Raw genomic sequence first — 111,821 nt, 5'->3', positions numbered from 1 at the left:
CTCGCCGACACCGACGGCGAGGCCTTCGTGTCCGGCCTGCGAGCGCGCATCAACGAGGTGTCGGCGGGGGTGCCGTTCACCGTCGCGGCCACCCGGCTGCGTCGCCTCGCCGAGGACGCCCCGGACGCCGACCGCGCCGCCACCGAGGCCATCGTCTCGGCGCTCACCGACCTGCTCGTCGAGGAGCGCGAGGAGCGCGTCGTCCTCGCCGGCCAGGCCAACCTCGCCCGGGCCGGCACCGACTTCGGCCGCGCCATCGGCCCGATCCTCGAGGCGCTCGAGGAGCACGTCACGCTGCTGCGCCTCCTCGGCCAGCTGGGCGACGACCCCGAGCTGGTCTCGGTGCGCATCGGCTCGGAGAACCCCGTGTCGGGCCTGCAGACCACCTCCCTCGTGTCGATGGGCTACGGGTCGGGCACCGAGCGCATCGCGAGCCTCGGCGTCCTCGGCCCCACCCGCATGGACTACCCGACGACCATGGCGTCGGTGCGGGCCGTGGCGCGCTACGTGTCCGAGATCCTCGACGACAACCGCGCCACCTGACCCACGCCCGGACGCGGGGCCCCGACCGGCCCGGCACCGACCACTGCACGACGACCCGACGACCGCACCCACGGAACCGAAGGAACACCCGCTTGAACGACTACTACGCCGTCCTCGGAGTCTCCCGCGACGCGAGCCAGGAGGAGATCAAGAAGGCGTACCGCAAGCTCGCGCGCCGGCTGCACCCCGACGTCAACCCAGGTCCCGAGGCCGAGGAGGAGTTCAAGCGGGTCTCGCAGGCCTACGACGTCCTCTCCGACCCGCAGAAGCGCCGCCAGTTCGACACCGGGTCCGACCCGTTCGCCAGTGGTGGTGGCGCCGGCTTCGGTGCTGGTGCCGGGTTCTCGTTCAGCGACGTCATGGACGCCTTCTTCGGCGCCGGCGCGACTGGTGCCCGCGGCCCGCGGCCTCGGGTCCAGCGCGGCCAGGACGCGCTCGTGCGTCTCGACATCGACCTGTCCAAGGCCGTCTTCGGCTCCGAGGAGGAGCTGACCCTCGACACCGCGATCGGCTGCGGCCGCTGCGGCGGCGACGGCGCCGAGCCGGGCACGGGTCGACAGACCTGCCCGATCTGCAAGGGCGCCGGAGAGATCCAGCAGGTGCAGCGCAGCTTCCTCGGCCAGGTCATGACCTCGCGCCCCTGTGTCAACTGCCAGGGCTTCGGCGCGACGCTCACCGACCCGTGCCACGACTGCTCCGGCGACGGCCGCGTGCGCACCCGCCGCAGCCTGACGCTCAAGGTGCCGGCCGGCGTCGACACCGGCACGCGCATCCAGCTGACCGGCGAGGGCGAGGTCGGTCCCGGCAACGGCCCGCGCGCCGACCTCTACGTCGAGATCCGCGTCGTCAACCACGACGTCTACACCCGACGCGGCGACGACCTCCACGCGAGCGTCGAGCTGCCGATGGCCGCGGCCGCGCTCGGCACGACGATCAAGCTGTCGACCTTCGACGGCATGCAGGACCTCGAGATCAAGGCGGGCACGCAGAGCGGCGACGTGCTGACGCTGCGTGGGCTCGGGGTCACGCACCTGCGCCACGGCGGACGCGGCGACCTGCTCGTGCACGCCACGGTGCAGACCCCGACCAAGCTGACCGACGAGCAGCAGGAGCTGCTGCGCCAGTTCGCCGCGCTGCGCGGCGAGGAGCGCCCCGAGGGGCGGCTCGCCCCGGCGAACAAGGGCCTCTTCGGCAAGCTCCGCGACGCGTTCAAGGAGAAGTGACCGGCGGCGCGGCGCCGTCCCGCTGCGGCAGGATGGCGCCGTGACCCACCAGCTCTTCCTCGGCGACCCCGACGCCGTCGCCCGCGCCGTCGTCGGCTCGACGCTCGTCCTCGGCGGGGACGAGGGCCGGCACGCCGCCACCGTCGTGCGGCTGCGCGTCGGCGAGCGCTGCTACGTCGCCGACGGGCAGGGCCGACGCGTCCTGCTCGAGGCGACGCACGTCGACCGGGCGGAGGTGGCCGGCACGGTGGTCGAGGTGAGCGACGAGCCGGAGCCGGCGCCGCGCCTCGTCCTCGTCCAGGCCCTCGCCAAGGGCGACCGCGACGAGCAGGCGATCGAGGCGGCCACCGAGCTCGGCGTCGACGAGGTCGTGCCGTGGCAGGCCGAGCGGTCGGTCGTCGTGTGGCGCGGGGATCGCGCCGCCAAGTCGCTCGCCAAGTGGGCCGCCGTCGTCACCCGGGCGACGAAGCAGTCGCGCCGGGCGCGCACGCCCGTCACGGCCGAGCACGTCGGCCTCACGGCGCTCGCCACCCGCGTCGGTGACAGTGCCCTGACGCTCGTGCTCCACGAGGACGCCACCGAACCGCTCGCCACCGTCGACCTGCCGAACCACGGCGACGTGCTCGTCGTCGTCGGGCCCGAGGGCGGCATCAGCGGCCGGGAGCTCGACGCGCTCGTCGAGGCCGGCGCCCGGCCCGTGCGCCTCGGCGCGACGATCCTGCGGTCCTCATCGGCCGGGCCGGCGGCGCTCGCCGTCCTGCTCGCCCGCTCCCGCTGGCGCTGACCCAACGGGGGGTGGGCGTCAGCGGACGGTGAAGGGGACGACCTGCTCGGCGTCGGTCGACCCGTCCTTGGGGCTCGACTCGAGCACGACCACGCCGTAGTCACCCGGCGGGAGCGCCTTGAGCTGGAACGCGTACGCCCCCCGCCCCGGCGCGGCCACGGTGGCCGTCGTGCTGCCCGTGGCGAGGAGGTCCGACCGTGCATCGAACAGCTGCCACTCGACGTTGGCCTCGAAGGTGCTCGCGACGCCCTTGACGGTGATCGCCTGTCCGGCCTTCACCGTGCTCCCGCGTGCGGGCTGGTCGATCCACAGTGGGGACAGGACGCCGTAGACCCCCATGGCGTCCTGCGGACGCTGGTGCGCCTGGCCCGAGGACATGCCCGGCGCGACGTCCCCGCCGCCCTTGACGACGAGTACGACCGGCTTCGTGCCCTGGCCGACGCCGGCCTGGGCCGTCCAGACGAGCTGCTGCACGGCGAGGTCGGCCGACGCCGCCGCTCCGCTCGGCAGGCCCCCGGAGAGTGTGACGACGATGCGGCCCGAGCCGTCGAGCGTCACGGACACCGGGGTCACGCCGAGCCACGGCGACGCGTACCTCGACGACGTGGGAACGCGGCCCATAGCGAGCCTCAGCGCGGCGAGCGCCCGCGCCTCGGGCCCGCCGGGCGACGCGACGGAGGTACGGACGAACTCCCGGAACAGCCGCAGGTCGGACGGGCCCGACGAGGCGGTGGAGAGAGGGCCGACGTAGTAGACGGGCACGCTGGCGCTGGTGGTGGCCGGCGGAACGGGCGGCGACGACGGGCCCTGCGCGGTCTGGGTCGTGACGGTCGAGGGCCCCGACGCGGACGGCGCGCTGCTCGCCGACGGGGCGCTCGTCGGCACGACCGCACTGGTCGGCTGACCGGCCACCGGCGGCGTCGGGCTGCTGCCGCGGGTCGCGGCCCACACGCCACCCGCGACGAGGACCGCCGCGGCGGCCGCGGCCACGGGCACGAGCCACCGGTGCGGCCGTCCGCCGGGACCGGTGGGGCCGCCGGAGCCGGGCCCCCCGGTGCCGGCCGGTCCGCTGCGGGCCTCGGTGAGGATGACCCCAAGGCGGTCGCTCGGGTCGATGGCGGCGGCGTCGTCGGCGAGGCCTCGGCGCAGGCGGTCCTCGACGGGTCGCAGGGCTGCTCCGATGGCGACCGGGTCGTCGGTGCCCTCGGGGCGTCGGTTCGGGTCGGTGTTCATGAGGGCTCCGTGCGGTCGATGGTGCGGCGCAGTGCGCTCAGCCCGCGGTGGGCGTGCGTCTTGACGGCGCCGGCGGAGATGTCGAGGGTCCGGGCGATCTGCGCCTCGGAGAGGTCGGCGTAGTAGCGGAGCACGAGGACCTCGCGCTGTCGTTCGGGAAGGTCGCGCAGCGCGTCGACCATGGCGTCGCGGCCCACGGCGTGCATCGCGTGCGCCTCGGCGCTGCCGACGGCGTCGCGTCCGGGCGCGTCTGCGGCGGCTGCCTCACGGGCGGTGTGCCGGTCGACGACGACCGCGTGCCGCTGCACCGAGCGGCAGCCGTTGACGACCGCGGTCTGCAGGTAGGCGACGACACGGCCCGAGTCGCGGATCGAGGACCACTGCCGGTGCGTGGCCACGAACGCGTCCTGCACGACGTCCTCGGCGGCGGCCTGGTCGCGCAGGAGCAGCCAGCCGAGGCGCACGAGGCGGTCCCAGTGCGCGTGGTAGAGCTCGGTGACGGCGACGTCGGGGTCGACCGGCAGCTCGCGGTGGGCGGCGTGGTGCGGGGACGGGCGCAGCGGCGCGGGCCCGGCGGGGCGGTCCGGGCCTCCGGCGCCGCTGGGGCCTCCGGGGTCGGGACGCCCGGCCGGGCGGTCCACCCGGTCCGACGGCATACGCAACGTTCTCACGGACAGGAGACGCACAGGTGCACGTCCGGGTTGACACACCTAGGGTGCATCCATGACCTCGCACACCTCGGGTGACTGCCTGTTCTGCAAGATCGTCGCCGGCGACATCCCCTCCGACCGGGTGGCCGAGACCGAGCGCTCCATCGCCTTCCGCGACATCAGCCCGGCCGCGCCGGTGCACGTCCTCGTCGTGCCGCGCCGCCACGAGCCGACAGTCGGGGCCCTCGCCACCGCCGCCGGCGAGGACCTCACCGACGTCTTCCGGCTCGCCCAGCAGGTCGCCGACGCCGAGGGTGTCGGCGATGCCCACCGCCTCATCGTCAACACCGGGAGCAGCGCGGGCCAGACGATCTTCCACGCGCACGTCCACGTGCTCGGCGGCGCCGCCTTCACCGAGAAGGGCATGGTGTGAGCGACCAGCGACCGGCCCCGGCCACCGACGAGGGCGAGGCCGACGCCGGTCTCCCGTCGACCAGCACCGGCGCGGTCGCGTCCGGCACCTCGCGCACGTCGAGCGCCTCGGGCGCCTCGGGTGCTGACGCGTCGGGCGAGGGCAGCCGACCGGCGCCTCCCACGGACGACCTGGTCACGACCCACCACACGCTGCGCGTCGGGCGGCGCCGGCTGCGCTACACGGCGACCACCGGCCGCGTCGTCCTGCGCGAGGAGGACCACAAGGACGGCACGTTCGGTGGCCACACGCCGCGCGCCGAGCTGTCGATGACGACGTACACCCTCGATGACGCCGACCCCCGGACGCGTCCGGTCACCTTCGCCTTCAACGGCGGCCCCGGCAGCTCGAGCGTCTGGCTGCACCTCGGCCTGCTCGGCCCGCGCCGGGTCGTCATGGGCGACGTCGGCGAGCTGGCCCCGCCGCCGTACGACCTCGTCGACAACCCCGAGTCGCTGCTCACCGTGAGCGACCTCGTCTTCATCGACCCGATGTCGACCGGCTACTCCCGGGCCGTCGAGGGCGGCAAGCCGGGCGAGTACCACGGCTACCGCAAGGACATCGAGTCCGTCGGCGAGCTGATCCGGCTCTGGACCTCGCGGAACAAGCGGTGGATGTCGCCGAAGTTCGTGGCGGGGGAGTCGTACGGCACCCTTCGCGGAGCGGCGCTCGCCGAGCACCTCCAGGGCCGGTACGGCATGTACCTCAACGGCATCATCCTCATCTCGAGCGTCCTCGACCTCGGCTCGATCGACTTCGAGAACCAGCGCAACGACCGCGCCCACGCGCTCTACCTGCCGACGTACGCCGCCGTCGCGCACTACCACGGCAAGCACGGACGCCGGTCGCTGCGCGCCGTCGTCGAGGAGGCCGAGGCGCACGCGTCGCGCGACTACCCGTGGGTGCTGGCCCGCGGCTCGCGCCTGACCCGCCGTGAGCGGGCGGACGCGGTCGCGACGCTCGCGCGGCTCTCCGGCCTGAGCGAGGACTACGTCGACCGTGCCGACCTGCGCATCGAGCACTGGCGCTACTTCACCGAGCTGCTGCGCGACCAGCGGCTCTCGGTGGGTCGTCTCGACGCCCGGTTCACCGGCCCCGCGGCCGCGGCCTACGCCGAGAACATGGACGCCGACCCCTCCCACGACGCCATCGCCGGCCCGTACGCCGCCGTCTGGAACCACTACGTGCGCGACGAGCTCGGCTACGAGAGCGACCTGCACTACGAGCAGATCAGCCGGCTCGTGAACCCTTGGAGCTACAAGGAGTTCGAGGGCCGGCCCGTCGACGTATCGCCGCTGCTCGAGCGGGCGATGCGCCAGAACCCGCACCTGCGGGTGCACGTCGCCTACGGCTACTACGACGGTGCGACGCCCCACTTCGCCGCCGAGGACGTCATCGCGCACCTGCAGCTGCCGCCGGAGCGCGTCGCCGCCGACGTCGAGCACGCGTACTACGAGGCCGGACACATGATGTACGTCCACGAGCCCTCCCGCCTGCAGCAGAGCAAGGACCTCGCGGAATTCGTGGTGAGGTCCTCCGGCTCGCCCACGTAGACTCGTGGGCGAGATGAACGACCCATCGCCACGCGGCCACGAGCCCGACAGTCCCGACACTTCCGACAGCCCCGACGCCTCCCACGGCGTCGAGCCCACCGGCCCGGCCGGTGCGAGCGCCACCAGCGCCCCGAGGACCACGAGCGGACCCGTCCTGACCCGGGAGATCCCACCGCCGGTCGAGATGGTCGCCCTCCTCGGCCCTCGCGACGAGCTGCTGCGCACCATGGAGCGCCAGTTCCCGCTCGTCGACACGCACGTGCGCGGCAACGCCATGACCTTCTCCGGCCCGGCCGGGGAGCTCGACATCATCGACGGGCTCCTCGACGAGCTGCTCACCATCGTCGCCACCGGGCAGCCGCTGAACCGTGACGCCGTCGAGCGCTCGATCGCGATGCTGCGCAGCCAGACCAAGGAGCGCCCCGCGGACGTCCTGACGATGAACATCATCAGCAACCGCGGCCGCACGATCCGTCCGAAGACCCTCAACCAGAAGCGCTACGTCGACGCCATCGACGAGCACACGATCGTCTTCGGCATCGGCCCCGCCGGCACGGGCAAGACCTACCTGGCGATGGCCAAGGCCGTCGCGGCGCTGCAGGCCAAGCAGGTCAACCGGATCATCCTGACGCGTCCGGCCGTCGAGGCGGGCGAGCGGCTCGGCTTCCTGCCCGGCACCCTCAACGACAAGATCGACCCGTACCTGCGCCCGCTCTACGACGCCCTGCACGACATGGTCTCGCCCGAGACGATCCCCAAGCTCATGGCGTCGGGCACCATCGAGGTCGCGCCGCTGGCCTACATGCGCGGCCGCTCGCTCAACGACGCGTTCATCATCCTCGACGAGGCCCAGAACACCTCGAGCGAGCAGATGAAGATGTTCCTGACGCGTCTCGGGTTCGGCAGCAAGATGGTCGTCACCGGCGACATCACCCAGGTCGACCTGCCCGGTGGCACCCACTCGGGGCTCATGGTCGTGCGCGACATCCTCGACGGCGTCGAGGACATCCACTTCGCCGAGCTGACCTCGCACGACGTCGTGCGCCACCGCCTCGTCAGCGCCATCGTGGACGCCTACGACCGCAGCTCCTCGCGGCAGGAGCGCCGGGCCGCCCAGCGCCGCGACACGCGTCGGGACGACCGTCGCGACCGTCGGGACCCGCGCGATCGCGGACGCGAGCGCCCGCGGGAGACCGAGCGCAGCGCCGGGCCGGAGCAGGCCGGCGACGCCCGGGAGGCCGGCGCGTGAGCATCGACGTCCTCAACGAGACCGGCGCCGACGTCGACGAGCTCGAGCTGCTGGCGTGCGCGAAGTACGTCATGGAGCAGATGCGCGTGCACCCGCAGGCCGACCTCTGCATCAAGCTCGTCGACGAGCCGGCCATGGAGGTCCTCCACGTGCAGTGGATGGACCTGCCCGGGCCGACGGACGTCATGAGCTTCCCGATGGACGAGCTGCGTCCGGGCCGCGAGGGCCAGGAGCCCGAGGAGGGCACGTTGGGCGACATCGTCCTGTGCCCGTCCGTGGCCACGAAGCAGGCGGTCGAGGCGGGGCACGCCCCCATCGAGGAGATGCTCCTGCTGACGACGCACGGCATCCTGCACCTGCTCGGCTACGACCACGCCGAGCCGGACGAGGAGCGCGAGATGTTCGAGCTGCAGCGCCAGCTGCTGCTGACGTTCCTCGCGACGCGCAACCGCCCCGGCGCCTGAGGCCAGCGTGCTACCCCAGCTCGTCCTCCCGGCGCTCATCAGCATCGTCGCCGCCTTCGTCCTGTCCGCCTCCGAGGCCGCCATCTTCCGCATGTCGCGGGTACGCGCCCAAGAGCTCTGGGACGAGGGCCGCTCCGGTGCCAAGTCGCTGCTCACGGTCGTCGCCGACTCGCCGGCCTACCTCGCCGTCATCGCGTTCCTGCGCGTCGTCGCCGAGGCCACCACCGCCGTCCTCGTGACGCTGGCCGTCGCCGGTGCGGTCGCCTCGACGTGGGGGCGGGCGCTCATCAGCATCGCGATCATGGCCGTAGTGTCGTTCGTCGTCGTCGGGGTGTCGCCGCGCACTCTCGGCCGGCAGAACTACGACACCGTCGCGCTCTGGAGCGCCCCGTTCGCGGTCGGCCTGCGGCGTGTGCTCGGCCCGGTGGCCAAGCTGCTCGTCGTGCTCGGCAACGCCGTGACCCCCGGCAAGGGCTACTCCGACGGGCCGTTCCAGACCGAGTCCGAGCTGCGCGACCTCGTCGACATCGCCGGTGAGTCCGACGTCATCGAGGAGGACGAGCGGGAGATGATCCACTCGGTCTTCGAGCTCGGCGACACCGTGGCGCGCGAGGTCATGGTGCCGCGCACCGACATGGTGACCCTCGACGCCGACAAGACGCTGCGCAGCGCCATGTCGCTGTTCCTGCGCTCGGGCTTCTCACGCATCCCCGTCGTCGGCGAGGACAGCGACGACGTGCGTGGCCTGCTCTACTTCAAGGACGTCGCGAGGCGTCTCACGGCCGCCCCGGAGGATGCCAAGCACCTCGCGACCGAGGTGATGCGCCCCATGCACTTCGTGCCCGAGAGCAAGCCGGTCGACGACCTGCTGCGCGAGATGCAGCAGGAGCAGAACCACTTCGCGATCGTCGTCGACGAGTACGGCGGCACAGCGGGCCTCGTGACGATCGAGGACATCATCGAGGAGATCGTCGGCGAGATCGCCGACGAGCACGACCGCGAGGCGCCCGGCGTCGAGCAGCTCGAGGACGGCACGCTGCGCGTACCGGCGTCGATGGACATCGACGACCTCGCCGAGCTGTTCGACGTGACGATCGACGAGGACGACGTCGACACCGTCGGCGGACTGCTGACCAAGGTCATCGGACGCGTCCCGATCGTCGGCTCGACCGGCAGCATCGCGGGCCTCGAGCTGACGGCCGAGCGGATGGCCGGACGCCGCCACCGCGTCGCGTCGGTCATCGTGCACCGGGCGCAGGTGGAGGACACTGGCGCCGAGACGAGCGAGACGGAGGAGGCCCATGGCCACGCGAGCGGGCACTGACGACGGCACCGGCAGCGGCCCTGGCAGCACGGGCGGCGAGAAGCCCTACCGGGCCGGGTTCGCCTGTCTCGTGGGCCGGCCCAACGCCGGTAAGTCGACGCTGACCAACGCCCTCGTCGGGCAGAAGGTCGCCATCACGAGCTCGAAGCCGCAGACCACCAGGCACACGATCCGGGGTGTTGCCACGACGCCTGCGGCGCAGCTGATCCTCGTCGACACCCCGGGGCTGCACAAGCCGCGCACGCTGCTCGGCGAGCGGCTCAACGACCTCGTCCGCGAGACGCTGCTCGAGGTCGACGTCATCGGCTTCTGCCTCCCGGCCGACCAGCGTCCGGGCCCGGGTGACGCGTTCATCGCGAACGAGCTGACCGAGCTGCGCTCGGTGCGGCGACGGCCGGTGGTGGCCATCGCGACCAAGGCCGACGCCGTCGACCGCGACCGCCTCGCCGAGCACCTCATCGCCATCGACCGGCTGGGGGAGTGGGACGCGATCATCCCGTGCTCGGCGGTGTCGGGCGAGCAGGTCGAGCAGGTGCGCGACCTCCTGGCGTCCTACCTGCCGGTCTCGCCCCAGCTCTACCCCGACGGCGTCCTCACCGACGAGCCGGAGGCGGTCATGATCGCCGAGCTCGTCCGCGAGGCCGCGCTCGAGGGCGTCCGCGACGAGCTGCCGCACTCGCTGGCCGTCGTCGTCGAGGAGATGGTGCCGCGCGAGGACCGCCCCGCGGACAAGCCCCTGCTCGACGTCCGGGTCAACGTCTTCGTCGAGCGGCCGAGCCAGAAGGCGATCGTCATCGGTCGGGGCGGCTCGCGACTGCGCGAGGTCGGCACCAACGCCCGCAAGGGGATCGAGGCGCTGCTCGGGCAGAAGGTCTTCCTCGACCTGCACGTCAAGGTGGCCAAGGACTGGCAGCGCGACCCGAAGCAGCTGCAGCGCCTCGGCTTCTGACGGGTCCTGACGCGGGCCGACGCGTCGGGTGACCGGTGCGGTCGTCGGCGAACCGACCGCACCGGCGGTGTGGCTCAGAGGCGGATCGTCCAGACCTCATTGCCGAGCGTCACGACGTAGGCCGTGTGCCCGACGACCTGGAAGGACACCGGCCGGTTCAGGCCGGTGGCGACGGCCGTCATCGACCCGTCGTGGGTGACACGCATCAGCGCGCCGGTGTTGGGCTCGGCAGGTGAGCCGGCCGGGTGCCCGGGCACGAAGTAGCCCTGGCTGAGCACGTACAGCCGTGAACCGGGCCCGAACTTCACGTCCACGGCCAGGCGTGCCCCCGACGCCACCTGGCGAGGCGGCCCGAAGTGCTTGCCGAAGCTGACGACCCGGCCGTCCGCCGGCAGGTGCGGCGTCGGCCCGGCGAGCGCCAGGAAGACGCGTCCGCCTCGTGACGTCAGGCCGGTCGGCACGACGTCGGGAAGGGTCTCGACCTCCCTGATGGCGCCGCAGAGCGTCACCTGCAGGACCCGGTTGTGGTGGCCGTCGGTGACGAGGAACGCGCCGCGGTAGGGCAGCATCGCGAACTGCACTCCGGACGGGATGAAGAAGTCGGTCTTGGGCGGGTGGCTGCGTGACCACGCGCCGATGTCGGCGACGACGGTGGAGTGGTGCCGGCCGTCGATGCGGTAGATCCCGTCGACCGCCGTTCCGCCGGTCTCGGGGCCTACGAGGGCGACGAGGGCGTACGCCTTCCCGTCGAGGAAGGCGACGTCCATGACGCCACCGATCCCCGGAGGGTTCTTCTGATTCGGCAGGCCGCTCGCGAACGTCGTGCGGGCCCCGGTGTGGCGGTCGATGCGGCTGATCCGTCCGGCCGCTCCTTCCGCGACGTAGAGAGCACCGTCGGGCCCGATGGCGCTCCCGAAGGCCCCGCGCAGACCGGAGACCAGCAGGTGCGGGGTCGTGGAGTGGTCCGTGTGGTGCGTCGTGCGCTGCGACGCCCACGACGTCGGTGGCGCGACCGCCACCGTCAACGCCACCACCAGGGCGGCGATCCATGAGATGAGTTTCTTCATGGCCCTTGCTCCTCAGTGCCCCGGCGTCTCCAGGGCATCTGTCCAGCGTCCCGCCAGGGCACGGAGTGGGCGGACGAACGGGCGAACACCGGGGACGAGCACGACAAACAGCGTCCCGGGTGGGGGACAGACCGGGCCGTACGGGATGGCGGTCTCATCATTCAGGAACGCCGACCAGCATGTGGAACGCCCTCTGCGGGCCTAGGCTGGGAGCGACGAGGAGGCATCGATGAGCGTGCAGCCCGACCACGAGCTCGAGGTGCTCGAGGACGACCAGAACGTCCCGCCGCGCCCCGAGGAACAGATAGCGGACGTCCGCGACACGCCTGACGCGTCGGGCGATCCGGCGGACGACGCAGCGGACGACGCCCCGACTCCCACATGAGCGAGGCGGCGCTCGACGGGCCGGGGGACCCCTGGGGTCGCGACGACCCACCCGCCGTCGCCGAGGCCGACCTGTCACCGCTGCCGGACTCCTTCGCCCGCATGGTGGCGGGCTTCGACACGGGTGAGCAGCTCGTCGTGGCCGGGGGCGACCGGTCGAGCGTTCCTGGAGCCGCGGAGCTGCCGGAGGTGGCGCCGCTCGTGGCAGCCGGGTGGCACCCCCTTCCGACCGGGCAGGAGGGCAGTGAGGTGGCTCTGCTGCCGGCCGTGTGGCCGCCCGAGCACCGGACCTGGGTACCCGACCGCCTGCCGCGCGTCGCGTTCGTCTCCTACGGCGGCGAGGACTTCTTCGTCGAGCCCGCCCGGGAGAGCGCCGACCACGAGCACTGGCAGCTGGCCCGCTCCGCGAGGTCGCTCGGCCTGCCGGTACCGCCCCGCGGCCGGCTGTGGCTGCTTCGGTCCCCGTGGCCCGACCTTCGCGTCGCGAGCCTGCTCCTGCTGCTGCGCCAGGTGCGCGACGACGACGAGCTGGGCTGGGAGCCGAGCGGGATGGTGGAGGCCGCTCGCCGGGTCCTGTCGGGCACCGAGGAGCAGGCCTGGGCCAGGTGGACCCGGCCCGAGGCCGCGGCCGCGCGCGCCTGGCGTGGCCGCGATGCCCCGGGTCCGGACGTGGACCGGTGGGTCGCGCTGCGGCTGGGCCCGGACGACGTCGAACGCCTCACGACACCGCTGGACCAGGGTGGCGCGGGTCTGACGGTCGGGCAGGCCGCAACGTGGTGCGAGGTGACCTCCATGGGCGACAGAGCGGGCGCGGACGTCGTGCGCCACACGGTCGAATGGCGTCGGGTCGGCCTACCGGCAGATGCCCCGGTCGGCCGGCTGGCGACCGTGATGCGGGAGCGTCAGCCCGACGAGGTCGCTCGTTGGCTGGTGGCCGGTCTCACCGCGGAGGACATCGCCGCGTGGGAGGCCGTCGACCTGCCGCGTGCCCTGCGGTGGCGGGAAGCCGGGTTCGGCGCCCGGGAGGCGCGCGAGCTGGTGCTCGCTGACCCGACGGTGACGCCGGAGGAGGCCCGGTCCTTCGACGACGCCGGCATCGAGCCGTCGCGCCGGGTGCGTTGGGTGGCGGCCGGGTTCTCGGCCGCCGAGGCGCGGGAGTGGACCGACCTCGACGTGGTCTCGTCGGAGGCGCGCGTCTGGCGGTCGCTCGGAAAGGGGCCGGACGACGCCCGGTCGCAGCAGGCGGCGGGAGCACGCGGGCACCTACCGCTGGGGTTCGAGAGCGGGTGGGCGGCCTTCGGGCCCGACCGTGACGACATGGGCTTCGGGGTGACCGACCCGCCCGGCACGCGCGGCAGCCTCGCCGCCGAGCAGCAGATGGTCGAGTGGGGCGTACCGGGCGTCGTGCCCCCGGATTTCGGCGATCTGGGGCCTGAGGAGGGCATCGCCCCCTAGCCTCGTGCCGCCGACCACGTGGGGTTCGGGCGCGACGGGGGAGGTGCGCGTGGACTACTCGTACACGGACGTCACGGACCGCGTCGACCTGCCGACGCCCTATCCCGAGGTCGTGGCGCGCGCAGGCCCCCGTGGCCGCGCGCTCTTCGCTCGGGGTGGGCAGGCATGGACGTGCGCCGCGAGCTCGAGCGGTCCAGCGTCCCCACCAGGGGCCGCTCGGTGCGCGCCCTCGAGTGCGGCGACCCGGCCGACCCGACGGCGGCTGCGGCGCTCGCCGACGCGCACCGCGCCCACGTCGTGGAGCGCGGCTCGCCGAGCACGCAGTTCGCCTCCATCACGGACGCCATCGCATTGCGGTGCAGGGCATTCGAGCACGACGTCCGGGTGCGTCAGCGCGTGGTCCGGGCCGTCTCCGGTCTCTTCGTCCTCGCGGCCGTGACCCTCGGCGTGGTGTCCGGTCTCGTCCCGGTCCTTCGCCACTGGTCCTGGCTCTGGGTGCTCCTCGCTCGGCCCTGCTTGTGGGCGCGGCGAGCCTGGCCCATGGGTGGCTGGTGCGGACGGTGTCCTACGTCCGCTGGATCCGTCCGGGCTTCCGGTAGCGGCGGCTGGGGGAGAGACGCGGGTCTCAGGATGCGGGCAGCGGTCCCGAGGGGTGGACTCGGGCGCGTGGACCGGCATACGGTGAAGCCGTGCGTGCGGTGAGCCTCCTCCTTCGCTGCCGCGACGAGGCCTGATCCCGGCCCTCCTCGTCGCGGAGTTTCCCGTGTCCGGCCGGACACCGAGCGAAACGCAGACGAAGAGAGTGACGCGATGATCCACCCCCAGCAGACGTCGGGAATGCCGTTCGGCAAGTACGTGCCGTTCCACGAGCAGATCCCGTTCGACCTGCCCGACCGCACGTGGCCGACCAAGCGCATCGAGCAGGCTCCTCGCTGGTGCGCCGTCGACCTGCGGGACGGCAACCAGGCCCTCATCGACCCGATGAACTCCGAGCGCAAGCTGCGCATGTTCCAGCTGCTCGTGAAGATGGGCTACAAGGAGATCGAGATCGGGTTCCCGTCGGCGAGCCAGACCGACTTCGACTTCTGCCGCGAGCTCATCGAGGGCGGCCACATCCCCGACGACGTGACGATCCAGGTGCTGACCCAGTGCCGCGACCACCTCATCGAGCGGACCTTCGACGCCATCCGCGGCGCGAAGGAGGCGATCGTCCACTTCTACAACTCGACCTCGATCCTGCAGCGCCGCGTCGTCTTCGGCCTCGACCAGGACGGCATCATCGACATCGCGGTCCAGGGCGCGCGCCTCATCAAGAAGCTCGAGGAGACGATCCCCGACACGACGATCTACTACGAGTACTCGCCCGAGTCCTACACCGGCACCGAGCTCGACTTCGCGATGCGCATCTGCAACGCGGTCATCGACGTCATCGACCCGACGCCGGACCACAAGATGATCGTCAACCTGCCCGCCACCGTCGAGATGATCACCCCGAACGTCTATGCCGACTCGATCGAGTGGATGGTTCGCAACCTCGACCGGCGCGAGTCGCTCGTCGTGAGCCTGCACCCGCACAACGACCGCGGCACGGGCGTGGCGGCCGCCGAGCTCGGCTACCTGGCCGGCGCCGACCGCATCGAGGGGTGCCTGTTCGGCAACGGCGAGCGCACCGGCAACGTCGACCTCGTCACCCTCGGCATGAACCTCTTCAGCCAGGGCGTCGACCCGCAGATCGACTTCAGTGACATCGACGAGATCCGCCGCACCGTCGAGTACTGCAACCAGCTGCCCGTGGGGGAGCGCCACCCCTACGGCGGCGACCTCGTGTTCACCGCGTTCAGCGGTTCGCACCAGGACGCCATCAAGAAGGGCTTCGAGGCGATGGAGGTCGAGGCCAAGGAGCGGGGCACGAGCGTCGACGACCTCGTGTGGGGCGTCCCGTACCTGCCCGTCGACCCGCACGACCTCGGCCGCTCCTACGAGGCAGTCGTCCGCGTCAACAGCCAGTCCGGCAAGGGCGGCGTCTCCTACATCATGAAGTCCGAGCACCAGATGGACCTGCCGCGGCGGCTCCAGATCGAGTTCTCCGGCGTCGTGCAGCGCGGGGTCGACCAGGACGGCGGCGAGGTCGCCCCGGCCGAGCTGTGGGGCCGCTTCCAGGACGAGTACCTGCCCAACCCGGCCCAGCCGTGGGGACGGTTCGAGCTCGTCAACGTCGTCACCGACTCGACGGTCGACGGCGAGAGCACCATCGAGGCGACGGTCACCGACGGTGGTGAGCCCCTGACGGTCACCGGGCGCGGCAACGGCCCGATCGCCGCCTTCCTCGATGCCTTCATGACGATCGAGGGCGCCCCGGACATGCGCGTGCTCGACTACGCCGAGCACGCCCTCTCCGCGGGCGGCGACGCCCGGGCCGCGGCGTACGTCGAGTGCGCCATCGGCCCGCGGGTGCTGTGGGGGGTCGGGGTCGACTCGTCCATCGTCACGGCCTCGCTCAAGGCCGTCGTGTCCGCGTGCAACCGCGCCCACCGCGATCGCATCGCCGAGGAGGCAGCCGCCGGCGACGCGGCGGGGTGAGATAGCGTCACCGTCCATGGACTCCGCCCTCGGCCGGACGCTGCTCCGGCTCGTCGGCGCCTGTCTGCTCGCGGTGGCCGTCGTCGGACTGGTCGCGCCGCGAGCCGTCAACACCCCGTACCGCTGGTACGTCGTGGTGCCGGCCTGCCTCGTGCTGCTGGCCGTGGCAGTGTTCGGCCGCACGCCCCGATGGGTGCGGGCGCGGTGGGTCGGTCCGGTGCTGGCCGTGGGCGGCGGGGTCGTCGCGACGCTCGTCGGCCTCGCCGGGCGCTACGAGTACGGGTGGGACGCCCGTGTGGTCATGGACCTCGCTCGGGCCCTGCACGCCGGCCGCCCGATCGGCGCCGGAGGCTATGACTACCTGTCCCTCTACCCGAACAACCTGCCGCTCCTCGTGATCGACCGTGCGGGGGTCGAGGTGGGCTCGTGGGTGGGGTGGTCGCCAGACGCCGTCCTCGTCGTCCTCACCGGCGCCTGCGTCTCCGTGACGCTGTTCGCCGTCGACGCGCTCGTGCGCCGCGTGAGGGGGCCCGGCGCCGCCATCGGCGCCCAGCTGGTGACGCTCGTCCTGGTCGGCACGAGCCCGTGGCTGGCCGTGCCGTACACCGACTACTTCGCGATGCCGTTCCTGACCGCCGGCGTGGCCCTGGCCGGGCGTGCCCTGCTGCCCGGTGCCGCGAGCGCCGGCGAGGTGTCGGCGCGCGCCCGCACGGGACGCGTCCTGACGTGGGTGGCGGCCGTGGTCTGCTACGGCATCGCCTACGCGATCAAGACGACGCCGGCAGTCGTCGTCATCGCTACGGTGCTCACCGTCGTCGTCGCCGTGTTCGACGGCAACCACGCCCCTCGGGGACGGGTGACCGCCCTGGCCGGCTCCGTCGTGGCGGTGGTCGTGTTCCTCGGGATCGCCGGGGCGACGCCCGTCGTGTCGGCCCGGGCGGCCGGCGTCGACGCGGGTCGCCTGCGCGCCGACGTGACCCCGCCGGTCGTGTGGTGGCTCGCCAACGGGATGAACGAGCAGGTCGGGCCCGGCGGCGTCGTCAACTACGGCACCTACTCGCGCGACATGGTCGAGGCGATCGCCGGGCGCACCCCCGAGCAGGCGACCGACTACGCCCGCACGTACATCGCCGACCGGTGGGCCGAACGCGGGCCCGGCGGGACGCTGGCCTTCTACGCCGACAAGGTGGCGTGGAACTGGGGTGACGGCATGTTCTGGGCGTGGGGGGAGGGCCCGGACTCCCTGCCGGGCAGGCTCGCCGACGCCGATGGGCCCGTCGGGATCGTGCACTCCCTCAACGGGTTCCACGGCTCGGCCTACCACTGGCGTGCCGACGTCACCCAGGCGCTGTGGCTCGCCGTGCTGCTCGTCGCCGGGGCCGGCCTGCTGCGCGCGCCGTACCGGCGTGACGTGCTGCTCGTCGCGCTCACGGTGCTCGGGATCGCGACGTTCACCCTGCTGTTCCAGGGCCGGTCGCGCTACGTGTTCACCTTCGCACCGCTCGTCGTCGCGCTCGCCGCCATGGTGCGGGTGCACGCAGGGACGCCCCGGCGCCGGTTGGGCGCCGTCACGGCAGGCCCCGCGTCAGGCCACGGGTCGGGCAGCGCGGTCGACGCGGCCGACCCCGGCTGAGCCGGCCCCTTTCGAGGAGCGGCCCAGCCGGACCGGTGGAGGTGTAGGTCAGTCGATCGAGCCGCGCAGCACCGAGTCGACGGCAGCGAGGGCCGTCGGGTCGCCGTGGCGGCCCAGCTCACCGGCCAGCGGTCGGTTCCACAACCAGCAGTCGAGGTCGGCGGCCGTGCCGCACACCTCGGGAGCCGACGCGTCGTCCGAGACGTCAGTGGCGTCGGGCGCGCCGCCGCCCGCCGGGCCGTCGGCGACGAGGAAACGCAGCAGGTCGATGTCGCGGCCCTCGTAGGTGCCGGTGACGCGCACCGGGGTGACGGTCCACGCGTGCATGGTGTCGACCGTCGCAACGGTGACCGGCGCGCCGAGCTCCTCGTGGGAGAGGCCGGGCTCGGGCGCGTAGCCGCGCATGATCCGCAGCGCCTCGTCGACGCCGTCGGCCGCGAGGCGGGCGTCGATGGGGGCGCGGTCGCCGGGGGCGATGCCGGCGGTGGCCTCGGCGTCGAGGCGGTGGATGAGCGCCTCGTGGGCCTGTCGGCGGCGGATGTACCCGGCGGTGTGCTCGTCGGCCCACATCCACAGCTCGGTGTCGGGCGGCAGCTGGGCCAGCTGCTCGTGCAGGCGGGCGCTCGAGGCATCGAAGGCGGCGAGCAGGCCGGCGCGGTCCGCGGGTCGCTCCGGCCGGGTGTCGCTGTGGGCCTCGACCTGCTCGGACGTGGTCAACCGGTCCTGGGCGATGCCGCCCCAGAACCACTGGACGTCGGCGAGGTGCCACAGCAGGTCATCGGTGTCCCAGTCGGGGCATGTCGGCACCGTGGCTCCTGCCGGTGCGTCGGCCAGCACCTGGCGGAAGCGCGCCGAGTCGGCGGCGAGGTGGTCGAGGAAGGGAAGGTCTGCACCCGACGGGGCAGAGGGCATGCGTGCTCCTGGTGGTGTGGCGGGATGACGTGGCGAGCGGGTGACGGGTGGTCAGCGCACTCCGGCGACGCGGAACTGCACGGAGATGCGCGGCCCCATCGGCTCGGCGGTCTTGGGGACCGCATGGTCCCACGTGCGCTGGCAGGAGCCGCCCATCACGACGAGGTCACCATGGCCGAGCGGGTAGCGCAAGCTCTTTTGCGTGGTGCCGGGGATGCCGCCGCCGTCGCGGGGACGAAGGGCCAGGACGCGCGGCGAGCCGAGCGAGAGGATCGCGATCATCGTGTCGCTGTCGCGCGAACGGCCGATGCGGTCGCCGTGCCAGGCGACGCTGTCGCGGCCGTCGCGGTAGAGGCACAGGCCCGCCGTGACGAACGGCTCGCCGAGCTCGGGCGCGTAGTGCGCGCTCAGGGCGTCGCGGGCCCGGTCGAGGAGGGGGTGGGGAAGGCGTTCGCCGGCCGCGTAGAACTTCGTGAGGCGGGGGACGTCGACGACGTTGTCGTACATCTGCCGCCGCTCGGCGTGCCATGGCACGTCGTGCAACAGGGCCGAGAAGAGCTCGTCGCCGGCGGCGAGCCAGCCGGGGCGCACGTCGACCCACGCGCCGTGGGCGAGCGGGTGGCGACGCATCCCGGTGCCGAGGTCGCACAGCGTCATCTCGTCGGTGAGGTCGAGCAACGACCCCTGCAGGGTGAGGTCCATGACGCCAGCGTAACCCAGGACGTCGAACACGTGTTCGACCAGCCGGGTGTCGCGTCGGGCCCGTGCGGCCCCCGCCCCGACGCGTCCACCTCCTCCGGCGCGTGCGGTGCCCGGAGGCGTCGGCGGCGGGGGAGAATGGGCCCATGCCCCTCTACCGCGACGAGGCGATCGTCCTGCGCACCCACAAGCTGGGCGAGGCCGACCGCATCATCACGATGCTGACCCGCACCCGCGGGCGTGTGCGGGCTGTCGCCAAGGGGGTGCGGCGCACGAAGTCGCGCTTCGGCTCGCGGCTCGAGCCGGGCATGGTCGTCGACGTCCAGTGCTACGAGGGTCGCAACCTCGACACCGTCACGCAGGTCGAGACCCTCGCCCCGTACGGCGATGCCATCGCTCGGGACTACGCGGCCTACACGTGCGCCACCTCGATGCTCGAGACGGCGCTGCAGCTCACCGAGGAGCACGAGCCGCAGACCCAGCAGTACCTGCTGCTCTCCGGAGCGCTGCGCTCCCTCGCCGAGCGCAGCCACGACCCCGGGCTCGTCCTCGACGCGTACCTGCTGCGCTCGCTCGCGGTGGCGGGGTGGGCGCCGAGCTTCCTCGACTGCGCCCGCTGTGGCGCCGACGGGCCGCACCGGGCCTTCAACGTCCAGGCCGGCGGGGCGGTCTGCTCCTCGTGCCGCCCACCCGGTTCGACGGCGCCCGCACCCGAGACGTTCGAGCTGCTCGCTGCCCTGCTGTCGGGCGACTGGGAGCTCGCCGACGACAGCGACCCGCGCCACCGGCGTCAGGGAAACGGCCTCGTCTCGGCGTTCCTCCAGTGGCACGTCGAGCGCGGGCTGCGTTCTCTGCGGCTCGTCGAGCGCGCTTGAGCCGCAAGCCCATCCGTCACCGACCCGGAGAGCCATGACCCCTGCGACCTCGTACTCCCGCCCCTTCGCGCACCCGTCGGGCGCCACCGCACCGGTCCTGCCGGCCGAGCTGCTCCCGAAGCACGTGGCTATCGTCATGGACGGCAACGGCCGGTGGGCCAACGCGCGCGGTCTGCCACGCACCAAGGGTCACGAGGCGGGTGAGGCGTCGCTGCTCGACGTCGTCGCCGGGGCGATCGACGTCGGCGTGACGCACCTGTCGGCGTACGCGTTCTCGACGGAGAACTGGCGGCGTTCGCCCGAGGAGGTGCGCTTCCTCATGGGCTTCAACCGCGACGTCATCCGGCGCCGCCGCGACCAGCTCCACGAATGGGGCGTACGGATGCGCTGGGTCGGTCGCGCACCGCGGCTGTGGCGCTCGGTCATCAAGGAGCTCGAGATCGCCCAGGAGCTGACCCAGCACAACACCGGGCTGACCCTCTACTTCTGCGTCAACTACGGCGGACGGGCCGAGATCGCCGACGCCGTGAAGCGAATCGCCCAGGACGTCAAGGACGGCCGCCTCCGGCCCGGGTCGGTTGACGAGAAGACGATCAAGAAGTACCTCGACGAGCCGACGATGCCGGACGTCGACCTCTTCGTCCGATCCTCCGGCGAGCAGCGCACCTCGAACTTCCTGCTCTGGCAGTCGGCCTACGCCGAGATGGTGTTCCAGAACCGGCTCTGGCCCGACTACGACCGGCGCGACCTCTGGGCCGCGATCGAGGAGTACGTCGCCCGCGACCGCCGCTACGGCGGCGCCGTCGACACCCCGACCCGGTCCTGATCGAGACAGCAGTACGCACGCTTCGCGCGGACTGCTGTCTCGATCGGGAGGCGGGCTCAGCGGTCGACGACGATGACCTCGTACCGACTCGCCGTGGGCGGGAACCCCGTGTCGAACTTCGCGTTGACGACGGCGAGCCGGTCACCGAACCGCGCCACGGTGGTCGGGGTCTCGAACCGCGTGCTCGTCACCGTCTTGAGCAGGCGGCCGGACGACAGGTTGCCCGCGAGCCGGTACTCCGCCACCTGGTTGGAGAAGTTCTGCACGGCGTAGAGCGTTCGCCCCTCGAGCAGGATGCCGTCGACGTTCGGCACGGACACCCCGGCGATGGTCGCGCTGGCGCCCGTCCTGGGGTCGACGGTGTTGAGCACGGCCGAGTTGGTGTGCGCGACGACCAGGGTGTGACCGTCGGCCGTCGCCTGGATCCCGTTGTTGTTGAAGCCCGTCTTCAGCACCGCCGCCGGTCCGTGCAGGCGCAGCGTCCGTGCCGCCTTGCCGAGGACCCCGCTGCGACTCACGGGGACGAGGTACAGCTGGGCCTGCGAGGAGTCGGTGAACCAGGCCCCGGCGCTCGTCACCGCCACGTCGTTGATCACCGGGTTCGTGACCTGGCTCTGCGGTGTCAGCTGGTAGGAGGCCAAGGGCTTGCCGGTCCGGAGGTCGTAGACGTAGGCCTGCCCGGTGAAGCCGCCGGCGACGAAGAGGAGCGAGTGGGCGAGGTCGACCCGCAGGCCGAGCGCCATCCGCCCGGCCGGCGCGTGGATGAACAGGGCCGCCCTGCCGGTCCGCACGTCGCCGCGGTAGATGTTGCCGGTGAAGATCTCGCCGGCGTAGAACGTCGTCCCGGCGCCGCGCGCGATGCCCTCGGCAGACTGCGCTCCGGGCAGGACGATGACCTTCTCATGATGGACCGAATGCGGCGGCGCGGCCGCTCCGCCGAGCGCCGTCAGACCGACGAGCCCGACGGCTGCCACCACGGATGACACGAGCCGCTTGGTGAGTCCCCTCATCTCGACACCCCTCTCGCGCGGCGTCGCGACAGGGCGCCGCTGGAACCAGCCGAGCCGCGGTGGCGGCACCGGCACCGTCCTCCAGCGTCCGCCGGGATCTGCTGCCACGACAAGATGCCGAACTGGCGCATAGCGGGCCGGTTGCGGCCCGGCGGCGGCCAGGGCGTCGTCAGGCGGGTCGGCAGTCGGCGCAGGTGCCGAAGATCTCGAGGGTGTGCGTGACGTCGGAGAAGTCGTTCTCGGCAGCGACGGCGTCGGCCCACCGCTCGACCGCCGGGCCCTCGACCTCGACGGTGCGACCGCACTGCCGGCACACGAGGTGGTGGTGATGGTGCGTCGAGCAGGCGCGGTAGACGGCCTCGCCGTCGTCGGTGCGCAGGACGTCGACGGTGCCCGCCTCGACCATCGACTGCAGGGCCCGGTACACGGTCGCGAGGCCGACGCCCTCGCCGGCGTCGCGCAGCCGCGCGTGGACGGTCTGGGCCGAGGTGAACTCTTCCGAGCGGCCGAGCATCTCGGCGACGGCGGCCTGCTGGCGCGTCGGCCGACGCGTGCCGCTCGCGCCCTGGCCCGCGCTGGTCGTCCTGCTCATCGGGTGGTCCTCGTCATCGCGTCGTCGTCGTGCCGGTGGCCGTGCCGGTCGGGGTCGCCGGGCCGGGATGGCTCGCCGCCGGCGCCGTGCTCGTCGTAGTGGCCCTCGTGGGCCGCGTGCCGGTGGCCGTCGTGGACGTAGTCGACGTGGTCACCGTGCGGGATCGCGGGATGGCCGCACTCGGCGCCGTGTTCGTGGGCGTGCACCTCGGCGACGGAGTGCCGCCGCCCACGCACCCGGGCCCGCACGCCGGTGACGGCCGCGACCGCGACGAAGATCGCGACGGACAGCAGCACGATCGAGCCGCCGGAGGGCGTGTTGAGCGGGTAGGACACGACGACACCCCCGACGCTCGCGACGAGCCCGAAGGCGACCGCCCACCGGACGCCGCTGCCGAACGAGCGAGCCACGAGCTGGGCCGCGGCGTTCGGCACGATCATGAGCGCGCTGATGAGCAGCAGCCCGACGACACGCATCGCGACGACGACCGTCGTGGCGGTCAGGACCGCGAGCACGATGTTGATGGGCAGGACGGGGATGCCGACGGCGCGGGCGTACTCCTCGTCGTTGGCGACCGCGAAGAGGCGCGGTCGCAGCACCCACGTGGTCACGGCGACGACGACGGCGAGCCCCGCGAAGACCCAGATGTCGCCGCTCGTCGTCGTGAGGATCGAGCCGAAGAGGTACTTCATGAGGTTGGCCGGCGTGCCTTCCGGCGAGCGGCTGATGATGACGACGCCGCCGGCGATGCCGCCGTAGAAGATGACGGCCAGGGCGACGTCGCCGTTGGTGCGCCCGCGGGCCCGCAGCAGCTCGATGACGACGGCGGCGATGACGGCGGCGACCAGCGCCGTGAGCACCGGGGCCGTGCCGCTGACGAGGCCGATGGCGACGCCCGCGAGGGCGACGTGACCCATGCCGTCACCGATGAGCGAGAGCCGGCGCTGCACGAGGAAGATGCCGACCATCGGCGCGACCGTGCCCACGAGCAGCGCCGCGACGAGCGCACGCTGCATGAAGTCGACGGTGAGGATGTCGCTGATCACGCGTCGCCTCCTCGGGCGGAGTCGAAAGGTCCTCGGCCGAGGACGGGCCGGGCCGTCTCGAGCTCGAGGTCGTGGTGGTGGCTGTCGTGCTCGTGGTGCACGGTGCCGCGCAGGGCGGCGTACGCGTCGGGCGTGCCGTCGAAGACGATCCGCCCGGCGTCGACGACGACGATGCGGGTCAGCAGCCGCTCGAGAGGGCCGAGCTCGTGGGTGACGACGACCATGGTGACGCCGCGCTCGACGAGCCGCTCGAGCACCTCGGCGAGCACGTGCTGGCTCGCGGCGTCGACGCCGGCGGTCGGCTCGTCCATGACCAGGACGTCGGGCTGCCCGGCCAGGGCCCGGGCGATGAGCACGCGCCGCTGCTGGCCGCCCGAGAGCGTGCTGACCTCGGTGGCCGCGCGGTCACCGAGGCCGACGAGCTCGAGCGAGCGGGCCACGACCTGCCGGTCGGTGGCGCGCAGGCGCCCGAACCAGCCGAGCCGCGGCAGTCGGCCGGTCTCGACGATCTCCTCGGCGGTGGCACTGACCGACGCCGACAGCGTGTGGCGCTGCGGTACGTAGCCGAGCCTGGCCCGGTCGTGGAAGTCGTCGGCCGGGACGCCGAAGAGGGTGACGGCCCCCTCGGTGCGCTCGTTGAGGCCGAGGATGCCCTTCATGAGGGTCGACTTGCCCGAGCCGTTCGGGCCGACGACGGCGAGGATCTCGCCGCGTCGGACCGTGAGGTCGGCACCGTGCAGGACGGTGCGCTCGCCGTAGCCGAAGCCGGCACCGCGGACGTCGATGACGACGTCGCCCGGGCCGTTCGGACGGTCGCTGGGAGGGCCCGCGGGAGAGGGGGCGGGGGAGGCGTCCGGCGTCGGAGCCGGTGCGTCGGTGTCGCTCACTGGCACCCCAGTCCCTGACGGAGGGCGGTGAGGTTGCTGCGCATGACCTCAAAGTAGTCCTTGCCGGCCGACGCCCCGGTGATTCCCTCGACGGGGTCGAGGGTCGCGACCGTGGCGCCGGTGGTGCGGGCGACGGTGTCGGCCAGCTGCGGCTCGACGAGCGTCTCCTGGAAGATCGTCGTGACCCCCTCAGAGCGCACGAGGTCGCTGACCTGCTTGAGCCCGGCGGCGCTCGGTTCGGCCTCGGGGGAGAGGCCGGCGATGCCGTGCTGGTCGAGGCCGTAGCGCTGGGCGAGGTAGCCGAAGGCGGCGTGGCTCGTGACGAGGATCGGCGAGCGGCACGACGCGAGACCGGTGCGGTAGTCGGCGTCGAGGGCCGTCAGCCGCGCGACGAACGCGGCCGTGTTCTTCTCGTAGGTGGCGGCGTTCGTGGGGTCGTCGTGGGCCAGGCGGGCGCCGATCGCCTTGGCGACGTCGGCGTAGCGGGCCGGGTCGAGCCAGAAGTGCGGGTCGTCGGCTCCGTGGTCGTGGGTGTCGCCGGACGCGTGGGCGTCGCTCGAAGGCGTCTGGCCCGACGTGTCTGCCGGCGCCGCCGAACCCTCGGCACCCTCGGCACCCTCGGCGGCGTGGTCGTGCCCGTCCTCGCTCGAGGGCAGGGTGAGCCTGGCGGCGCCCGCGACGTCGAGGACGCGGGAGGCGTCGACCTGGCCCATGGCGTCGTCCACGGCGGGCTGGAACCCGTCGGCGTAGACGACGAGGCGGGCCTTCGTCATCCTCGCGAGGTCCTGGGGGGCGAGCTCGAGGTCGTGCGGCTCGGCGCCGGGCTTGGTGAGGACACCGACCTGCTGTCCGCCGCCGACGATCTGCTGGGCCGCGAACTGGAGGGGGTAGAAGGACGTGACGACGCCGCCTGCCGCCGGGGACCCGGTGCTGCACGCGCCGGCGGCCAGACCGACGAGGGCGACGACGGGCAGGGCGGAGAGTGCGGGGCGGAGTCGGCGCGGGATCACATGACAATGATTCTCAAAGTGAGAATCATTGTCAAAACGCGTCTGTCAGGCGGGCACGATGCGGACGACGGCGACGGCGACGGCCAGCAGCAGGACGGCACCGCGCATGAGCCGCTCCGGCAGCGTCAGGCGCTCCCACGTCAGGAAGAGGAACCACCCGAGCACGACTGCGACGAGCGCAAACGCCATGCCACTCCAGGGCCGCGGTGCCAGCACGCCGGCGACGAGCACGACGGCGAGCAGGCCGAGCGACACGGCGCGCGGCACGCGTGCGAGGCGCTCGAGGAGCGGGTAGGACGCGTGCTCGACGCGGGAGCGGAAACTCAGGGCCACGCGTCGAGCCTAGGGGACCGGCACCCGTGCCCCGACCGTCGGGAGGGCGGGTGGAGAAACGGGTGGCGTGCGCCCGATAACCTGTCCCGCATGGCCAAGCAGACATCCACCGTGGACACCGTCGTCAGCCTCTGCAAGCGCAGGGGCTTCGTCTTCCCCAGCGGTGAGATCTACGGAGGCACCCGGTCTGCGTGGGACTACGGCCCCCTCGGCGTCGAGCTCAAGGAGAACATCCGCCGCCAGTGGTGGAAGGCGATGGTGACGAGCCGCGACGACGTCGTCGGCCTCGACTCCTCGATCATCCTGCCGCGCGACACGTGGGTGGCCTCGGGCCACGTCGGCACGTTCACCGACCCGCTCGTCGAGTGCCTCAACTGCCACAAGCGTCGCCGCCAGGACCACCTGCAGGAGGCGTACGCGGAGAAGAAGGGCATCGCCGACCCCGACTCGGTGCCGATGAGCGAGATCGTGTGCCCGGACTGCGGCACCAAGGGCCGTTGGACCGAGCCGCGCGACTTCCAGATGATGCTCAAGACCTACCTCGGCGTCATCGAGGACGAGTCGGGCCTGCACTACCTGCGCCCCGAGACTGCCCAGGGCATCTTCGTCAACTTCCTCAACGTCATGCAGGCCTCGCGCAAGAAGCCGCCGTTCGGCATCGCCCAGACGGGCAAGAGCTTCCGCAACGAGATCACGCCGGGCAACTTCATCTTCCGCACCCGCGAGTTCGAGCAGATGGAGATGGAGTTCTTCGTCAAGCCGGGCGAGGACGAGCAGTGGCTGCAGTACTGGCTCGACGAGCGCACTCGCTGGTACACCGACCTCGGCATCAACCCCGACAACCTGCGCCACTTCGAGCACCCGGCCGACAAGCTCTCGCACTACTCCAAGCGCACCGTCGACATCGAGTACCGGTTCAACTTCGCCGGTTCGGAGTGGGGCGAGCTCGAGGGCATCGCCAACCGCACCGACTTCGACCTCGGCACGCACTCGAAGCACTCGGGCACCGACCTCGTCTACTTCGACCAGCAGACCGGTGAGCGGTACACGCCGTACGTCATCGAGCCGGCGGCCGGCCTGTCGCGCTCGCTCATGACCTTCCTCGTCGACGCCTACACCGAGGACGAGGCCCCCAACACCAAGGGTGGGGTCGACAAGCGCGTCGTGCTGCGCCTCGACCCGCGTCTCGCGCCCGTCAAGGCCGCGGTGCTCCCGCTGTCGCGCAACGCCGACCTCTCGCCGAAGGCTCGCGACCTCGCGGCCACGCTGCGCCGTCACTGGAACATCGACTTCGACGACGCCGGCGCGATCGGCAAGCGCTACCGCCGCAACGACGAGATCGGCACGCCGTTCTGCATCACGGTCGACTTCGACACCCTCGAGGACCACGCCGTGACGATCCGCGAGCGTGACTCCATGGCGCAGGAGCGCGTCGCGCTCGACAAGGTCGAGGGCTGGCTCGCCCAGCGTCTCGTCGGCTGCTGAGGCAGCCGCACCCGCTCCCGTCGGCCCACCGCCGCCCGCGACCCTCGCGGGCGGCGGTGGCGTGCGACGGGACCGGGCGCCCGCGTGGCCCGCAACCCCGGTCGGGTGGGCGGCGACGGACGCGGGTGGTGGTCACGGGTGCGCGGCGGTCCCGGTCAGGGTGACCGCCGCCGCACCGGTGACCTCCGCTGCCCCCTGACGCTCCGACGACCTTTCGACGCACGCGGGCGCGCCCTCGGCGCGGTCCGGGCCGTTGCCGTCGGGGCCCGTCCCGCCCACACCGTCGGCGTCGACCGGCAGACTTCGCCCATGACCCCCGACGAGGCCCTCGACGCCACGCCGGCCGACCGGGCCCGAGCCGCAGCCGACGCCCTGGGCGACGACGTACTCGTCTCGTGGTGCGCCGACCTCCTCGCCGGACGCCGCGCGTGGGGGGAGGCGGGGTCGCCGGACCTCGCCTGGGTCGGCGGCCGCGCGTCACGGACGTGGGGCGCCCCGGACCGGCTCGTCGGCGAGCGCGACTACTGGGCGCGGGTGTGGGCGTCCCGCACGCTGCTCTACGTGTGGGACGACGACGCCATCGCCGATGTCGTTGCGGGACTGCACGATCCGGCATGGCGCGTCCGCGAGATGTGCGCCAAGGTCGCAGCGCGATGGGACGTCGGCGAGGCGGCCGACGCGTGTGCGCGCCTCGTCACCGACGACGACACGACGCGCGTCCGGACCGCGGCCGCGCGCGTGCTCGGGGCGGTCGGCGAGGCGGAGCACGCGCCCCCGCTCCACGAGGCGCAGGCGGATGCCGAGGAGCCGGTCCGGGACGCCGCCGAGCGCGCACTGCGAGCGATGCGCGTCCGCCTCGACCGGGACGTCTGACCGCCGTCGTCTCGGGCGTGGGGTCAGCCGGGGGTGCGGCCGGTGGCCACGGGACGCGACGCGTCGCGGATCCACTCGCTCCACGACCCGGGGTAGAGCGAGGCGTCGACGCCGATCTCGGCGAGCGCCAGCACGTGGTGCGCCGCCGTGACGCCGGAGCCGCAGTAGACGCCGACGGCGCGTCCGTCGTGGGACGCGTCGGCGGCGGAGTCGGCACCGTGGGTCGGGGCCTCTTCTGCGACGACCCGGGCCCAGTGCGCGGCGAGGTCGTCGCGGAACCGGCCGTCGGGACCGACGAGGTCGGCGGTGGGAGACGTGACCGCGCCGGGGACGTGGCCGGCGACGGGGTCGATCGGCTCGACCTCGCCCGCGTAGCGCTCGGTGGCGCGGGCGTCGACGAGCAGGCCCTTGCGGGCGAGCGCGGCCGCACCGTCGGCGTCGAGCGTCGGCAGGCTGCCGAGGTGCACGGTGCCCTCGCCGTGCCGGTCGGCCGGCTCCTCGGTGCTCACCGGCAGGCCTGCGGCCGTCCAGGCCGCGAAGCCGCCGTCGAGGACCCGGACGTCGTGCACGCCGGCCCAGCGCAGCACCCACCAGGCCCGGGCGGCCGCCATCGAGTCACGGCCGTCGTACACGACGACCCGCGTGCCGGTCTCGATCCCGCAGCGCCGGACGAGGCGCTCGAGGGTCGCGGCGTCCGGCAGCGGGTGCCGGCCTCCATCGCCGGGCGGCGCGGCGAGCTCGGAGTCGAGGTCGACGAAGAACGCCCCGGGCACGTGTCCGGCGTCGTAGTCGGGACGCCCGACCGGCCCCTGGGTCGCGGCGCGCCCGGCGGTGAGGGCCCACCTGACGTCGAGGACGACGACGTCCTCGATCTCGTGGGCGAGCTCGGCGGCGGAGATGAGGTGGCTCACGGCGCCATCGTGGCATCCTCGCGGTGTGCCCGCCGACCCGACCCGACCGCAACTGGTGCTCGTCCACGGGTCGCGCCTGTCGAGTGCGCAGTGGCTGCCGCAGCTGCCGCTGCTCGAGCCGCACGTCGACGTCCGGCTCGTCGACCTGCCGGGGCACGGGCCACGCGCCGCCGAGGCCTTCACCCTCGACCGGTGCGTCGAGGTCGTCGACGACGCGGTGCGCCTGAGCGCCGCCAGGGGCCCGGTGGTGCTGGTCGGGCACTCGCTGGGCGGGTTCGTCGCCATGGAGTACGCGGCCCGACGCGGCGAGGCGCTGACGGGGCTCGTCCTCGCTGGTGCGAGCGCCCGCCCGCAGGGCGCCGGGGCGGCCGTCTACCGCGCCGTCGGCGCGCTGACCGACCGGCTCGGCCCTGCACGGATGACGCGGGTCAACAACCGCGTGCTGCACCGCCTCTATCCGGCCGAGCGCATCGACCCGGTCATCGCCGGTGGCTACTGGTTCGGCCCCACCACGGCGGCCTGGCACGAGGTCATGCAGGCGTGCCGGCCCGCGTCGCTGGCGGGCCTCGCATGCCCGGTCCTCCTGCTCAACGGCCGGTGGGACCAGTTCCGCCTCGGCGTCGCCGGCTTCCGCCACGACGTCCCCACGGTCCGCGTCGAGACGATCCCCGGCGCTGGTCACCTGGCCAACCTCGACCAGCCCGAGGCGTTCGCCGAGGCGGTGCTGCGCTTCGCCCACGAGGTCACCGATTCGGCCCACGGCGGCTGATGCGGGAGAATCGGTGCCCGTGACCGACCTGATGACCCCGCCCGCCGCACCCACCGGACCCGCGCCGGTGCTGCCGCCGCTGCGCATCGGTCGCCACGTCATCGAGTCGCCGGTCGTGCTCGCGCCGATGGCCGGCATCACCAACCGCGCGTTCCGGCGGCTGTGCCGCGAGTACGGGGATGAGGGCACCGCGCTGGGTGGCGCCTCGGGCGCGACGAGCCTGTACGTCAGCGAGATGATCACCTCGCGCGCCCTCGTCGAGCGCACCCCCGAGACGATGCGCCTCATCGAGCACGACCCGGAGGAGCACCCGCGCTCGATCCAGCTCTACAGCGTCGACCCGGCCACCGCGCGCGCCGCCGCCCGGATCCTCGTGCAGGAGGACCGCACCGACCACATCGACCTCAACTTCGGCTGCCCCGTGCCCAAGGTCACCCGCAAGGGTGGCGGCTCGGCCCTGCCGTGGAAGAAGGACCTCTTCCGCCGCATCGTCGGCGCCGTCGTCGAGGAGGGCGCGCGACGCGACATCCCCGTGACGGTCAAGATGCGCAAGGGCATCGACGACGAGCACATGACCTTCCTCGACGCCGGGCTCGCCGCCGAGCAGGAGGGCGTCGCCGCCGTCGCGCTGCACGGCCGCACCGCCTCGCAGGCCTACTCGGGCACCGCCGACTGGGCGGCGATCCGCGCCCTGAAGGAGACGGTCACGACCGTCCCGGTGCTCGGCAACGGCGACATCTGGTCGGCCGAGGACGCGCTGCGGATGGTCGAGGAGACCGGCTGCGACGGCGTCGTCGTCGGGCGTGGCTGCCTCGGCCGGCCGTGGCTGTTCACCGACCTCGCGGCCGCCTTCGCCGGGTCGAGCGTCCGGGTCACGCCGACGCTCGGGGAGGTGACGCGCACGCTGCGCACCCATGCCGAGTACCTCACCGACTTCTACGGCGAGGAGGATCGGGCCTGCCGCGACATCCGCAAGCACATCGCCTGGTACCTCAAGGGTTTCCCGGCCGGGTCGACGGTGCGCAACTCCCTCGCCCTCGTCGACTCGCTCGCGTCCCTCGACACGCTGCTCGCCTCGCTCGACCCGGACGCCCCCTGGCCGGGCGACGCCGCCGAGGGCCAGCGCGGTCGGGCCGGCTCGCCGCGCCGCGTCGCACTGCCCGACGGCTGGCTCGACTCGCGCGACCTGTCCGAGGAGCACGAGCGCACCATCGCCGAGGCCGAGCTGTCGGTCAGCGGCGGTTGAGCCCCGGGCCGGCGCTCACTTCAGCCAGACGCTGAGCGGACCGAGCGCCTCGCACCCCGCGGCGAGCGCGGCGTCGAGGCCGGGGCCGGCCTCCCAACCGACGAGGGGGAGCTGACCCGCGATGTCACGGGCCGCCGCGGCGGCCGCCGCCCACGCGTCCGTCGGGTCGCCCGTGCGGGCGAAGACGTTGCCGAGGCCGGCGACGGCGTCGGCTCCCTCACCCGTGACGTTGACGACGGCGCCGGCCACGACCGGCGCGTCCGGGGCGGCGGAGGCATGGGCCGCGAGGACGTGCACGCCGGGCTCGTCGAGCAGCGTCGGGCGCAGGATCGCCTCGGCCTCCGGGTCGGTGGCCCAGGCGCGGACCCACGACGCCATGCCCGCCCGTGTCTCGACGCGTCGCCACGTCGGGCCGTCGGGCGCCGTCACCGGGGTCACGGGGTCGAGCCACACCCACTGGCCGACGACGATGCGCGCGAAGTCCTCGAGCGACAGGTCGAGGCTCGCCCACGAGTCCTTGACCGAGCAGCCGTCCGAGTCGTCGACCCGGGCCAGCACGTCGTACTCGCCGACGGTGGGGGACAGGGTCACGGCGTCCGGGTAGTACGGCGGCGTGCGCGTCGCCGCCGTCCACGCGTCGGCGTCCGTCGTCGTGGCGACGCCGTGCGTGCGGGCCACGGCGTCGCACCAGAGGGCGTTGTTGAGCGCGGCGAGGGCGATGCGGTCGGTCACGTCAGGCACTCCGGTCACGAGGAGGATCCTCCCAGCGTCGGTGCCGGCTGGCAGGATCGGGTCATGCGACAGGGTGGATCGCCCGAGCGGCCGGCGACGTTCTTCGAGGACGCCGCCGACTTCCGGGGCTGGCTCGAGGCCAACCACGCCTCGGCCACCGAGCTGTGGATGGGCCTGAACAAGAAGCACGTCGAGCCGCGTGGTCTCCAGTGGGCCGAGGCCGTCCGCGTGGCGCTGTGCTTCGGCTGGATCGACTCCGTGGCCCAGCGCATCGACGCCGACACCACGCGTCAGCGCTGGACCCCGCGAAAGCCCGGCAGCAACTGGAGCACCATCAACATCACCGCGGTCGCCGAGCTCACCGCCGCGGGCCTCATGCACCCGGCCGGCGTCGCGGCGTTCGAGAAGCGTCGAGAGGACCGCTCCGGCGTCTACGCGTACGAGAACCGCGAGCGCACGTGGCCCGACGCGTACGAGACGCAGCTGCGCGCCGACGCGCGGGCCTCGCGGTTCTGGGACGCCGCCACCCCCTCCTACCGCAAGCTCGCGACGAACTGGGTGGTCACCGCCAAGCAGGAGGCCACCCGCGACAAGCGCATGGCCGAGCTCGTCGACGACTGCGCCCACGGCCGCCTCATCAAGACCCAGCGCTACGGCACCGAACCGGCCTGGGTGCGGCGGGTGCGCGACGAGCTCGGCTGAGCCGCGTCGCCCAGCCCCGCTCGGGCCAGGCCGGTCGGAGTCGGCCCGAGCGCCGCGCCTCAGCGGCGGCCGCGCGGCGGGATGATCTCCGTGTGGGAGGCCTTCTGCTCCTTCGCGTGCTTCTCGGCGCGCTTCTCCTTGATCGACTTGCCCTTCTGCGACATGTGCGATCGGGGTGACTTGTCGGCCATGACGAGCTCCTGCCCGCTCCGGGGCCGTGAACCGGCCCCACCTCGCCAGTGTGCCCCGGCCGGTCGCCCGGACGCCACGGCGTTTTGGCCCGCAGCTCGTGCAACCTTCCTGACCCGGTCGGCGTGCAACGGGTGACACGATGCACCGTCATCGGACAGGGGAAGGATCTCGATGCACCACTCGGAGGTCGACGCGGAGTTCAGCTCGTTCGTCGCCGGCCACTCGGCGGGCCTGCTGCGTTACGCCCACCTGCTCACCGGCTGTCGTTCCGACGCCGAGGAGCTGCTCCAGGACACGCTCGAGCGCGTGTACCTCTCGTGGGAGCGGGTCGTGCTGGTGGGGCTGCCGCTCGCCTACACGCGCCGAGCCCTGGCGCGGAACCACATCTCGCGATGGCGCCGGCTCACCCGCCGCCGAGCCACGGAGGAGCGCACCGCCGCCGACCGGTCGCTGAGGCGTGACGACGAGGGCTTCATGTCCGCTCCCGAGGAGCGCGACGCGATGTGGCGCCTGCTCGCGACGCTCCCGCCCCGCCAGCGCGTCGTGCTCGTCCTGCGTTTCTACGAGGACCTGCCCGAGAAGGAGATCGCCGACGCCCTGTCCGTCTCGGTGGGCACCGTCAAGAGCCAGCTGTCGCGTGGACTCGCCACGCTGCGCGCCCAGCACACCCCGGCCGACCGTTCGCTTCAGGAGGAGCTGCGATGACCGACCGCACCACGACGGCGCTCGCCGAGAGCCTGCGCGAGCACCACGGTGACGCCATCGACGGGGCACCGACCGCCGCGACGGTGATCCGGGGAGCGCGTCGCCGGCGCACCCGCCGCCGCGCAGGGACGGCGTTCGGCGCGCTCGGCGCCACCGCGGCCACCCTGGCGGTCGTCGTGCTCGCAGCACACGGCCCCCGCCTCGCGGCGCCGGTCCCGGCCTCGACGAGCCCCATCACCGCCCCGTCGAGGCCGATGCCCACCACCAGTCCTGCGCCCACGGCCGCCGATGCGCGCAGCGAGGCGTACGCCTGGGCGTCGGCCCTGCCGCTCGGTGGGCCGTTCCAGCCGGTCGGCGCCCCGGTGGTGGAACCTGGCCCCGACGGGCGGCTCAGGTACCGGGACAAGACCGGCTCGGTCACGCTCGGTCACGAGCCGATGACGCTGCAGCGCTCGCTACGCCTCGGCCCGGGCGAGGACTGGCCGACGACGACTTTCGTCGTGGGTCGGGGCCCGGGCTCCTCGAGCGTGTGGGCGGTTCGCGAGAGCGGCCCGCGCACCGCATCGAAGGTGTGGAGCGGGCCGCGGGTGCTCGACGTTCTCGGTGGCGCACGGGGTTTCGCGCTCATAGAGGGGGACACGCAAGGGGCGCCGACCAGGCTCGTCACCATCGACGTCGCGTCGCTCGCTGTGCGGTCCGTCGCCCTCCCGCCGGACGGGCCGCAGCGGCCCCGCCTCGCGACGTGGGCGCAGGACTCCGTCACGGTCGTCGACGGCCAGGACCCTCTCGACCCCGCCTCCGCCACCGACAGCCGCTCCTTCAGCTGGTCCCCGACCTCCGGCTGGCGGCCGGGTCAGGGAGAGGTGTGGTTCGGGGCCGCCGCGCCGGGCTCCGATGGTGCCGACGCTGGACGCAACGTCGTGCTCGTCGGTTCGGGAGACGAGGTCTGCGCTCACCTCATGGTCGGCTCGACCCTCGAGCCTGCCGCGCTGACCTGCGCGCCGCGCCTCGAGGCGCAGCACGCCCCCGACGGCAGCCTCGTTCTCGTGAGTCGGTTCCTCGGCGGGGGCGCCGGCGTCGTCGCGACGGTGTTCGACGTCGCCGACGGTTCCGCGAAGGAGCTGCCCGTGGGGAAGCTGCCCTCCCCGATGCGCTGGGAGTCCAACCTCACCCTCGCCGGCCAGGTGCCGGACGCCACGGGTCAGAAGTCGGTCGCATTCCGGGTCGACCTGGGCAAGGCACAGCGCCACGAACGGATTCCGGGGTCGCTGCCGCAAGGGTGACTGCGCCGTTCGCTGAGACCTCGGCGGCCGCGTGCAACCATCGCCGGTGCCGGAGGCGTATGGGAGGTAGGACGGTCCGTCGATGGGCCCGACGAGACAGGGGACATCCGTGGGAGAGGACACGACCGGCGCACGCGCCGGACGCGACGCCGACTTCACCGCATTCGTGGACGCGAGCTGGGACCGGCTGCACCGGTACGGCTACGTGCTGACGGGAAGCCCGGCCGAGGCGGAGGAGCTCGTGCAGGAGACGCTCGTCAAGGTCTACCTCGCGTGGCACCGCATCACGTCCGATGGGTCCCCGCTCGCCTACACCCGCAGCGCCATGGCCCGCACCCACGTGTCCCGATGGCGGGCCCTCACGCGTCGGACGGCCTTGGAGGAGCGCCTGCACCTCGATCGCCTCGGCCGGTCCGAAGAGCCGTGGCATTCCCGTGCCGAGGACCGTGACGCGGTGTGGCGGTTGTTGGCCCTGCTCCCGCCCCGGCAGCGCGCGGTCGTGGTGCTCCGGTACTACGAGGACCTCTCCGAGCGGGCGACTGCCGACGCGCTCGGCTGCTCGGTCGGCACGGTCAAGAGCCAGCTCTCGCGGGCCCTGCAGTCCCTCCGCGGCCGCGAGGCCGCGCTCGCGCTCATCAAGGAGGAGAGCCGATGACCACCACGCAGCTCGTCGAGGAGACCCTGTCCGAGCGCGCCGGTGCCGTCGACGTGCCGGCGGTGTCCACCGACCGCGTCCTGGCGCGAGGGCGACGCTCACGGCAGCGACGGGCGAGCGCCGGCCTCGGTGCCGTCGCCGCTGCCGTTGCGATCGCCGTGGCCGTCGGACCCCACCTGGGGGCCACCCGGGCAGTGAGCCCGACCCGCACGAACGATCCGTCGATGGTCTCGACGCCATCTGGTGCCGGCCTCTACGGCTGGGCGGCGGGGCTGCCGAACGGCCCCGCCCTCGACGTCACGTCGTGGCCCGCCGCAGACCACACCCCCGCGGGCGGCGTCGTGCTGCACGGGCCGGATGGGGACATCCCGATGCCGGCCGGGGTGATCCGGCTCGAGCAGCCGCGCAGCATTCCTGGCGGCTGGCTCTTCACGGGCGTGGAGCGGGGGGACGGCGTCACGGAGCCCTCGACGACGGTGATCCGGGTCGACACCCGGACGGGGACGGCCCGGGTCGTGGCTCGGCAGTCCTTCGTGGGGGAGCTCCTCGTCGACGCGGATGCCCGACGCTTCGCGTACACGGCTGGCACCCGCTCCGGCGCGTCCGAGACCCTCCACGTCGTCGACCTGACGGGAGCGCGGGACCAGCAGGTGCGCCTGCCCGCCCGCCCGGGGCTCCTGGCGGCCTGGGAGAGAGAGCGCCTCACCTTCGTCCAGGGGGGCACCGAGCTGGCCGTGCTCGACCTCGACTCGGCCAGATGGTCGGCGACCAGCATCCGTCCGGAGTTCCTCCCGGCCGGCTCCGAGATCTACGACAGCCGGAGCCTCGCGGCCTACGACGGGCGGCCCGACACGATCCTTGTCACGGTCCGCACCGGCGCCGACAACTGCATCGTTGCCGTGCGCGACTCGGGCGCCGACCAGCGTCGAGTGGCCTGCGCATCGACGGGGTCGGCCTCCGTTCGGGGGCCCTGGACCCCGATGCGGATCGCGCCGGGCGGCCGCTGGATGGTGGCCGTCACGCACGAGGGCACGAAGGTCTTCGACCTGCGCACGCTTGCTGCGGTCTCCGGGCTCCCGGCGCAGCTGGGCAATGTCAACCCGTTCGACATCTGGTGGGAGACCCGCGACACGTTCGTCGGGACGGCGGACAGCTCACGAGCGTTCGAGCCCGCCGTCGCCTACCGCTGGAACGTGCCGGACCAGCAGGGTGAGCGCTTCGACGGCAGCCCGGACACCGAGATCGGTCGCGCGCTCGGTGGCGTCGCCGCCGTGCGGGTGCCGAACCTCTGAGCCCCACCGGGCGCATCCGCGGCCCGGGGCAGAGGGTCCCCTAGAGTCGGGCGCGTGGGGTACTCGGACAGCGATCGCGAGCGATGGGTCGCGGAGGACCCTGCCCAGAGACGGGCCGACCGCGCGGACTTCGCCCGCGACCGGGCCAGGGTCCTGCACTCGGCGGGCCTGCGGCGTCTGGCGGCCAAGACGCAGGTGCTCGCCCCCGCCCACGACGACTTCGTCCGCAACCGGCTGACCCACTCACTCGAGGTCGCGCAGATCGGGCGCGAGTTCGGTGCCGCCCTCGGCTGCGACGCCGACGTCGTCGACACCGCGTGCCTGTCGCACGACCTCGGTCACCCGCCGTTCGGCCACAACGGCGAGTCCGTCCTCGACGAGATCGCCTCGGACATCGGGGGTTTCGAGGGCAACGCCCAGACGCTGCGGCTGCTGACGCGCCTCGAGGCGAAGCGGGCCCACCCCGACGGCACGCCCGCGGGTCTCAACCTCACCCGCGCCAGCCTCGACGCCACGACCAAGTACCCGTGGCCGCGGGGCGACGGCCCCCAGCCCACGACCAAGTTCGGCGTGTACGCGTCGGACCTGCCTGTCTTCCAGTGGATCCGAAACGGTGCCGAACCGCGACGCCGGTGCCTGGAGGCCGAGGTCATGGACTGGTCCGACGACGTCGCGTACTCGGTGCACGACGTCGAGGATGCTGTCGCCTCCGGCTGGCTCGACCCCCGGGTGCTGCGCTCCGACGACATGGCCGGCGTGCTCGACGTCGCGGGCCGCACCTACGCGCCCGACCTCGGGGCTGACGTCCTCGGCGCCGCCCTCGAGCGGCTGCTCGCCGCCGACGCGGTCCCCTCGGGTTTCGACGGCTCGCGCGCCGACCTCGCCCGCCTCAAGGACATGACGAGCCGGCTCATCGGCCACTTCGTCCTCGTCGTCGAGCTGGCCACCCGCGAGCGGCACGGCCCCGGCCCGCTGTGCCGCTTCGAGGCAGACCTCGTCGTGCCCGACGACCTGCGTGCCGAGTGCTCGGTGCTCAAGGCCATCGCCAACCACTTCGTCATGACGACCGACGTCCGGCTCGCCGCGATGGCCGAGCAGCGCGACGTCCTGCGTGCGCTCGTCGCGGCGTACGCGTCGGCACCGGAAGAACGCCTCGACGTGCCCTTCCGGGCCGACCACGCGGACGCCGGCGACGATGCGTCGCGGCTCCGGGTCATCGTCGACCAGGTGGCCTCGCTCACCGACGTCCGGGCCCTCGCCCTGCACCGCCAGTGGTGCCGCTGACGGGCATGGTCGCCCCGACGACCTAGAATCGCGGCAGCGACAGGAGGCAGATGGCGGGGCTGATCAACAGCGAGGACATCGCGACGGTGAAGGCGCGCACGTCCATCGAGGACGTCGTGCGCGAGTACGTCACCCTGAGGTCGGCCGGGCCAGGCTCCCTCAAGGGACTGTGCCCCTTCCACGACGAGAAGACGCCCTCCTTCAACATCCGGCCGGCGGTCGGTGCCTGGCACTGCTTCGGGTGCAGCGAGGGCGGCGACGTCATCTCGTTCGTGCAGAAGGTCGACCACCTGACCTTCAGCGAGGCCGTCGAGCGCCTGGCGCAGAAGCTCGGCATGGAGCTGCGCTACGAGGACGGCCAGCGTCCGCGCGAGGAGGGTCTCGGCCGGCGCACCCGGCTCGTCGAGGCGCACCGCGTGGCCCAGGAGTTCTACGCCGACGCGCTCATCAACCTGCCGGCTGCCCGTGCCGGTCGCGACTTCATGCGCGCCCGCGGGTTCGACGGCACGGTCGCCAAGCACTTCGGGGTCGGGTTCGCGCCGCGCGGGGGAGAGGACCTCGTGCGCCACCTGCGCGCCAAGGGCTTCACCGACGACGAGATCGTCACCGGTGGCCTCGCCGGGCGGGGTTCGCGCGGCCTCTACGACCGGTTCCGTGGGCGCCTCGTGTGGCCGATCCGCGACATCACGGGCGACACGGTCGGGTTCGGCGCGCGCCGCCTGTTCGACGACGACCGCATCGAGGCCAAGTACCTCAACACGAGCGAGACGCCGATCTACAAGAAGTCGACCGTCCTCTACGGCCTCGACCTCGCGAAGAAGACGATCTCCAAGGAGCGGCGCGCCGTCGTCGTCGAGGGCTACACCGACGTCATGGCCTGCCACCTCGCCGGCGTGGAGAACGCCGTCGCGACGTGCGGCACGGCCTTCGGGGCCGACCACACCAAGGTGCTGCGCCGGATGATGCGCGACGAGGCCGACCTCGCGCCCGCCCGCGTCATCTTCACCTTCGACGGCGACGCCGCCGGGCAGAAGGCCGCCATGCGGGCGTTCGCCGACGACCAGAAGTGGGCCTCGCAGTCGTTCGTCGCCGTCGAGAAGTCGGGCAAGGACCCGTGCGAGCTTCGCCAGGCGGGCGGGGACCCGGCCGTCCAGGCGCTCATCGAGGACGCCGTCCCGATGTTCGAGTTCGCCGTGCGCACCACGATCAAGCGCTTCGACCTTGGCACGGCCGAGGGGCGCATCCAGGCGGCCCGGGCCGTCGCGCCCATCGTCGCCTCGATCCGCGACCAGTCGCTGCGCCCCGAGTACACCCGTGAGGTCTCGGGCATGCTCGGTCTCGACGTCGAGCAGGTGGCGCGCGAGGTGTCGCGCGCTGGGCGCCTCAAGGTCGACGACGACCCGCGCGAGGCCCGCGACCGGCGCGACAACGGCGGTGACGACGCCGAACCCGTTGCCGGGGAAGGGGACTCGGGGATGCCCGCTCCTGATCGGCGCGACCCGATCGTCATGGCCGAGCGGCAGCTGCTCCAGGTGATCCTCCAGTTCCCGAACGTCTTCGCCGCCGGCGCGCTCGACATGCTGACGCCCGATGCGTTCTCGGCGCCGGCCCACCGCGCCGTCTTCGACGGCATCCGCATCGCGCACGCCTCGTCCGAGACGTCCAGCGTCCGGGCCTGGACCTCCGCCGTCACCGAGGCGGCCCCGTCACCGGTCGCGGGGCTCGTGAGCGAGCTCGCCGTCGACACCCTGCCCACCCGGATGGACGCCGTCACCGGCCTGCCGACCTCGCGGTACGTCGACGAGCTGTTCAACCGGGTGCGCACCATCGCGCTGACGCGCCAGATCGCCGACGCGATGAGCGAGATGCGCCGCATCGAGCACTCGGACGAGCCGGCCCCCGACCGCAACCGCGAGCTCGGGCTGCACCTGCAGACCCTCCAGCGCGAGCTCGCGACGATCAAGGCAGGAATGGTCTGATGCCCCTGTTCGAACGGCGCCGCCGGGCGCCGCTGCCCGCCGACGTGCGCGACGCCGTGCCTCTCGCCGCGGGTGAGAAGGTCCTCGCGTGGGCCCGTGACGAGGAGAGTGGCGGGCACGTGCTCGCGACGACCCACCACCTCGCGTTCGTCGACGCCGCCGGCGGCCTCGCGTGGGAGCGTCCGTGGCACGAGGCGGAGTCGGGCACGTGGAAGGGCGACACCGGGCTGCTCACCGTCCTGTGGGTCGACCACCGCGCGCCGGCGCAGTGGCGGGTGACTGAGCCGTCGCTGCTCCAGCAGACCCTCCGGGAGCGCATCCAGGCCAGCGTCGTCATCGCCGACGAGTTCCGCACCCGTTCGCGGCGCACCGTCCGCGTCGTCATCCGCCAGGACCTCGCCACGGGGCGCCTGCTCGAGCAGACGATCCCGGGCAAGGGTGCGAGCCTCGCGGACCCCGAGGTGGCCGCCGAGGCCACCGAACGGCTCGCCCGGCTGCGCACCGAGGTCGGTCTCTGACGCGTCCGCAGGCACCCTCCGAGGGCCAGTCGGACGGACCGTGAGTGTGCCTCCGGGGCATGGTCCGTGGGCCCTCTGGAAGGTCGAAAAGTGCCGGATGCGCCTCCCGCGGAGCCGATTTAGTCCCTGCGCGATCCTTTGCTATGGTTGCGCAGCAGCCATTCCCCTGTAGCTCAACTGGCAGAGCAGCCGGCTGTTAACCGGCAGGTTGTTGGTTCGAGTCCAACCGGGGGAGCGCCAAAGAACGAAGGCCCCGACACCCATGGTGTCGGGGCCTTCGTCATGTCCGGCAGGCGGTCCGTTCGGCACCACCGCGAGCGACGCCGGGGGCCGACCGCGAACGCGCGACGCCCCCGCGACCGGGCTGGTCACGGGGGCGTCGAGGTGGCGACTGGGCCGCGTCAGGCGCGCGGTCCGGCGCTGACGGCCTGGGCGTCGTCGGCGATGCCCGCGGCCGTCGCTGCGCCGTGTCGCGGACCACGCCCGCGACGGTTGAGGCGTCGTTCAACGCGTCCGGCGACGGTCGTCAGACCGAAGTTCAGCCCGATGAAGATCACCGCGGCCAGCAGGTACGCGGGCAGGACGGTGGCGTAGGCCGTGCCCATGTCACGCATGCTCTGCAACAGCTCCGGATACGTGATGGCCGTGCCGAGCGCGCTGTCCTTGAGGATGACGACGACCTGGCTGACGAGCGCCGGCAGCATCGCCGTCAGGGCCTGCGGCAGCTGGATCGAGCGCAACGTCTGTCCCGGCGTCAGGCCGATCGAGAGCCCCGCCTCGCCCTGCCCGCTCGGCAGGCCGTGGACCCCCGAACGCACGAGCTCGGCGATGACCGAGCCGTTGTACAGGGTCAGCGAGATGACGACCGCCATGAACGAGTTGAGGCTCGCGACGAAGACGTTGTTGTAGGCGAAGAGCTGGAAGAGGAAGTACATCATCAGCAGCACCGGCACGGCTCGGAAGAACTCGACGATGATGCCGCTCACCCAGCGCACCGCACCGTTGTGCGAGAGGCGCCCGAGGCCCAAGACGATGCCGAAGGCCATCGCGGTGACGATGGAGACGATCGCGGCCTTGAGGGTGTTGACGAGGCCGGGGAAGACGTAGGAGGTCCACACCTCGGGGTCGACGAGCGGCGACCAGAGGTCGGAGGTCAGCTGGCCCTGGGCGTTGAGCTTCCACAGGACCGCGCCGAGCGTGGCTATCGCGAGGAGGACGCCGAACGCGGTGAGCACGGCGTAGCGGCGCCGGGCGCGGGGCCCCGGGGCGTCGAACAGGACGGTCTGGGTGCTCATCGCTTCACCGCCAGTCGACGTGAGAGGGACGTGAAGAGGACGCCGACGGGCAGGGTCAGGATGACGAAGCCGAGGGCGAAGACGAGGAAGACGCCCACACTGGCCGTCTCGTTCTCGAAGATGACCTTCATGAGGGCGGACGCCTCGGCGACGCCGATGACCGACGCGACGGTCGTGTTCTTCGTCAGGGCGATGAGGGTCGAGCCCAGCGGCGCGATGGCCCCGCGGAACGCCTGGGGGAGGATGACCTCCCGCAGGCTCTGGCCGAACGTCAGACCGATCGAGCGGGCGGCCTCGGCCTGGCCCACCGGCACCGTGTTGACGCCGCTGCGCAGTGCCTCGCAGACGAAGGCCGCGTGGTAGACCGAGAGGGCCACGATGGCCCACCGAATCGCACTGTCACGCACCGAGGTCGGGGAGCTCGGGTCGACGAGGTTGATCTCGAGGATGATTCCCACACCGGCCAGGGCGAAGAACATGATGAGGGTCAGTGGCGTGTTGCGCACGATGTTGACGTAGATGGAGCCGAGCCGGCGCAACACCGGGACCGGTGACACCCGCATGACGGCGACGACGGTCCCGATGACGAGAGCGCCGATCGCCGAGAAGAACGTCAGCCTGATGGTCATCCAGAACGCGCCGAGGACGTCGTAGTTCGAGAGGATGTCGAGCATGTCCCTCCTTCACGCACAAGGGATCTGGCCCACGGGAGCCGCGGCGTCGGTGACACCGCGGCCCCCGCGGGCGCGGGCGGTCAGGAGCAGGCGGCCGGGGTCGGCGGGTTGCCGGCGCCCGGCTTGTAGCCGGCCGGACCCAGGTTGGCATCGAGCGCCTTCTGCCACGAGCCGTCGCTGATCATCGACTTGATCGCGTCGGTGATCTTCGTGCACATCTGGGTGTCGCCCTTCTTGATGCCGATCCCGTACTTCTCCTCGGAGAAGGGCTTGCCGACGACCTTGAACTTGCCCTTGTACTGCTCCTGCGAGGCGTACCCGGCAAGGATCGTGTCGTCGGTCGTCAGGGCGTCGATCGCACCGGTCTGCAGCGCCGGGAGGCACTCGGAGTAGGTGCCGAACTCCTGCAGCTGGACGCCGGGGTACTTGTCCTTGACCTTCTGGGCCGAGGTCGAGCCGGTGACCGAGCACAGTTTCTTGCCGGTGAGGCTGTCGGGGCCGGTGATCGAGGTGTCGTTGGCGCGGACGAGGAGGTCCTGGCCGGCGATGAAGTACGGGCCCGCGAACGAGACCTCGTTCTTGCGCTTGTCGGTGATGGAGTAGGTGGCGACGACGAAGTCGACCTGGCCGCTCTTGATGAGCGTCTCGCGCTGGGCGCTCGGTGCCTGCACCCAGGTGATCTTGTCCTCGGACGTGCCGAGCTTCTTCGCGACGTACTTGGCGACCTCGACGTCGAAGCCGCTGTACTCGGTGCCCTTCTTCAGGCCCATGCCGGGCTGGTCGAACTTGATGCCGATCTTCAGGCCGTTGTCCCCGCCGCCGCCGCTGGCGCCGGGCTGACCGGATCCGCAGGCGGCGAGCGTGACGGCCAGGGCCGTCGCCGCGAACGCCACGCCGATGCGTCGTGCCTTCATGTGAGTTCCTCCTGTTGTTGCCGGATGGTGGCTGCGTGGCATGCCGGTGTGCATGCCGCTCCCTGTGTGTGTCGGGTCGTTCGGTCGGTGGCCGGCGGTGCCCCGTCGGGAAGCCGGTGGGGGACCGGTGCCGGCCAGAGACGCATCGGCAGGGCCGACGAGGTCGGGGGCGGGTCAGTGGGTGAGGATCTTGCCGAGGAAGTCCTTGGCGCGATCGCTCTTCGGGCTGGTGAAGAACTCCTCCGGGGTGCCGACCTCGACGATCTGCCCATCGGACATGAAGACGACGCGGTCGGCGGCCTTGCGGGCGAAGCCCATCTCGTGGGTGACGACGATCATCGTCATGCCCTCCTTGGCCAGGCCCACCATGACGTCGAGCACCTCGTTGACCATCTCGGGGTCGAGCGCCGAGGTGGGCTCGTCGAAGAGCATCACCTTGGGGCCCATGGCGAGCGAGCGCGCGATCGCGACGCGCTGCTGCTGGCCACCGGACAGCTGGGCGGGGTACTTGTCGGCCTGCGCCTCGACGCCGACGCGCTTGAGCAGCTCGCCGGCCTGCTGGTCCGCCTCGGACTTCGACTTCTTGCGCACCTTGACGGGCCCGAGGGTCACGTTGTCGCGGATCGTCTTGTGCGCGAAGAGGTTGAAGGACTGGAAGACCATTCCGACGTCGGCGCGCAGCTGGGCGAGGGGCTTGCCCTCCTCCGGCAGCGGCTTGCCGTCGATGGTGATGTTCCCCGACTCGAAGGTCTCGAGGCGGTTGATGGTGCGGCAGAGCGTCGACTTGCCCGAGCCCGACGGGCCCAGCACGACGACGACCTCGCCCTTGCCGACGGTGAGGTTGATGTCCCGGAGGACGTGGAGGTCACCGAAATGCTTGTTGACGCCCTCGATGACGACCATGGGCTCGCGGTGGTCCGAGGCGGGTTCGGCGGACGCCTCGGCAGCAGGTTTCACGTCGTCCATCCGTGCAACCTATCGGCTCGGGTCCCCGGCAGGTACCTACCGGGTCCCCGACGTGCCCGAATCGTGAGGCGGAACCAGGCACCGACGCCTGAGGCCCCGTCCTCGTGGACGGGGCCTCAGGCGACCCCAGCGGGTCAGGTGCGAGTGCCGGCCGGGTCGGTCAGCTCGCCGATGCGGCGGTGGTGGCCGGGTCGCTGGCGCTCGCCGCGCTCGTCGCGATCTCGCTCACCGCCTTGGCGACCGCCGTGGCCGTCGCCGTGGCCGTCGCGACCGCCGTCTCCGTAGGCGTCGGAGCGGGGTCGGCCGGCGCTGCTGCGGCGGACGTCGTCGTCTGGACGGGCGGGGCAGAGGTCGCCGGCGCCGTCGTCGTCGTGGGCGGCGGTGGCGGCGGCGTCGTGGTCGTCGTCGCGGGAGCCGGGGGTGCCGTGGTGGTGGTCGTCGGCGGTGCCGGCGTCGTCGTGCTCGTCGACGGTGCCGTGGTCGTCGTGGACGGCGTCGGCTTCGACGTGGTCGGGACGGGCGTGCCGGTGGTCGTCGTCGGACCAGGCGTGTTCGTCGTCGGCTTCGTGGCCGGTTTCGGCGCGGCCGTCACGGGCGAACCGGCCGCCGAGGCAGGGTCGACGTCCGTGAACGGCACGTCGCCGTCCGGGACCGTCTGCGCGGCCGTGGTCATCACGGAGCCGCCACCGGGGAAGTAGTTCGGCACCATGCCGTACGACGAGGGTCCGGAGGTGGAGGCCGGGAAGCCGAGATAGGGCGCGGGGTCGACGTAGTGGTCGTTGACGATGACGTCGAAGTGCAGGTGGCAGCCGGTCGACCAGCCCGTCGTGCCGACCAGGCCGATCACCTGGCCCTGCTGGACGACGTCGCCCTCCTTGACGAGGAACTTCGACTGGTGCCCGTAGGCCGTCTTGAGCGTGGGGGTGTGCTGGATCATCGTCCGCAGGCCCCACGAGTTCGAGACGCGCGCGTATACGACCTTGCCGGCGGCTGCCGCGCGGATCGGGGTGCCGCAGGCGGCCTGCAGGTCGATGCCCGTGTGGAACATGGGTCGGTGCAGCAACGGGTGGATGCGCGGGCCGAAGCCGGACACCTCGATCCCGGGCACCGGGTGGATGAAGCCGGGCACGCCGGCGGCCACGGGCGCGGCCACGGCCATAGCGGCCAGCGGCGTCAGTCCCATCTCCGGGAAGGCCAGGCCTCCGCCGAGGGCGGTCGACACGGCCATGCCGGTCGCCCCGGCACCACCGCCGAGTGCCGCGACAGCGATGGCCGCGACCGAGCTGTCGCTGCCGGTGAGCGCGTCCCGCGCGCTCTCGACGCCGTCCACGGCCGTGTCCACGGCGGCGCGGTCACCTGCGGCGAGGACCACCGCGGCGCGTGCACCGTCGTCGGGCGTGCTCGCGCTGATGAAGGGAAGGAGCGCGAAGACCACGGTCGACGCAGCGAGCGGCACGAACCGTCCGCTCATGCGCACCGTGAGGACTCGCGGCCCACTTCGTTGTGTCTCGTCCTGCACCTTAAGGCCACCCCCCTCGAGGCTGAGTTCGTCGGGCAGGGCGCTGGCCATGCCTCGACCCTAACCACCCGTTGCGCCCCCCGCAGCCGGTGGTCTCGATCTTGACCACCATAGGTGGACACGCCGGACAGCGGGCCGTTCTCACGGAACTCCGACCCGACCGGTGACGTATGGGGCGGATGTGGCTGATGCCGCGAATGCTCCGTGCCAGCCGAGGTGCCGGTGCGCTCAGGAAGCCCTGGGGGAGGGCGAGCCCGGGTCATCCGACGTCTCCCTCGGGCTGCTCGGCTCGGTGGGCTCGGTCGGCTCGGGCAGCGTCGGCGCGTCGGTGGGGTAGAGGCCAGCAGCGAACCCGAAGACCTGGTCGCCGCCACGGGGGATCTGGGCGAACTCGCGCGCCAGCTGCTGCACCCGCGCCCAGAACTCGCGCGCGTGCTCGAGCGGGATCCGCGCGTGTGTCAGGGTGCAGCGCAGCTCGTCGGCTGCGTGGGCGGCCGCAGCCTCGGCCGCGGCCTCGGCCAGGCCGTTGATCCCCGCGACGAGCTGCTGGTCCTCCGGTCTGCCGAGCGCGCCGACGTACAGCGTCCGAGCGACGCGTCCGTAGAAGCGCTCGTCGATGGCCCGGACGCGTCGGGTGCGGACGACGCGGAGCAGGCCTGCGTCGACGAGCTGGGCGACGTGGTAGGCGACGGTGCTCTTGGGTCGGTCGACGGCAGCCGCCAGCTCGGTCACCGTGGCCGCGCGCTCGAGGAGCAGCTCGAGCAGGCTGGCGCGCAGCGGGTCGGCGAGGGCTCGCAGCTGCTCGGGAGCGGTGACGACGAGCAGCTCGTCGAGGTCGTAGTCCGGGATGCGTGGCGCGGCGTCGTCGGGGGGCGCCGACGATGACCCATCATTGACCGACATCACTCGATCATTCTACTCTTGTGGATCATTCCGGATACTCCGATCGACGAGGAGCCAACCATGGCAGAGATCATCCTGTTCCACCACGTCCAGGGGCTCACCGACGGCGTCCGCGCCTTCGCCGACTCGCTCCGCGCCGGCGGACGGCACACCGTGCACACGCCCGACCTCTTCGACGGCGTCGTCGCCGCGAGCATCGACGAGGGCTTCGCGCACATGAAGTCCATCGGCGACGCGGAGCTCGACCGTCGCGCCACCGCCGCCCTCGCCCCACTCCCGGAGTCGCTCGTCTACGCCGGGACGTCCTTCGGCGTCGGCCGGGCCCAGCAGCTCGCGCAGACGCGGGCCGGCGCCCGCGGCGCCCTGCTCTACGAGGCGTGCTTCCCGGTCACGGGGGAGTGGGCCTTCGGTCCGTGGCCTGAGGGTGTGCCGGTGCAGGTGCACGGCATGGAGCAGGACCCGTTCTTCGGGCTCGAGGGTGACGTCGACGCCGCCCGCGAGCTCGTGCAGCTCGCCGGCGCCGACACGGCCGAGCTGTTCGTGTACCCGGGCGACCAGCACCTGTTCACCGACGCGTCACTGCCGTCGTACGACGCCGACGCCACCGCCTTGGTGCTCGAGCGCTCCCTCGCGCTGCTCGACCGCCTCGGCTGACGCCGCGAGCGTGCCGAGAGTCGCCTGCCGGGCGGCCTGAACGGTCGCCGAGATCCTGTCGTCCCCGTCTGGGGAACACCTCCCCACCCACGTCGGCAGGAGTGTGACATGCACCGAATCTCCCGTACCGCATCGTTCGTCGCCGGCCTCGTCCTCGGGGTCGGCGCTCTCGCCGCCACGGCGAGCGCGTCCGCCGACAGCGGCGGCGTCCCCCGCAGCGACATCCTCCGAGCCCCGCTACAGGGCAGCCAGCTGTCCGACCCGCCCCTCTTCGGGCTCACCCGCGGGAATGCGCCGTGGGTCATCTCCGATGGAACTGCACGCCTGCGCGCCAACGGTGACCTGCGTGTCGAGGTCGAGGGACTCATCATCCCGACCACCGGCGTCAACCCCGTGCCGCGGCTGTCGGCGACCGTGGCGTGCAACGACGTCGCGCTGCCGCCCACGGCCACCGTCCCCTTCTCCACGACGGGCGACGCGGTGATCGAGGCGCACGTGGCGCTTCCGGCGCGGTGCCTGGCGCCGGCCGTCCTGCTCAACCCGAACGGCAACGCCGCCGTCTTCATCGCGGCGACGGGCCGCTGAGCCGCTTGTCGGGAGACCGCGTCGCGTCGAGCGCGAGGTCTCCCGACGAGGGCCGGCCGGCTCGTCATTTCAACCCGGAAGGATGAGTGGGACGCCGACCGACGCGGCTAGCGTCGAGACACGGGCAGGTCGACCGGCCGTGCCGGTGAGAGGGAAGGGGAAGGATCGATGTCGAGTCAGCCTTCATCGACCAAGATGGCGTGGGCCGAGGGCCTCACGCTCGCAGGCGCCTCGCTGCTCGTCATGGTCGGCATCTTCCAGGCCCTGCAGGGCCTCGCCGCCATCATCAACGACCAGCGGTTCGTCGTGACGGGCAGCTACATCTACAAGTTCGACACGACGACGTGGGGCTGGATCCACCTGGTCCTGGGACTGCTGGCCATCGGGCTGGGCGTCGCCATGATCATGGGCCAGGGCTGGTCGTTCGTCGTCGGCATCATCGTCGCGATCCTGTCGGCCGTCTCGCAGTTCATGTGGCTGCCGTACTACCCCGTCTGGGCGATCGTCATCATCGCCCTCGACGTCGCCATCGTCTGGGCCCTCGTGGCCAGGCTCCGCGGGCCTCGGACTATCTGAGCCCGGTTCGTCGGCGACCTGCCGCCCCTCCCGCACCGGGAGGCGGCCAGGCAGGTCGCCGAGGTGTGCGCGAGCGCTGGTGGGGCAGCAGGGGCTTGAACCCTGGACCGACGGATTATGAGTCCGCTGCTCTGACCGGCTGAGCTACTGCCCCGGGACGCGTCCGCCGGCACCGAAGTGTCGGCGGCCAGTCCGGTCGGAGTCTAGCCACCGGCCCGGGCGGGGCCCGGGCCGGTCCGTGCCTGTGCCCGCCGTGCGGGTCGCGTCGCGTTCACCCTCTAGGCTCGCTCGCGGGACGGTCGGATCCGTCCTGCCGGGCGCCGACCGTGCCCGGACCGCGACCAGGACGGCGAGGGCGAGAAGGCATGAGTGACGGCATCCGCGTGGCGGCGGTCGGCGACGTCGAACCGGGCGAGGCCCTCGTCCTGGCGACCGACCTGACGGGCACGGACGAGCCGATCTCGCTGTTCCGCGACGACGACGGGACGTACTACGCGCTCGACGACACGTGCTCGCACGAGGACGCCTCGCTCGCCGACGGCTGGATCGAGGCGGGCGAGGTCGAGTGCCCGCTGCACGCGACGCGGTTCTGCCTCGCCGACGGCCGCCCGATGTGCCTGCCGGCGACGCGTCCGGTCGCGACCCACCGCGTCGAGGTCCGCGGCGAGGACGTCGTGCTCTTCCCGGGCGTTCCGGCCGGCGCCTGAACAGCACCTGACCGGCACCTCTCGGCGCCCGCCGGCCTGCAGCGCCCCATTCATCCCGTTTTCACGAAGTGCTGGTGCCCGTGTGCCTCGTGGGGCACAATGGGGCCGGGTGCTCCGTGCGCGGGGCGCCTGAGCACGACCACATCAGACATATCGGACACTGAGCACGACCGCACGATGGTTCCGGCTCCCAGGTGGCAGGCGTTGGGGAAGACGTCCCTGCAACTGGAGGAGGTTCGGATGTCTGTCATGCCGCGAGCGGTCACTCGAGGTGTCGTGTTCGTCCATGGTGCGCCGGCGCCGCTGTGCCCGCATGTCCAGTGGGCCATCGAGGCGGTGCTCGACCAGCGCGTCGTGCTCGACTGGATCGCGCAGCCGGTCGCGCCGCGGATGGTGCGCACCGAGCTGTCGTGGACGGCGGCCCCCGGCACCGGCGCCGAGCTCGCCAGCGCCCTGCGCGGCTGGGACGGCCTGCGCTACGAGGTCACCGAGGACGCGTCGGTGGGCTGCGACGGCGCCCGGTGGTCCTACACGCCCCGCCTCGGCATCCACCACACGATGACCTCCGTCTCGGGCGACGCCGTCGTCCAGGAGGACCGGCTCCGTGAGGCGATCCTGCGCACCCGTGGCGACGTCGAGGCGCTCCAGGACGAGATCGACCTGCTGCTCGGCGTGCCGTGGGACGAGGAGCTCGAGCCGTTCCGCTGGGCCGGTGACGGCGCGCCCGTCCGCTGGCTTCACAAGGTCGGCTGACACAGGCCTCTCGCAGGCCACGGCCTCCAGCGTGGTGACGGCGGGACGACGAGGGCCCGGGCGGTTCGTGCTCCCGGGCCCTCGTCGCGCCCGCTCGCCCGGAGTGTCCGCACGGCGGAAAACCAGTGGGCGCCTGACGTGCCCGGCTGCCATCATCGATCGAGCGGCGCACTCCTGCGCCGACCTGACGCGTGACCAGCGCGCGACCACCAGCACGACGAACCGACGGGGAGGACGGGACATGGCCACGGGCCTGACCTGCACCGCGAAGCACCGCGGGTGCCTCGTCGACGCGTCGTACCCGTTCGCGGGCGAATGCCCCATCGAGGGCCCCGTCGACGGCCCACTGGCCACCCCCGAGCATCCCCTTCGCGTCTCCGCCGACGTGCGTCGAGCCTGACCGCTCCCGCCCACCGAGCCGCCACCGGATGTCCCGGTTGGCGGCTCTTCGCATGTGTCCCCGACGTCCCCGCACGACCCACGCCCACACTGGCGCACGAGACACCGGAAGGAGCAGGCCGCCATGACCCAGGTCGAGGTGTGGAACGCCGATGAGACGCTGCTGCACCGCGTCACGGTCCGGCACGCGATCGCGATGATCTGGCGCGGCGTCGCCACGCCTGTCTCGGTGCACGACACCGAGCTCTTCGGCCCGTACCGGGTGCCGCTGGTCGTTCGGCTCGTGCGCTACGTCGAGCAGAAGTGGCTGTACAGCCGGACCAGGGCCACGTACTCACGCGAGGGCGTGCTGCTGCGTGACCGTAGCCGGTGCGCGTACTGCGGTAGGTACGCCGCCACGACGATGGACCACGTGCAGCCGCGGTCCCGCGGCGGGGCGACGTCCTGGGCCAACGCCGTCGCCGCCTGCGAGCCGTGCAACGCCCGCAAGGGCGACCGCACGCCCGCGGAGGCCGGGATGCCGCTGCGCTGGGAGCCGTACGTGCCCACCCGCGTCCAGCTGCACTTCGCGCGGGAGGCGCTCGACGCCGCCGGCCGGCCCACCGCGAGATCCACCGTCACGACCACCGCCACCGTCACGACCCCCGTCACGACCGCCGGGAAGGAGCCCGACCGATGACCAGGAACCGCACCACCCTTCGCCCGCAGTCCCTCGGACAGGTCGGGCTGCGGCCCGGCACCCCTGCACCGGGGCCCGACGCGTGGACCTACCGAGCGGCGTCGGAGCACCCCTTCGACGTCGGCGTGGCGCAGCCCCGCTGCGCCACGCAGGACCCGGAGCTCTTCTGGCCGGCCACCCCCGAAGAGGCCGATGCCGCCCGGGCGGTCTGCCGGACGTGCCCGCTCGTCGAGGCCTGCCTCGCCGTCGCGACGCACCGTCGGGAGTGGGGCGTCTGGGGCGGGCAGCTGCTCGCCAAGGGCAAGCCCACCGACGGGCTGCCGGGCAATGTGCGCCCCGAGGCCCACCGCGCCCGCATCGCCTGACGCGTCAGGCGACGGCCGACGACCCTGCACCACCACCGCACTCCCGGCCCCCGGACGGGCCGGAGAGAAGAAAGGATCACGACCATGACCACCTTCCCTGTCGCGCTGCCCGGCGCGCAGGCCTCCACCCTCATGTGGGCCGACCCCGCCGAGGTCGAGCCCGCGGCGCTCGAGCAGCTGCGCACCATCAGCCGCCTGCCGTGGGTCCACGGCCTGCGGGTCATGCCGGACGTGCACCTCGGCAAGGGCGCCACTGTCGGCTCGGTCATCGCCATGCGCGACGCCGTGTCGCCCGCCGCGGTCGGCGTCGACATCGGCTGCGGCATGACCGGCGTGCGCACCAACCTCACGGCCGCCGACCTGCCCGACGACCTGGGCTCGCTTCGGGCGTCGGTCGAGGCCGTGCTGCCCGTCGGCTGGAACGCCAACGACGGCACGGCACCGGTGCTCTCGCGCGACGCCGGGCTCGCCTCGCGGTTCGACTCGCTCATGGGCCGGTTCACCCACCTGCGGGCGCCGAAGATCGCCGACCGGGCGGGCCGCGCTGCGGCACAGTGCGGTTCGCTCGGATCGGGCAACCACTTCGCAGAGGTGTGCGAGGGCGACGACGGGCACCTGTGGCTCATGCTGCACTCGGGCTCGCGCAACATCGGCAAGGAGATCGCGGTGCGGCACATCGCGTCGGCCAAGACGCTCGAGCACAACCTCGGGCTACCCGACCGCGACCTGGCCGTCTTCCTCGCGGGCACGGACGAGATGGGCGCGTACCTCCACGACCTGTACTGGGCGCAGGAGTACGCGCTGCTCAACCGTGAGGTGATGATGACGACGATCCGTGACGTCGTGCGCACGCACTTTCCGCAGGTCGTCTTCGACGAGCCGGTGCGCTGCCACCACAACTACGTCTCAGAGGAGACGTACGACGGTGTCGACGTCGTCGTGACCCGCAAGGGCGCGATCCGGGCCGGCCTGGGCGACCTCGGTCTCATCCCGGGCTCGATGGGCACCGGCTCCTACGTCGTGCGGGGCCTCGGGAACGACGCGTCGTTCAACTCGGCCAGCCACGGCGCGGGGCGGCGGATGTCGCGGAACGCGGCGAGGCGACGGTTCACGGTCGAGGACCTCCGGGCCCAGACGGTTGGCGTCGAGTGCCGCAAGGACCCCGGCGTCATCGACGAGATCCCGGCCGCCTACAAGGACCTCGAGTCGGTCATCGAGGCCCAGGCCGGCGGTCCGGACCCGCTCGTCGAGGTCGTCGCCCGCCTGACGACCCTGCTCTGCGTCAAGGGCTGACTCACGGGCCGGAGGCGCCCGGACGTGACGCGGATGACGAAGTGCCCACTCGACGAGAGCGTCGAGTGGGCACTTCCTCGCGGGGGACGCGTCAGATGCTGCGGATCGCGAGGGCGACGTTGTGGCCGCCGAAACCGAACGAGTTGTTCAGGGCGGCGATGTCGCCGTCGGGCAGCTTCTGCGCCTGGCCGGTGACGACGTTGAGCGGGATCTCGGGGTCCTGGTCGTCGAGGTTGATCGTCGCCGGGACGAGTCGGTTGTGGATCGACTGGATCGTGATGACGGCCTCGAGCGCGCCGGCGGCACCGAGCAGGTGGCCGGTCATCGACTTCGTCGCCGTGACCGAGAGGTTGTCGGTGTGGTCGCCGAACGCCCGCTTGATGGCGTTGTACTCGGCGACGTCACCGACCGGCGTCGACGTGGCGTGCGCGTTGATGTGGATGATGTCGGACATCGACAGGTCGGCCCGCTCGACGGCGTACTTCATGGCGCGCGCCGCACCCGAGCCGTTGGGCTCGGGGGCCGTGATGTGGTGGGCGTCGGCGGACATGCCGACGCTGGCGAGCTCGGCGTAGATGCGGGCGCCACGCGCACGGGCGTGCTCCTCGGACTCGAGGACGATGACCGCAGCACCCTCGCCGAGCACGAAGCCGTCACGACCCGTGTCGTAGGGGCGCGAGGCCTTCTCCGGCTCGTCGTTGCGCGTCGACAGGGCCTGCATGGCCGCGAAGCCGGCGATGGGCAGGGCGTGCACGGCGGCCTCGGTGCCACCCGCGACGACGACGTCGGCGCGGCCGGTACGGATCATGTCGATGGCGTAGCCCATGCTCTCGGCGCCCGATGCGCAGGCGCTGACGGTGGTGTGCGCGCCGGCCCGGGCGCCGAGGTCGAGCGACACGGCCGCGGCCGGGCCGTTCGGCATGAGCATCGGGACCGCGAGCGGGTAGACGCGTCGGGGGCCCTTCTCCTTGAGCACGTCCCACTGGTCGAGCAGGGTCCACACGCCGCCGATGCCCGAGCCGATGGCGGCGCCGAGCCGCTCCGGGTCGATCTCGGGGGCGCCGGCGTCGGCCCACGCCTCGCGGGCCGCGATGAGGGCGTACTGGCTCGACGGGTCGAGGCGGCGGGTCTCGACCTTGGCGAGGACCTCGACGGGAGGCGTCGCGATGGTGGCCGCGAAGGTCACCGGGAGCTCGTACTTGGCGACCCAGTCGTAGTCCATCGGGCGGGCGCCGGAACGCCCCGCGAGCAGGGCCTCCCAGGTCTCGGGGGCCGTGCCGCCGAGGGGCGTCGTGGCGCCGAGACCGGTGACCACGACGCGTTGGTCGCGATTGGAGGTCATGTGACGTGCTCCTGTCGAGTCAGGGTGTGCGGATGGTGCGTGAGGGGCCGGCCGGTGCGGTCGGGCTGTGCTGCGCGTGGTGCGGGGTGGTTCGGGGGTGATCGGGTGGTGCTGATGCTGCGGGTCGCGCCGGCCGTCGTGGCCGGGCCGAGGTCGTCGGCCCGGCCACGACGCGGCTCCCGGGAGCGGGTCGTGCGGGTCGGCCGGCGGTCTCCCGACCGGCCGTCCGCGTCAGGCCCGTTCGGGTCAGGACTGGGCGCCCGAGATGTACGTGACGGCGTCACGGACGGTCTTGAGGTTCTTGACCTCGCTGTCCGGGATGCGCACGCCGAACTTCTCCTCGGCGTTGACGACGATCGTCATCATCGAGAGGGAGTCGATGTCGAGGTCCTCGGTGAAGGACTTGTCCATCTCGACGGACTCGGTGTCGAGGCCCGTCTCCTCGTTGACGATCTCGGCAAGACCCTCGAGGATCTCCTGCTCGGACTGAGCCATCTGTCTGCTCCTTGTGGTTGGGATCCGTGTCGTTCCGTTGGCCCGAATGACCCGTCGGGACCGGCGGGAGCTGGTGTCAGGGAAGGACGACGACCTGGGCCGCGTAGACGAGGCCCGCGCCGAAACCGATCTGCAGCGCGAGGCCGCCGCTCGGGATCTCCTGCTCGGCGAGCATGCGCGTCGTCGCGATCGGGATCGAGGCGGCCGAGGTGTTGGCTGTCGTGACGATGTCGCGGGCCACCGGGATGTCGGCGGGCAGCTTGAGCTGCTTGACCATCGCGTCGATGATGCGGATGTTCGCCTGGTGGGGGATGAAGGCGTCGAGGTCGTCGGCCTTGATGCCGGCCTTGTCGATGGCCTGCTGCGCGACCGGGGCCATGCCCCAGACCGCCCACCGGAACACCGTCTGGCCGGCCATGCCGATCGCGGGCCACGTGTTCTTGTCGGCCTGCGAGTCCTGCCACGACTCGCGCAGGTCGGTCCACGCCTGCTTCTGGGTGATGGCGTCGCGCTGGGTGCCGTCGGAGCCCCACACCGTCGGGCCGATGCCCGGGGTGTCGCTCGGGCCGACGACGCAGGCGCCCGCGCCGTCGCCGAAGATGAAGGCGCTGCCGCGGTCGTAGGGATCGGTGAAGTCGCTGAGCTTCTCGACGCCGACGACGAGGACGTAGTCGGCGGAGCCGCCCTTGACCATGTCGCTGGCCATCGCGACGCCGTAGCAGTAGCCGGCGCAGGCCGCCGAGATGTCGAGGGCCGGGGCCGTCGACCCGAGGCGCGCCGCGAGCTCGGGGGCCGAGGCGGGCGTCTGGTACGGGTGGGTCACGGTCGCGACGAGGACGAAGCCGATCTGTTCGGGCGAGACACCCGCGTGCTCGAGGGCCTGGCGGGCCGCGTGCTCCGACATGTCGATGACGCTCTCGTCGGGCGCCGCGAAGTGGCGGCTGACGATGCCGGAGCGCTCGCGGATCCACTCGTCGCTCGAGTCGATCTTGTCGACGATCTCGGCGTTCATGACGACGCGGGCCGGGCGGTAGGCGCCGACGCCGAGGATGCGGGAGTGACGGGCGGCCCCGGTGTCGACGAGGGTGCCGGTGCCCTTGGGCTGCGGTGCGGTGCCGGATGGGGTGGTCACGGTGCCTTCTTAGTGGTCGCGGGGGTGAGGGTCAGGACGCGGACGCGCCGGTGTCCGAGGTGGCGTCCGGGGTGCTGGACGCGGCGGCACCGTGCTCGGAGATCATCCGGCGCGCGGCCTCGAGGTCGTCGGGCGTCTTGAGGGCGAGGGTCTCGACGCCGCGCATGGCACGCTTGGCGAGACCGACGAGGGTGCCGGCCGGGGCGAGCTCGACGAGACCCGTGACGCCGAGGGACAGGAGCGTCTCCATGCAGAGGTCCCAGCGCACCGGGTTGCTCACCTGGCTCACGAGGCGCGCGAGCGCGTCGGTGCCCGAGGCCACGGCGGTGCCGTCGGCGTTGGACAGCAGCGTCACCGACGCGTCGGCCGGCGTGACGTCGGCGGCGCGGGCCGCGAGGGCCTCGACGGCCGGCGCCATGTGCTGGGTGTGGAAGGCACCGGCGACCTGGAGCGGGATGATGCGGGCCTTGGCGGGGGCGTCCTCGGCGAGCGCGGCGACCTGCTCGAGGGTGCCGGCGGCGACGACCTGACCGGCGCCGTTCATGTTCGCGGGGGTCAGGCCGTGGCGCTCGAGGGCGGCGAGCACCTCGTCGGGGTCGCCGCCGAGGACGGCGGCCATGCCGGTGGGGGTGGCGGCGCTGGCCTCGGCCATGGCGCGGCCGCGGACGCTGACGAGCGACATCGCCTCGGTGGGCGCGAGGACGCCGGTGGCGGCGGCCGCCGTGAACTCACCGACGGAGTGGCCGGCGACGACGGTGGACGCGGGGAGCGTCGCGCCGTCGAGAAGGGCGGCGAGCGTCGTGAGGCCCGCGCCGACGATGAGCGGCTGGGCGACGGCGGTGTCCTTGATCGTCTCGGCGTCGGACTCGGTGCCGTGCGCGACGAGGTCGGTGCCGGCGGCCTCACCCAGGGAGGCGAGCAGGTCGCGCTGGCCCGGCAGCTCGAGCCACGGGGAGAGGAAGCCGGGGGTCTGGGAGCCCTGTCCAGGGCAGACGATCGCTAGCACGTGTCCAACACTTCCCGGTTACCGGTCAGGACCTCGCCACCGAATGTCACCAACTCGGCCGCGATTGTTTGGAGGATACCTCCAAGGGAGAACGAGCGTTCGGTCGAGCAGGCGCCGTTCCCGAGGCTACGTCGCCCGCGCGCGGTCAGGCCAGCCGGCCGAGCGCGAGCGCGACCCGGGCCGCCCACGCCTCCCGGGGCGTCGTCAGGTCGTAGCCCGTGGCGTCGCTGATCCGCCCGAGGCGGTACCGCACCGTGTTGGGGTGCACGAAGAGGGTGCGTGCGGTGGCCTCGAGGCTGCCGCCGTTCTCGAGGTAGGCGGTCGCGGTGTCGAGCAGCGGCGCCTGCTGCGGGCCGCGCAGCGGTCGGTGGATCCGTTCGACGAGGATGCGTCGCGCGCTGGCGTCCCCGGCCAGAGCGCGCTCGGGAAGGAGGGCGTCGGACTCGACGACGCGGGGGGCGTCGGGCCAGGCCGACGCCGCGGAGAGGCCGCTCAGGGCGGCGCGCGCCGAGCGTCCCGCGGCGAACAGGTGGGGCACCGTGGGCCCGACCACGACGGGGCCGGGGCCGAACCGGTCGACGACGGACCCGACGACGGCCAGTGGCTCGCGCGTGCCGCCGACGACGGCGATGAGCCGGGTGCGCTGCACGAGCACGAGGGCCTCGACGCCTTCCTTGCGCACCGCCCGGCGCAGCTCGTCGACCGCCGGTACGGTGCTGGCGCGGGCCTCCGGCGTCGTCCCGACGACGAACGTCACGTGCGACACCTCGCCCCAGCCGAGGGCCGTGGCCCGCGACTGCATCGACTCGTCGGCCTCGCCACGGAGCACGGCGTCGACGACGAGCGCCTCGAGCCGGGCGTCCCAGGCGCCACGGGCCTCGGCCGCGCCCGCGTACACCTCTGCGGCGGCGAAGGCGATGTCCCGGGAGAACCGCAGCACCGACTCGCGCAGCAGCTGCTCGTCGCCCGGGCCGGCGAGGCTCTCGACGTGCGACTCGACGACGTCGACGACGGTGCGCACGAGGTCGAGGGTCTGGCGCAGGCTGACCGACCGGGTCAGCTCCTGGGGCGCGTTGGAGAAGATCGAGATCGCCGACGGCGCGTGGCCCTCGGACCGGAACCACGCGATGAACTGCGAGATGCCCGCCTGCGCGACGAGGCCCACCTGCGAGCGCTCCTCGGCCGACAGGCGTCGGTACCAGCCGAGGTTCTCCTCCATCCGGCGCGCGGCGAGCGTCGACAGCTCGCCGGCGCTACGTTCGACGGTGCGCGTCGTGGCGTCGCTCGGCTGCACGGGGCGGTCGGTCACGGCGTCAGCCTAGGACGCGCCGGCGCCCGTGCTTTGTACGGCGCTCACAAAGGGGGTGACGCGTCGGTGCCCGACGCGTGGCATCGCGACGTCAGTGCGCCGTGAGGATGCACGACCGCCCGGCGTAGGCGCGCGGGCCCTCGAACGGCGGAAGGGCGGCCGCGAGGTCGGGTGCGAACGTGGAGAGGTACGCGACGGCAGCTGCGTGGTCGGGGAACGTCGCGCGGGTCTCGACGTCGCGGCGAGACACGTGCTGGAAGTGGCGTGACAGCGTGTCCTCGGCGCTCTCGGCGGTGAACTGGGTGACGTGGGGGCCGCCGCCGGCCTCACGGAACAGGTCGGCGAGGTGCTCCTCACCGTTTGTGGCAACGCTGAGCCGTCCGCCGTCGCGCAGCACGCGCCGCAGCTCGGCGAGGGTGCCGTCGAGGTCGGGCACGTGGTAGAGCATCCACGCCGCGACGGCACCGTCGAAGGCATCGTCGGCGAAGGGGAGCACGTCGCCCGGCAGCTGACGCGCTGGAACGCCCAGTGCGGAGGTTGCCTCGACCATCGCGGCCGAGATGTCGGTGGCCAGGTAGTCGACCTCCGGCAGCGCGTCGAGGACCGACCGCGCGAAGTGACCTGTGCCGCAGCCGATCTCGATGACCCTGGTCGGGCGCGCCGCGATGACCGAGCTGAGCAGCACCTCGGTGGGGGAGACGCCCTCCGGGCCTGGGCCCCACACGTCGCGCCGCGTCCGCAGGTTGTCGGTGCGGGCGTACTGGGCGTCCACGGTGTCGCGGTCGGTCATCGAGTCCATCGGCTGCATGGCCGCCGACCCTACCGGGACGAGCAACGCCCCGCGCGGCCGACCGGGTGGGGTTGGCCGCGCGGGGCGTCGGGTGAAGATGTCAGTCGGTGCCGAACTCCATGGCGGCGCGGTCGAGGGCGTCGTCCTGCTCGTCGACGTCCGCCGCGGCCGGGTTGGCCGCGATGGCCTGGGCGCCGCCGGGGGCGAGCTCGCCGACGAGGTCGGTGGCCTCGGACCCGAGCAGGCCCTGCGACGCGTACAGCTCGAGCTTGGCCCGCGAGTCGGCGATGTCGAGGTTGCGCATCGTCAGCTGGCCGATGCGGTCGACCGGGCCGAACGCGGCGTCCTCGGTGCGCTCCATCGACAGCTTCTCCGGGTGGTAGCTGAACGCCGGGCCGGTCGTGTTGACGACCGACCAGTCGTCGCCGCGCCTCAGGCGCAGCGTCACCTCGCCGGTGACCGCGCTCGCGACCCAGCGCTGGAGCGACTCGCGGAGCATGAGCGACTGCGGGTCGAGCCAGCGGCCTTCGTAGAGAAGGCGGCCCAGGCGCCGACCCTCGGCGTGGTAGGCGGCGACGGTGTCCTCGTTGTGGATGGCGTTGAGGAGACGCTCGTAGGTGAGGTGGAGCAGCGCCATGGCCGGCGCCTCGTAGATGCCCCGTGACTTGGCCTCGATGATGCGGTTCTCGATCTGGTCGCTCATGCCGAGGCCGTGGCGGCCACCGATGGCGTTGGCCTCCATGACGAGGGCCACGGGGTCCTCGAACGTGACGCCGTTGACGGCGACCGGGCGGCCGCGCTCCCAGCGGACGGTGACGTCCTCGGTCTCGACGGCCACGGCGGGGTCCCAGAACCGGACGCCCATGATCGGCTCGACGACCTCCATCGACTCGTCGAGGAACTCGAGGGTCTTGGCCTCGTGCGTGGCGCCCCAGATGTTGGCGTCGGTCGAGTAGGCCTTCTCCGCGGAGGCGCGGTAGGGCAGGTCGCGGGCGGTGAGCCACTCGGACATCTCGTGCCGTCCGCCGAGCTCGGTGACGAAGTCGGCGTCCAGCCACGGCTTGTAGATGCGCAGCTGCGGGTTGGCGAGCAGGCCGTAGCGGTAGAACCGCTCGATGTCGTTGCCCTTGAAGGTCGAGCCGTCGCCCCAGATGGAGACGCCGTCCTCCTGCATGGCCCTCACGAGGAGCGTGCCGGTGACGACGCGGCCGAGCGGCGTCGTGTTGAAGTACGTCTTGCCGCCGCTGCGGATGTGGAAGGCGCCGCACGCGATGGCCGACAGGCCCTCCTCGACGAGCGCCTGGCGGCAGTCGACGAGCCGGCTGATCTCGGCGCCGTACTGGCCGGCGCGGCCCGGGACGGAGGCGATGTCGGGCTCGTCGTACTGGCCGAGGTCGGCCGTGTACGTGCAGGGCACCGCGCCCTTCTCACGCATCCACGCGACGGCCACCGAGGTGTCGAGGCCGCCGGAGAAGGCGATGCCGACGCGTTCACCGACAGGGAGGGAGGTCAGTACCTTGGACACGATTGCAAGTATATGCACAGTCGCGTATACCTATCCAATCGGCGTTCTGGATGGCCGCCCACCGACGACCCTTGGTCACGCCAGAGCTCCGACACGCGGCTCGACACGCCGCACGGTGGGGCTGACGCGCACCAACGGTCGTCCGTCGGCGGGGCCGCCGGACATCGGGCCCGGACATGCGGGTGGCCCGGCCCCCTCGCGTGGGGCCGGGCCACCGGCGTCGGTCAGTGTCGGTCAGTCGGTCGGTGTGGGTCAGTGTCCGTCAGCGAGGGAGCGTCAGCTCTCGCCGCCGGCGTTGCCGGAGGTGCCGGCGGTGACGTCGTCGAGGCGGTACTTGTCCGCGGCCTTGGCCGGGATGTCGGCGTCGATCCTGCCCTCCCTGGCCAGCAGCTGCAGCGTGCGCACCGCGACCGAGGGGCCGTCGATGTGGAAGAAGCGGCGGGCGGCCGGGCGGGTGTCGGAGAAGCCGAACCCGTCGGCTCCGAGCGTCGCGTACGTGCCGGGGACCCACTCGCGGATCTGGTCCTGGACGGCCCGCATGTAGTCGGACACGCCGACGACCGGGCCCTCGGTGCCCTCGAGGCACTGGGTGACCCACGGGACGCGCTTCTCGGCGTCGGGGGACAGGAACTCCTGCTCGTCGGCGGCGAGGCCGTCGCGGCGCAGCTCGTTCCACGAGGTGACCGACCAGACGTCGGCGGCCACGCCCCAGTCGTCGGCCAGCAGCTGCTGGGCCTCGAGCGCCCACGGCACCCCGACGCCCGAGCCGAGGATCTGGGCCCGCGCCGGCGTGTGCTGCCAGCCCTCCGTGTTGGCCGCGGAGATGCGGTGCATGCCCTTGAGGATGCCCTCGACGTCGACGTCGGCCGGCTCGGCCGGCTGCTGGATCGGCTCGTTGTAGACGGTCAGGTAGTAGATGAGGTTGGACTCCTCGGGAGTCAGTCCCTCGCCGTACATCCGGCGCAGGCCGTCCTGCATGATGTGCGCGATCTCGTAGGCGTAGGCCGGGTCGTAGTGCACGACCGCCGGGTTGGTCGACGCCAGCAGCGGGCTGTGGCCGTCGGCGTGCTGCAGGCCCTCGCCGGTCAGCGTGGTGCGACCGGCCGTGGCGCCGATGAGGAAGCCGCGGCTCATCTGGTCGGCAGCGGCCCAGATCGAGTCGCCGGTGCGCTGGAAGCCGAACATCGAGTAGAAGACGTAGATCGGGACCATCGGCTGGCCGTGCGTCGCGTACGACGTGCCGGCGGCCGTGAACGCGGCGAGCGAGCCCGCCTCGTTGATGCCGAGGTGCAGGATCTGGCCCTGGGTGTTCTCGCGGTAGGCGAGCATGAGCTCGGCGTCGACCGGCGTGTAGTTCTGCCCGTTCGGGTTGTAGATCTTGATCGTCGGGAAGAACGCGTCCATGCCGAAGGTGCGCGCCTCGTCGGGGATGATCGGCACGATCCGCTTGCCGAACTCCTTGTCGCGCAGGAGGTCCTTGAGCAGGCGGACGAACGCCATCGTCGTGGCCACCTCCTGCTTGCCCGAGCCCTTCTTGACCTGGGCGTAGGCCTCGTCGCCGGGCAGCTTGACGGCCTCGAACTTGACGCGTCGGCTCGGCAGCGTGCCGCCGAGCTTGGCGCGGCGGTCGACCGAGTACTTGACGACGTCGTTGTCGGGCCCGGGGTGGTAGTACGGCGGCTGGTAGGGGTTGGCCTCGAGCTGCTCGTCGGAGATCGGGATGCGGAGGCTGTCGCGGAAGGCCTTGAGGTCGTCCAGCGTCATCTTCTTCATCTGGTGCGTGGCGTTGCGGCCGGCGAAGTGCGAGCCGAGGCTGTAGCCCTTGATCGTCTTGGCGAGGATGACGGTCGGCTGGCCGGTGTGCTCGCGGGCCGCCTGGTAGGCCGCGTAGACCTTGCGGTAGTCGTGGCCGCCGCGCTTGAGGTCCCACCAGACCTGGTCGTCGGTCCAGCTCTCGACCATCTTGGCGGTGCGCGGGTCGCGGCCGAAGAAGTGGTCGCGGACGTACTTGCCGTCGTTGGCGCGGAAGGTCTGGTAGTCGCCGTCGCTCGTGGAGTTCATCAGGTGCACGAGCGCGCCGTCGCGGTCGCCGGCGAGGAGCGGGTCCCAGCCGCGGCCCCAGACGACCTTGATGACGTTCCAGCCCGCGCCGCGGAAGAACGCCTCGAGCTCCTGGATGATCTTGCCGTTGCCGCGGACCGGGCCGTCGAGACGCTGCAGGTTGCAGTTGACGACGAAGGTGAGGTTGTCGAGCTCCTCGTTGGCCGCGAGCTGGAGCAGGCCGCGCGACTCGGGCTCGTCCATCTCGCCGTCGCCGAGGAAGGCCCAGACGTCCTGCTGGCTGGTGTCCTTGATGCCGCGGTTGTGCAGGTACTTGTTGAACTGGGCCTGGTAGATGGCGTTCATCGGGCCGATGCCCATCGACACCGTCGGGAACTCCCAGTAGTCGGGCATGAGGCGCGGGTGGGGGTAGGACGGGACGGCGCGGATCTTGCCGTCGACGAGGTGGCTCTTCTCCTGGCGGAAGCCGTCGAGGTCGGCCTCGCTCAGGTGGCCCTCGAGGAAGCTGCGGGCGTACATGCCGGGGGAGGCGTGGCCCTGGAAGTAGACCTGGTCGCCGCCGCCCTCGTGGTCCTTGCCGCGGAAGAAGTGGTTCATGCCCACCTCGTAGAGCGTCGCGGCGCTCGCGTACGTCGAGATGTGCCCACCGACGCCGATGCCAGGACGCTGGGCGCGGTGCACCATGACCGCGGCGTTCCAGCGGATGTAGCGGCGGAACTCGCGCTCCACCTCCTCGTCGCCGGGGAACCACGGCTCACGCTCCGGCGGGATGGTGTTGATGTAGTCGGTGGCCGTCAGGGACGGCACCCCGACCTGCTGCTGGCGGGCCCGCTCGATGAGCTTGAGCATGATGTAGCGCGCCCGCGTGCGGCCCTTCTCGTCCAGGACGGCGTCGAGCGAGTCGAGCCACTCCTGGGTCTCCTCGGGATCGATGTCCGGGAGCTGACTGGGGATGCCGTTGAGGATCGGGCCGGCCTCGGAAGCCACGTCGTGGGTCCTTTCTCGTCGCGTCGCGGCGCCCTCGGACCGGGTGGTCGGGGCGCTGCTCCCATCCATCCTCCACCAAAGCGTGGTAGCCGTCACACTCGGGTCCGGCAGTGGGACACCGACGCGTGTTGTACGGCGTTGGGCCCGTCCGTCACACCTTGCGCGGTACCGTCGGAACCGGTGGACTGGTACCCGGCGCCGTCGCCCGCCCACCCGGCGCGACGCGGCAGGCACCTGCCAGCACCACACGAACGACCCGGCCCGAGCGGACTGCTCGGGCCCCCGACGGAGAGGACCGGTGACAGTGAGCGCGACCGCGGGTGCGGCGTCCCTCAGCAAGCTCGGATTTGCCAAAGGGCAGGTCATCCAGGAGTTCGGCTATGACGACGACGTCGACGACGACCTGCGGTTCGAGGTCGAGGACGTCATCGGAACCGAGCTCGAGGACGAGGAGTTCAACGACGGAGCCGACGGCGTCATCGTCTGGTACCGCGAGGGCGACGAGGACCTCGTCGACCTCATGGTCGATGCCCTGACCAAGCTCTTCGACCAGGGCTTCGTCGTGCTGCTGACCCCGAAGGCCGGCCGGTCCGGCCACGTCGATGCCGCCGTCGTCGAGGAGGCCGCCTCCACGGCGGGCCTCGTGACGGGCGGTCAGGTCAACGTCGCGACGAACTGGACCGCCTCGCGCCTCATGCCCCCGAAGGGGCCGCGCCGCTGACGCGTGCACCCGTCCCCGGGACGAACGGTGCCGACATCCCTGCCGTTACCCGTAGGGGTGTCCGCGGGCGTGGCAGCGGGCGTCCGCGCGAGGTGCGACACTCGTGGGCATGACGAACGCGCCCTCGCTCCACGCGTCCGCCCAGCCCGTCGTCGGCGACCTCGCCCCCGACTTCACGCTGGTCGACCAGTACGGCGTCGACGTCAGCCTGTCGTCGGTCCGTGGGCGGCAGAACGCGGTCGTCGTGTTCTACCCCGCGGCCTTCTCGGGCATCTGCCGGGGCGAGCTGCGCGAGATCCGCGATGGCCTCGAGGACTTCCAGACCGACGACATCCAGGTGTTCGCCGTGTCGTGCGACTCGATGTACACCCTGCGCACGTGGGCCGACGCCGAGGGACACTTCTTCCCGCTGCTGTCCGACTTCTGGCCGCACGGCGAGGTCGCCCGCAGCTACGGGGTCTTCAGCGACGAGGACGGCTTCGCGCTGCGCGGCACGTTCCTGCTCGACCGCGCCGGTCGGGTCGTGTGGTCGGAGGTGCGTGGCATCGGCCAGGGCCGCGACTTCCGCGACTACCGGGCGGCGCTCGCGCGCCTGCGCGCCGCGGACGCGTCGAGCGCGTCGGCCCGCTAGGCTGTCGGCCGCCCGACCGGACGCCGAGCGCACCGGCGGGAAGGGGCCTGTAGCTCAGCTGGTAGAGCACCGCGTTTACACCGCGGGTGTCGTCGGTTCGATCCCGGCCGGGCCCACGTGGTTGACGTGACGCTTCGCGACGTCGTCGCGGTCCTCGAGTCCCTGTACCCGCCCGAGACCGCGGCCGACTGGGACCGCGTCGGTCTCGTCGCCGGCGACCCCGACCAACCGGTCCGCACGATCCTCTTCGCCCTCGACCCGACCCTCGCCGTCATCGACGAGGCGGTGCGCTGCGAGGCCGACCTGCTCGTCACCCACCACCCGCTCCTGCTGCGCGGCGTCCACTCGGTGGCCACGACCACGGCCAAGGGCGCGTCCGTCACGGCGCTGCTCGCCGGCGGGGTCGCGCTCTACGTCGCGCACACCAACGCCGACGTCGCCGACCCCGGTGTGTCGACCGTGCTCGCGGACGCGCTGGGCCTGACGAGCCAGCTCCCGTTGACGGAGATCGGCGGTCGCCCGGCAGGTCGGGTCGGGGAGCTCCCCGCGGCGGTGCCGCTGCGGGACTTCGCCGAGGCGCTGGCCGACGCGCTGCCGGCAACGGCCGGCGGGATGCGGGTCAGCGGCCAGCCCGACGCCGTCGTGCACCGCGTCGCCGTCATGGGCGGCTCCGGCGACGACCTCTTCGACGCCGCACGCGCGTCGGGCGCCGACGTGTTCGTCACGGCCGACCTGCGCCACCACCCGGTGCTCGAGGCGCGCGAGGAGGCGCGCGACGGCACGCCCTACCTCGTCGACGCCGGTCACTGGGCCACCGAGTCGCTGTGGCTGGCCAGCGCCCGCGAGCGCGTGCTCGAGGCGCTGGGGGAGGACCCGACCCCGGGCGCGGAACCGACTAGGGTCGTGGGCAGACTCTCGAGCGTGCGCACCGAGCCGTGGACCTTCGTCGTCGGTGCCAACCGAGCCCAACCCGAGCCGGGCCCTGCCCGCGACCGGACCGACCCCGGAGGTGCGTCCTGAAAGCCGACCCGTCCCGCCAGTGGCGCCTGCTCGACCTGCAGGCCATCGACACGCGTCTCGACCAGATCGCGCACGCCAAGGCGAACCTGCCCCAGCTCGCGGCCGTCGACGTGGCACGTCGTGAGGTCGGGGCCCTCGAGACCGACGTCGTCAATGCCCGTACGGCGGCCGACGACGTCCAGCGCGAGCTGACGAAGTCCGAGCAGGACGTCCAGCTCGTCCGCGACCGCGCCGCCCGCGACCAGGCCCGGCTCGACTCCGGGCAGGGCTCGGCCAAGGACCTGCAGGCCCTCCAGCACGAGCTGACCTCTCTCGCCCGCCGCCAGGCCGAGCTCGAGGACGTCGAGCTCGAGGTCATGGAGCGTGCGGAGTCGCGTTCGGCCCGCGTCACCGAGCTCCAGAACCGCCATGCCGAGCTGGCTGAGCACCTGACCCGCCTCGAGTCCGAGCGTGACGCGAAGCTCGCCGAGCTCGACGCCGAGGCCGTGAAGGTCGGGTCCGGGCGCGCCGACATCGTGGCGGGCGTGGGCGATGACCTCGTCAGCCTGTACGAGAAGATCCGTGCGTCGAGCGGTGGCCTGGCCGCGGCGGCCCTGCAGCACCGGCGGTGCGGCGGCTGCCGCCTCGAGCTCAACCCGGTCGACATCGACCGCATCCGCAGCACCCCGCAGGACGAGATCATCCGCTGCGAGGAGTGCCGCCGCATCATGGTGCGCACTGCCGAGTCAGGCCTGTGACCGGTCCGGAGCGCAGCGCATGACCGGGGCCTCGGCGTCCGGACGCCGCCTCGTCGTCGAGGCCGACGGCGGGTCGCGGGGCAACCCCGGCGTCGCCGGCTACGGCGCCCTCGTCCGCGACGCCGCGACGGGGGCGGTCCTCGTCGAGCTGGCCGAGCCGCTCGGCCAGCAGAGCAACAACGTGGCCGAGTACTCCGGGCTCGTCGCGGGGCTGACGGCCGCCGCCGAGCTCGCCACCGGGCCGCACGTCGTCGCGAGGCTGGACTCCAAGCTCGTCGTCGAGCAGATGTCCGGCCGCTGGAAGATCAAGCACGAGGACATGCGTCGCCTGGCGCTCGAGGCACGCGAGGTGGTGCGCCGCATCGCCGACGCGGGCGGCTCCGTTCAGTTCGAGTGGGTGCCGCGCGAGAAGAACAAGGCGGCCGACGCCCTGAGCAACGACGCGATGGACGGCAAGAGCGTCCGCCGCGTCCTCGAGGGCGGCGAGGGCGGCGACGATGCTGACGCGTCCGTCGTGCTCGCAGACGCGGCCGACGCCGCCGGCGCCGTAGCCTCGTCGGAGTCGTTGCACGCGCCCGGTGGCGTGTCGGTGCGCCCGTTGCGCCTCCTGCTCGTCCAGGTGCCCTACGACGAGAGCGTCGGTCCGCGCATCGTGCGCGCCGTGCAGCGGCTCGTCGAGGACGACGCCCGGGTCCTCGGCTCGGCCGAACCGCCGGCCGCCGCCCTGGCCGAGTCGGTCGCCGCGGGGCTCGACGCGTCCGTCGACACGACCGACGCGTGGGCCGGCACCGCGCCCGGTGAGGGCGTCGACGCCCGGGTCCGTGACGCGTACCGGGGACTCGTCGCCGAGGGCGGCACCGTCGTGCTCGTCACGTCCCGCCGCGGGGTGCTGTCGGTGCTCGGCGACGTGCTCGCGACGCCGACGGAGCGGTTCTGGGCGCTGGCGACCGCGCCCGGGAGCCTGTCGGCCGTCGAGGTCTGGGAGGACGGCTCGGCGTCGGTGGCTTTCACCAATCGGACCGACCATCTCGCCTGACGGACGCTGTGCGATATTCGCTGCATGAGCTATGCCGGTGACGTGACCCCCGAGCAGGCCTGGGCGGCCCTGCGCGACGAGCCCGCAGCGGTGCTCGTCGACGTGCGTACGAGTGCGGAGTGGTCCTACGTCGGCCTGCCCGACCTCGGCCAGGTCGGCAAGGACGTCGTTCTCGTCGAGTGGCAGTCCTACCCCGACGGCCGGGTCAACGAGCGCTTCGTCGACGAGCTGGCCGAGGCCGGCGTCGGCAAGGATCAGCCCGTCTACTTCCTGTGCCGCTCGGGCGTGCGTTCCGTGAGCGCCGCCGAGGCCGCGACCGCAGCCGGCTGGGCGCAGTCGCGCAACGTCCTCGAGGGCTTCGAGGGCCCGCACGACGCGCAGCGCCACCGCGCCGTCTCCGGCTGGAAGGTCGCGGGCCTGCCGTGGGTGCAGGGATGAGCGACACCGGCACCCGCACCGACACCACGCACGGCTGGCGGCCCGACACCCTCGCGGTGCGGGCGGGCCTGTCCCGCAGCGGTTTCGAGGAGACGTCCGAGGGCCTCTACCTGACCTCGGGGTTCGTCTACGACACCGCCGAGGACGCCGAGGCCGCGTTCAAGGGCGACGTCGACCGCTTCGTCTACTCCCGCTACGGCAACCCGACCGTCTCGATGTTCGAGGAGCGGCTGCGACAGATCGAGGGTGCCGACGCGTGCTTCGCCACCGGCTCGGGAATGTCGGCGGTCTTCGTGGCACTCGCGGCACTGCTCGGCAAGGGTGACCGCGTCGTGTCCTCGCGTGCCCTCTTCGGCTCGTGCTTCGTCATCCTCGACGAGATCCTCCCCAGGTGGGGCGTCGAGACGGTCTTCGTCGACGGGCCCGACCTCGACCAGTGGCGCGAGGCGCTGTCCGAGCCGACGACGGCGGTCTTCTTCGAGACGCCGAGCAACCCGATGCAGGAGCTCGTCGACATCGCCACGGTCAGCGAGCTGGCCCACGCCGCCGGCGCGAAGGTCGTCGTCGACAACGTCTTCGGCACGCCGGTGTTCAGCAAGCCGCTCGAGCACGGCGCCGACATCGTCGTCTACTCCGCGACCAAGCACATCGACGGCCAGGGCCGCGTGCTCGGCGGTGCGGTGCTCGGGCCCAAGGAGTTCGTCGACGGCCCGGTGCAGAACCTCATGCGGCACACCGGCCCGTCGATGTCGCCGTTCAACGCGTGGGTCCTCGTCAAGGGCCTGGAGACGATGTCGCTGCGCGTCGAGCGGATGGCGGCCAGCGCCCTCGAGGTGGCCCGGTTCCTCGAGTCGCACCCGCGTGTGACGCGCGTCGTGCACCCGTTCCTTCCGTCCCACCCGCAGCACGAGCTCGCCAAGCGCCAGATGCTGGCGGCCGGCACGGTCGTGACGTTCGAGCTCGACGGCGGCAAGGACGAGGCCTTCGCGCTCATGAACGCCTTCGAGGTCATCGACATCTCCAACAACCTCGGCGACTCCAAGTCGCTCATCACGCACCCGGCCACGACGACCCACCGACGGCTGACGCCGGAGGCCCGCGCCGCGGTCGGCATCACCGACGGGGTCCTGCGCGTCTCGGTCGGCCTCGAGGACGTCCGCGACCTCGTCGCCGACCTTGGCCGCGCCCTCGGCTGACGGCGTCGCACGGAGGGCCGGCGCGAGGGGCCGATGGACGCGCTCAGTCCTCGGTGGCGACGGACAGGATCCCCCCGAGGACCGCGGCGAGGCGACCGGCGTCGACGGCTCCACGCCCCGACAGCTCGATCGGTGCAGGCTCACCGCTCCACCCCTCGACCGACAGCACAGCGCGGCGCGTCGGGACGTCGACGTACACCCAGTAGTCGATGCACGGCGGCGGCCACTGGCCCCCGTACGACTCGACGACCCCGCTGTCGGGGTAGCGCTCGGCGAACCGCAGCGGCTCGGCCTCCCACAGCATGTCCGCGACGACGCCGTCACTCGGCTGCGCGGGCGCGGTGCGCGAGAAGCCCGCGGAGGCGCTGAGGAACAGCCGGTCGAGGAGGGCGCACACGGTCGCCGACCAGTCGTCGTCGAATCCCGTGGGCACGGGCCAAGCCTAGGCCTGACTGCGTCCGGCCCCGGGCTTGAAACGGCGCACCTCGTGAGGCCATCCGCACCCCTCGGCGACCCGGCCCGCCCACATCTTGGCGGTCTCGTCGTCCGGCACGTCGACGATCGCGAAGCCGCCGAGGAACTCCTTGGTCTCGACGTAGGGGCCGTCGCTGACGACCACCCCCGTACCGGTGGGGTCGGCGTGAAAGACCGGGCCGTCCTCCTCCTCGAGACCTGCGGCGAACACGTAGACGCCGGCCTCCTTCATCTGCTCCGTGACCGCCCGGGCGAGGGGCCCGCGGCTGCGGAACCAGTCCTCGCTGTGGTCTCCGACCCACTGCTGGTTGAAGTAGATGAGGTACTCGGCCACGACTGCTCCTTCGGTACGTGCGGGCCTGACGGGTCCGCGTCCATACCTACCCCACGAACGCGCTCGCCCGCATCGGACATGATCCGGCGATCCCGTCCGCCCCGGCGGGGGAGGCTCAGGTGGCGGCGAGCGTCAGGGTCGCGGCGCCGACGACCACGACCGCGCACAGCAGGCCGGTGCGGGCCACGCGTCCCGCGTCGACGGTGAGCCCGGCCGAGCGGCACCGCTGGGCCCACAGCAGCGTCGCCACCGAACCCCACATCGTGACGAGCGGGCCGGTGTTGACGCCGACGAGCAGGGCCGCAAGGCGGGCCGGGGCGTCGGTGACGGTCGGCTCGAGTGCGAGGTAGGCCGGCAGGTTGTTGATCCCGTTGGCCGCGAGCGCGCCGAGGCCACTGATGCGCAGCAGCGCCGTCACGCCCGTCCCCTCGCCGACGAGCGTCTGCAGCCAGTCCTCGAGCCCGGCGCGCAGGGCGGCGTCGACGGCGAGGAACAGCACGCAGATGCCCATGACGGTGAGCCACGGCAGCTTGATGCGGCGCAGCAGCTCGGGGGCGCGCCAGTACGTCGCGGCGAGGAGGAAGAGGGCCGCGGGGACCGAGGCGAGGGCCGGCTGGAGCCCGGCGACGAACGCGACGGCCAAGGCCCCGCACGTCCACGCGGTGATCACCATGAGGAGGTGGTCGTGCGGCTCGGCCCGGGGCGGCGCTTCGTAGCGGCCGCGGAGCTGGGTGCGGTGCAGCAGCCACAGCACGCCCATCGTGCCGACCACTGCGACGACGGCGGGTGGCGCGAGGAGCCGGATGTAGCCCAACGTCGAGACGCCGAGCTCGGCGAACGGGTGCAGGGACAGCAGGTTGGTGAGGTTCGACACCGGCAGCAGGAGCGAGGCGGTGTTGGCCAGCCAGAGGGTGGTCATCGCGAAGGGCAGGGGCGGCGCCCCGACCTGCCTGGCCACGGTCACGGCCACCGGGGTGAGCAGCACGGCCGTCGTGTCGAGGCTGAGCACGACGGTGGAGACCACGGCCAGGGCGACGACGAGCAGCCACAGCGCGGCGACCCGGCCGCGGGCCAGGCGCGCGGCCCAGTGGGCGGCCTCGTCGAAGAGACCGGCCTGGTCGCAGAGCTCGGCGACGAGCGTGATGGCCACCAGGAAGACGAGGATCGGGGCCACCCGGTCGACGAGCTGCGCGAGGTCGAGCACGGCATCAGTCCTTCGCGGTGGCGGCCAGCTGCCACGCCTTGCCGGGACGTTCGGGAGGGGTGAGGGTCACGGTGAACCGCTCGGACAGCGCGTCGGCCAGCGCCTCGGGAGTGCGGGGTGCCTCGCGGCCGACGAGGTCGCGGGTGACCAGGCCACGGGTGTGCTTGGCCATGTGCGACGCGGCCGGGACGGTGACGTGGACCGTGCGACGGGCGATGTGGGCCGGGGGCCGCCACATCGCGGCGTACGTCGTGGAGCGGCAGTCGACGACGAGGCCGCGCTCGCCGGCGGCGCGCTCGAGGACTGGGGCGAGGTGCGGGCGCCACACCCTGTCGAGGACACCGATGCCGGGGACGTGCGCGCAGACGTGGACCCGATAGGCCGGGATGCGGTCGGTGAGGCGCACGGCACCGAAGAGCGCGGAGATGACGACGATGCTGCGGTGGGCGCGGCGTCGGGCGGCGGCGTCGAGGCTCGGCAGGTCCAGGGCCTTGTAGAGAACGCCCGAGTACACGTCGGCGGCGACGCGGGCCGGACCGGTGAACAGACGCGTGTTGCGCTCGACCTCCTCGTGGAGGTTGGGGCTGACACCGAGGACCTCGGGCGCCCCGGGCTCGGCGCTGACGGCGGCGACGGCGCGCACGGCGTCCTCGCGCAGCGGCGTCAGCTCGGGGAAGGACAGGGAGCCGAGGTCGAGCGGTCGTCCCCGGCGGGCCGGGGTCTTGCCCTCGGACGGGGGCAGGAGGATGAGCACGGGGGCCAGCCTAGGGACTCCAGGGTGGTGCACGCGCGCCCCTCTCGCGACGCGCCGCGCCGGAGGCCGCTGGCGCGTCGGCTCCGCTGGGGACGGGGCGTGCATAGGGTGGCGCCATGCCCTCGAGACACATCGTCTTCCACCCGGCACCGGCGCCGGGAGACGCGGCCCAGGCACTGACCGCGCGGTTCGGGGAGATCCGGCGCGAGGCGAAGCTGCCCGACGCGTTCCCGCCCGACGTCGTGGCGGAGGCCGCGGCGGCGGCCGGGGCCGCGCAGCTGCCAGAGCGGGACGAGACCGCGGTCCCGTTCGTCACCATCGACCCGCCGTCCTCGATGGACCTCGACCAGGCGATGCACATCGAGCGCGCCGGCGACGGTTTCCGAGTGCGCTACGCCATCGCCGACGTGCCGGCGTTCGTGCGGGCCGGGGGAGCGGTCGACACCGAGGCCCGCCGACGCGGCCAGACCGTCTACTGCCCGGACGAGCGGGTGCTGCTGCACCCGAAAGAGCTGAGCGAGGGGGCGGCGAGCCTGCTGCCCGACCAGGTGCGCCCGGCGTTCGTCTGGGACATCACGCTCGACGCCGACGGTGAGGGCACCGCGGTCGAGGTCTTCCGCGCCCGGGTGCGCAGCGTCCGGCGCTACGACTACGCCGAGGTGCAGCAGGCCGTCGACGCCGGCTCCGCCGAGGAGGTGCTCATGCTGCTCAAGGAGGTCGGCGAGAAGCGGATCGCTCTCGAGCGGAAGCGCGGTGGGGCGTCGCTGCCGATGCCCGAGCAGGAGGTCCAGGAAGATGGCTCGGGCGGGTTCACCATCTCGTTCCGCCCGCTGTTGGCCTCCGAGGACTGGAACGCGCAGATCTCCCTGCTCACGGGCATGGGCGCCGCCGACCTCATGCTTCGCGGGAAGATCGGCATCCTGCGCACCATGCCGACCCCCGACCAGCGCGACCTCGCGCGGTTCCGCCACCAGGCCGCGGCGGCCGGCGTCCCGTGGCCGAAGGGGCTGGCCTACGGCGAGTTCCTGCGCACCCTCGACCGGGCCGACCCCAGGCACCTGGCCCTCATCCACGAGGCGACCGCGCTGTTCCGCGGTGCCGGCTACACACCCTTCGACGGAACCGTGCCCGACCAGCCTGACCACGCCGCTGTGGCCAACCCCTACGCGCACGTCACGGCGCCGTTGCGCCGGCTCGTCGACCGCTTCGGCCTCGTCGTCTGCGAGGCCCTGTCGGCGGGCACCGACGTCCCGGCCTGGGCCCGTGAGGCACTCGCCGCGCTTCCGGAGGTCATGGCGGCCTCAGACCGACGAGCCGGTCAGGTCGAGCGGGCCTGCACCGACGCCGTCGAGGCCGCTGAGCTCGTGGGCCACCTCGGCGCGGTGCTCGACGCGGTCGTCGTCGACGTCAACGGCAAGGGCGTCGTCGTGCAGCTCATCGACCTCGCGATCGTGGCCAAGGCGACCGGCACGGCGCGCCCGGGCGACTCGGTCCGGGTGCGCGTCGAGACGGCCGACGTGTCCACCGGCGACGTCGGGCTCACCGTCGTCTGAGGTCGTCCCCGCTTGGGCGGGAGGCCTCGTCCGGCATCGTCCGGCCCCTGCGGGGCTCCCGGCGTCAGGGCGTCGGCTGCACCGGGTTGGCCGGCAGCGTGCCGCTCGACTGGGGGTCGCTGCCGCCGGCCGGTGCGGTCGGAGTTCCGGTGGATGGCGCGTCCGAGGTGGAGGTGGCGGTCGAGCCGCCCGTGCTCGTGCCGGTGGCTCCGGCCGCGGCACCCGACGCGGGTGCACCGGTGGTGGCCGCGGGTGCCGGCGTGCCCGTGGAGGGGCTCGTCGGCGTCGCGGCATGCGACGCGTTCCGCGACGCGTCGGTGCCCGAGGAGCCGGACGTTCCCGACGCGCCGGAGCCCGACGGGGCATCGACGACGGGCGCCGCGGCGGCACTGCGGCCGATCGTCGTGCCCGTCACCTGGGCGCCCGTGGTCAGCTGGACGCCGGTGAGGAACACGGCGGCGACCACGAAGAGGGCGCCGGTGGTCGCGAGCAGCCGCCGCGTGCCGGTGCGGTCCGGCAGGCGCCACCAGTCGGGACGGCGCGACTCGACGGCGCCCCGGTTGTACGCGCGGGCGAGCACGACCGCCTCACGCGCGCGAGCCATCGAGTTCGTGTAGAGGTTCGCCGCGACTGCGGTGATGACCGAGCCGATGGCGGCGCCGGCGATCGTACCGGGCAGGCCGAGCCGCGAGCCGAGGGCGGCCGCGGTGGCGGCGGCCAGCGAGCCGCCGAGGATCTGGGTCAGTGAGAGGTCGAGCAGCCGCGAGCGAGGGGAGTCGTCGTCGCGCGTGGCGAGCGGCGGCTCGGTCGTGCGGTCGGCGGCGAGCACCTCGGTGTCGTCGACGGAGGGGCGGGTGGTCGGGGGAGCGGTCTGGGTCATCGTCCTCAGGCAGGATTCCGGTTGCGGGGGCGGTCCACGTCCTCGTTGACGAGAAGGGACGTGCGCAGCGTCCCTCCCAAGGACGACGAGCGGCGCGCTGGGATCGTTGACGTCTGCGCCGATCTGTGACTCGGGTCACAACGCGGCCTGTCACGGTCATGAGGGGCAACACGGCACCCGGTAACCGGTGACGGCGACCGGTCCGCGGGCCTACGGTGGGAGAGCCCGGGGAGGGAAGGAGCCAGGTGGACGTCTCGGTCTCGAGTACAGACGGCAGCAGCCTGGTGCGCCTCGCCGGGGAGGTCGACACCTACACCGTGCCCGACGTGCGCGTCGCGTTCGACTCGGTCCCGCTGGCCCCGGGCTCGACCGTGGTCGTCGACCTGCGCGACGTCACCTTCCTCGACTCCTCGGGTCTCGGGGCCGTCATCGGGCTCTACCACCGGGCCCGCGCGGCCGGCGCGAGGCTTCGGCTCGTGTGCGACGGGGTGTCGTTGCGTCTGGTGCGCCTCACGAGACTCGACCAGGTCATCGACGTCGACACGTCGCCGACGCCGGACCACGTCATCTACTGAGGGGCCGCGGGTCTGAGACCACCGGCTCCTCGGACCACGTGCTGCCTGCGGCCCCCTGGTGCTCGGAGCCCACCCGCGCCGGGGGGCGACCAGCGCGCCGGCTACCGACGCGGCAGGTCGAGGTGCAGCCGCACCGTCGTGCGCGCCGGCGTCGACTCGATGACGAGGCGATCGGTCAGGCACTCGGCGATCCACAGGCCACGCCCGCTGAGCGAGGTGTGATCGGCCTGACCCACCACTGGCGTCGAGCCCGTGCCGTCGGCGTCCTCGACGGTGAAGACGAGCGACTCTTCGACAGCGTCGATGCGCAGCTGCCCGTGGCCGCCGCCGTGGACGATGCTGTTCACGGCGACCTCGTGCACCGCCATCTCGGCGTCGCCGACGCGTTCCGGGACCCGGTCCTCGGTGATCGACCGGACGACCTCGCGGACCCGGCGCAGGTCGTCCGGGCCGAAGTCGAGGCGGGCGAGCTCGGTGTCGCCGTCCACCGTCGGCGTGGTCACCCCACCATGGTGGCACTCCGGCGCTCCGTATCGGGGACGACGACGCCGCCAACTGCCAAGATGTGCGCATGAGCGCGACGGAGCCACGCCGCGGCCCACGTGGCGCGACCGGCGTCGCCCCGCGTCTGGCCGCGCTCGCGCGCACCGCCGCACGTCTCGGTGCGGCCACGACGCTGGACGACCTCAGCGAGATCGTCACCGAGCGCACGTCGGAGGTCATCGGAGCCTCGCGGGCCGTCTTCGCGCTGCGCGACGGGCCCGGTCGGCTGCGCACGGTCGGCACCCACGGGATGAGCGCCCGGCTCGCGCGGCGGTGGGCGGTGTTCGACCTCGCGCACCCGATGCCCATGACCGACGCGGTCCGGCTCGGTCGGACGGTCGTCGTCGAGAGCCGCCAGGAGATGCTCGAGTGCTACCCCGACATCGAGGACGACGGTACGGAGCGCTCGAGCGTGACGCTGCCCCTGCTGGATCCTGCCTCCCACGAGGCCGTCGGTGCAGTCGCCTTCCGTTTCGACGAACGGGTCGGCCCGCCCGACCCCGAGGAGCTCTCGGTCCTCGGCGTCCTCGGTGAGATGTGCGCCCAGACGATGCTCCGGCTGCAGGCCGAGGAGCGCAGCGCCTCGCGCTCGGCCCAGCTGGAGTTCCTCGCCGACGCCTCGCAGGCCCTCGCCGGCAGCCTCGACTACCGCGAGACGCTCAGGCAGGTCGCCTCCCTCGCCGTCCCGACGCACGCCGACTGGTGCTCGGTCCAGCTCGTCGACGACGGGGTGCTGCGCACGCTGGCCGTCGCCCACATCGACCCAGCCAAGGTGGCGCTCGCCAAGGAGCTCGAGACTCGGTGGCCGCCCGACCTCGAACGCCCCGGCGGCGTGGCTGACGTCGTGCGCTCGCGAAAGAGCCTGCTCGTCGAGGCTGTCACCGACGAGATGCTCGTGGCGTCGGCGCGCGACGAGGAGCACCTGCGCATCGCCCGCGAGCTGGGCCTGCAGAGCGCGATGTCGGTACCGCTGATGGCCCGCGATCGGGTGCTCGGCGTGCTGACGTTCGTCTCCGCGGAGTCCGGGCGGCGCTACACGCCCGAGGACATCGTCTTCGCCGAGGACCTGGCCCGGCGCGCCGGGCTCGCCATCGACAACGCCGACCTCTACTCGCAGACGCGCCGCACTGCCGCCGTGCTGCAGGCGACGCTGCTGCCGCAGGAGCTGCCGGACGTCGTGGGGTGGGGCTTCGGCGCCGTCTACCGCCAGGCCGGACGCACCGACATCGGGGGTGACTACTACGACGTCGCGGCTCTAGAGGACGATCGGCTCGTCGCCGTCGTCGGCGACGTCATGGGACGCGGCGTCGACGCAGCCCTCGGCGGCTCCCGGATGCGCTCGGCGGTCCGCGTGCTCGCCACCCAGCACCCCGAGCCGGACGCCCTCGCCCGCGCCGTCGACCGGCTCATGGCCGTCGAAGCCCCCACGCCGATGGCCTCGGCCGTGTACGTGCTCTTCGACCCGGCCGCCGACACGCTGTCGATGACCGTCGCCGGTCACCCGCCACCCCTGCTGATCCGTGGCGGCGAGGGGCGCTACATCGAGGACGGCTCACCCCTGCACGGCCTCGGTACCGTGCCGCGCCCCGTCGTCACTCTGCCCTTCGGCGTCGGTGACGTGCTGCTCCTCTACACCGACGGGCTCGTCGAGCGTCGCGACGAAGGCATCGACATCGGTCTGGAGCGGCTGCGGGGCACCGCCGAGCAGCACTTCCGCGACATCGCGGCCGACACCGACCTCGACGAGCTCCTCGACGCCCTCGTCGATGCCGTGACCGACCCCGACCGGCACGACGACGTCGCGCTCGTCGGCTTCCGACGCGTCGCCTGACGCCGGCGGCCCTGTGCTGAATGGGGCCCCACGCGTCAGGACCCCTATGCTGGTGCGCGGATGAGTCGGCCAGGCGGTCGCGTCAGGGCTTCGGCCCTGCCGAGGAACGTCCGGGCTCCGAAGGGCAGGGTGGTGGCCAACAGCCACCCGGGGTGACCCGCGGGACAGTGCCACAGAGAACAGACCGCCGGAGGCCTCGGCCCCCGGTAAGGGTGAAACGGTGGTGTAAGAGACCACCAGCGCTCCAGGTGACTGGAGCGGCTCGGTAAACCCCACCCGGAGCAAGTCCAGACAGCGCACGATCGACGCCCTCGGGCGTCGGGAGACCGGCCCGGTCGAGTGCGCGGGTAGGACGCTCGAGCCGGCCAGCAATGGTCGGCCCAGATGGATGGCCGCCACCGCGGATGCCGGCAACGGCGCCGCGGGACAGAACCCGGCGTATCGGCCGACTCATCCCCTATCCGGCCGCTGGCCTGCGGGTGTCGGAGGAGGGCCGGCGAGGCCGATGCTCTCGCACCTGCTCGCCCTCGGGGCATCGACTCGGTTGTCATCCGCAACCGGTGCCGGCGCGCCGTGCCCGAGAGGGACACCCAGGGTCTTGCGAGGGGATCCTCGGACGGAAATGATCGCATGGTGAGTTAGGAGCGTGGGCCATGACCATCATCGGGACCGGCTGGCACGACAGCATCTTCGTGAGCGGGTGGGTTCCCGGCTCTGGCGGGCGGATCACCGTCACATCGCCTGGCTCGGGTGACGAGCTCGGCGCAGTCGGCCGTGCGACGGCCGGCGACGTCGCGCGCGCCGCACGGGAGGCGGCGATCGCCCAGCGCGAGTGGGCGGCCAGGCCGCCGTCCGAGCGGGCGGCAGTCCTGCGACGCGCCGGAGCCCTCTGGGAGCAGCACGCCGAGGAGGTGCAGTCGTGGCTCGTCAAGGAGGCAGGGTCGATCCCGACCAAGGCCGGGCTCGAGACCCACATCGCTGCTGACGAGTGCTACGAGGCGGCCGCCCTGCCCACCCATCCGGCCGGTGAGGTGCTGGCGACGAACCAGCCGCGGTGGAGCCTGGCCCGCCGGCGACCCGCCGGTGTGGTGACCGTCATCGCCCCCTTCAACTTCCCGCTCATCCTGTCGATCCGCTCGGTGGCGCCCGCACTCGCACTCGGCAACGCAGTGCTCCTCAAGCCGGATCCGCGCACGACCGTCGGCGGCGGAGTCGCGCTCGTGCAGATCTTCCGCGAGGCCGGGCTGCCGGACGGCCTGCTGCAGCTGATCCCGGGCGGCCGCGAGACGGGTGAGGCGGCGATCGCCGCCGACGAGGTGCGCGTCGTGTCGTTCACCGGCTCGACCGCCGCTGGACGGGCAGTGGGGGCCCTCGGCGCGCAGCACCTCAAGCGCACGCACCTCGAGCTGGGCGGGAACAACGCCCTCATCGTGCTGCCGGGAGCCGACCTGACCAAGGCCGTCTCCGCGGGGGCCTTCGGCTCCTTCATGCACCAGGGTCAGATCTGCATGACCGCCGGTCGGCACCTCGTGCACGAGAGCCTGCACGACGACTACGTCGACGCGCTCGCCACGACTGCCGATCACCTTCCCGTCGGCGACCCCGCTGCGGGACAGGTCGCGCTCGGTCCGGTCATCGACGAGGGGCAGCTGCGCAAGATCGACAAGCTGGTGCAGGACTCTGTCGGCCAAGGCGCCAAGCTCGCCGCGGGCGGCACGTTCGAAGCGCTCTTCTACCGCCCGACGGTGCTGGCCCAGGTCACCGAGCAGATGCCCGCCTGGCGGGAGGAGATCTTCGGTCCGGTCGCACCAGTTCGCCCTTTCTCGTCCGTCGATGAGGTCATCGCCCTCGCGTCAGACAGCCAGTACGGCTTGTCCGTCGGCATCCTCGGCGACGTCGGTGAAGCCATGAAGCTCGCGGATGCCATCCCCAGTGGAATCGTGCACATCAACGAGCAGACCGTGGACGACGAGGCCAACGCCCCGTTCGGTGGCGTCGCAGCGTCTGGTACCGGCTCCCGTTTCGGCGGGGCCAGCGCGAACATCGAGGCCTTCACCGAAACCCAGTGGCTCACCGTTCGGACCGACATCGCGCCGTATCCGTTCTGACCCACGCGGCCCTGATCGCCCGTGCGAGCAGCGTGGCGGTGACGAGCACCCTCCTGCGCCACGATGTTCCAGCTCGGGGCACCACCTGAAGCCCGCCGGAAGTCTCCGCTGGCAATCCCCGGCGTATCGGCCGACTCATCCAGTGTCAATCCTCTGACCTGCGGAGATGCGAGGCTGCCACGAGCATGTTGCACGAGGTGTCGAGATCGGCGAGTCAGGAACGCACGCGGCGAGCCCTGGCGATGGCCGCGTACGCACGGGCGCTGGGCTTGGGCGTACGCACGAAGGTCTCTCGGTCCACCTCGTGCAGACCGAGCTGCGCGCCGTAGCCGAAGATCCACTCGAAGTTGTCCATGAGCGTCCAGTGCAGGTAGCCCAGCACCGGGACGTCGTCATCCGTCGCCGCGAGCAGCGCTCCCAGCGAGGGCTCGATGAAGCCGGCCCGCTCGGTGTCGTCGGCCGTCTGCATGCCGTGCTCGGTGACGAGGATCGGCACGCCGGTCTCCGCGTGGGCGTACCGCACCGCTCCGGCCAGTGAGGTGGGCTCGATGGCCGATCCCATGCCGTTCATCCGTGTGCCCGCCGCGGGTGCGACCTCGCCGTCGCCGTCGTACCAACGGCTCTCGTAGTTCTGCACACCGAGGAAGTCGTCCTCACGGGCCAGCTCGAGCCAGCGCTCGTAGACCTCCGCCCGTTTGCGGTCGCGGAACGAGGGGTCGTCCCCGACGACGCGGTCGTCGACGACCGCCAGGGAGAAGCCGACTGGGAGCTCTGGGCGGCGGCTCTTGATCGCCGCTCGGGCGGCGCGGTGACCGGCTGTCATGCCATCCCCGATGGCGTCCATCTCCTCGGGAACCATGACATTGCCGGCGCGGTAGCGCTCGACGCCGGCCGCCGCCGACGCCGCGTCGAGCGTGGCGCGCTCGAGGTCGCGGACGAAGTCGGGCAGGTCGAGCCAGGACAGCAGACGCGGCAGGTTCGGCTCGTTGAGCGTGACGGCATACGCGAGGCGGTCGCCGAAGCGGTCGGTCACCCACCCGCAGTAGCGCGCGAACTGCTCCGCGGCTCGCGGGCCCAGCCAGCCGCCCTCCGCGGCGAACCAGTGCGGGGATGTGAAGTGGTTGAAGGTGACGACTGGGGCCAGGCCAAGCTCGATGCAACGGTCGACCATCGACTCGTAGTGGTCGAGCGCGCTCTCGTCGACGACGCCCTCCTCGGGCTCGACGCGCGCCCACTCCACTGAGAACCGGTACGCGTCGAGGCCCATCGCCTTGACCAGGTCGATGTCCTCGCGCCACAGCTCGTAGCCGTTGCACGCCTGTCCCGACGGCTCGCGGAAGACCGAGGGGGTGGTGTGCTCGAGGAACCACGTGTCGCTGTTGGTGTTCTGCCCCTCGCCCTGGTGACCGGCTGTCGCCACGCCGAGGAGGAAGCCGTTGGGGATGGTGCGTATGCCGGCGCGTCCTTCGTCGACGCCCGCGCCGATACCGCTCTCCGCGGGTTCCCAGACGACGTCGAGCTCCTCCCGCTGGCCGAACCGTTCCAAGTGGTCCTTCACGACCTGGGCGAAGCGGTCCGGGTCGCCGTCCGCCGGCACCGACGCCTCGATTCGCAGCCGGGCACCGTCCGGCCACATCCGCACGACCTGGCCGGTCTCGAAGCGGATGACCGTCGCGCCGTCCTCCTCGCCCGCGCTGCCCTTGCGCGCCCAGTGCCCGGCGAGCTGCTTGGCATAGCGTTCGGGGCGCTCGGTGGCCATCGTCCCGAGTCGTGACTGCATCGTGAATCTCCTTGAGCGGTGAAGGTGGTCAGTGGACGATCTCGTCGAGTGGCAACGGCGCCGGGTCGCAGGCGGTCGGACCCCCTGCCGCGCCGACCACCCTCTGAAGGAGGTCGTGCGCGTCGGCGACCTGCTCGTCGCGCCAGGCCACGTGCTGGTCGGGTCGGACGAGCACGAGGTCGGCGCCGTAGAGCGGGCGCAGCTGCGACAGGTGCGCAAGGTCCAGGACCTTCAGCGGCACCCCGAGACGCGTGGCAGCGTCGCGAAGCGGGTCGGTGTCGGCGCCGGGGGCGAGACGCAGCAGCGTGAAACCCTCACCGAGGAGGTCGTAGACCGACGCGCCGCCGGGCAGCCAGGCGTGCGGCAGCCGTGCCCCCGGGTGGCCTGACGGCTCGAAGCTGTTCACCGGCTGCTCGACCGCCATGGTCTCGCCGGAAACGACCACGGGTGAGGTCGGGTAGTCGTAGCCCAGGACCAGACCCAGGCTGTGGAACTCCGGGTCCTTGGCCTGCAGGGCGCGGGCGATGTCCGCCCTCTTGGCCGCACCGGCGAGGCCGTCGGCGTCAAGGTCGGCTGCGGCGAAGGAGGGAGCGAGGAAGGCCTCCTGCTCGCCGGCAGCGGCGATGGTGCGCTGCGCCACCGGCCGCCGTTCGGCCTCATAGCTGTCCAGCAGGGTCTCCGAGGCCCACCCCTGCAGCACCGCGGCGAGCTTCCACCCGAGGTTGACGGCGTCGCCCACGCAGGTGTTGAAACCGTGCCCTCCCCAGGGCGGGTTCAGGTGTGCGGCGTCTCCGACGAGGAAGACGCGGTCGCCCCGGTAGCGGTCGACGAGCAGCATCCGCGCCGACCACGGGTCGGTGGCGAGCACCTCGACGTCGATGTCGTCGCCCGCCAGGGACTGCACCAGTGCAACCGCGTCGACGTCTGCGACGTCCTCGTCGATGCCCTGCAGGATGGCCCACCAGGTGCCGTCGAGGTCGAGGCGGCCCATCAGACCGCCGTGGCGGGCCCCGATGACCCAGTAGTGGATGCCGTGCGCGCACAGCACCCGCTCCTCCAGGGCCCGGCTCCGGAACGTGATGGACAGGTTGGGCACCGTTCCCGACGCGCCCTCGTACCGGACGCCGATGGCCGTCCGGCTCACGCCGCCGCTTCCGTCGCAACCGAGCAGGTACTCGGCGGAGACCTCGTGGGAGCGGCCCTGGGTGTCCTCCAGGACGGCCCGTGCGCCGCCGGTCCCGTCGACGACCGACGTGGCGCTCCAGCCGACGAGGAGCGTCACCGTCGGCAGCTCGGCGCAGGCCTCGCGGAGAACGTCCTCGACGACCGGCTGGGGTGCTTGCTGTCCGGGCTCGGCGGCAATGTCACGGCGCGTGGTCCAGAGCCCGAAGGCGTCCTCGAACCGGGTGATCTCGTGACCGAAGAGGCCGGTCACGAAGACGACGTCCTGCGCGTGGTCCACCGGAATGGGGGCGGCCGCGCGCAGTCGGTCGGCGATGCCCCAGCGGCGCAGGTGCTCCATCGTGCGGACGCTCGTCGTCTTCGCCCGGGCGCGGAGCGGGTCCAGCACGGAGCGGGAGGACCCGCCTCGTCTCGTCGTCGACGTGGGCCCCTGCCGACCCCGACGCCGTCCTCGAGGTGCGTGAGCTGTTTATCGCCGTGGACGACGGGTCGCAGCTGGTCACCGGCGTGAGCTTCGCCCTGCGCCCCGGCCGCGTGCTGGGGCTCGTCGGAGAGTCCGGCTGCGGCAAGACGATGACGGCCCGCTCGCTGCTGGGTCTGCTGCCCGACGGTGTCTCGGTCTCCGGGGGCTCGATCCGCTGGCAGGGACGGGAGCTCGTGGGGCTCGCCGAGCAGTTCAAGGGCGTGCGGGGCCGGGAGATCGCGATGATCTCCCAGGAGCCGATGGTCGCCCTGGACCCCATGTTCACCATCGCCCACCAGCTGACCCAGCCGATCCGCCGCTTGCGTGGCGCGGGTCGGGCCCAGGCGCAGGCGATCGCCGCCGACCTGCTGCGCAGCGTCGGCATCGTCGACGCGGATCGGGTGCTCAAGAGCTATCCGCACCAGCTGTCGGGGGGCATGGCACAGCGTGTCTGCATCGCGCTCGCCCTCACCGGCGAGCCGAAGCTGCTCATCGCCGACGAGCCCACGACCGCGCTCGACGTCACGGTGCAGGCGGAGATCCTGTCATTGCTGCGTGCCCTCGTGCGCGACACCGGCCTGTCGGTGATCATCGTCAGCCACGACCTCGGCGTCGTCGCGGACATCTGTGACGACGTCGTGGTCATGTATGCCGGCGAGGTCGTCGAGTCCGGCTCTGCCGCAGCGGTGCTCGACGACGCCGCCCACCCGTACACGATGGCGTTGCTCGGGGCCAACCCGCACGTCCCCGAGGGTGTCCCGGTGCCGCTGCGCCTGGCGTCGATCCCCGGCACGGTGCCACCGCCGGGCTCATGGCCTACCGGGTGCCGCTTCGCGACCCGGTGCCAGCTCGCGCGGACACAGTGTCACGAACCGTTCGCGGTGCTGCCCGTCCACGACGGTGGCCTGGTGCGCTGCGTCCGAGTCGACGAGCTCGCCCGGGACCACGTCGCGTGGGACGCCGACGACGCGTCGCCCAAGACCGGCCCCGACGTTCGAAGGCCGCAGGAGCGGAGCTGCGCACCCGCATCTTCGCGACCGTCCTCGCCGACGTCACCCACCTCAACGACAGCCGGAGTCTCCCCATGACCACCTCGCCCGCCGCTGCTCCCACCGGCCTTGCTGCACGTGCCGACGCCCCTGCTCCGGTCCTCGAGGTGCGCGACCTCGTGGTCCGCTACGGTTCGGGCCGTCGCGGACGCGGCGCCCCCGCGGCCGTCGATGGTGTCAGCTTCGACATCTGGCCCGGCGAGACGCTCGGGGTGGTGGGCGAGTCCGGCTCGGGCAAGTCCACGATCGGCAAGGCGGTCCTCGGTCTGCATCCGCCGGTCGGAGGCACGGTCCGGCTGCACGGGCGTGACATCACGTCGATGTCGCTCAAGCAGCGCAGCCGGCTCGTGGCCGACTTGCGGGTGGTGTTCCAGGACCCGTACTCATCGCTCAACCCGGCACGCACCATCGGCCAGACGCTCGTCGAGCCGCTGCGGCTCACGGGCTTCAAGGGTACGGAGGCGTGGGAGAAGGCTCGCGCCGGGCTGGAGTCGGTGGGCCTGCCCGGTGACGCCGTCGACCGCTACCCGACCCAGTTCTCCGGGGGGCAGCGCCAGCGGATCGCCATCGCCCGGGCCCTGGTCTGCGACCCCAAGGTCGTCGTGCTCGACGAACCGGTGTCGGCCCTCGACCTGTCGACCCAGGCCCAGGTGCTCAACCTGCTGGCAGACCTGCGCGACCAGCGCGGACTGGCGTTCCTGTTCATCGCCCACGACCTCGGGGTGGTCCGCTTCCTGGCGCAGCGGTCCGTCGTGCTCTACCGCGGCCAGGTCATGGAGACCGGACCGGTCGAGGCCGTGACCTCGCACTCCCGGCACCCGTACACCGCCGCGCTGACGGCGGCCGCGCCGGTGCCCCGCCCCGCCGAGCAGGCCGCCCGGCGGGCCGCCCGAGAGTCCCTCGGCATCGGCTCCGCCGGAGTGGCACAGCCGGCTGCAGGCGGGTGCCCGTTCGCGCCGCGATGCCCGTTGGCGACCGACGTCTGCGTCGACGAGCGGCCCGCACTCCGACCCGTTGACGGGACGTCGGCGGCGTGCCACCACGCCGAGCGGGTCCCGCAGCTGCTCGACCGGCTCACGGTGCCGCACCCGTGACCGCGCCGAAAGCGCCTGCGCCGCCGGTGAGCACGGCTCCGCACTCGCTGCGCGTCGAGCACCTGGACCTGCCACTCGGCATCCGGACGACCGCGCCCCGGCTGTCGTGGAGGCTCCCCGACGGCGCTCGCCGGCAGCACGAGTACCGGATCACGGCCGACAACGACTGGGACTCGGGATGGGTCGAGAGCGACCAGAGCCTGCTCGTGACCTACAGCGGCCCGCCCCTCGCCTCCGCCCAGCGGGTCGAGTGGCAGGTGGCGGTGCTGACCGACCTGGGGGAGAGCGCTGTCTCTGGCGCAGCGTGGTTCGAGACCGGCCTTCTCTGGACGGATGACTGGGCCGTCTCGTGGGTCGAGCCAGGCCAGATGCCCGAGGGTGCGCCGGGGGAGCGACCGGCCGCGCTGCTGCGGTTCGAGTTCGACGTCGAGCGCCCGGTCGCCTCCGCTCGGTTGCACGCGACGGCGCAGGGTATGTACGAGGCGTTCCTCAACGGCACGCGCGTCGGCGACGCCGAGCTGACGCCGGGCTATACCCAGTACGACGAACGCCTGCAGGTGCAGACGCACGACGTGACCGACTCACTGGCCCTGGGGCGCAACGCGATCGGCGTCGTGCTCGCTGACGGTTGGTTCCGCGGACAGACCGGCGTCACCCGTGCGGCCGACCAGTGGGGCACCCGACTGGCCCTCCTCGCCCAGCTGCAGCTCGTGCACGACGACGGCAGCACCACCGTGCTGGGCACCGGCGACGGCTGGCGCAGCGCCCTGGGACACGTCGTCGCCGCCGACCTCATCGCCGGAGAGTGGTGGGACCTCACGCGGATCGACCAAGACTGGGCGTCCCCGGGCTTCGACGAGGCAGGCTGGGACGAGGTGCTGGTCGTCGACCACGGCTTCGCCGGTCTCGTCGACTCGCCCGCACCGCCGGTGCGCCGCGTCGAGGAGATCGTGCCGGTGTCGGTGACCCGGCTGCAGGACGGGCGACAGGTGGTCGACCTCGGCCAGAACATCAACGGGTGGGTGCGGCTTTCGGACCTGGGGCCGGAGGGGACGACGACCACGCTGACCCACGGTGAATGGCTCGACGCCGACGGCGACGTCACCGTGCACAACCTCGAGCCGGACCTACCCTTCCTGCCACACCGGCTCCCGGCCGGGCAGGTCGACCGCGTCGTGTCCGCGGGCCGCGACGGTGACGTCTTCGAGCCGCGGCGCACCACCCACGGCTTCCAGTACGTCCGCATCGAGGGCCACCCCTCGGCCCTGACCACGGACGACGTGCGCGGCGTGTTCGTCCACACCGACATGCGCCGCACCGGGTGGTTCTCGAGCAGCGACGCCCGGCTCGACGCGTTCCACGAGGCGGCGGTGCGCAGCTTCCGGGGAAACGCCTGCGACATCCCGACGGACTGCCCGCACCGCGAGCGGCACGGGTGGACGGGCGACTGGCAGCTGTACGCACCGACCGCAGCCTTCCTCTACGACGTCGCCGGACTGTCGACGAAGTGGCTGCGCGACGTCGCTGTCGCGCAGTGGCCCGACGGCACGGTCGCCAACGTCAGCCCGACCCCGGGGCACGAGGGCCGCGACGGCCCGATCGCGTTCCTCAACGGGTCAGCGGGCTGGGGCGATGCCGCGGTGATCGTGCCGTGGGAGATCTACCGCGCGTACGGCGACGAGCAGCTCCTCACGGAGCTGTGGCCGACCATGGTCCGCTGGATGGATCGCACCGAACGGATGGCGCGCGAGCAGCGGCATCCGGCGCGCGCGGCCGAGCGACCGGTGCCGGACCCCCACGAGGAGTACCTCTGGGACACCGGTTTCCACTGGGGTGAGTGGCTCGAACCCGGCGACGGCCCCGGGCCCATGGACCATTTCGTGGCTGCCGACAAGGGGGATGTCGCCACCGCCTTCTACGCGTACAGCGCGGGACTGATGGCGCGCATCGCCGGCGTCCTCGGCAAGGACGAGGACGCCGCTCGCTACGCCGGGCTCAGCGAGCAGGTGCGCCGCGCCTGGCAGGCCGAGTACCTCGACTCCGAAGGCATGCTCACGCCCGACACGCAGGCGAACCACGTGCGAGCGCTCGCCTTCGACCTCGTCCCCACCGGAGCCCGCCAAGAGGTGAGCGAGCGTCTCGTCGAGCTCATCCGCAAGGCCGACACCCACTTGGGCACCGGCTTCCTGTCGACGCCGCAGCTGCTGCCGGTGCTCGCAGACACCGGACACCTCGACGTCGCCTACGAGCTGCTGCTCCAGGACAGCGAGCCGGGCTGGCTGGTCATGGTGGACCGCGGCGCGAGCACGGTCTGGGAGCGGTGGGACGGCATCTCGCCGGAGGGGGTCGCCCACGAGTCGCTCAACCACTACTCGAAGGGCGCCGTCATCTCCTTCCTGCACCGCTACACGGCGGGCATCGAGCCGGTCGAGCCCGCGTACCGGCGCTTCCGCGTCCGGCCCCGGCCGGGAGGCGGGCTCGTCCACGCCCAGGCGGCGCACGAGTCGCCATACGGGCGGATCGAGTCGGCGTGGCGACTGTCCGGGGGCACCTTCGACCTGCAGGTGCTCGTCCCACCCGGCACGGAGGCCGAGGTCGCGCTGCCCGACGGCACCACACACGCGGCCGGACCCGGCCAGCACGCGTTCACCTGCACGATCGACGAGGAGACACCCCAGTGACGACGACCGGGACGGGCGCGACGTACGAGGCGACTGCAGCGGTAGGCGCCGTGGCGTCGGCCGCTGGGCGGGCGACCAGCGAGCTCACCGTGCAGCCGGTCACCGTCGAGCACCACCGCGAGCCGATCGGCATCGGCGAGGCCACGCCGCGACTGTCCTGGGTCACGCAGACCGACACCCCGGACTGGAGCCAGGCAGCCTACGAGGTGCAGGTCGAGCCGGCGCACGGCGCCGTCTGGTCGTCCGGTCGGATCCAGACGGCCGAGTCGGTCCTCGTCCCGTGGGGGGCGCCGCCCCTGACCAGCCGCGAGCGGCGAGCCGTCCGCGTACGCGTCTGGGGGGAGGGCGCGGCCGAGCCGTCGCCGTGGAGCCAGGACGTTTCCGTGGAGGCGGGGCTGCTGGAGGCGTCCGACTGGACGGCTCAGCTGGTGCAGCCGCTGCTGCCGGCGCCCGGCGACGCGGGGGAGCCGGTGGCGGTGCTCCGTCGTGAGTTCGAGCTGCACCAGCCCGTCGTGCGCGCTCGCCTGTACGCGACCGCGCACGGCGTGTACGAGGCGCAGCTCGACGGGGCCGTCGTCGGCGACCAGGTCCTGGCGCCCGGGTGGACCAGCTATCGGCACCGGCTCCGCTACCAGACCTACGACGTCACCGCGCAGCTCGGCCCCGGACGGCACGCCCTCGGGATCAGCCTGGCCGACGGCTGGTACCGCGGGTATCTCGGCTTCACGGGAAAGCGACAGCTGTACGGAGACCGGACAGCTGCCTTCGCGCAGCTGGAGGTGGAGCACCCCGACGGAACGCGCACCGTCGTCACGACGGACGGGTCGTGGCGCTCCACCCTCGGCCCGCAGACCCGGGCAGACCTCTACAAGGGGGAGACCGTCGACTTCCGTCGAGAGCACACCGGGTGGTCCGCCCCCGGCTTCGACGACACGGGCTGGACGCCCGTGGAGCTCGGGTCCCTCGACGTGTCCACCCTCGTCGCCCCCACGGGGCCGCCGGTGAGGCGCGTGGAGACCGTCCCGGTGCACGGGATCAGCAGCTCGCCTTCGGGCAGGACCATCGTGGACTTCGGCCAGAACCTCGTCGGCTGGCTGCGCCTCCACCTGCCCGACGCCCCGGCCGGCACCGAGATCACGATCCGCCACGCAGAGGTGCTCGAGCACGGTGAGCTCGGCGTGCGACCGCTCCGCGCCGCCGACGCAACCGACGTGGTCGTCCTCGACGGGAACGGACCTCGCACCTGGGAACCACACTTCACCTTCCACGGCTTCCGGTACGCGGAGGTCATGGGCTGGCCGGGTGAGCTGACCGCCGACGCGCTGGAGGCTGTCGTCGTGCACAGCGACCTGCGGCGCACCGGCACGTTCACCTGCTCCGACCCTGACGTCGAGCGGCTTCACGAGAACGTCGTCTGGGGCATGCGCGGGAACTTCGTCGACCTGCCCACCGACTGCCCGCAGCGGGACGAGCGACTTGGCTGGACCGGAGACCTGCAGGTCTTCGCGCCCTCGGCATCGTTCCTCTTCGACGCATCGGGGATGCTGCGTTCCTGGCTGGCCGACCTCGCGGTCGAGCAGCTGGAGGACCACGACGGGATCGTGCCGATGTTCGTCCCCTTCCTGGACCTGCTGCCCTTCCCGCTGGCGGCAGACGTCGGCTGGGGTGACGCGGCAGTCGTCGTTCCATGGGGGCTCTATGAGCGCACCGGCGACGCCGGCCTGCTCGCCGACCAATGGGCCTCGATGACCGGCTGGGTCGATGTCTTCGAGCAGCGGGCCGGCGCGGACCTTGACTTCCCCGAGGGCGGGTTCTCGTTCGGTGACTGGCTGGACACCGCTGCCCCGCCTGACAACCCGGCTGCGGCTCGCACCCCGTGGCAGTGCGTTGCAGTCGCCTACCTGGCCCGGTCGGCGCGCACGGTGGCCCGGGCGGCCGACGTTCTCGGGTTCGACGGCAGCAGGTACGCCGACCTGGCCGAGCGCGCGGCAGGGCGCTTCCGCGCCGAGTACGTGACACCCACGGGGCGGGTGGCCTTTCCGTCACAGACGGCGTACGCCCTCGCCCTGGAGTTCGACCTGCTGAGCTCCCAGCAGCGTGAGCATGCGGGCAAGCTGCTGGCCGAGCAGGTGCTCAAGGACGGCTTCCACATCGCCAGCGGCTTCCTCGGCACGCCGCTGGTGACCGACGCGCTCACGAACGCCGGTGAGCTGGCGACGGCGTACGAGCTGTTGCTGCAGCGCGGGAACCCCTCATGGCTCTACCCGGTCACGATGGGCGCCACCACGATCTGGGAGCGGTGGGACTCGTTGATGCCCGACGGATCGATCAACCCCGGCGGCATGACGTCGTTCAACCACTACGCCTTCGGCGCCGTGGCCGACTGGCTGCACCGCACCGTGGCAGGGCTCGCCCCTGCTGCGCCCGGCTACCGGCGGCTTTGCGTCGAACCTCGACCGGGCCCCGGAGTGACGTCCGCCTCGGCGAGGCACGAGACGCCGTATGGCCCTGCGGCCGTGGCCTGGACGCTCTCCAACGGAACCGTCTTCAGCCTGGACGTGACCGTTCCCCCGAACACGACGGCACACGTCGTGCTGCCTGACGGCAGCGCTCCGGTAGAGGTCGGGTCCGGCCGGCACGCCTTCGCGGCGACGATCGAGGAGCCCTCGCCTGTCGACAAGCCGGCCCTCTTCTTCAACGCGGACGATCACCAGTGACGGGCTCTGTGCGTGCCGCCGGAAACGAGGCACGCCGATGAATGTGACTGGCCTGAAGGTGCGCCCGCGTTGCCGGGTCGTCGTCGACAACGACTGGACCGGCGACCCCGACGGACTGGTGGCACTGGCACATCACCTGCTGTCCCCGGCCAACCGCGTCGTGGCCGTGACGAGCTCGTTCCTCGCGCCGCAGTTCGGCTCGCCGGTCAGCCGGGCGGCCGACGGCGCGGCCCTCGCCCGCCGCCTCGTCGACGAAGTGGGCAGCGCGGAACGGCCCACAGTCGCAGCCGGTTCCGAGTCACCCTTCACGCTCGAGAGCCCCGACGAACCGGTGGCTGACGCCGTCGGGGCGATCGTCTCAGAGGCGAACCGCGACGACCCGTTGCCCCTGCACCTCGTGTGCGGTGGACCGCTGACCAACCTCGCGGCCGCCCTGCGTCGAGACCCCTCCATCGCAGGCAAGCTCACGCTGGTCTGGGTCGGAGGTGCGCTCGACGCGACCACGCCCGAGTACAACCGGGACACCGACCCCGCGGCGGCCGAGTTCGTCCTCGAGCACCCGGGCCTGGAGGTCGTGCAGTTCCCCGTTGAGACCTACCGCCAGTGCACCGTGTCCGTCGCCGAGCTCCAGCACGGACTGTGCTCGAGCGGTGCCCTCGGCCGCTGGCTCTGGGAGCGGTTCTCCACCCTGTACCTGCCTGACGTGGTCGAGCTGGGAGAGGTGTGGCCCATCGGGGACAGCCCGCCACTGCTGGTGACGGCGCTGACCACCGAGTCCTCGCGCTCAGAGGTGCACAGCGATCCGGCAGGCCCGACCACCCGCGTCGTCTTCACCGGCGTGGACCACCGCCTGGTCTGGGGCGACCTCCTCGCGAAGCTGGCTCTCCACGAGCGGGCGTCGCACCTGTCCCGGTCGAGCTAGACCTATCGCCCATGTCGGCGCAGCCGATGTCCCACAAGGAAGCTGGATGACCACACACGCGACGTCCACCCAGGTCTGCATCGTCGGGGCTGGACCGGCCGGCCTCATGCTCTCCCACCTGCTCGAGCTGGCGGGCGTCGACAGCATCGTGGTCGACCATCGGTCACAAGTCGAGATCGAGAACACGGTCCGTGCCGGCATCCTCGAGCGCGACAGCGTGCGACTGCTGGTCGAGTCGGGTGTCTCCGACAACGTGCTGACCCGCGGCGACGAACATCGGGGGATCGAGCTGGCCTTCGGTGGCGGCTCGCACCGGGTGGACTTCCACGACCTGGTCGGTGCTTCTGTCTGGCTCTACCCGCAGACCTCCGTCTTCACGGACCTCGCGACAGCCCGCGAGGCTGTCGGCGCGGACGTGCGGTTCGGCGTTGCCGGCACCGAGGTCCTCGACCTTGACACCGAGCAGCCCGTGGTCCGGTTCGTCGACGCTGACGGTCTGCGTCAGGAGGTGCGTTGTCGCTACCTCGTGGGCGCTGACGGGTCGCACAGCGTGTGCCGGCAGCAGGTGCCGGAGGCGGACAGGCGCCAGTACTTCCACGAGTATCCGTTCGCCTGGTTTGGGATCCTGTGCGAGGCGCCCAAGAGTGCGGCCGAGCTGGTGTACAGCCACTCCGCGCGAGGGTTCGCTCTGATCAGCCAGCGGACCGAGTCGATGCAGCGCATGTACTTCCAGTGCGACCCCAGCGAGGACGTGGCGCGGTGGTCGGACGACCGCATCTGGGCCGAGCTGCAGGCTCGGGTCGCCGCGAACGGCCACGTCCTCGAAGAGGGGCCGATCACCGCCCGGGCCGTGCTCCGCTTCCGGAGCTTCGTCCACGAGCCGATGCGTTACGGCAGCATGTTGCTCGCCGGCGACGCCGCCCACACTGTCCCGCCCACGGGTGCGAAGGGGCTGAACCTGGCCCTGGCGGACGTGCGCGTCCTGGCCGACTGCCTTGAGCGGGCGCTTCGCAAGGATGACGTCGAGGCCCTTGGGGAGTACACCGATCGGGCCCTGTCGCGGGTGTGGAAGGCGCAACACTTCTCCTACTGGATGACCCGGCTGCTGCATCAGCTCCCCGGCGGCACGGACTTCGACGGTCGACGCCAGCTCGCGGAGCTGCAGTCCCTGGTCGGCTCGATGGCCGGTCGCCAGTATCTGGCCGAGGGATATACGGGCTGGCCCGCGGCATGAGGACTCCTCTCGGAGGGGCCCGACGCGCGGGGCGCCTGTTCGCTGGCATCGAATCCGAGGTGCGGGCGTTCCCCGCACGACCGGCCCACGCCTACCTTCGCTTTGGTCTCGTCTCGGACAGCAGTGCCCCGGAGCAGCGGATCGAACTGTAGGCGGCGTCGAGCACCTGTCCCGTCGACGCTCGAGCGCGCGCTATCCCGCAGCGCGCCTCGCGGCCGATCCGGACGTCGGTGAGCCGATCGCCATTCCGTCGTGTCGCCGGTCGCGCTTGTCTGTCAGGGCGAGACCGTCAGGAGGACGTTGTCCGCGGAGCTTGCGCTGAGGGTTGCCGTACCTGCGGGCGCCGTCGCCGGCACCGTGACCGTGGCACGGAGCCGGGTCGAGGTGTCGGCGTCGGCCAGGCCAATCACTGACGTCGTCCTGTCCTGCGACCACATGATCTCGACGTCCCGGAAGATGCGGTCGCCCTCACGGGCTGGGGGTGCCGGCGTGCCGTTGACATAGTCGTCGGAGCACTGATCTATGGATGAGTGGTCAACGGCGATCTCCACGACATCGCCCGGACGAACCATCGTCGGGCTTGCGGACGCAGCCGGTGGAGCACATGCGCCCTGAGAGCCCGCTCCAGGGTCGGCGTCTCCGGAACAGCCGGCTAAGAGCAGCGCTGCCAGTGCGATCGCAAATAGCTCGCCACCAACCCTCCATCTGCCCGCACCCACAATGGCTCCCCCTCGGCGTCGATGATGAGCCGAACCTAGCGCCGGCCGAAGACATGTGCGCGTGTTGCAGCAGGCTCAGAACGTCGCCCGAGCGCACCTCCCGGTCGCGGCATGTCGGACGTTCGCACCGCGTGGCCGTCAGAGCGACGCGGCGCCCACCGCCGGCACCCTGATAGTCATTTCGACGTCGTAGGCGCCGATGTCGGTCACGCTGCTGCTGCGCACGACCGCCTTCAGGAGAGCCGCATCCTTGGTCGCCGAGGTCGAGCGCAAAGTGTGCCCGTCGCCGGACACCTCGATCTGGTCGAGACTGCCGTCGTCGTGCAGGCGCACAGTGACCGGCACCCTGCCCGAAAGCCGACGGGTGAGATCGGGGTCGAGTCGCAACCAGCGTTTGAAGCCGAGGGCGGTGAGGCCGATCTCGGGTATCAGCTCGCCCTTGATGCACGGTCGCCCGTACTCGGTCGTCACCGAGACGAGCGACAGCGCACGCAGCCCACTGGGCAGCGTGCGTGGTTCGGGCAGGTCGATCGGCACCAGCCGGGTGGCCGCCGTATGGTCGGCTGCCCGTCGCCACGGGGCCGCCCCGATGGCGACGAGGGTGTTCCGCCCGCCCGCGCCGACGATCACTGCCCGGAAGTGGCTGGGTGTGAGGCCCTGAGCCACCAGGTCGCCGTAGGCCGTCTGCTCGGTCAAGTGGTGCTCGACGTCGACTCGGTCGGAGACGACAACCTTGGCGCGCCTGCCGTCGCTGCCGGGCAGCGTCATCGTCAGCACCGTGTCGTAGCTGACGTTGCGGGCTTGCGTGATCGGGTCGACTGCCACCGACCACGCCTTTCGGACCGCAGCGGGCGACGTGTCCACCTGCGGCGCTTTCCGATCCGACGAAGGGACGCCGACAGTCGTCGAGGACGTTTCCGGCGCCGCGGGGATGTCTCGCTCGGTCGGTGCCGTGCAGGCGCCCAGTACGGCGATGGCCAGGATGCAGGGCACGACCAGGACGGGCAGTTGCAGACGCCGGCGACGATACATGCGGGGAGTCTAGGGACGTGTTCCCGCCGTCAACGCCGGATGCGCAGACGTCCCGCGCTCGGCACGGCAGATCTGGTGACAACCCACGCTGACGTGCGGCGTAAGGCCTCGGGGCGCGGCTGCCTGCATTTCCCGCGTTATGGGGGCGATGCAGGATTGCCTGCGCCAAGATCCGGACATGATTTCGTCGCTCATGGTGTTGGTGCTCTTGAGCGTCGCTGCGGTTGTGTTTATCGGCAGGGTCGGCTGGTCGACACTGGGAAGGGATCCGCGGCCATACTTGATCGCGATTGGGATCTTTTGGGTTGCGCCGCTCGCGCTGATGTTAGCTCTGCACGTGCTCCTGCCTGATCACAACGCGGACGGACGATGCAATGGCCTCGGCTTCGGGTGCGTTCCTGCGCCATCGGATGCGGTGGTGTTCGTCTGGGCGATGACTCTGCCGTTCAGCTTCACCGCCGGCCTGCTCGCATGCGCGATCATTGCGGCGGTGCGCCGTCGACGGGGAGGGGCAGACTAACTCCCTCTTACCAGCTGGCGGTGGGGCTCGCTCAATAGGTCCTGCGCCCTCGACCCTGCATGACGGGCGTCCGGCCCTCAACGCGGCGTGTCCTGACGTCGGCCAACGCCATACTGCTCGGTCGGACCATCTGCGGCAGTTGAGGAAGTTGCCGCAGCGCTGAGGCAACCTGTGGCGGGGGTTCCTGCGATGGTGTTGGTGGCGGGGCCGGCATGCGAGAGGCTCCAGGTATGCCCACGCGCATGCTCAGAGCTGTGATGGAGAACGGCGACACCTATGACGACCCGTCCGAGGACGTCCTCCTCTTGCTCCTCGAGGACCTCGCTGAGGGTGACGGCTCGTGGGTCATCGTCGAGAAGGTCGTGGACGCGTCAGGTCAGACGTACGCGCAAGCGCTCCGGCTTTCCGACGGGTCGTTCCAAGTCGAGCGGCGGCGCGGGAGCGCGGACACGCACGAGGTCGCTCCCGCGCAGCCTCTACGAGAAGCGCATCAGCTGCTGACCCGGTGGGCGTTTGCGTTGTAGCGGACCGGGGACCTCGCCGACGCCACGTATCCCGGTTGTCCGACTGGTTCGCTTTCGCCCGCGCCCGTCGCTGCTGGTCTCGGAATGACCGCTCGGCGGCAAGACAGGATGTGGCCTCGCTCGAAGTGCTCGAGACGGCGAGTGACCTTGGCCGAACGTACGCCCGCTTCCCGGCCGGACCCGTGCTCGCCTGGGGCTCGGGTGGCCCTGAGCCCGTCCAGAGGCGTAGGGCCGGCCTCGTGGCGTGGAAACTGCCAGTCCTTGCGCCAGGCTTCACATCGCCGCCCGCACGCTCTGAGCGGCAGTTCCGGACGTTCAGCCGCGACCCAGTCCAAGCGCAAGAGCTTCCTTGATCTCTTCCGCATCGTCGTCGAGCAAGGCACGTTCTCGCTGCTTCCAGTCAGCAGTCATCGAAAAGCCGTCTCCCGCGTAGCGTGGAATCACGTGCAAGTGGAAGTGGAACACTTCCTGGCCTGCGACTTCGCCGTCGGCGAGGAGCGCGTTGATCCCATCGCAGCGCAGGCTCGAGCGCCGCAGTGCTCGCGCCAGCTGGTGACCGACAGACCACACGTGAGCGCCGGTTGCTGCATCGACGTCTGCCAGGCCGACTGCATGTTCGCGTGGCACGACGAGAAGGTGCCCCGGTGTGACTGGGTTCAGATCCAGGAACGCGACGACGGTCTCGTCTTCGTAGACCACGCTGGCTTCTGCCTTCTTCGCCGCAATGGCGCAGAAAATGCACTCGGCTATCCCGGCTGGCGGTGCTTCAGTCACGGGAGTGATGGTGTCAGGCGGCTCGGCGTCGGGCCACCGGGGTGTTGACGACCTGCATGACATCTACTCGATCGATCAACGGCATGTGCCGACGTGGCCGCGTGTGCGCGGTTCTCCGGGTCGAGGCCCCGGTAGGTTGTCGCTCGGCTGAGGGTGGACAGGGGGATGACGTGGGTGAACCGTCGCAGGTCGGTGCCGAGTTGCGGTCACGGGCCGTCGACCGGATGCGGTCGCATCGGTGGGCGGACCTGTTGGCGCTGCAGACCCAGCTGGAGCGGGACACGGAGTACTGGACCTCGATCTGGGGGCCGGCCTGCGCGGTGGCGGCTTTCCACGAGGGCCGGGCTGATGCTCGAGAGCTGTTCGTCTCGGTCATCGACGCGGGCTTCCACGACGTGCACGCCCACGCCGAGCTGTTCGCGGACAGCTTCGCGACCGAGCCGGACTGGTCCGAGCTGCTGGTCCGGATGGAGGCCAACAAGCCGCCACCACCGGTCGAGGTGACCGAGTGGCCGAGCACCAACCCGATCCGTCCGCTCGGACTGGACCGGCTCGATGCCGCGGGCGAGGCCGCACTGGCCGACCGGGTACCAGCCCCGGCAGGCGCGGCGCAGAAGGCGGCGCTGGCGCTGCTGGCGTGGGTGACCGGAAGCTGGCGACACACCAGCGCCAACCACGTTCCCGGGCGGGACGCCAACGCGGTCTTGGACCGAGTCGAGGCCGGGGAACGGTTCGCCTGTCGGGAGTACACCATCGTGCTGACCCAGGCGCTCAACGCGATCGGTATCCCGGCCCGGCACCTGGGGTTGTTCCGGGAGGACTACTACACCGGGATGGGCACCGGCCACGCGGTCACCGAGGCGTGGCTCGATGACCTGGGGCGGTGGGTCGTCCTCGACGGTCAGAACGGGGCGACCTGGCGAGACCCCGACGGCGTCCTGCTCGGCGCCGTCGAGCTGCAGGAGATGCAGGCGCGGGGGGAACAGCCCGCGTTCGTCGGTTCCGGGCCCAACTTCGACCCGACCTCCGCCCAGGAGTGGATCGCCTACTTCCGGTACTGCTCGGCCGGGGGAGCTACGTGGAGGGCAGGCTCGTTCGTACCGGTGATGGAAGGCCGGGCCGTCGTGGAGGCGCGGCCCCTGCTGGCCAACGCGGCCTCCGTTTACCCGGACCTGGCGGAGATCTCCACCTCGATCGTGGACCACGAACGCGTCCCGGCGGTGCTGTTCGGCACCGAGCACCCCTTCGCCGTCGGCTTCGGTCTGACCGACGCCACCGGAGACAGTCGGAGCGCCGCCCTGGACGAGCCGGTCCCACTGACCGGCCAACCGGGCGAGCACACCTGGCACGTGGCCACCCGCACCCCGTACGGAACGCTCCGGCCCTCCCAGTTCCGGTTCACGATCCACAGACGGTGACCAGGAAGTACCGCGTCCAAACCCGCCGCCTGACAGGCGTTCCCGGCCCGACCATGGCTGACGCGGAGAGCGGCAAAGTCGGACGTCCTGAAGCGCCCAGGTTCCGCATATCCGCGACAGAATGGTTGTCCGGTACGTGTGGATACGGTGTAAGCAGATCAAAGTCAGGACAACATGCCTCGGTCGGCGCCTCACTCGAGCCTCTCTTTCGGGCAGAAGCTGCTCGTCGTGGCATCGGTTCTGCTTTCGCCGCTGTACCTGCTGCCGTTGATGTTCCTTGTCGGGGCCGTCACATCCGTTGCCATCTGGGATGAAGTAGTCGCAGTTAGGAGCGTGCAACGAAGATGGTTCGCGGCGTGGATCGCGGGCCTCGTGCTCGTGGCGTTGGGTGCGTGCTACACCTTTGTCGTCCTGCCTCGCTTGCCATCCATCTAGAACGACGCTGAGCCCGGCCTGGAAGTCACGCGATGCGACGGCGACCCGGCAGTCACTCGAGGCCCACCGGCGGTCCTCCGAGCCGCAGATGAGGGCGTTCTCGTGGGTCTATCTCCATACTGATGCGGTGAAGCCGCAGACCCACGATTGGGTGGCACTGTCATCCCGATTCACTCCAGGGTGGCCCTGGCCCGAGGACTCGTACGGACTGGGGCCCCTGTATGGAGAGCATGGTTGGTGCCGAGGCTGCGGCACGCCTCGTGCCGAGCAAGTGGGCTCATTGGTGATGCAGGGCCACAACTTCCCGAAGGCTGACGTCTGGATGCCGAACTGGCTGTTCGACGTCGTGTGCGTATCTGCGCGGACCGCCGCTGAGATCAGGGCCGGGTTCAGCGTGGCGCTCCGCGAGGTCATGAAGCCTCGGATCGGGGCTACGGGCGCGCAGCAGCTCGTCCCGGTTCGGACTGCTGAACCTTGGTACCGGCCGCAGGACCTCGAGACGGCGGTACGTTCTCGCCACGCGCAGTTCGTTGCCAGGCAGACGGGAGCGACCTGCGAGGTGTGCGGTCGCTGGAAGTGGCTCCCGATCAGTGCCGGCGAGGCCCCGATTCGTGCCGCCGCGCTCACCTCCGAGGCCGATTTCCTCGCCTGCCCGGAGTCCTTCGGCGACGGCCTGTCCTCCTTCCACCACCTGCTCTTCCGACGCGCTCTGGGTGAGCTCCTCGTGGCTGCCAATCCGAAGCACTGGCGGCTCGTCGAGGTGCACACGATTTAGCGCGACTTGCGGCAGATGCGTGCGTCTTTCTACGCCTGGACAAACCCCAACTCGTTGCCGTCGGGGTCGCGGATCGTGAACTTGCGCGTGCCGTACGGCGTGTTCATCAAGGGTTCGAGGACATCGACGTCCTGACCCACCCTTTGCCACCACACATCAACGTCGTCCACCTCGAAGTTGAACCGGGCTCCCGTTGCCGGGGCGGGTTCGTACTGGCCGAGCGCGAACTGGGCCGGGCCGACGTTGAAGTGGACGTATGTCGGATCCTGCGGGGGCCAGTGGCCCCGGGCGGTCACTCCCAGCAAATGCTCGTACCAGTCGATGGATGCCGCGAGGTGCCGGACGTTTACTCGCACGTGCGTCAGTTTGGGGATGTCCATGTTCCGGACCCTACGCACGTGCGCCCGCTCATCGGCTACTTAGAGAATGGGGTCAGGTTCTGGCCTGGCCGGGCTGGGGCTCAGGTGCCCGGGGTTGTCGCTCGCACATCGGCTGCCCGGCGTCCGCGTTGAGGCTCTCATTTGGTTTGCGCAGCCTCGGGCATCGCTAGGGCCGGGAGAGGCTCAAGAGAGGAATGCGCTGCCTGAAGTAGCGGTGCCCTCCCGGTGTCCGACATCCGTCGTGGGCAAGGGAGGAACGCTGATGAGCAGGGCTGGCGGGACCACAGTCCAGGAGGCTGTGGTGATCGGGATGGACCCGCACAAGCGGTCGGTCACGATCGAGGTGATGGCTGCCGACGAGACCGTCTTGGACAAGTCCCGCTTCGGCACCGATGCGGGCGGGTTCGAGGCGATGCTGGCCTTCGTAGGCCGGTTCACCGACCGAGTTTGGGCGATTGAGGGCTGCGCCGGGATCGGACGTCATGTCGCGACCCGGCTCATCGCCGAAGGCGAGCAGGTGGTGGACGTGCCGGCCAAGCTGTCCCACCGGGTACGGCTGCTGACCTCGGGCAACGGCCGCAAGACCGACGACACCGATGCGCACTCCATCGCGCTGGTCGGGGTCCGCGTGTCCGGGCTGCGCCCCGATCGTCAACGACGCGCAGGTCGAGCTGCTGCGCGTCCTGGTCGACCGGCGCCGCATGCTCGGTGAGGAGCACACCCGCAAGATCAGCCAGCTGCATCGCCTTCTGCTGGAGCTGATCCCGGGTGGCGCCAAGCTGTACCTGTCGGCCCGGCAGGCCCGCAAGCTGCTGGCCCCGGTGCGCCCGCGCGACGCCGCCGGCAAGGCTCGCAAACACCTCGCGATGGAGCTGGTCGCCGACCTGGAGAAGATCTACGCACGCTCCAAGGCCGCCGACAAGGACCTCACCGCGGCGCTGAAAGAGACCGGCACGACCCTGACGGAGCTGTACGGCATCGGGCCCACTGGTGCGGCGATGCTGCTGGTCGAGGTCGGCGACATCACCCGGTTCCCGGACCGCAACCACTTCGCTTCCTGGACCGGCACCGCGCCGATCGATGCCTCCTCCGGTGACGTGGTGCGGCACCGGCTCTCTCGTCGTGGGAACCGTCAGATCAACCGGGTGCTGCACATCATGGCCACGGTCCAGCTGCGCAACCCGACCGAGGGCCGCACCTACTTCGACCGGAAGAAGGCCACCGGCAAGTCGTCGATGGAGGCCATGCGATGCCTCAAACGCCGCCTGTCCGACCTCGTCTTCGCGACCATGCTCGAGGACCTCAGCACGGCTGCCGGGACGGGTCCGGGAGGGCAACTGAGTCGCGGCTCTGACTCCTGCGCGACCGGCTCACAACTCACCGCCGGCTCTTCGGACAAGCCACTTCCCGGACCCGCCAACGGCCAGCCTAGAACCGCCCTCGTCGAAGCGTCTTGACACAGAGAGGAGCCATGAGGGGAAGCGTGCTTCCGGTTCGGCCGTGACGCGTGGTCGTCAGCGGGGCCGGTAAACACCGCTGGCACCATGAGGCGTCCGCGAGGTCCTGCACCTGCCTCACATCGTCGACTGACAGACCCCGTGCAGCGGCGTGATCGGATGGGGCTTCACGCCTGCTCGGGCCCTTATCCGGGCATGCGGCGGCGCCGAGCCGGACCGCTCGCCTCGCTGCCCTCTCGAGACGGCGGCCCGCCGGACCGACGCCTCAGCGCTTCGCGTAATCGGCGAAACCCTGCCAATCGATGAAGACGCAAGGCTCGTCCCCCAGGACCCAGGCGTCGTGGCCCGGCGCCATGGCCGCGAAGTCGCCAGGGCCGTAGTCCATCTCTTCGCCGTCGTCCATGACGACCTTCATCCGGCCGGAAACGAAGTAGCCCTGGTGGGCCGCTTGGCAACTGTCCGTGCCGGCGATCGATTTGACGTGCTCGGACCATCTCCAGCCCGGAAGGAACGTCGCCCGCCCGACGACCCCTTCTTGCGTGTTCACCACCTGCAACTGGCCTGTGTGCCCTTCGAAGGGGCGCGTCTCCTCGGGTGAGTCGAGGCTCTTGCGCACGAGACCTGACATCGTGACCTCCCACGTGACTGCTGTCGCGGATTCGGTTGCACCTTTCAGGTTGGCATCGCCGCAAGCAGGTGTCAGCGCTTCCGGCGACCGCACGGGCGCAACGTTTTCGCCTCTGGCAACGAAAGAGGTCAGTAGACCTCGATGTCGCCATCGACAGTGACGATCTCGTACTCGGCCCGAACCTGGCCGAATGGCCAGGTTCGCCGCTCACCAGCTCGCCTCATCTTTATGGCCAACGCACCTGCCAGGGTTCCGAGGCTCCCACAGGTGCCGAGCAGAAGCGTTTCAGACTTCGCCATCCGCCGCGCCCGCGGGCGGGACCAACAGTTCCGCAACCTTGGTCATGATCGCCGCCCTGCCCCCTTCTGGTGCCAGCGACATCAGCTGCTCGGCGTGGGCGCCCTGCTCGTCGGCCCAGCGGGCCACGTCGCCAGGGCCGTCCCACCGCCGCACCACAACAAAATGGGCCGGGTTCTCCACGTCTTGAAGAATCATGCCCTCGTGCGCGCCGCCCGAGTTCGTCGCCGCGTCCGCGAAGTTGCGGAACGCGTCGACGAACGTCGCGGGGTCCGCATCCACGACCGACCACTCGCTGAAGGTCCAGGTTTCCGACATGGTGCCCTCCCGGTGTCCTGCGGCCAGACCCTGATTGGGCCGCTCACTGTCAAAGGTGCACCACCGGTTTCCCGCCCGTCTGAGGATCGGGGAACTCCCTCGCTGCGTGCGACGCGGCCCGGGGACCCGGTCCTGCTTCCCCACCGCATGACACCGGGTGCGTTCGGGTCCTCCAAGACGCCGAAGGCCCGGCAGATGCGGAGCACCCGCGTCGTGGGAACTGACCGGCGTGGCTGGGCCGCGCCAGTCACGGGGCCGGGGGAGTCGCCTCGATCGGCAGCAGCATCGCGGTGAGCTCCTCGACCTCACCTAGGTTCGCCAGGGAGGTCAGGCGCGGCGGAGGGCACGGCTCCGGAGGGCCCACCCGCATCAGCAGCTCGCGACGGATGTCGAACCTGCGCTCCGGTCCTGGCGGGGTGTCCGGGCCTTCGAACCGGACGGTGACCACGCCGTCCTCGGCCCGCACCACCCAGCCGGCACCGTGCTCTGGGTGCGAGACGTCCAGCCCGACCGCGACGGTGTGCAGGGTCAGCGGTGCCGGCAGCCGTTCCTCATCAGCGTCGTCCGGCTCCTCGTCCACGGGGAGCCGGGGCACGGTGCCCTCGAGGGTCGCGCCGTCGGGGGCGTGGTTCTCGTCCACGGTCGGGACCGGAGCGTCCGACTCCGCGACGGCGGCAGGCGCCTCCGTGAGGACGTCCAAGGCGTTGCGGCCATCGACGACAGCGCCGCCGGCCTCGTCCTCCGGCAGACGCAGCTGGGCCCAGTGGGTCAGCCCGGACAAGGACACCCCGAGCAGGCGGACCGGCTCGACCGGATTTGCCGCGGTGAGTGCCGCGGTGACCGCGTCCCGGAGCTGGTCAGCCTCCGCCGTCGGGTGGGCCAGCGTGACCGAGCGGGTCAGCGTGGTGAAGTCGGACAGGCGCACCTTGACCGTGACCGTGCGTGCACCACCGCCGTGGCGCCCGAGCCGGCGCAGCGCCCGCGCCAGGACGTCCTCGAGCGCGCCCGGCAGCTCCCACCGGAGCAGGTCCTGGGCGAAGGTCCGTTCCGCACCGACACTCTTGGCCTCGCGCTCCACGACGACCGGACGCGGGTCATCCCCGCGCGCGAGCCGGTACAGGTTCCACCCCGCCGCGTCGCCGAGGACGCGGACCAGGTCCTCCCGCCCTGCCGTGCGCAGGTCGGCGACCGTGCGGATACCCAGCGTGCGAAGGGTCGCCTCCGTGGCCGGGCCGACACCCCACAAGGCGCCCACCGGCTTCGGCATGAGGAACTGGTCCTCGTCCGGGCCGGACACGACGGTGAACCCGTGTGGCTTGTCCGCGTCGGAGGCCAGTTTCGCGATGAGCTTCGAGCGTCCCAGCCCGACGGAGACCACCAGCCCCGAGCGGTTGTAGATGAGCCGGCGCGCCAGGTCGGCGGCGGTGACCGGGTCGGCGGCGAACGGGCCCGCGGCCAGGTCGACGAACGCCTCGTCGAGGCTGACCGGCTGCACCAGCGGCGACAGCTGCCGCAGCGTGTCCATGATGAGGAGGCTGTGTGCGGCGTATGCGGGAAACCGGGGCGCGAGCACGGTCGCGGCGGGGCACAGGACCCGTGCCTGTGACATCGGCATCGCCGAGCGGCACCCGAAGGCCCGTGCCTCGTAGCTCGCGGTCGCGACCACTCCTCGCGGCCCGGTCCCACCGACCAGAACCGGGGTGCGCGCCAGGGACGGCTTGTGCCGGGTCTCCACCGAGGCGAAGAAGCAGTCCGCGTCGACGTGCATCACGCTCGCGTCCTCGCGCACCTGCCTCGCCTCCTCCCGGGCTCTCCCTCTGACGGCACCGGCCCACCCGGTCCGCCGCAACCTTCACTGTGCCGCACGCCGACGCGCCGGCAGCGGCGCCCACCCCTTCGAGCCCGTCCGCCCGGCTGAGCCCGCGCGCAGTGCACCCTCGTCGGCGCGATGAGGGAAGAGGCCTGCCGTTCAGCAGCGACGCCTGCTCGTCGCCGTGAACCCGCTGCGCGATCACGTCGTACTCGTTACATCGACGTGGATCACGCTGCGCGGCAGCGGGCGCGGAGCGATGTTCGAAGGAGGGCACCCTGTTGCGAACGGGACGCATCGGACACGAGAAGGCCTCGGTCCCGAGGCCAGCCGTCGTCGCCTGCCGAAGCCGCCCCGCACTGCTCGGGCCGTCTGTGCTGGCCCGTGCGCTGCCTCGGGAGTGCGCGTGACTGGCACGCATCGTGTCCAGATCCTGCTCGCGCGGCCGGTCCGATCGCCTTGGAGCGACCGACGCCCCCTGCCGTCCCGGAGTGACTCGTGAGCGCCCTTGGCAACCGCCCTGCACTCGACGGGATCCGTGGTGCGGCGATTCTCCTGGTCCTGGGTCAGCACGCTCCCACCAGGCCGTTGATCGACGGTTTCGTCGGCGTCACCGTGTTCTTCTGCCTGTCGGGCTACCTCATCACGAGCCTGTTGGTCCGCGAACTCCAAACGGGAACCATCGACGTCCGAGCGTTCTATCGCCGACGCGTGGCGCGTCTCTGTCCGGCACTGGCGACCGTCGTGGCGGCGACCATCGTGGTGCTGTTGGTAGGTCGACATGATTTGAGTGTCGGGCAGGTTCTTGCACCCGCTGGGGCGGCTGCAACGTATACGACGAGCCTCTTCGACTGGGCTGGACACCCCTTCGCCACTCAGGACTACTTCAACTACACGTGGACGCTGTCCGTCGAAGAGCAGTTCTACCTCCTGTGGCCGTTCGCGCTGCTCTGGGGCTACCGCCGCAGTCGTCGGCTGTTCGCGGCGCTCACCGTTTCGCTCATCGGAATCATCCTGGCGCTGGACCTCGTCCTTGGCCTGGGTCAGGAGATCCGTTTCGACCAGCACGAGTATTTCGGTACCGACACGAATGCCCTGCCGATCCTGGCCGGCGCGTTGCTCGCCATTGTCGTTCACAACGGCTGGCTGTCCGGAGCGGTGGGGCATCTTGCGCCCTTTGCCATGGTGGGGCTGGCTCTCCTGCCGGTCCTGGCATATCGCGACGACACGTATCGAACCTCGCTGGTGATCGTCGCTGGGACCGGGCTGACTCTGGTGCTTCTGACCGGCGTCCTGGCGCGGCCCGGCTCGGCGGTTGCATCGCTCCTGTCCAGCGCTCCGATGCGGTGGCTCGGCGAGCGGTCGTACTCGATCTATCTCTGGAACGTCCTTGCGAGGATCGCGATGCTCAGCCTGTTCGGACACTCGGTGGTCGGTGACGTCGTCTGGGTCGCCGTATTCGTCGTTCTGGCCGAGCTGAGCTTCAGATTCGTCGAGCGCCCGCTACGCGCCAGGTTTGCGCCAAGACCTGCGGCGTCCGATCGACCGCTTCTCACCGCGCCCCGCATTCCGTGAAGACCGTCCTGCACCGCCGCTCCGTCGGGCGACTCGTCGACACGGGCCGATACTGACCGGCCGACGCAAGCTAGACGGCGGACGGCGGCCACCGGCCGGCGGACGGGTTTGCGGCGCTGCACGCGTCGACGAACTCCACGATGCGCCCGGGGTCGGCGGTGGGCGCGCGCGCTGCGTCCTTCCCGCCGCGAGCTGCGGCACTGCCACGGGCAGGAAGGTCTACCGCTCAGAGCCGCCTCCACGCGCCCAGAAGCTCGGCGTCGGCACCCTGCGCGAAGGCGTTGAGGACCTCGATGCCGTGAGCAGAAGTCGTGATGCACTCACCGGTGAACATCACCTGGTCATCGCGGATCTGGAAGTCGCGCGTTTCATGGGCGGGGACCTGCCCGGCGCCGCAGAGAAGGAAACATGTGTCGACCTCGTCGAAGCGGTGAACGACCGCGAGGCCTTCCTGGATCGACAGCGTCAGCGCCGGGTAGGCCCGGTCGGCCCTCGAGACCTCCGTGTAGCCGAACCCGCCACGCAACATGCGGTCCAGCTGCTTGGCGTAGGCGCTGTGGCCGGACCGCGTCGACACCGGCCGCGTCCGTCGGGCCGCTGGTTCTGCGATCGTCCACTCGACGTCCATGCAGGCCTTCCTGTTCGTGGGATCACGCGTCTGATGTCTTCGGTGAGAATGCCTACCGGTGCTGGGCCAGGTCGAGTCGGATGCGCTGATCGTGCTCAGTGATGACGCCGATGAGGACATCGAAGCCACGTTCGTCGGCGAAGCACCGTGGATGCACCAAACGCGAAGGCGTGCCGCGGAGGTCCTCGATGAACGGCGTCCACGAATGCGCCCAATCGCCGGACGCTTTTCGGCGCGAGGACACGCCGGGGCCGGAAGGGTCCTGCTCGTCCCCGCACAGGGAGCAGGTCAGAAGGGACATGCACCGATGCTCTCATCGGTCGGGAGTATCACCCGTGGCGACACCGCCCAAGCCTCTCCGGGACCCTTTCCGGGTCTCTCGTCGCCCGGACGGGTTTCACCTCAGGGGATCGAAGCCGATATGCGTGAGGACTCCCGCGATGGTGTCGTTGCCCTTCTGCGAGGGGTGGGTGTAGTCATTGCCGAGCATGTCCGCTGACGGCTTGGTGCCGTTCGAGCCGTTGATCGCGTGGTAGATGTCGGCGCAGGTGAAGCCATTCCGCTTCGCGGCTCGACACAGCATGGCGTTCCACCCGTCCGTGCAGCAGACCCGTACTCGCGGTCGCAGGGAGGCTTGATGTTGCTGGTCAACCGGTGGGCACGGCCGCTAGCCGGGTCACCGAGCCAGATGCCGCAGTCGTGGGGACCATCACCCTCGAGCGGACCGATGGCTCTGATGAAGGCGACGGTCCCGTCGGGCGAGTTGGAGGGTTCGTCATCGCCCAGGCACGGCGACGAGCACTCGAAGAGCTGTCGGGTCTTACGCGTGCCCAGGTCATACTCGTACAGAGGCTCGCCCGCACTGCCCCGGGTGGCGTAGACCAGACGTGAGCCGTCGGGCGACCAGTCGGGGAGCAGGTACTCGAGGGAACTGTCCGGTCTCGAGTCGGTGGTCTCCGCTGCCGTCCGGGTGGACCAGCCACACACTCCCGCCGGCTCGGTCGGTCTGGTACGCGACCCACGCCTTGTCCCCGGCGAACGGGCTGCGGACGACGGTGGACGACGCGGCGGTGACGCTGCTGCCGTCGCGGGTGGGGCTCGTCAGGTTCGTTCCCTGGCCACAAGCGGCCAAGAGCAGAGCGAAGACGAGGGCACCCGCTCCACTGGTGGCGTGGAGGATCGTTCTGCGGCGGGTGTCGAATACCTCTGTCATGACAAGCCCCTCATGCCGACCACGGTGACGCGCGTGGCTTCCAGTTCTGGCCGTCGACAGTGAGCGGCTGCCAAACAGCGAAACCGAAGGCGCTACCTCTTGGACCACTGGCTCGCCGGATATCCAGACGAACCCCTGGAGAGAACTCCGGCAGCGTTGGACGAGTCGGCCACGACCCGCTCATGGTCGTCGGTGGACATCGGCATCCGTCCCCGGCCATGTTCTGCCCGATCCGCGTCAGGAGCTACTTCCGGCGGCCACGGCAGCAGACGCGCTCGCCGCGATGATGGCCGCCATCAGGCTGTCGATGGCGGACCGGACGGCGTCGGCCGCCCAGTCGCCCTCGGCGATCCGGCTCGCGCGGTCCTTCAGCTCCCGCTTGGAGAGCCCCAGCTCGACTGGGTTCACCACCGTGTGGACCGCCCTCAGCGCGGACAGCAACGCGATCAGCGCACCGGTTCGAGCGTCGGTCGTCGCCCCTCTTCGTAGGGCCGCGACGAGCTCGCCATGGACCCCTGTCTCGTGGCCGACGTCCTGGGAGGGCCACCGACGGGCAGGGATGATGCCGAGCACGCGCCCGTTCTCTGCTCGCAGCACACCCGCGGCCACCAGGCGCCCGTACAGCCGGGCACGCGTGCCCTTGGCCAACGCGCTCACGACGGACTGGGTCTTCTTGCCCTCCTTGCGCGTGACCGTGGCCAGTGCCTCGTCCAGGACGTCGTCGCCGATGGGGGAGTGGTCGCGTACGACGATGCGGCCATGACGGTTGCCGCCGTCGGAGTCGTCCACCTCGACGCGGTGGGCGAGCGCGAGCTCCACCAGCAGGGCGCCCCCGAGCGCGATGTCCACCGTCGTCCCGGACGCGACGAGCCTTCCCGTGTCGTCATCGGTGAGCAGGAGCAGGAGATCCTCAGCGATCAACATGCCTGCGATCGTCGCCCACGCCCACTCGGAGGACCAGAGCCGTTGGGCCCTCTTCGACGAGCGCGCCCACCATCTCGGCCGACGCAGGTCCGACGTGGCCCCCGCTGGGTGTTGCGCGCCCACACGGTATTTCCGGCGCCGAAGCGCCAATCCCGGGCCGCTGAGAAGGCCGGGGGCATCAGCGGGTCGTTCGCTGCTCCTCGTTCAGGGTGGCGAGAGCTTCGTGAAGGGTCTGCAACCGACGTCGCGTGTCCGGCTCTCCCCGTCCGAGGAGGCGCGAGACCTCGTGCAGCCTCGGCAGGAACCGCTCGCCCGCGACCTGATGGGCCGCCGCACCTGCCGCCGTCAGGTGCACGCGGTAGGAGCGGCGGTCGTCAGGATGGGCAGCTTTGCGTACGTGGCCACGGCGTTCGAACCGTTTGATGTAGCTCGACACGGTGGTCGGGGGTGCTGCCATCCAGCGAGCCAGCTCGGTCGGCGTCAGACCTTGCGCCGAGGCCAGCACCGAGTAGATCGCGAACTCGTCCGCGTCGAGTCCCGAGGGCGCGATCGCGTCGTCGATCAGGGCGGTCGCGGCCCGGGACACCAGCCAGATGTCGAACAGGACGTTGGACAGGCCGCCTGCCAGCGCAGGGGTCCCGGCTTCCTGCCCGGCGGGCTCGGTGGGTGCCGACCCCTCGGTATCAGCCATTCGTGGCCTCCCCCTGTCGAGCCTGCGTCGGCGCCTCCGTGCGGGGTGCGGCGTGTGTGCGTCTGCGGCGGAGGCGGGCGATGCCCAGCATTCCCAAGGCCACGAGCAGTACGACCCCCGCCGTCCAGAACGTCAGGTTCTTGGCGGCAGAGGCCAGCCCGAAGAGCGAGTTCGTCACCGCCGCGTCCGGATAGGCCGTCATGGCCAGCCACGCGCAGACGTTCTCGACGTAGTCGAAGGCGCCACCGAGGAGCGGCACGGCAGCCACGACGAGAAGCCCCGGGCGCGCGGGCGCGAGCCGCGAGACGACGAAGGCCAGGGACGTCGCCATGAACAGCCCGAACACCGCCGGGTAGAACAGGTCCGCCACCTGGAGGTGGCGGTATGCCTCACGACCGACGGCTCCGCAGGCATCGAGGAAGCCGATGATGTCCGCCGCGCTCGAGGTGAACCGCACATCGGGAGGTGCCTGACCGCAGGCGGCTTCGACGCGGGGGATGGCGAACGGCGCGGAGGACGCGAAGAAGACGGCTGCGAACGCGACGAAGACGGACGTGCTGCCGAGCAGGGGGCGCCACCCCGCCAGCCGGGCCATCGCACGGGTGAGGCCCCGGAGCCGGCGTTGCCCCTCGTCAGGCCCGGGGGTCGGCATCGACGTGGCCACTGTCGTCTGGCTGGTCATCATGGCAGCTACTCCGTTCACGCTGTCTCGCAGGATGCGAGTGCTACGATATCGCAGTAGTTAGATACTGCGACATCGCATCACCTCCCGTCAAGACCTGATGCATCGGCTCGTCACTCCGAGCGCGAGACCGCCGTGGCGGTCGTTGCACCAGGGTCGGCATCGCAGCGGCGGCTGTGGCCAGCACCGTCGCCGGCGGGGGCTCCGTGGCCGCGATGACTCGGTGTCGCCGACGGCTACCTGGAGGACGCCGACCTGGTCGCGTGGCTGACCGCACGGTCGCCGCTCGGGCGCACCGCACGGATCGAGGAGCTCGATGGACCCTTGCTGTTCCTGTGCAGCGATGCGCCCTCGTTCGTCACCGGGCAGACACTGGTCGTGGACGGAGGCTGGACGGTCTGCTGATCGCGGACGGTCACGGCTCGGGGAGTGGAACTCCCTCGACGACAAGGAGAAACGGCGGCACCGGGACGCCGTCCACGCGTAGCTGCCCAGGTCCCCGATCCCCAGATCGCGCATGCCGAGACGGCGCAGGATCGCGACCGATGCACGGTTCGCCTCGAGCGCCTCGGCCCAGATCTCCGCGAGGTGAGGTGCCGCGTCGGTGTGCATGGCAGTCCGCTGCTCCTCGTCGTGCTTCAGTCTCTGAACTCGATGGCGCGTCAGTCGAATCGGTCGGCGATCGCCGTCAGCCGACCCGTGTACGCCGCCCAGTCCCGTGGCGCCAGGAAGGTTGCGGTGCCCGGGCAGGAGGCCGACGGAGCCGTCGAGCTGCTCGCGCAGGATGTCGGCATGGCCGGCGTGGCGCTGCAGGTCCACGGTCTTGTGCACGATGATCTCGTGGAGCGTGACCTCCTCGTGGTTCCAGTGGGCGACGTGGTCGACCGCGTCCAGCGGCAGGGCGTCGATCCTGTCGTCGGCAAAGGCCTGGACGCGTCGGTAGAGGTCGACGAGCCCGGCGGCCGTCTCCGCGCCCGTGGCGTACCACCCGGCCAGCGGGTCGGGGTCGTCGGGGGAGACGAGCTCGTCGGGAGTCGGCCACTCCCGGTCGAACGCGTCACCCTGCCACGTCGACGGCGCCCGCGAGCGAGGGGTCAGCTCTGGAGTGCGTGCTCGAGCGCCTGCTTGATGGCCGGCGGCCAGTCCGCGTCCTTCGCCACGGACACCAGCTGGGAGGTCGAGGACAGCTTCAGGACCCTGCTCTGCGCCTGCTGCCACGCGCGGTTGATCGTCTTCCCGTCGGCCGGTGCCGGCCACGGCCGCGACGCCGCTCCGACGAGGTCGTAGAGCGGTGTGGACGTGGACGGAAGCCGCAGGTAGGCATCCCACGACCTGGGGTCGAGGCTCTCGCGGTTGCGCGCCGGGTCGTTGAACCGGTCCATCTCGCGCCAGAAGTTGCTCAGGTCGAGGTTGCCCGGGTCGTTCGGGGGAAGCAGCCGGACCAGGGCCCCGCGAGGACCCATGAAGCCGGGAGGGGTGGGCTCCAGCAGCACGACCGCTCGGGCGTCCTTCTCGTGCCGGCTGGCCCAGGTGAGTGCGATCGGGGCACCGTCCACCTGGGCGAGCACGACGACGGGGCGCGCGAGCCCGAGCCCGGAGATGACGCCGTCGAGGTCGTCGGCGAGGGAGGCGAAGGTCTGCAGGTGCGGCGCCGAGTCGCTGCGGCCGACGCCGAGCCGGTCGTACAGGCACACCTGGGCGTTCGGGACCAGGTCGTGCAGCAGAGTCCCCGAGTCGTCCATGGACTGCCCGTAGTCGGCCACGACGATCACGGCGGGTCCACTGCCGTCGCACCGCGCGCGGAAGTGCCGGCCCGTCAGGACGATGTCGCGTTCGGGTCCGGTCGTCGTGGTCGTGGACGTCCGAGGAGGCGCGCTGGTTGGCGCGTGCGAGGTCGTGGCCGCGCTCGAGGCGCGGGCCGAGACCACGGGGAGGGTGCCTGCGGTGCAGCCGGCGAGGGCGAGCCCCACGGTCAGGACCGCAGGGGCGAGCGCGCTCCGGCGAACGAGGCGATGCGTGCGCTGGTCGGTCGTGTGTGTCATCGGGACCTCCTCGCGAGTGCGTGACCACTCTGTTCGTCCATCTCGATGATGACTGCAGTGCGCACGCCGGTCTGTGCGTTCGATGACACAGCGGCCCGAGCGCCCGGCTGCCCGGCTGCCCGGCTGCCCGGCTGCTCGATCGTCCGCAGTGCCGTGTCCGGGGAACGGGTCTGGACACCCGCGCCGGCCGTGCGGGACGCTGACTGGGTGTCCTCGGCGGCCGTGTCCGTTGGGCGCTCGGTGGAACTCGCCCTCGCGACTTACCTGGTGCGCGACCTGGGCGACGGACGCGCCGGCGCCCTCGTCGTGGAGGGGGAGGCGGGCATCGGCAAGACCCACCTCGTGCACGCGCTCGCCGAGGAGGCACGTGCCCGCGACATCCTGGTCCGGTACGGCCGCGCTCATCCTTTCGAGCGGGCGCGGCCCTTCGGGGTGGTCGCCTCCGCCCTCGCCCTCCACCCTCGCTCGCCCGACCGACGAAGGGCCTCACTCGGGGCCCTGCTCCACGGACAGG

112 protein-coding genes, 3 tRNA genes and 1 other RNA gene (2 of these 116 only partly in view) are annotated in these 111,821 nt (G+C 71.8%); 64 read left to right on the top strand and 52 right to left on the bottom strand.

The features are described from left to right. The 3 genes from hrcA to AC3A5R_RS01095 all read left to right on the top strand — a co-directional run. Positions 1–543, top strand: partial view of a heat-inducible transcriptional repressor HrcA gene (hrcA, locus tag AC3A5R_RS01105; RefSeq protein WP_487618944.1) — the 3' portion only. It extends 501 nt beyond the left edge of the window; the window shows 543 of its 1,044 coding nt (coding positions 502–1,044); its start codon lies off the left edge, out of view; its stop codon occupies positions 541–543. Between the two features lie 92 nt (positions 544–635). Continuing rightward, positions 636–1,766 (top strand): molecular chaperone DnaJ, encoded by a 1,131-nt coding sequence (gene dnaJ, locus AC3A5R_RS01100; RefSeq protein ID WP_487618943.1) that lies wholly within the window; start codon positions 636–638, stop codon positions 1,764–1,766. A 40-nt stretch (positions 1,767–1,806) separates the two neighbouring features. Next, positions 1,807–2,550 carry a 16S rRNA (uracil(1498)-N(3))-methyltransferase gene (locus tag AC3A5R_RS01095; RefSeq protein WP_487618942.1) on the top strand — a complete coding sequence of 248 codons (744 nt, stop codon included), beginning with the start codon at positions 1,807–1,809 and terminating at the stop codon, positions 2,548–2,550. 18 nt (positions 2,551–2,568) lie between these two features. On the opposite strand, the gene AC3A5R_RS01090 is transcribed toward AC3A5R_RS01095, so the two are convergent. Together AC3A5R_RS01090 and AC3A5R_RS01085 are read right to left on the bottom strand one after the other, a co-directional pair. After that, positions 2,569–3,783, bottom strand: coding sequence for a Gmad2 immunoglobulin-like domain-containing protein (locus tag AC3A5R_RS01090; RefSeq protein WP_487618941.1), 1,215 nt, complete (start codon positions 3,781–3,783; stop codon positions 2,569–2,571). After that, on the bottom strand, positions 3,780–4,439 hold the full coding sequence (locus AC3A5R_RS01085) for a SigE family RNA polymerase sigma factor (protein ID WP_487618940.1): 660 nt from the start codon (positions 4,437–4,439) through the stop codon (positions 3,780–3,782). Before AC3A5R_RS01085 ends, AC3A5R_RS01090 begins: the two co-directional genes overlap by 4 nt. A 67-nt stretch (positions 4,440–4,506) precedes the next feature. On the opposite strand from AC3A5R_RS01085, the gene AC3A5R_RS01080 reads away from it, so the two are divergent. The 6 genes from AC3A5R_RS01080 to era are packed head-to-tail and all read left to right on the top strand — an operon-like array spanning position 4,507 to position 10,444. Then, positions 4,507–4,866, top strand: a complete 360-nt coding sequence (locus AC3A5R_RS01080) for an HIT domain-containing protein (protein WP_487618939.1) — start codon at positions 4,507–4,509, stop codon at positions 4,864–4,866. Further along, a complete protein-coding gene (locus tag AC3A5R_RS01075) occupies positions 4,863–6,458 on the top strand; it encodes a S10 family peptidase (RefSeq protein ID WP_487618938.1) in 1,596 nt (531 codons plus the stop codon). Before AC3A5R_RS01080 ends, AC3A5R_RS01075 begins: the two co-directional genes overlap by 4 nt. Positions 6,459–6,471: 13 nt before the next feature. Then, positions 6,472–7,707, top strand: a complete 1,236-nt coding sequence (locus AC3A5R_RS01070; RefSeq protein WP_487618937.1) for a PhoH family protein — start codon at positions 6,472–6,474, stop codon at positions 7,705–7,707. Beyond that, positions 7,704–8,171 (top strand): rRNA maturation RNase YbeY, encoded by a 468-nt coding sequence (ybeY, locus tag AC3A5R_RS01065; RefSeq protein ID WP_487618936.1) that lies wholly within the window; start codon positions 7,704–7,706, stop codon positions 8,169–8,171. The genes AC3A5R_RS01070 and ybeY overlap by 4 nt, the downstream gene beginning before the upstream one ends. A gap of 7 nt (positions 8,172–8,178) precedes the next feature. Continuing rightward, on the top strand, positions 8,179–9,495 hold the full coding sequence (locus AC3A5R_RS01060; RefSeq protein ID WP_487618935.1) for a hemolysin family protein: 1,317 nt from the start codon (positions 8,179–8,181) through the stop codon (positions 9,493–9,495). Beyond that, entirely contained in the window at positions 9,473–10,444 is a 972-nt protein-coding gene (era, locus tag AC3A5R_RS01055) for a GTPase Era (RefSeq protein ID WP_487618934.1), read from the top strand. Before AC3A5R_RS01060 ends, era begins: the two co-directional genes overlap by 23 nt. 74 nt (positions 10,445–10,518) lie before the next feature. Here the strand turns inward: era and AC3A5R_RS01050 are convergent, their stop codons facing one another. Then, on the bottom strand, positions 10,519–11,511 hold the full coding sequence (locus AC3A5R_RS01050) for a ScyD/ScyE family protein (RefSeq protein ID WP_487618933.1): 993 nt from the start codon (positions 11,509–11,511) through the stop codon (positions 10,519–10,521). Positions 11,512–11,740: 229 nt separating this feature from the next. Here AC3A5R_RS01050 and AC3A5R_RS01045 point away from each other — a divergent pair, with 229 nt between their 5' ends. The 4 genes from AC3A5R_RS01045 to AC3A5R_RS01030 all read left to right on the top strand — a co-directional run bounded on the left by AC3A5R_RS01045 (position 11,741) and on the right by AC3A5R_RS01030 (position 17,563). Further along, positions 11,741–11,896: a hypothetical protein gene (locus AC3A5R_RS01045; RefSeq protein ID WP_487618932.1), complete on the top strand. Its 156-nt coding sequence runs from the start codon at positions 11,741–11,743 to the stop codon at positions 11,894–11,896. Beyond that, positions 11,893–13,350: a DUF5956 family protein gene (locus tag AC3A5R_RS01040; RefSeq protein ID WP_487618931.1), complete on the top strand. Its 1,458-nt coding sequence runs from the start codon at positions 11,893–11,895 to the stop codon at positions 13,348–13,350. Before AC3A5R_RS01045 ends, AC3A5R_RS01040 begins: the two co-directional genes overlap by 4 nt. Before the next feature lie 810 nt (positions 13,351–14,160). After that, a complete protein-coding gene (leuA, locus tag AC3A5R_RS01035) occupies positions 14,161–15,930 on the top strand; it encodes a 2-isopropylmalate synthase (RefSeq protein WP_487618930.1) in 1,770 nt (589 codons plus the stop codon). 16 nt (positions 15,931–15,946) lie between these two features. Continuing rightward, complete coding sequence (locus AC3A5R_RS01030) at positions 15,947–17,563, top strand: hypothetical protein (RefSeq protein ID WP_487618929.1); 1,617 nt, start codon at positions 15,947–15,949, stop codon at positions 17,561–17,563. A gap of 48 nt (positions 17,564–17,611) precedes the next feature. On the opposite strand, the gene AC3A5R_RS01025 is transcribed toward AC3A5R_RS01030, so the two are convergent. Both AC3A5R_RS01025 and AC3A5R_RS01020 read right to left on the bottom strand, forming a co-directional pair. Continuing rightward, positions 17,612–18,475, bottom strand: a complete 864-nt coding sequence (locus AC3A5R_RS01025) for a maleylpyruvate isomerase family mycothiol-dependent enzyme (protein ID WP_487618928.1) — start codon at positions 18,473–18,475, stop codon at positions 17,612–17,614. A gap of 51 nt (positions 18,476–18,526) precedes the next feature. Beyond that, a complete protein-coding gene (locus tag AC3A5R_RS01020) occupies positions 18,527–19,177 on the bottom strand; it encodes an alpha-ketoglutarate-dependent dioxygenase AlkB (protein ID WP_487618927.1) in 651 nt (216 codons plus the stop codon). A 143-nt stretch (positions 19,178–19,320) separates the two neighbouring features. Here AC3A5R_RS01020 and recO point away from each other — a divergent pair, with 143 nt between their 5' ends. Then, positions 19,321–20,049: a DNA repair protein RecO gene (gene recO, locus AC3A5R_RS01015; RefSeq protein ID WP_487618926.1), complete on the top strand. Its 729-nt coding sequence runs from the start codon at positions 19,321–19,323 to the stop codon at positions 20,047–20,049. A gap of 34 nt (positions 20,050–20,083) precedes the next feature. Next, on the top strand, positions 20,084–20,875 hold the full coding sequence (locus AC3A5R_RS01010) for an isoprenyl transferase (RefSeq protein ID WP_487618925.1): 792 nt from the start codon (positions 20,084–20,086) through the stop codon (positions 20,873–20,875). A gap of 56 nt (positions 20,876–20,931) precedes the next feature. On the opposite strand, the gene AC3A5R_RS01005 is transcribed toward AC3A5R_RS01010, so the two are convergent. The 6 genes from AC3A5R_RS01005 to AC3A5R_RS00980 all read right to left on the bottom strand — a co-directional run bounded on the left by AC3A5R_RS01005 (position 20,932) and on the right by AC3A5R_RS00980 (position 25,753). Further along, entirely contained in the window at positions 20,932–21,885 is a 954-nt protein-coding gene (locus AC3A5R_RS01005; RefSeq protein ID WP_487618924.1) for an SMP-30/gluconolactonase/LRE family protein, read from the bottom strand. A gap of 169 nt (positions 21,886–22,054) precedes the next feature. Beyond that, positions 22,055–22,477, bottom strand: coding sequence for a Fur family transcriptional regulator (locus AC3A5R_RS01000; RefSeq protein ID WP_487618923.1), 423 nt, complete (start codon positions 22,475–22,477; stop codon positions 22,055–22,057). Continuing rightward, complete coding sequence (locus tag AC3A5R_RS00995) at positions 22,474–23,520, bottom strand: metal ABC transporter permease (RefSeq protein WP_487620096.1); 1,047 nt, start codon at positions 23,518–23,520, stop codon at positions 22,474–22,476. The genes AC3A5R_RS01000 and AC3A5R_RS00995 overlap by 4 nt, the downstream gene beginning before the upstream one ends. Continuing rightward, positions 23,520–24,410, bottom strand: a complete 891-nt coding sequence (locus AC3A5R_RS00990) for a metal ABC transporter ATP-binding protein (RefSeq protein WP_487618922.1) — start codon at positions 24,408–24,410, stop codon at positions 23,520–23,522. The genes AC3A5R_RS00995 and AC3A5R_RS00990 overlap by 1 nt, the downstream gene beginning before the upstream one ends. Then, the gene (locus AC3A5R_RS00985; RefSeq protein WP_487618921.1) at positions 24,407–25,420 is read right to left on the bottom strand and encodes a metal ABC transporter substrate-binding protein; all 1,014 of its coding nucleotides are present in this window, start codon (positions 25,418–25,420) and stop codon (positions 24,407–24,409) included. Before AC3A5R_RS00985 ends, AC3A5R_RS00990 begins: the two co-directional genes overlap by 4 nt. 45 nt (positions 25,421–25,465) lie before the next feature. Beyond that, on the bottom strand, positions 25,466–25,753 hold the full coding sequence (locus tag AC3A5R_RS00980; protein ID WP_487618920.1) for a DUF6703 family protein: 288 nt from the start codon (positions 25,751–25,753) through the stop codon (positions 25,466–25,468). 90 nt (positions 25,754–25,843) lie between these two features. Here AC3A5R_RS00980 and AC3A5R_RS00975 point away from each other — a divergent pair, with 90 nt between their 5' ends. Both AC3A5R_RS00975 and AC3A5R_RS00970 read left to right on the top strand, forming a co-directional pair. Beyond that, the gene (locus tag AC3A5R_RS00975; protein WP_487618919.1) at positions 25,844–27,238 is read left to right on the top strand and encodes a glycine--tRNA ligase; all 1,395 of its coding nucleotides are present in this window, start codon (positions 25,844–25,846) and stop codon (positions 27,236–27,238) included. Positions 27,239–27,547: 309 nt separating this feature from the next. After that, positions 27,548–28,111 carry a HEAT repeat domain-containing protein gene (locus AC3A5R_RS00970; protein ID WP_487618918.1) on the top strand — a complete coding sequence of 188 codons (564 nt, stop codon included), beginning with the start codon at positions 27,548–27,550 and terminating at the stop codon, positions 28,109–28,111. A gap of 23 nt (positions 28,112–28,134) precedes the next feature. Here the strand turns inward: AC3A5R_RS00970 and AC3A5R_RS00965 are convergent, their stop codons facing one another. Next, on the bottom strand, positions 28,135–29,022 hold the full coding sequence (locus tag AC3A5R_RS00965; protein WP_487618917.1) for a sulfurtransferase: 888 nt from the start codon (positions 29,020–29,022) through the stop codon (positions 28,135–28,137). A gap of 25 nt (positions 29,023–29,047) precedes the next feature. On the opposite strand from AC3A5R_RS00965, the gene AC3A5R_RS00960 reads away from it, so the two are divergent. Both AC3A5R_RS00960 and dusB read left to right on the top strand, forming a co-directional pair. Beyond that, the gene (locus AC3A5R_RS00960) at positions 29,048–29,791 is read left to right on the top strand and encodes an alpha/beta fold hydrolase (RefSeq protein ID WP_487618916.1); all 744 of its coding nucleotides are present in this window, start codon (positions 29,048–29,050) and stop codon (positions 29,789–29,791) included. Positions 29,792–29,810: 19 nt separating this feature from the next. Next, positions 29,811–31,037, top strand: a complete 1,227-nt coding sequence (dusB, locus tag AC3A5R_RS00955; RefSeq protein ID WP_487618915.1) for a tRNA dihydrouridine synthase DusB — start codon at positions 29,811–29,813, stop codon at positions 31,035–31,037. A gap of 15 nt (positions 31,038–31,052) precedes the next feature. Here the strand turns inward: dusB and AC3A5R_RS00950 are convergent, their stop codons facing one another. Further along, positions 31,053–31,787, bottom strand: coding sequence for a hypothetical protein (locus AC3A5R_RS00950; RefSeq protein ID WP_487618914.1), 735 nt, complete (start codon positions 31,785–31,787; stop codon positions 31,053–31,055). A 45-nt stretch (positions 31,788–31,832) separates the two neighbouring features. On the opposite strand from AC3A5R_RS00950, the gene AC3A5R_RS00945 reads away from it, so the two are divergent. Continuing rightward, entirely contained in the window at positions 31,833–32,471 is a 639-nt protein-coding gene (locus AC3A5R_RS00945) for a YdeI/OmpD-associated family protein (protein ID WP_487618913.1), read from the top strand. 59 nt (positions 32,472–32,530) lie between these two features. Here AC3A5R_RS00945 and AC3A5R_RS00940 read toward each other — a convergent pair whose 3' ends face one another. Then, positions 32,531–32,662 (bottom strand): hypothetical protein, encoded by a 132-nt coding sequence (locus AC3A5R_RS00940; protein WP_487618912.1) that lies wholly within the window; start codon positions 32,660–32,662, stop codon positions 32,531–32,533. Positions 32,663–32,834: 172 nt separating this feature from the next. Here AC3A5R_RS00940 and AC3A5R_RS00935 point away from each other — a divergent pair, with 172 nt between their 5' ends. The 8 genes from AC3A5R_RS00935 (at position 32,835) to AC3A5R_RS00900 (ending at position 40,614) form a co-directional block, all read left to right on the top strand. After that, positions 32,835–33,368 carry a SigE family RNA polymerase sigma factor gene (locus tag AC3A5R_RS00935; RefSeq protein ID WP_487618911.1) on the top strand — a complete coding sequence of 178 codons (534 nt, stop codon included), beginning with the start codon at positions 32,835–32,837 and terminating at the stop codon, positions 33,366–33,368. Beyond that, complete coding sequence (locus AC3A5R_RS00930; protein ID WP_487618910.1) at positions 33,365–34,651, top strand: hypothetical protein; 1,287 nt, start codon at positions 33,365–33,367, stop codon at positions 34,649–34,651. The genes AC3A5R_RS00935 and AC3A5R_RS00930 overlap by 4 nt, the downstream gene beginning before the upstream one ends. A gap of 109 nt (positions 34,652–34,760) precedes the next feature. Next, the gene (locus AC3A5R_RS00925; RefSeq protein WP_487618909.1) at positions 34,761–35,306 is read left to right on the top strand and encodes a SigE family RNA polymerase sigma factor; all 546 of its coding nucleotides are present in this window, start codon (positions 34,761–34,763) and stop codon (positions 35,304–35,306) included. Next, the gene (locus AC3A5R_RS00920) at positions 35,303–36,598 is read left to right on the top strand and encodes a hypothetical protein (RefSeq protein ID WP_487618908.1); all 1,296 of its coding nucleotides are present in this window, start codon (positions 35,303–35,305) and stop codon (positions 36,596–36,598) included. Before AC3A5R_RS00925 ends, AC3A5R_RS00920 begins: the two co-directional genes overlap by 4 nt. A gap of 54 nt (positions 36,599–36,652) precedes the next feature. Then, positions 36,653–37,882, top strand: a complete 1,230-nt coding sequence (locus AC3A5R_RS00915; RefSeq protein ID WP_487618907.1) for a deoxyguanosinetriphosphate triphosphohydrolase — start codon at positions 36,653–36,655, stop codon at positions 37,880–37,882. Between the two features lie 50 nt (positions 37,883–37,932). Further along, positions 37,933–39,861, top strand: a complete 1,929-nt coding sequence (gene dnaG / locus AC3A5R_RS00910; RefSeq protein ID WP_487618906.1) for a DNA primase — start codon at positions 37,933–37,935, stop codon at positions 39,859–39,861. Beyond that, positions 39,861–40,379: a hypothetical protein gene (locus tag AC3A5R_RS00905; RefSeq protein ID WP_487618905.1), complete on the top strand. Its 519-nt coding sequence runs from the start codon at positions 39,861–39,863 to the stop codon at positions 40,377–40,379. Before dnaG ends, AC3A5R_RS00905 begins: the two co-directional genes overlap by 1 nt. A 162-nt stretch (positions 40,380–40,541) precedes the next feature. Continuing rightward, positions 40,542–40,614 (top strand) — tRNA-Asn (locus tag AC3A5R_RS00900). A gap of 166 nt (positions 40,615–40,780) precedes the next feature. Here the strand turns inward: AC3A5R_RS00900 and AC3A5R_RS00895 are convergent. The 6 genes from AC3A5R_RS00895 to AC3A5R_RS00870 form a co-directional block, all read right to left on the bottom strand. Further along, a complete protein-coding gene (locus AC3A5R_RS00895) occupies positions 40,781–41,674 on the bottom strand; it encodes an amino acid ABC transporter permease (RefSeq protein ID WP_487618904.1) in 894 nt (297 codons plus the stop codon). Beyond that, a complete protein-coding gene (locus tag AC3A5R_RS00890; RefSeq protein WP_487618903.1) occupies positions 41,671–42,348 on the bottom strand; it encodes an amino acid ABC transporter permease in 678 nt (225 codons plus the stop codon). The genes AC3A5R_RS00895 and AC3A5R_RS00890 overlap by 4 nt, the downstream gene beginning before the upstream one ends. A gap of 80 nt (positions 42,349–42,428) precedes the next feature. Further along, entirely contained in the window at positions 42,429–43,262 is an 834-nt protein-coding gene (locus AC3A5R_RS00885) for a glutamate ABC transporter substrate-binding protein (protein ID WP_487618902.1), read from the bottom strand. A 174-nt stretch (positions 43,263–43,436) separates the two neighbouring features. Next, on the bottom strand, positions 43,437–44,165 hold the full coding sequence (locus AC3A5R_RS00880; RefSeq protein ID WP_487620095.1) for an amino acid ABC transporter ATP-binding protein: 729 nt from the start codon (positions 44,163–44,165) through the stop codon (positions 43,437–43,439). Positions 44,166–44,388: 223 nt separating this feature from the next. After that, positions 44,389–45,699, bottom strand: a complete 1,311-nt coding sequence (locus AC3A5R_RS00875) for a M23 family metallopeptidase (protein WP_487618901.1) — start codon at positions 45,697–45,699, stop codon at positions 44,389–44,391. 276 nt (positions 45,700–45,975) lie between these two features. Then, entirely contained in the window at positions 45,976–46,650 is a 675-nt protein-coding gene (locus AC3A5R_RS00870; RefSeq protein WP_487618900.1) for a helix-turn-helix domain-containing protein, read from the bottom strand. Between the two features lie 60 nt (positions 46,651–46,710). Between AC3A5R_RS00870 and AC3A5R_RS00865 the strand changes: the two genes are divergently transcribed. The 3 genes from AC3A5R_RS00865 to AC3A5R_RS00855 all read left to right on the top strand — a co-directional run bounded on the left by AC3A5R_RS00865 (position 46,711) and on the right by AC3A5R_RS00855 (position 48,465). Then, a complete protein-coding gene (locus AC3A5R_RS00865) occupies positions 46,711–47,304 on the top strand; it encodes a dienelactone hydrolase family protein (RefSeq protein ID WP_487618899.1) in 594 nt (197 codons plus the stop codon). Between the two features lie 108 nt (positions 47,305–47,412). Continuing rightward, entirely contained in the window at positions 47,413–47,889 is a 477-nt protein-coding gene (locus AC3A5R_RS00860; RefSeq protein ID WP_487618898.1) for a hypothetical protein, read from the top strand. 168 nt (positions 47,890–48,057) lie between these two features. After that, positions 48,058–48,465 carry a DUF7144 family membrane protein gene (locus AC3A5R_RS00855; RefSeq protein WP_487618897.1) on the top strand — a complete coding sequence of 136 codons (408 nt, stop codon included), beginning with the start codon at positions 48,058–48,060 and terminating at the stop codon, positions 48,463–48,465. A 77-nt stretch (positions 48,466–48,542) separates the two neighbouring features. Here the strand turns inward: AC3A5R_RS00855 and AC3A5R_RS00850 are convergent. Then, a tRNA-Ile gene (locus AC3A5R_RS00850) sits at positions 48,543–48,619 on the bottom strand. 211 nt (positions 48,620–48,830) lie between these two features. Here AC3A5R_RS00850 and AC3A5R_RS00845 point away from each other — a divergent pair. The 6 genes from AC3A5R_RS00845 (at position 48,831) to AC3A5R_RS00820 (ending at position 52,661) form a co-directional block, all read left to right on the top strand. Next, positions 48,831–49,172: a non-heme iron oxygenase ferredoxin subunit gene (locus AC3A5R_RS00845; RefSeq protein WP_487618896.1), complete on the top strand. Its 342-nt coding sequence runs from the start codon at positions 48,831–48,833 to the stop codon at positions 49,170–49,172. Between the two features lie 249 nt (positions 49,173–49,421). Next, positions 49,422–49,925, top strand: coding sequence for a DUF3145 domain-containing protein (locus tag AC3A5R_RS00840; protein ID WP_487620094.1), 504 nt, complete (start codon positions 49,422–49,424; stop codon positions 49,923–49,925). A 241-nt stretch (positions 49,926–50,166) separates the two neighbouring features. After that, positions 50,167–50,325: a hypothetical protein gene (locus AC3A5R_RS00835; protein ID WP_487618895.1), complete on the top strand. Its 159-nt coding sequence runs from the start codon at positions 50,167–50,169 to the stop codon at positions 50,323–50,325. Between the two features lie 123 nt (positions 50,326–50,448). Continuing rightward, entirely contained in the window at positions 50,449–51,003 is a 555-nt protein-coding gene (locus AC3A5R_RS00830) for an HNH endonuclease (RefSeq protein ID WP_487618894.1), read from the top strand. Then, positions 51,000–51,368, top strand: a complete 369-nt coding sequence (locus tag AC3A5R_RS00825) for a WhiB family transcriptional regulator (RefSeq protein ID WP_487618893.1) — start codon at positions 51,000–51,002, stop codon at positions 51,366–51,368. The genes AC3A5R_RS00830 and AC3A5R_RS00825 overlap by 4 nt, the downstream gene beginning before the upstream one ends. An 84-nt stretch (positions 51,369–51,452) precedes the next feature. Beyond that, positions 51,453–52,661, top strand: a complete 1,209-nt coding sequence (locus AC3A5R_RS00820) for an RtcB family protein (protein ID WP_487618892.1) — start codon at positions 51,453–51,455, stop codon at positions 52,659–52,661. 91 nt (positions 52,662–52,752) lie between these two features. On the opposite strand, the gene fabF is transcribed toward AC3A5R_RS00820, so the two are convergent. The 8 genes from fabF to aceE form a co-directional block, all read right to left on the bottom strand. Next, the gene (fabF, locus tag AC3A5R_RS00815; RefSeq protein ID WP_487618891.1) at positions 52,753–54,003 is read right to left on the bottom strand and encodes a beta-ketoacyl-ACP synthase II; all 1,251 of its coding nucleotides are present in this window, start codon (positions 54,001–54,003) and stop codon (positions 52,753–52,755) included. 246 nt (positions 54,004–54,249) lie between these two features. After that, entirely contained in the window at positions 54,250–54,498 is a 249-nt protein-coding gene (locus tag AC3A5R_RS00810; RefSeq protein ID WP_076260936.1) for an acyl carrier protein, read from the bottom strand. A gap of 76 nt (positions 54,499–54,574) precedes the next feature. Continuing rightward, positions 54,575–55,630, bottom strand: a complete 1,056-nt coding sequence (locus AC3A5R_RS00805; RefSeq protein ID WP_487618890.1) for a beta-ketoacyl-ACP synthase III — start codon at positions 55,628–55,630, stop codon at positions 54,575–54,577. A 31-nt stretch (positions 55,631–55,661) separates the two neighbouring features. Continuing rightward, a complete protein-coding gene (locus AC3A5R_RS00800) occupies positions 55,662–56,636 on the bottom strand; it encodes an ACP S-malonyltransferase (protein WP_487618889.1) in 975 nt (324 codons plus the stop codon). A gap of 145 nt (positions 56,637–56,781) precedes the next feature. Next, the gene (locus tag AC3A5R_RS00795) at positions 56,782–57,945 is read right to left on the bottom strand and encodes a PucR family transcriptional regulator (RefSeq protein WP_487618888.1); all 1,164 of its coding nucleotides are present in this window, start codon (positions 57,943–57,945) and stop codon (positions 56,782–56,784) included. A gap of 91 nt (positions 57,946–58,036) precedes the next feature. Then, positions 58,037–58,753, bottom strand: coding sequence for a class I SAM-dependent methyltransferase (locus AC3A5R_RS00790; protein ID WP_487618887.1), 717 nt, complete (start codon positions 58,751–58,753; stop codon positions 58,037–58,039). Positions 58,754–58,835: 82 nt separating this feature from the next. Beyond that, on the bottom strand, positions 58,836–60,260 hold the full coding sequence (gene argG / locus AC3A5R_RS00785) for an argininosuccinate synthase (RefSeq protein ID WP_487618886.1): 1,425 nt from the start codon (positions 60,258–60,260) through the stop codon (positions 58,836–58,838). 276 nt (positions 60,261–60,536) lie between these two features. Beyond that, positions 60,537–63,308 (bottom strand): pyruvate dehydrogenase (acetyl-transferring), homodimeric type, encoded by a 2,772-nt coding sequence (gene aceE, locus AC3A5R_RS00780; RefSeq protein ID WP_487618885.1) that lies wholly within the window; start codon positions 63,306–63,308, stop codon positions 60,537–60,539. Between the two features lie 304 nt (positions 63,309–63,612). Between aceE and AC3A5R_RS00775 the strand changes: the two genes are divergently transcribed. The 8 genes from AC3A5R_RS00775 to AC3A5R_RS00740 all read left to right on the top strand — a co-directional run bounded on the left by AC3A5R_RS00775 (position 63,613) and on the right by AC3A5R_RS00740 (position 69,087). After that, the gene (locus AC3A5R_RS00775) at positions 63,613–64,029 is read left to right on the top strand and encodes a DUF3052 domain-containing protein (RefSeq protein ID WP_487618884.1); all 417 of its coding nucleotides are present in this window, start codon (positions 63,613–63,615) and stop codon (positions 64,027–64,029) included. 109 nt (positions 64,030–64,138) lie between these two features. Beyond that, a complete protein-coding gene (locus tag AC3A5R_RS00770) occupies positions 64,139–64,660 on the top strand; it encodes a peroxiredoxin (RefSeq protein WP_487618883.1) in 522 nt (173 codons plus the stop codon). A 43-nt stretch (positions 64,661–64,703) separates the two neighbouring features. Continuing rightward, positions 64,704–64,776, top strand: a tRNA-Val gene (locus AC3A5R_RS00765). A gap of 1 nt (position 64,777) precedes the next feature. Then, positions 64,778–65,680, top strand: a complete 903-nt coding sequence (locus AC3A5R_RS00760) for a Nif3-like dinuclear metal center hexameric protein (RefSeq protein ID WP_487618882.1) — start codon at positions 64,778–64,780, stop codon at positions 65,678–65,680. Next, positions 65,677–66,417, top strand: coding sequence for a zinc ribbon domain-containing protein (locus AC3A5R_RS00755; RefSeq protein ID WP_487620093.1), 741 nt, complete (start codon positions 65,677–65,679; stop codon positions 66,415–66,417). Before AC3A5R_RS00760 ends, AC3A5R_RS00755 begins: the two co-directional genes overlap by 4 nt. Before the next feature lie 19 nt (positions 66,418–66,436). Beyond that, positions 66,437–67,453, top strand: coding sequence for a reverse transcriptase-like protein (locus tag AC3A5R_RS00750; protein ID WP_487618881.1), 1,017 nt, complete (start codon positions 66,437–66,439; stop codon positions 67,451–67,453). A gap of 24 nt (positions 67,454–67,477) precedes the next feature. Beyond that, on the top strand, positions 67,478–67,891 hold the full coding sequence (locus AC3A5R_RS00745; RefSeq protein WP_487618880.1) for a rhodanese-like domain-containing protein: 414 nt from the start codon (positions 67,478–67,480) through the stop codon (positions 67,889–67,891). Next, the gene (locus AC3A5R_RS00740) at positions 67,888–69,087 is read left to right on the top strand and encodes an O-succinylhomoserine sulfhydrylase (protein ID WP_487618879.1); all 1,200 of its coding nucleotides are present in this window, start codon (positions 67,888–67,890) and stop codon (positions 69,085–69,087) included. Before AC3A5R_RS00745 ends, AC3A5R_RS00740 begins: the two co-directional genes overlap by 4 nt. A gap of 43 nt (positions 69,088–69,130) precedes the next feature. Here the strand turns inward: AC3A5R_RS00740 and AC3A5R_RS00735 are convergent, their stop codons facing one another. From AC3A5R_RS00735 to AC3A5R_RS00720, 4 genes are all read right to left on the bottom strand, one after another. Further along, a complete protein-coding gene (locus AC3A5R_RS00735) occupies positions 69,131–69,520 on the bottom strand; it encodes a hypothetical protein (RefSeq protein WP_487618878.1) in 390 nt (129 codons plus the stop codon). Between the two features lie 9 nt (positions 69,521–69,529). Further along, positions 69,530–69,895: a YciI family protein gene (locus AC3A5R_RS00730; protein WP_487618877.1), complete on the bottom strand. Its 366-nt coding sequence runs from the start codon at positions 69,893–69,895 to the stop codon at positions 69,530–69,532. A 115-nt stretch (positions 69,896–70,010) separates the two neighbouring features. After that, positions 70,011–71,099 carry an ArsB/NhaD family transporter gene (locus AC3A5R_RS00725; protein ID WP_487618876.1) on the bottom strand — a complete coding sequence of 363 codons (1,089 nt, stop codon included), beginning with the start codon at positions 71,097–71,099 and terminating at the stop codon, positions 70,011–70,013. Between the two features lie 4 nt (positions 71,100–71,103). Continuing rightward, positions 71,104–71,853: a YaaA family protein gene (locus AC3A5R_RS00720; protein WP_487618875.1), complete on the bottom strand. Its 750-nt coding sequence runs from the start codon at positions 71,851–71,853 to the stop codon at positions 71,104–71,106. 116 nt (positions 71,854–71,969) lie between these two features. Here AC3A5R_RS00720 and AC3A5R_RS00715 point away from each other — a divergent pair, with 116 nt between their 5' ends. Continuing rightward, on the top strand, positions 71,970–73,406 hold the full coding sequence (locus AC3A5R_RS00715; protein WP_487618874.1) for an RNB domain-containing ribonuclease: 1,437 nt from the start codon (positions 71,970–71,972) through the stop codon (positions 73,404–73,406). Between the two features lie 64 nt (positions 73,407–73,470). Here the strand turns inward: AC3A5R_RS00715 and AC3A5R_RS00710 are convergent, their stop codons facing one another. Further along, the gene (locus tag AC3A5R_RS00710) at positions 73,471–74,286 is read right to left on the bottom strand and encodes a hypothetical protein (protein ID WP_487618873.1); all 816 of its coding nucleotides are present in this window, start codon (positions 74,284–74,286) and stop codon (positions 73,471–73,473) included. Between the two features lie 245 nt (positions 74,287–74,531). Here AC3A5R_RS00710 and AC3A5R_RS00705 point away from each other — a divergent pair, with 245 nt between their 5' ends. After that, entirely contained in the window at positions 74,532–74,861 is a 330-nt protein-coding gene (locus tag AC3A5R_RS00705; protein ID WP_487618872.1) for an STAS domain-containing protein, read from the top strand. 101 nt (positions 74,862–74,962) lie between these two features. On the opposite strand, the gene AC3A5R_RS00700 is transcribed toward AC3A5R_RS00705, so the two are convergent. Continuing rightward, the gene (locus AC3A5R_RS00700; RefSeq protein ID WP_487618871.1) at positions 74,963–75,364 is read right to left on the bottom strand and encodes an ATP-binding protein; all 402 of its coding nucleotides are present in this window, start codon (positions 75,362–75,364) and stop codon (positions 74,963–74,965) included. 68 nt (positions 75,365–75,432) lie between these two features. Between AC3A5R_RS00700 and AC3A5R_RS00695 the strand changes: the two genes are divergently transcribed. The 3 genes from AC3A5R_RS00695 to AC3A5R_RS00685 all read left to right on the top strand — a co-directional run bounded on the left by AC3A5R_RS00695 (position 75,433) and on the right by AC3A5R_RS00685 (position 79,343). Beyond that, positions 75,433–77,235 (top strand): GAF domain-containing SpoIIE family protein phosphatase, encoded by a 1,803-nt coding sequence (locus AC3A5R_RS00695; RefSeq protein WP_487618870.1) that lies wholly within the window; start codon positions 75,433–75,435, stop codon positions 77,233–77,235. Positions 77,236–77,296: 61 nt separating this feature from the next. Further along, an RNA gene (gene rnpB / locus AC3A5R_RS00690) (RNase P RNA component class A) lies at positions 77,297–77,692 on the top strand. Positions 77,693–77,888: 196 nt separating this feature from the next. Continuing rightward, entirely contained in the window at positions 77,889–79,343 is a 1,455-nt protein-coding gene (locus AC3A5R_RS00685) for a benzaldehyde dehydrogenase (protein ID WP_487618869.1), read from the top strand. A gap of 214 nt (positions 79,344–79,557) precedes the next feature. Here AC3A5R_RS00685 and AC3A5R_RS00680 read toward each other — a convergent pair whose 3' ends face one another. Both AC3A5R_RS00680 and AC3A5R_RS00675 read right to left on the bottom strand, forming a co-directional pair. Further along, positions 79,558–81,123, bottom strand: a complete 1,566-nt coding sequence (locus AC3A5R_RS00680; protein ID WP_487618868.1) for a family 1 glycosylhydrolase — start codon at positions 81,121–81,123, stop codon at positions 79,558–79,560. Positions 81,124–81,151: 28 nt separating this feature from the next. Next, positions 81,152–82,693 (bottom strand): FAD-dependent monooxygenase, encoded by a 1,542-nt coding sequence (locus tag AC3A5R_RS00675; protein ID WP_487618867.1) that lies wholly within the window; start codon positions 82,691–82,693, stop codon positions 81,152–81,154. Positions 82,694–82,761: 68 nt separating this feature from the next. On the opposite strand from AC3A5R_RS00675, the gene AC3A5R_RS00670 reads away from it, so the two are divergent. From AC3A5R_RS00670 to AC3A5R_RS00645, 6 genes are read left to right on the top strand one after another with little or no spacing between them, the layout of a single operon-like run. Next, a complete protein-coding gene (locus AC3A5R_RS00670; protein ID WP_487618866.1) occupies positions 82,762–83,856 on the top strand; it encodes an ABC transporter ATP-binding protein in 1,095 nt (364 codons plus the stop codon). Next, positions 83,853–84,911 carry an ABC transporter ATP-binding protein gene (locus AC3A5R_RS00665; RefSeq protein ID WP_487618865.1) on the top strand — a complete coding sequence of 353 codons (1,059 nt, stop codon included), beginning with the start codon at positions 83,853–83,855 and terminating at the stop codon, positions 84,909–84,911. Before AC3A5R_RS00670 ends, AC3A5R_RS00665 begins: the two co-directional genes overlap by 4 nt. Beyond that, on the top strand, positions 84,908–87,592 hold the full coding sequence (locus AC3A5R_RS00660) for a family 78 glycoside hydrolase catalytic domain (protein ID WP_487618864.1): 2,685 nt from the start codon (positions 84,908–84,910) through the stop codon (positions 87,590–87,592). The genes AC3A5R_RS00665 and AC3A5R_RS00660 overlap by 4 nt, the downstream gene beginning before the upstream one ends. Next, entirely contained in the window at positions 87,589–90,309 is a 2,721-nt protein-coding gene (locus AC3A5R_RS00655; RefSeq protein ID WP_487618863.1) for a family 78 glycoside hydrolase catalytic domain, read from the top strand. Before AC3A5R_RS00660 ends, AC3A5R_RS00655 begins: the two co-directional genes overlap by 4 nt. A 37-nt stretch (positions 90,310–90,346) precedes the next feature. Further along, positions 90,347–91,231 (top strand): nucleoside hydrolase, encoded by an 885-nt coding sequence (locus tag AC3A5R_RS00650; RefSeq protein WP_487618862.1) that lies wholly within the window; start codon positions 90,347–90,349, stop codon positions 91,229–91,231. A gap of 46 nt (positions 91,232–91,277) precedes the next feature. Continuing rightward, positions 91,278–92,465 (top strand): 4-hydroxybenzoate 3-monooxygenase, encoded by a 1,188-nt coding sequence (locus tag AC3A5R_RS00645; RefSeq protein ID WP_487618861.1) that lies wholly within the window; start codon positions 91,278–91,280, stop codon positions 92,463–92,465. A gap of 275 nt (positions 92,466–92,740) precedes the next feature. Here the strand turns inward: AC3A5R_RS00645 and AC3A5R_RS00640 are convergent, their stop codons facing one another. Together AC3A5R_RS00640 and AC3A5R_RS00635 are read right to left on the bottom strand one after the other, a co-directional pair. Continuing rightward, a complete protein-coding gene (locus tag AC3A5R_RS00640) occupies positions 92,741–93,016 on the bottom strand; it encodes a hypothetical protein (protein ID WP_487618860.1) in 276 nt (91 codons plus the stop codon). A 306-nt stretch (positions 93,017–93,322) separates the two neighbouring features. Then, positions 93,323–94,216, bottom strand: coding sequence for a hypothetical protein (locus tag AC3A5R_RS00635; protein ID WP_487618859.1), 894 nt, complete (start codon positions 94,214–94,216; stop codon positions 93,323–93,325). A 178-nt stretch (positions 94,217–94,394) separates the two neighbouring features. Between AC3A5R_RS00635 and AC3A5R_RS00630 the strand changes: the two genes are divergently transcribed. After that, positions 94,395–94,736, top strand: a complete 342-nt coding sequence (locus AC3A5R_RS00630; RefSeq protein WP_487618858.1) for a hypothetical protein — start codon at positions 94,395–94,397, stop codon at positions 94,734–94,736. Positions 94,737–94,966: 230 nt separating this feature from the next. Then, positions 94,967–95,260 (top strand): hypothetical protein, encoded by a 294-nt coding sequence (locus AC3A5R_RS00625; RefSeq protein ID WP_487618857.1) that lies wholly within the window; start codon positions 94,967–94,969, stop codon positions 95,258–95,260. A gap of 315 nt (positions 95,261–95,575) precedes the next feature. On the opposite strand, the gene AC3A5R_RS00620 is transcribed toward AC3A5R_RS00625, so the two are convergent. Further along, positions 95,576–96,034 carry an HIT family protein gene (locus tag AC3A5R_RS00620; RefSeq protein WP_487618856.1) on the bottom strand — a complete coding sequence of 153 codons (459 nt, stop codon included), beginning with the start codon at positions 96,032–96,034 and terminating at the stop codon, positions 95,576–95,578. 251 nt (positions 96,035–96,285) lie between these two features. Here AC3A5R_RS00620 and AC3A5R_RS00615 point away from each other — a divergent pair, with 251 nt between their 5' ends. Both AC3A5R_RS00615 and AC3A5R_RS00610 read left to right on the top strand, forming a co-directional pair. Further along, positions 96,286–97,452, top strand: coding sequence for a transglutaminase-like domain-containing protein (locus AC3A5R_RS00615; RefSeq protein ID WP_487618855.1), 1,167 nt, complete (start codon positions 96,286–96,288; stop codon positions 97,450–97,452). Between the two features lie 757 nt (positions 97,453–98,209). Further along, positions 98,210–98,662, top strand: a complete 453-nt coding sequence (locus AC3A5R_RS00610; RefSeq protein WP_487618854.1) for a hypothetical protein — start codon at positions 98,210–98,212, stop codon at positions 98,660–98,662. Positions 98,663–98,691: 29 nt separating this feature from the next. On the opposite strand, the gene AC3A5R_RS00605 is transcribed toward AC3A5R_RS00610, so the two are convergent. After that, the gene (locus AC3A5R_RS00605; protein WP_487618853.1) at positions 98,692–99,042 is read right to left on the bottom strand and encodes a VOC family protein; all 351 of its coding nucleotides are present in this window, start codon (positions 99,040–99,042) and stop codon (positions 98,692–98,694) included. A gap of 310 nt (positions 99,043–99,352) precedes the next feature. Between AC3A5R_RS00605 and AC3A5R_RS00600 the strand changes: the two genes are divergently transcribed. Beyond that, positions 99,353–99,754: an IS110 family transposase gene (locus AC3A5R_RS00600; protein WP_487620092.1), complete on the top strand. Its 402-nt coding sequence runs from the start codon at positions 99,353–99,355 to the stop codon at positions 99,752–99,754. Then, positions 99,744–100,499, top strand: coding sequence for a transposase (locus AC3A5R_RS00595; protein ID WP_487618852.1), 756 nt, complete (start codon positions 99,744–99,746; stop codon positions 100,497–100,499). Before AC3A5R_RS00600 ends, AC3A5R_RS00595 begins: the two co-directional genes overlap by 11 nt. A 265-nt stretch (positions 100,500–100,764) precedes the next feature. Here the strand turns inward: AC3A5R_RS00595 and AC3A5R_RS00590 are convergent, their stop codons facing one another. From AC3A5R_RS00590 to AC3A5R_RS00580, 3 genes are all read right to left on the bottom strand, one after another. Then, positions 100,765–101,220 (bottom strand): cupin domain-containing protein, encoded by a 456-nt coding sequence (locus AC3A5R_RS00590; protein WP_487618851.1) that lies wholly within the window; start codon positions 101,218–101,220, stop codon positions 100,765–100,767. Positions 101,221–101,412: 192 nt separating this feature from the next. Next, complete coding sequence (locus tag AC3A5R_RS00585) at positions 101,413–101,742, bottom strand: hypothetical protein (protein WP_487618850.1); 330 nt, start codon at positions 101,740–101,742, stop codon at positions 101,413–101,415. Between the two features lie 247 nt (positions 101,743–101,989). Beyond that, positions 101,990–103,531 carry a DNA polymerase IV gene (locus tag AC3A5R_RS00580; protein ID WP_487618849.1) on the bottom strand — a complete coding sequence of 514 codons (1,542 nt, stop codon included), beginning with the start codon at positions 103,529–103,531 and terminating at the stop codon, positions 101,990–101,992. 519 nt (positions 103,532–104,050) lie between these two features. On the opposite strand from AC3A5R_RS00580, the gene AC3A5R_RS00575 reads away from it, so the two are divergent. Next, positions 104,051–105,127: an acyltransferase family protein gene (locus AC3A5R_RS00575; protein WP_487618848.1), complete on the top strand. Its 1,077-nt coding sequence runs from the start codon at positions 104,051–104,053 to the stop codon at positions 105,125–105,127. A 226-nt stretch (positions 105,128–105,353) separates the two neighbouring features. On the opposite strand, the gene AC3A5R_RS00570 is transcribed toward AC3A5R_RS00575, so the two are convergent. The 8 genes from AC3A5R_RS00570 to AC3A5R_RS00535 all read right to left on the bottom strand — a co-directional run bounded on the left by AC3A5R_RS00570 (position 105,354) and on the right by AC3A5R_RS00535 (position 111,307). Then, entirely contained in the window at positions 105,354–105,704 is a 351-nt protein-coding gene (locus AC3A5R_RS00570) for a hypothetical protein (RefSeq protein ID WP_487618847.1), read from the bottom strand. Positions 105,705–105,807: 103 nt separating this feature from the next. Next, entirely contained in the window at positions 105,808–106,056 is a 249-nt protein-coding gene (locus tag AC3A5R_RS00565; protein ID WP_487618846.1) for a hypothetical protein, read from the bottom strand. A gap of 96 nt (positions 106,057–106,152) precedes the next feature. Then, a complete protein-coding gene (locus tag AC3A5R_RS00560; protein WP_487618845.1) occupies positions 106,153–106,338 on the bottom strand; it encodes a hypothetical protein in 186 nt (61 codons plus the stop codon). An 867-nt stretch (positions 106,339–107,205) separates the two neighbouring features. Beyond that, positions 107,206–107,892: a GOLPH3/VPS74 family protein gene (locus AC3A5R_RS00555; protein ID WP_487618844.1), complete on the bottom strand. Its 687-nt coding sequence runs from the start codon at positions 107,890–107,892 to the stop codon at positions 107,206–107,208. Between the two features lie 178 nt (positions 107,893–108,070). Further along, entirely contained in the window at positions 108,071–108,583 is a 513-nt protein-coding gene (locus AC3A5R_RS00550; protein WP_487618843.1) for a MarR family winged helix-turn-helix transcriptional regulator, read from the bottom strand. Continuing rightward, positions 108,576–109,268, bottom strand: coding sequence for a hypothetical protein (locus tag AC3A5R_RS00545; protein WP_487618842.1), 693 nt, complete (start codon positions 109,266–109,268; stop codon positions 108,576–108,578). The genes AC3A5R_RS00550 and AC3A5R_RS00545 overlap by 8 nt, the downstream gene beginning before the upstream one ends. A gap of 87 nt (positions 109,269–109,355) precedes the next feature. Then, positions 109,356–110,363 (bottom strand): mycothiol transferase, encoded by a 1,008-nt coding sequence (locus tag AC3A5R_RS00540; protein WP_487620091.1) that lies wholly within the window; start codon positions 110,361–110,363, stop codon positions 109,356–109,358. Then, positions 110,360–111,307, bottom strand: a complete 948-nt coding sequence (locus tag AC3A5R_RS00535) for an alpha/beta fold hydrolase (RefSeq protein ID WP_487618841.1) — start codon at positions 111,305–111,307, stop codon at positions 110,360–110,362. Before AC3A5R_RS00535 ends, AC3A5R_RS00540 begins: the two co-directional genes overlap by 4 nt. Positions 111,308–111,352: 45 nt before the next feature. Between AC3A5R_RS00535 and AC3A5R_RS00530 the strand changes: the two genes are divergently transcribed. Further along, a protein-coding gene (locus tag AC3A5R_RS00530) for a helix-turn-helix transcriptional regulator (protein ID WP_487618840.1) crosses the window boundary here: on the top strand, positions 111,353–111,821 show its beginning. It continues 2,525 nt past the right edge of the window; 469 of the gene's 2,994 nt are visible here — the first part of the coding sequence; its start codon is at positions 111,353–111,355; its stop codon lies off the right edge, out of view.

The organism is Intrasporangium sp. Soil_C_50 (assembly GCF_057656595.1).
The sequence above is the reverse complement of the archived record's forward strand: the minus strand, read 5'-3'. Positions and strand labels throughout refer to the sequence as shown.

Bases quoted from the DNA above. Each gene is read 5' to 3' on its own strand.
- AC3A5R_RS01090 (WP_487618941.1), bottom strand. From the start codon at position 3,783: ATGAACACCGACCCGAACCGACGCCCCGAGGGCACCGACGACCCGGTC.
- AC3A5R_RS01085 (WP_487618940.1), bottom strand. From the start codon at position 4,439: ATGCCGTCGGACCGGGTGGACCGCCCGGCCGGGCGTCCCGACCCCGGA.
- AC3A5R_RS01080 (WP_487618939.1), top strand. From the start codon at position 4,507: ATGACCTCGCACACCTCGGGTGACTGCCTGTTCTGCAAGATCGTCGCC.
- AC3A5R_RS01070 (WP_487618937.1), top strand. From the start codon at position 6,472: ATGAACGACCCATCGCCACGCGGCCACGAGCCCGACAGTCCCGACACT.
- era (WP_487618934.1), top strand. From the start codon at position 9,473: ATGGCCACGCGAGCGGGCACTGACGACGGCACCGGCAGCGGCCCTGGC.
- AC3A5R_RS01050 (WP_487618933.1), bottom strand. From the start codon at position 11,511: ATGAAGAAACTCATCTCATGGATCGCCGCCCTGGTGGTGGCGTTGACG.
- AC3A5R_RS01045 (WP_487618932.1), top strand. From the start codon at position 11,741: ATGAGCGTGCAGCCCGACCACGAGCTCGAGGTGCTCGAGGACGACCAG.
- AC3A5R_RS01040 (WP_487618931.1), top strand. From the start codon at position 11,893: ATGAGCGAGGCGGCGCTCGACGGGCCGGGGGACCCCTGGGGTCGCGAC.
- leuA (WP_487618930.1), top strand. From the start codon at position 14,161: ATGATCCACCCCCAGCAGACGTCGGGAATGCCGTTCGGCAAGTACGTG.
- AC3A5R_RS01030 (WP_487618929.1), top strand. From the start codon at position 15,947: ATGGACTCCGCCCTCGGCCGGACGCTGCTCCGGCTCGTCGGCGCCTGT.
- AC3A5R_RS01025 (WP_487618928.1), bottom strand. From the start codon at position 18,475: ATGCCCTCTGCCCCGTCGGGTGCAGACCTTCCCTTCCTCGACCACCTC.
- AC3A5R_RS01020 (WP_487618927.1), bottom strand. From the start codon at position 19,177: ATGGACCTCACCCTGCAGGGGTCGTTGCTCGACCTCACCGACGAGATG.
- recO (WP_487618926.1), top strand. From the start codon at position 19,321: ATGCCCCTCTACCGCGACGAGGCGATCGTCCTGCGCACCCACAAGCTG.
- AC3A5R_RS01010 (WP_487618925.1), top strand. From the start codon at position 20,084: ATGACCCCTGCGACCTCGTACTCCCGCCCCTTCGCGCACCCGTCGGGC.
- AC3A5R_RS01005 (WP_487618924.1), bottom strand. From the start codon at position 21,885: ATGAGGGGACTCACCAAGCGGCTCGTGTCATCCGTGGTGGCAGCCGTC.
- AC3A5R_RS01000 (WP_487618923.1), bottom strand. From the start codon at position 22,477: ATGAGCAGGACGACCAGCGCGGGCCAGGGCGCGAGCGGCACGCGTCGG.
- AC3A5R_RS00975 (WP_487618919.1), top strand. From the start codon at position 25,844: ATGGCCAAGCAGACATCCACCGTGGACACCGTCGTCAGCCTCTGCAAG.
- AC3A5R_RS00970 (WP_487618918.1), top strand. From the start codon at position 27,548: ATGACCCCCGACGAGGCCCTCGACGCCACGCCGGCCGACCGGGCCCGA.
- AC3A5R_RS00945 (WP_487618913.1), top strand. From the start codon at position 31,833: ATGCGACAGGGTGGATCGCCCGAGCGGCCGGCGACGTTCTTCGAGGAC.
- AC3A5R_RS00940 (WP_487618912.1), bottom strand. From the start codon at position 32,662: ATGGCCGACAAGTCACCCCGATCGCACATGTCGCAGAAGGGCAAGTCG.
- AC3A5R_RS00935 (WP_487618911.1), top strand. From the start codon at position 32,835: ATGCACCACTCGGAGGTCGACGCGGAGTTCAGCTCGTTCGTCGCCGGC.
- AC3A5R_RS00930 (WP_487618910.1), top strand. From the start codon at position 33,365: ATGACCGACCGCACCACGACGGCGCTCGCCGAGAGCCTGCGCGAGCAC.
- AC3A5R_RS00920 (WP_487618908.1), top strand. From the start codon at position 35,303: ATGACCACCACGCAGCTCGTCGAGGAGACCCTGTCCGAGCGCGCCGGT.
- dnaG (WP_487618906.1), top strand. From the start codon at position 37,933: ATGGCGGGGCTGATCAACAGCGAGGACATCGCGACGGTGAAGGCGCGC.
- AC3A5R_RS00905 (WP_487618905.1), top strand. From the start codon at position 39,861: ATGCCCCTGTTCGAACGGCGCCGCCGGGCGCCGCTGCCCGCCGACGTG.
- AC3A5R_RS00895 (WP_487618904.1), bottom strand. From the start codon at position 41,674: ATGAGCACCCAGACCGTCCTGTTCGACGCCCCGGGGCCCCGCGCCCGG.
- AC3A5R_RS00890 (WP_487618903.1), bottom strand. From the start codon at position 42,348: ATGCTCGACATCCTCTCGAACTACGACGTCCTCGGCGCGTTCTGGATG.
- AC3A5R_RS00885 (WP_487618902.1), bottom strand. From the start codon at position 43,262: ATGAAGGCACGACGCATCGGCGTGGCGTTCGCGGCGACGGCCCTGGCC.
- AC3A5R_RS00880 (WP_487620095.1), bottom strand. From the start codon at position 44,165: ATGGTCGTCATCGAGGGCGTCAACAAGCATTTCGGTGACCTCCACGTC.
- AC3A5R_RS00875 (WP_487618901.1), bottom strand. From the start codon at position 45,699: ATGAGCGGACGGTTCGTGCCGCTCGCTGCGTCGACCGTGGTCTTCGCG.
- AC3A5R_RS00870 (WP_487618900.1), bottom strand. From the start codon at position 46,650: ATGTCGGTCAATGATGGGTCATCGTCGGCGCCCCCCGACGACGCCGCG.
- AC3A5R_RS00865 (WP_487618899.1), top strand. From the start codon at position 46,711: ATGGCAGAGATCATCCTGTTCCACCACGTCCAGGGGCTCACCGACGGC.
- AC3A5R_RS00860 (WP_487618898.1), top strand. From the start codon at position 47,413: ATGCACCGAATCTCCCGTACCGCATCGTTCGTCGCCGGCCTCGTCCTC.
- AC3A5R_RS00855 (WP_487618897.1), top strand. From the start codon at position 48,058: ATGTCGAGTCAGCCTTCATCGACCAAGATGGCGTGGGCCGAGGGCCTC.
- AC3A5R_RS00845 (WP_487618896.1), top strand. From the start codon at position 48,831: ATGAGTGACGGCATCCGCGTGGCGGCGGTCGGCGACGTCGAACCGGGC.
- AC3A5R_RS00840 (WP_487620094.1), top strand. From the start codon at position 49,422: ATGCCGCGAGCGGTCACTCGAGGTGTCGTGTTCGTCCATGGTGCGCCG.
- AC3A5R_RS00835 (WP_487618895.1), top strand. From the start codon at position 50,167: ATGGCCACGGGCCTGACCTGCACCGCGAAGCACCGCGGGTGCCTCGTC.
- AC3A5R_RS00830 (WP_487618894.1), top strand. From the start codon at position 50,449: ATGACCCAGGTCGAGGTGTGGAACGCCGATGAGACGCTGCTGCACCGC.
- AC3A5R_RS00825 (WP_487618893.1), top strand. From the start codon at position 51,000: ATGACCAGGAACCGCACCACCCTTCGCCCGCAGTCCCTCGGACAGGTC.
- AC3A5R_RS00820 (WP_487618892.1), top strand. From the start codon at position 51,453: ATGACCACCTTCCCTGTCGCGCTGCCCGGCGCGCAGGCCTCCACCCTC.
- fabF (WP_487618891.1), bottom strand. From the start codon at position 54,003: ATGACCTCCAATCGCGACCAACGCGTCGTGGTCACCGGTCTCGGCGCC.
- AC3A5R_RS00810 (WP_076260936.1), bottom strand. From the start codon at position 54,498: ATGGCTCAGTCCGAGCAGGAGATCCTCGAGGGTCTTGCCGAGATCGTC.
- AC3A5R_RS00790 (WP_487618887.1), bottom strand. From the start codon at position 58,753: ATGCAGCCGATGGACTCGATGACCGACCGCGACACCGTGGACGCCCAG.
- AC3A5R_RS00770 (WP_487618883.1), top strand. From the start codon at position 64,139: ATGACGAACGCGCCCTCGCTCCACGCGTCCGCCCAGCCCGTCGTCGGC.
- AC3A5R_RS00750 (WP_487618881.1), top strand. From the start codon at position 66,437: ATGACCGGGGCCTCGGCGTCCGGACGCCGCCTCGTCGTCGAGGCCGAC.
- AC3A5R_RS00745 (WP_487618880.1), top strand. From the start codon at position 67,478: ATGAGCTATGCCGGTGACGTGACCCCCGAGCAGGCCTGGGCGGCCCTG.
- AC3A5R_RS00740 (WP_487618879.1), top strand. From the start codon at position 67,888: ATGAGCGACACCGGCACCCGCACCGACACCACGCACGGCTGGCGGCCC.
- AC3A5R_RS00715 (WP_487618874.1), top strand. From the start codon at position 71,970: ATGCCCTCGAGACACATCGTCTTCCACCCGGCACCGGCGCCGGGAGAC.
- AC3A5R_RS00710 (WP_487618873.1), bottom strand. From the start codon at position 74,286: ATGACCCAGACCGCTCCCCCGACCACCCGCCCCTCCGTCGACGACACC.
- AC3A5R_RS00695 (WP_487618870.1), top strand. From the start codon at position 75,433: ATGAGCGCGACGGAGCCACGCCGCGGCCCACGTGGCGCGACCGGCGTC.
- AC3A5R_RS00685 (WP_487618869.1), top strand. From the start codon at position 77,889: ATGACCATCATCGGGACCGGCTGGCACGACAGCATCTTCGTGAGCGGG.
- AC3A5R_RS00680 (WP_487618868.1), bottom strand. From the start codon at position 81,123: ATGCAGTCACGACTCGGGACGATGGCCACCGAGCGCCCCGAACGCTAT.
- AC3A5R_RS00665 (WP_487618865.1), top strand. From the start codon at position 83,853: ATGACCACCTCGCCCGCCGCTGCTCCCACCGGCCTTGCTGCACGTGCC.
- AC3A5R_RS00650 (WP_487618862.1), top strand. From the start codon at position 90,347: ATGAATGTGACTGGCCTGAAGGTGCGCCCGCGTTGCCGGGTCGTCGTC.
- AC3A5R_RS00645 (WP_487618861.1), top strand. From the start codon at position 91,278: ATGACCACACACGCGACGTCCACCCAGGTCTGCATCGTCGGGGCTGGA.
- AC3A5R_RS00635 (WP_487618859.1), bottom strand. From the start codon at position 94,216: ATGTATCGTCGCCGGCGTCTGCAACTGCCCGTCCTGGTCGTGCCCTGC.
- AC3A5R_RS00630 (WP_487618858.1), top strand. From the start codon at position 94,395: ATGATTTCGTCGCTCATGGTGTTGGTGCTCTTGAGCGTCGCTGCGGTT.
- AC3A5R_RS00625 (WP_487618857.1), top strand. From the start codon at position 94,967: ATGCCCACGCGCATGCTCAGAGCTGTGATGGAGAACGGCGACACCTAT.
- AC3A5R_RS00610 (WP_487618854.1), top strand. From the start codon at position 98,210: ATGCCGAACTGGCTGTTCGACGTCGTGTGCGTATCTGCGCGGACCGCC.
- AC3A5R_RS00605 (WP_487618853.1), bottom strand. From the start codon at position 99,042: ATGGACATCCCCAAACTGACGCACGTGCGAGTAAACGTCCGGCACCTC.
- AC3A5R_RS00600 (WP_487620092.1), top strand. From the start codon at position 99,353: ATGGACCCGCACAAGCGGTCGGTCACGATCGAGGTGATGGCTGCCGAC.
- AC3A5R_RS00595 (WP_487618852.1), top strand. From the start codon at position 99,744: ATGCTCGGTGAGGAGCACACCCGCAAGATCAGCCAGCTGCATCGCCTT.
- AC3A5R_RS00585 (WP_487618850.1), bottom strand. From the start codon at position 101,742: ATGTCGGAAACCTGGACCTTCAGCGAGTGGTCGGTCGTGGATGCGGAC.
- AC3A5R_RS00565 (WP_487618846.1), bottom strand. From the start codon at position 106,056: ATGTCCCTTCTGACCTGCTCCCTGTGCGGGGACGAGCAGGACCCTTCC.
- AC3A5R_RS00560 (WP_487618845.1), bottom strand. From the start codon at position 106,338: ATGCTGTGTCGAGCCGCGAAGCGGAATGGCTTCACCTGCGCCGACATC.
- AC3A5R_RS00555 (WP_487618844.1), bottom strand. From the start codon at position 107,892: ATGTTGATCGCTGAGGATCTCCTGCTCCTGCTCACCGATGACGACACG.
- AC3A5R_RS00550 (WP_487618843.1), bottom strand. From the start codon at position 108,583: ATGGCTGATACCGAGGGGTCGGCACCCACCGAGCCCGCCGGGCAGGAA.
- AC3A5R_RS00545 (WP_487618842.1), bottom strand. From the start codon at position 109,268: ATGATGACCAGCCAGACGACAGTGGCCACGTCGATGCCGACCCCCGGG.
- AC3A5R_RS00535 (WP_487618841.1), bottom strand. From the start codon at position 111,307: ATGACACACACGACCGACCAGCGCACGCATCGCCTCGTTCGCCGGAGC.